The organism is Parabacteroides sp. PFB2-10, assembly GCF_029893085.1.
Classification (GTDB): domain Bacteria; phylum Bacteroidota; class Bacteroidia; order Bacteroidales; family Tannerellaceae; genus QVMG01.
In genome coordinates, this window is the sequence record NZ_JARXWI010000009.1 from 1 (window position 1) to 115343 (window position 115343).

Annotated in this window: 104 protein-coding genes (1 of these 104 running past the window's edge); 67 read left to right on the forward strand and 37 right to left on the reverse strand. The window is 49.3% G+C overall.

The window, feature by feature from the left end; genetic code table 11:
- Window positions 1–229: 229 nt before the first annotated feature.
- Window positions 230–937 carry a GntR family transcriptional regulator gene (locus M2137_RS09475; RefSeq protein WP_280766190.1) on the reverse strand — a complete coding sequence of 236 codons (708 nt, stop codon included), beginning with the start codon at window positions 935–937 and terminating at the stop codon, window positions 230–232.
- 191 nt (window positions 938–1128) lie between these two features.
- Here M2137_RS09475 and M2137_RS09480 point away from each other — a divergent pair, with 191 nt between their 5' ends.
- The 23 genes from M2137_RS09480 (at window position 1129) to M2137_RS09590 (ending at window position 26110) form a co-directional block, all read left to right on the forward strand.
- Window positions 1129–2451, forward strand: coding sequence for a dihydrolipoamide acetyltransferase family protein (locus M2137_RS09480; protein WP_280766191.1), 1323 nt, complete (start codon window positions 1129–1131; stop codon window positions 2449–2451).
- 15 nt (window positions 2452–2466) lie between these two features.
- The gene (gene lpdA / locus M2137_RS09485; RefSeq protein WP_280766192.1) at window positions 2467–3837 is read left to right on the forward strand and encodes a dihydrolipoyl dehydrogenase; all 1371 of its coding nucleotides are present in this window, start codon (window positions 2467–2469) and stop codon (window positions 3835–3837) included.
- 75 nt (window positions 3838–3912) lie between these two features.
- Window positions 3913–6387, forward strand: coding sequence for an alpha-ketoacid dehydrogenase subunit alpha/beta (locus M2137_RS09490; protein ID WP_280766193.1), 2475 nt, complete (start codon window positions 3913–3915; stop codon window positions 6385–6387).
- Window positions 6388–6400: 13 nt separating this feature from the next.
- Complete coding sequence (locus tag M2137_RS09495; protein WP_280766194.1) at window positions 6401–7591, forward strand: hypothetical protein; 1191 nt, start codon at window positions 6401–6403, stop codon at window positions 7589–7591.
- A gap of 2 nt (window positions 7592–7593) precedes the next feature.
- A complete protein-coding gene (locus tag M2137_RS09500; RefSeq protein WP_280766195.1) occupies window positions 7594–9540 on the forward strand; it encodes an SDR family NAD(P)-dependent oxidoreductase in 1947 nt (648 codons plus the stop codon).
- Window positions 9541–9550: 10 nt separating this feature from the next.
- Window positions 9551–10828: a zinc-binding dehydrogenase gene (locus tag M2137_RS09505; RefSeq protein WP_280766196.1), complete on the forward strand. Its 1278-nt coding sequence runs from the start codon at window positions 9551–9553 to the stop codon at window positions 10826–10828.
- A gap of 12 nt (window positions 10829–10840) precedes the next feature.
- Window positions 10841–12142, forward strand: coding sequence for a class II aldolase/adducin family protein (locus tag M2137_RS09510; protein ID WP_280766197.1), 1302 nt, complete (start codon window positions 10841–10843; stop codon window positions 12140–12142).
- 13 nt (window positions 12143–12155) lie between these two features.
- Window positions 12156–12800, forward strand: a complete 645-nt coding sequence (locus tag M2137_RS09515) for a lipoate--protein ligase family protein (RefSeq protein WP_280766198.1) — start codon at window positions 12156–12158, stop codon at window positions 12798–12800.
- Between the two features lie 304 nt (window positions 12801–13104).
- Window positions 13105–14655, forward strand: a complete 1551-nt coding sequence (locus M2137_RS09520) for an aromatic amino acid ammonia-lyase (protein WP_280766199.1) — start codon at window positions 13105–13107, stop codon at window positions 14653–14655.
- The gene (fabG, locus tag M2137_RS09525; RefSeq protein WP_280766200.1) at window positions 14652–15380 is read left to right on the forward strand and encodes a 3-oxoacyl-ACP reductase FabG; all 729 of its coding nucleotides are present in this window, start codon (window positions 14652–14654) and stop codon (window positions 15378–15380) included. Before M2137_RS09520 ends, fabG begins: the two co-directional genes overlap by 4 nt.
- A gap of 9 nt (window positions 15381–15389) precedes the next feature.
- Window positions 15390–16613 (forward strand): beta-ketoacyl-[acyl-carrier-protein] synthase family protein, encoded by a 1224-nt coding sequence (locus tag M2137_RS09530; protein ID WP_280766201.1) that lies wholly within the window; start codon window positions 15390–15392, stop codon window positions 16611–16613.
- Window positions 16614–16640: 27 nt separating this feature from the next.
- A complete protein-coding gene (locus tag M2137_RS09535; RefSeq protein ID WP_280766202.1) occupies window positions 16641–16895 on the forward strand; it encodes a phosphopantetheine-binding protein in 255 nt (84 codons plus the stop codon).
- Window positions 16879–17784 (forward strand): acyltransferase, encoded by a 906-nt coding sequence (locus M2137_RS09540; protein WP_280766203.1) that lies wholly within the window; start codon window positions 16879–16881, stop codon window positions 17782–17784. The genes M2137_RS09535 and M2137_RS09540 overlap by 17 nt, the downstream gene beginning before the upstream one ends.
- 13 nt (window positions 17785–17797) lie before the next feature.
- On the forward strand, window positions 17798–18889 hold the full coding sequence (locus M2137_RS09545; RefSeq protein ID WP_280766204.1) for a methyltransferase: 1092 nt from the start codon (window positions 17798–17800) through the stop codon (window positions 18887–18889).
- Window positions 18890–18892: 3 nt separating this feature from the next.
- Window positions 18893–19336, forward strand: coding sequence for an acyl-CoA thioesterase (locus M2137_RS09550; protein WP_280766205.1), 444 nt, complete (start codon window positions 18893–18895; stop codon window positions 19334–19336).
- Window positions 19321–21072, forward strand: coding sequence for a beta-ketoacyl synthase N-terminal-like domain-containing protein (locus M2137_RS09555; protein ID WP_280766206.1), 1752 nt, complete (start codon window positions 19321–19323; stop codon window positions 21070–21072). Before M2137_RS09550 ends, M2137_RS09555 begins: the two co-directional genes overlap by 16 nt.
- A 9-nt stretch (window positions 21073–21081) precedes the next feature.
- Window positions 21082–21342, forward strand: a complete 261-nt coding sequence (locus M2137_RS09560) for a phosphopantetheine-binding protein (protein ID WP_280766207.1) — start codon at window positions 21082–21084, stop codon at window positions 21340–21342.
- A complete protein-coding gene (locus M2137_RS09565) occupies window positions 21339–22529 on the forward strand; it encodes a beta-ketoacyl-[acyl-carrier-protein] synthase family protein (RefSeq protein WP_280766208.1) in 1191 nt (396 codons plus the stop codon). The genes M2137_RS09560 and M2137_RS09565 overlap by 4 nt, the downstream gene beginning before the upstream one ends.
- A gap of 3 nt (window positions 22530–22532) precedes the next feature.
- The gene (locus M2137_RS09570) at window positions 22533–23414 is read left to right on the forward strand and encodes a beta-ketoacyl synthase chain length factor (protein WP_280766209.1); all 882 of its coding nucleotides are present in this window, start codon (window positions 22533–22535) and stop codon (window positions 23412–23414) included.
- A gap of 4 nt (window positions 23415–23418) precedes the next feature.
- On the forward strand, window positions 23419–24108 hold the full coding sequence (locus M2137_RS09575) for a polysaccharide deacetylase family protein (RefSeq protein WP_280766210.1): 690 nt from the start codon (window positions 23419–23421) through the stop codon (window positions 24106–24108).
- Complete coding sequence (locus M2137_RS09580) at window positions 24105–24737, forward strand: outer membrane lipoprotein carrier protein LolA (RefSeq protein WP_280766211.1); 633 nt, start codon at window positions 24105–24107, stop codon at window positions 24735–24737. The genes M2137_RS09575 and M2137_RS09580 overlap by 4 nt, the downstream gene beginning before the upstream one ends.
- Window positions 24715–25332: a hypothetical protein gene (locus M2137_RS09585; RefSeq protein ID WP_280766212.1), complete on the forward strand. Its 618-nt coding sequence runs from the start codon at window positions 24715–24717 to the stop codon at window positions 25330–25332. Before M2137_RS09580 ends, M2137_RS09585 begins: the two co-directional genes overlap by 23 nt.
- A 358-nt stretch (window positions 25333–25690) precedes the next feature.
- Window positions 25691–26110: a hypothetical protein gene (locus M2137_RS09590; RefSeq protein WP_280766213.1), complete on the forward strand. Its 420-nt coding sequence runs from the start codon at window positions 25691–25693 to the stop codon at window positions 26108–26110.
- Here the strand turns inward: M2137_RS09590 and M2137_RS09595 are convergent.
- From M2137_RS09595 to M2137_RS09610, 4 genes are all read right to left on the reverse strand, one after another.
- Complete coding sequence (locus tag M2137_RS09595; RefSeq protein WP_280766214.1) at window positions 26107–28887, reverse strand: ATP-binding protein; 2781 nt, start codon at window positions 28885–28887, stop codon at window positions 26107–26109. The genes M2137_RS09590 and M2137_RS09595 overlap by 4 nt on opposite strands.
- Before the next feature lie 77 nt (window positions 28888–28964).
- Complete coding sequence (locus tag M2137_RS09600; protein WP_280766215.1) at window positions 28965–29372, reverse strand: polymer-forming cytoskeletal protein; 408 nt, start codon at window positions 29370–29372, stop codon at window positions 28965–28967.
- A gap of 106 nt (window positions 29373–29478) precedes the next feature.
- The gene (locus M2137_RS09605; RefSeq protein ID WP_280766216.1) at window positions 29479–29961 is read right to left on the reverse strand and encodes a polymer-forming cytoskeletal protein; all 483 of its coding nucleotides are present in this window, start codon (window positions 29959–29961) and stop codon (window positions 29479–29481) included.
- A gap of 63 nt (window positions 29962–30024) precedes the next feature.
- On the reverse strand, window positions 30025–30429 hold the full coding sequence (locus tag M2137_RS09610; RefSeq protein ID WP_280766217.1) for a polymer-forming cytoskeletal protein: 405 nt from the start codon (window positions 30427–30429) through the stop codon (window positions 30025–30027).
- 168 nt (window positions 30430–30597) lie between these two features.
- Between M2137_RS09610 and M2137_RS09615 the strand changes: the two genes are divergently transcribed.
- Together M2137_RS09615 and M2137_RS09620 are read left to right on the forward strand one after the other, a co-directional pair.
- Complete coding sequence (locus M2137_RS09615) at window positions 30598–31044, forward strand: RNA polymerase sigma factor (RefSeq protein WP_280766358.1); 447 nt, start codon at window positions 30598–30600, stop codon at window positions 31042–31044.
- 13 nt (window positions 31045–31057) lie between these two features.
- On the forward strand, window positions 31058–31663 hold the full coding sequence (locus M2137_RS09620; protein WP_280766218.1) for a hypothetical protein: 606 nt from the start codon (window positions 31058–31060) through the stop codon (window positions 31661–31663).
- A 57-nt stretch (window positions 31664–31720) separates the two neighbouring features.
- Here the strand turns inward: M2137_RS09620 and M2137_RS09625 are convergent, their stop codons facing one another.
- Window positions 31721–33370: a phosphatidylinositol-specific phospholipase C gene (locus M2137_RS09625; protein WP_280766219.1), complete on the reverse strand. Its 1650-nt coding sequence runs from the start codon at window positions 33368–33370 to the stop codon at window positions 31721–31723.
- 562 nt (window positions 33371–33932) lie between these two features.
- Here M2137_RS09625 and M2137_RS09630 point away from each other — a divergent pair.
- From M2137_RS09630 to M2137_RS09645, 4 genes are read left to right on the forward strand one after another with little or no spacing between them, the layout of a single operon-like run.
- Complete coding sequence (locus M2137_RS09630) at window positions 33933–34229, forward strand: hypothetical protein (RefSeq protein ID WP_280766220.1); 297 nt, start codon at window positions 33933–33935, stop codon at window positions 34227–34229.
- Window positions 34226–34774, forward strand: a complete 549-nt coding sequence (locus M2137_RS09635; protein ID WP_280766221.1) for a lysophospholipid acyltransferase family protein — start codon at window positions 34226–34228, stop codon at window positions 34772–34774. The genes M2137_RS09630 and M2137_RS09635 overlap by 4 nt, the downstream gene beginning before the upstream one ends.
- A gap of 51 nt (window positions 34775–34825) precedes the next feature.
- Window positions 34826–35611: an amidohydrolase gene (locus tag M2137_RS09640; protein WP_280766222.1), complete on the forward strand. Its 786-nt coding sequence runs from the start codon at window positions 34826–34828 to the stop codon at window positions 35609–35611.
- A 19-nt stretch (window positions 35612–35630) separates the two neighbouring features.
- Complete coding sequence (locus M2137_RS09645; protein ID WP_280766223.1) at window positions 35631–36881, forward strand: MFS transporter; 1251 nt, start codon at window positions 35631–35633, stop codon at window positions 36879–36881.
- Window positions 36882–36887: 6 nt separating this feature from the next.
- Here the strand turns inward: M2137_RS09645 and M2137_RS09650 are convergent, their stop codons facing one another.
- The 4 genes from M2137_RS09650 to ssb are packed head-to-tail and all read right to left on the reverse strand — an operon-like array spanning window position 36888 to window position 39965.
- Entirely contained in the window at window positions 36888–37508 is a 621-nt protein-coding gene (locus M2137_RS09650; protein WP_280766224.1) for a 4'-phosphopantetheinyl transferase superfamily protein, read from the reverse strand.
- Window positions 37508–38077, reverse strand: a complete 570-nt coding sequence (locus tag M2137_RS09655; RefSeq protein ID WP_280766225.1) for a gliding motility protein GldD — start codon at window positions 38075–38077, stop codon at window positions 37508–37510. Before M2137_RS09655 ends, M2137_RS09650 begins: the two co-directional genes overlap by 1 nt.
- Window positions 38078–38094: 17 nt before the next feature.
- A complete protein-coding gene (gene gldE, locus M2137_RS09660) occupies window positions 38095–39438 on the reverse strand; it encodes a gliding motility-associated protein GldE (protein ID WP_280766226.1) in 1344 nt (447 codons plus the stop codon).
- 26 nt (window positions 39439–39464) lie between these two features.
- Window positions 39465–39965: a single-stranded DNA-binding protein gene (gene ssb, locus M2137_RS09665; protein WP_280766227.1), complete on the reverse strand. Its 501-nt coding sequence runs from the start codon at window positions 39963–39965 to the stop codon at window positions 39465–39467.
- Window positions 39966–40509: 544 nt separating this feature from the next.
- On the opposite strand from ssb, the gene M2137_RS09670 reads away from it, so the two are divergent.
- The 11 genes from M2137_RS09670 to M2137_RS09720 all read left to right on the forward strand — a co-directional run bounded on the left by M2137_RS09670 (window position 40510) and on the right by M2137_RS09720 (window position 53638).
- Window positions 40510–42666 (forward strand): elongation factor G, encoded by a 2157-nt coding sequence (locus M2137_RS09670; protein ID WP_280766228.1) that lies wholly within the window; start codon window positions 40510–40512, stop codon window positions 42664–42666.
- A gap of 146 nt (window positions 42667–42812) precedes the next feature.
- The gene (locus M2137_RS09675; protein WP_280766229.1) at window positions 42813–43406 is read left to right on the forward strand and encodes a DUF6249 domain-containing protein; all 594 of its coding nucleotides are present in this window, start codon (window positions 42813–42815) and stop codon (window positions 43404–43406) included.
- The gene (locus M2137_RS09680; protein WP_280766230.1) at window positions 43387–43932 is read left to right on the forward strand and encodes a sigma-70 family RNA polymerase sigma factor; all 546 of its coding nucleotides are present in this window, start codon (window positions 43387–43389) and stop codon (window positions 43930–43932) included. Before M2137_RS09675 ends, M2137_RS09680 begins: the two co-directional genes overlap by 20 nt.
- On the forward strand, window positions 43922–44239 hold the full coding sequence (locus M2137_RS09685; RefSeq protein WP_280766231.1) for a DUF5056 domain-containing protein: 318 nt from the start codon (window positions 43922–43924) through the stop codon (window positions 44237–44239). The genes M2137_RS09680 and M2137_RS09685 overlap by 11 nt, the downstream gene beginning before the upstream one ends.
- A 40-nt stretch (window positions 44240–44279) precedes the next feature.
- Window positions 44280–45797: a hypothetical protein gene (locus M2137_RS09690; protein WP_280766232.1), complete on the forward strand. Its 1518-nt coding sequence runs from the start codon at window positions 44280–44282 to the stop codon at window positions 45795–45797.
- Between the two features lie 67 nt (window positions 45798–45864).
- Window positions 45865–46356, forward strand: coding sequence for an RNA polymerase sigma factor (locus M2137_RS09695; RefSeq protein ID WP_280766233.1), 492 nt, complete (start codon window positions 45865–45867; stop codon window positions 46354–46356).
- Window positions 46357–46359: 3 nt separating this feature from the next.
- Window positions 46360–46848 carry a hypothetical protein gene (locus M2137_RS09700; RefSeq protein ID WP_280766234.1) on the forward strand — a complete coding sequence of 163 codons (489 nt, stop codon included), beginning with the start codon at window positions 46360–46362 and terminating at the stop codon, window positions 46846–46848.
- Between the two features lie 11 nt (window positions 46849–46859).
- Window positions 46860–47396 carry a DUF4252 domain-containing protein gene (locus M2137_RS09705; RefSeq protein ID WP_280766235.1) on the forward strand — a complete coding sequence of 179 codons (537 nt, stop codon included), beginning with the start codon at window positions 46860–46862 and terminating at the stop codon, window positions 47394–47396.
- A 738-nt stretch (window positions 47397–48134) separates the two neighbouring features.
- On the forward strand, window positions 48135–49229 hold the full coding sequence (locus M2137_RS09710) for an efflux RND transporter periplasmic adaptor subunit (protein WP_280766236.1): 1095 nt from the start codon (window positions 48135–48137) through the stop codon (window positions 49227–49229).
- A gap of 10 nt (window positions 49230–49239) precedes the next feature.
- Complete coding sequence (locus M2137_RS09715; RefSeq protein WP_280766237.1) at window positions 49240–52293, forward strand: efflux RND transporter permease subunit; 3054 nt, start codon at window positions 49240–49242, stop codon at window positions 52291–52293.
- A gap of 49 nt (window positions 52294–52342) precedes the next feature.
- Window positions 52343–53638, forward strand: coding sequence for a TolC family protein (locus tag M2137_RS09720; RefSeq protein ID WP_280766359.1), 1296 nt, complete (start codon window positions 52343–52345; stop codon window positions 53636–53638).
- Here M2137_RS09720 and M2137_RS09725 read toward each other — a convergent pair whose 3' ends face one another.
- Window positions 53639–54103, reverse strand: coding sequence for a DUF4625 domain-containing protein (locus M2137_RS09725; RefSeq protein ID WP_280766238.1), 465 nt, complete (start codon window positions 54101–54103; stop codon window positions 53639–53641).
- Between the two features lie 254 nt (window positions 54104–54357).
- Between M2137_RS09725 and M2137_RS09730 the strand changes: the two genes are divergently transcribed.
- The gene (locus M2137_RS09730) at window positions 54358–55137 is read left to right on the forward strand and encodes a DUF1080 domain-containing protein (RefSeq protein ID WP_280766239.1); all 780 of its coding nucleotides are present in this window, start codon (window positions 54358–54360) and stop codon (window positions 55135–55137) included.
- A 292-nt stretch (window positions 55138–55429) separates the two neighbouring features.
- Here the strand turns inward: M2137_RS09730 and M2137_RS09735 are convergent, their stop codons facing one another.
- Window positions 55430–55984, reverse strand: a complete 555-nt coding sequence (locus M2137_RS09735) for a helix-turn-helix domain-containing protein (protein ID WP_280766240.1) — start codon at window positions 55982–55984, stop codon at window positions 55430–55432.
- A gap of 132 nt (window positions 55985–56116) precedes the next feature.
- On the opposite strand from M2137_RS09735, the gene mgrA reads away from it, so the two are divergent.
- Both mgrA and M2137_RS09745 read left to right on the forward strand, forming a co-directional pair.
- The gene (mgrA, locus tag M2137_RS09740; RefSeq protein ID WP_280766241.1) at window positions 56117–57118 is read left to right on the forward strand and encodes an L-glyceraldehyde 3-phosphate reductase; all 1002 of its coding nucleotides are present in this window, start codon (window positions 56117–56119) and stop codon (window positions 57116–57118) included.
- A gap of 109 nt (window positions 57119–57227) precedes the next feature.
- Complete coding sequence (locus M2137_RS09745; protein ID WP_280766242.1) at window positions 57228–60071, forward strand: PD-(D/E)XK nuclease family protein; 2844 nt, start codon at window positions 57228–57230, stop codon at window positions 60069–60071.
- A gap of 3 nt (window positions 60072–60074) precedes the next feature.
- Here M2137_RS09745 and M2137_RS09750 read toward each other — a convergent pair whose 3' ends face one another.
- Genes M2137_RS09750 through pyrB form a run of 4 tightly spaced genes read right to left on the reverse strand, consistent with a single transcriptional unit; the run spans window position 60075 to window position 62776 of the window.
- The gene (locus M2137_RS09750; protein ID WP_280766243.1) at window positions 60075–60806 is read right to left on the reverse strand and encodes a porin family protein; all 732 of its coding nucleotides are present in this window, start codon (window positions 60804–60806) and stop codon (window positions 60075–60077) included.
- Window positions 60807–60816: 10 nt separating this feature from the next.
- Window positions 60817–61383: a flavin reductase family protein gene (locus M2137_RS09755; protein WP_280766244.1), complete on the reverse strand. Its 567-nt coding sequence runs from the start codon at window positions 61381–61383 to the stop codon at window positions 60817–60819.
- Window positions 61383–61847 (reverse strand): aspartate carbamoyltransferase regulatory subunit, encoded by a 465-nt coding sequence (gene pyrI / locus M2137_RS09760; protein ID WP_280766245.1) that lies wholly within the window; start codon window positions 61845–61847, stop codon window positions 61383–61385. Before pyrI ends, M2137_RS09755 begins: the two co-directional genes overlap by 1 nt.
- 14 nt (window positions 61848–61861) lie before the next feature.
- A complete protein-coding gene (gene pyrB, locus M2137_RS09765; RefSeq protein ID WP_280766246.1) occupies window positions 61862–62776 on the reverse strand; it encodes an aspartate carbamoyltransferase in 915 nt (304 codons plus the stop codon).
- A gap of 392 nt (window positions 62777–63168) precedes the next feature.
- Between pyrB and ahcY the strand changes: the two genes are divergently transcribed.
- Genes ahcY through M2137_RS09800 form a run of 7 tightly spaced genes read left to right on the forward strand, consistent with a single transcriptional unit; the run spans window position 63169 to window position 69346 of the window.
- A complete protein-coding gene (ahcY, locus tag M2137_RS09770; protein ID WP_280766247.1) occupies window positions 63169–64587 on the forward strand; it encodes an adenosylhomocysteinase in 1419 nt (472 codons plus the stop codon).
- A 3-nt stretch (window positions 64588–64590) separates the two neighbouring features.
- Window positions 64591–65364, forward strand: a complete 774-nt coding sequence (locus tag M2137_RS09775) for a class I SAM-dependent methyltransferase (RefSeq protein ID WP_280766248.1) — start codon at window positions 64591–64593, stop codon at window positions 65362–65364.
- Between the two features lie 8 nt (window positions 65365–65372).
- Entirely contained in the window at window positions 65373–66407 is a 1035-nt protein-coding gene (locus tag M2137_RS09780; RefSeq protein ID WP_280766249.1) for a dehydrogenase, read from the forward strand.
- Window positions 66389–66979, forward strand: coding sequence for a D-sedoheptulose 7-phosphate isomerase (locus M2137_RS09785; protein WP_280766250.1), 591 nt, complete (start codon window positions 66389–66391; stop codon window positions 66977–66979). Before M2137_RS09780 ends, M2137_RS09785 begins: the two co-directional genes overlap by 19 nt.
- 1 nt (window position 66980) lies before the next feature.
- Complete coding sequence (locus M2137_RS09790; RefSeq protein WP_280766251.1) at window positions 66981–67682, forward strand: nucleotidyltransferase family protein; 702 nt, start codon at window positions 66981–66983, stop codon at window positions 67680–67682.
- Window positions 67660–68202, forward strand: coding sequence for an HAD-IIIA family hydrolase (locus M2137_RS09795; protein ID WP_280766252.1), 543 nt, complete (start codon window positions 67660–67662; stop codon window positions 68200–68202). The genes M2137_RS09790 and M2137_RS09795 overlap by 23 nt, the downstream gene beginning before the upstream one ends.
- Before the next feature lie 10 nt (window positions 68203–68212).
- Window positions 68213–69346, forward strand: a complete 1134-nt coding sequence (locus M2137_RS09800) for a glycosyltransferase (RefSeq protein ID WP_280766253.1) — start codon at window positions 68213–68215, stop codon at window positions 69344–69346.
- Here M2137_RS09800 and M2137_RS09805 read toward each other — a convergent pair.
- The 6 genes from M2137_RS09805 to M2137_RS09830 form a co-directional block, all read right to left on the reverse strand.
- Entirely contained in the window at window positions 69321–69773 is a 453-nt protein-coding gene (locus M2137_RS09805) for a VTT domain-containing protein (protein WP_280766254.1), read from the reverse strand. The genes M2137_RS09800 and M2137_RS09805 overlap by 26 nt on opposite strands.
- Window positions 69761–70771, reverse strand: coding sequence for a hypothetical protein (locus M2137_RS09810; RefSeq protein ID WP_280766255.1), 1011 nt, complete (start codon window positions 70769–70771; stop codon window positions 69761–69763). Before M2137_RS09810 ends, M2137_RS09805 begins: the two co-directional genes overlap by 13 nt.
- Window positions 70771–72042 carry a phosphoribosylamine--glycine ligase gene (gene purD, locus M2137_RS09815; RefSeq protein WP_280766256.1) on the reverse strand — a complete coding sequence of 424 codons (1272 nt, stop codon included), beginning with the start codon at window positions 72040–72042 and terminating at the stop codon, window positions 70771–70773. The genes M2137_RS09810 and purD overlap by 1 nt, the downstream gene beginning before the upstream one ends.
- Before the next feature lie 30 nt (window positions 72043–72072).
- Window positions 72073–73539, reverse strand: a complete 1467-nt coding sequence (locus M2137_RS09820; RefSeq protein WP_280766257.1) for a THUMP domain-containing protein — start codon at window positions 73537–73539, stop codon at window positions 72073–72075.
- Window positions 73540–73635: 96 nt separating this feature from the next.
- Window positions 73636–74535: a serine acetyltransferase gene (locus M2137_RS09825; RefSeq protein ID WP_280766258.1), complete on the reverse strand. Its 900-nt coding sequence runs from the start codon at window positions 74533–74535 to the stop codon at window positions 73636–73638.
- A gap of 47 nt (window positions 74536–74582) precedes the next feature.
- Complete coding sequence (locus tag M2137_RS09830) at window positions 74583–75029, reverse strand: hypothetical protein (protein ID WP_280766259.1); 447 nt, start codon at window positions 75027–75029, stop codon at window positions 74583–74585.
- 458 nt (window positions 75030–75487) lie between these two features.
- Between M2137_RS09830 and M2137_RS09835 the strand changes: the two genes are divergently transcribed.
- Together M2137_RS09835 and M2137_RS09840 are read left to right on the forward strand one after the other, a co-directional pair.
- Window positions 75488–76012 (forward strand): shikimate kinase, encoded by a 525-nt coding sequence (locus tag M2137_RS09835; RefSeq protein WP_280766260.1) that lies wholly within the window; start codon window positions 75488–75490, stop codon window positions 76010–76012.
- 8 nt (window positions 76013–76020) lie between these two features.
- The gene (locus M2137_RS09840; RefSeq protein WP_280766261.1) at window positions 76021–77229 is read left to right on the forward strand and encodes an NAD(P)-dependent oxidoreductase; all 1209 of its coding nucleotides are present in this window, start codon (window positions 76021–76023) and stop codon (window positions 77227–77229) included.
- A 6-nt stretch (window positions 77230–77235) separates the two neighbouring features.
- On the opposite strand, the gene M2137_RS09845 is transcribed toward M2137_RS09840, so the two are convergent.
- From M2137_RS09845 to M2137_RS09865, 5 genes are all read right to left on the reverse strand, one after another.
- On the reverse strand, window positions 77236–78276 hold the full coding sequence (locus M2137_RS09845) for a DUF4249 domain-containing protein (RefSeq protein WP_280766262.1): 1041 nt from the start codon (window positions 78274–78276) through the stop codon (window positions 77236–77238).
- Between the two features lie 3 nt (window positions 78277–78279).
- On the reverse strand, window positions 78280–81009 hold the full coding sequence (locus M2137_RS09850; RefSeq protein WP_280766263.1) for a TonB-dependent receptor: 2730 nt from the start codon (window positions 81007–81009) through the stop codon (window positions 78280–78282).
- Between the two features lie 13 nt (window positions 81010–81022).
- Window positions 81023–81844, reverse strand: coding sequence for a FecR domain-containing protein (locus tag M2137_RS09855; RefSeq protein WP_280766264.1), 822 nt, complete (start codon window positions 81842–81844; stop codon window positions 81023–81025).
- A 42-nt stretch (window positions 81845–81886) separates the two neighbouring features.
- Window positions 81887–82723 carry an outer membrane beta-barrel protein gene (locus M2137_RS09860; RefSeq protein WP_280766265.1) on the reverse strand — a complete coding sequence of 279 codons (837 nt, stop codon included), beginning with the start codon at window positions 82721–82723 and terminating at the stop codon, window positions 81887–81889.
- A 282-nt stretch (window positions 82724–83005) separates the two neighbouring features.
- Window positions 83006–86323 (reverse strand): beta-L-arabinofuranosidase domain-containing protein, encoded by a 3318-nt coding sequence (locus tag M2137_RS09865; RefSeq protein WP_280766266.1) that lies wholly within the window; start codon window positions 86321–86323, stop codon window positions 83006–83008.
- A gap of 371 nt (window positions 86324–86694) precedes the next feature.
- Between M2137_RS09865 and M2137_RS09870 the strand changes: the two genes are divergently transcribed.
- The gene (locus M2137_RS09870; RefSeq protein WP_280766267.1) at window positions 86695–89982 is read left to right on the forward strand and encodes a hypothetical protein; all 3288 of its coding nucleotides are present in this window, start codon (window positions 86695–86697) and stop codon (window positions 89980–89982) included.
- Window positions 89983–90208: 226 nt separating this feature from the next.
- On the opposite strand, the gene M2137_RS09875 is transcribed toward M2137_RS09870, so the two are convergent.
- Window positions 90209–91102: a slipin family protein gene (locus M2137_RS09875; RefSeq protein WP_280766268.1), complete on the reverse strand. Its 894-nt coding sequence runs from the start codon at window positions 91100–91102 to the stop codon at window positions 90209–90211.
- Window positions 91103–91112: 10 nt separating this feature from the next.
- Window positions 91113–91487, reverse strand: a complete 375-nt coding sequence (locus tag M2137_RS09880) for a GntR family transcriptional regulator (protein ID WP_280766269.1) — start codon at window positions 91485–91487, stop codon at window positions 91113–91115.
- Window positions 91488–91622: 135 nt separating this feature from the next.
- Between M2137_RS09880 and M2137_RS09885 the strand changes: the two genes are divergently transcribed.
- Entirely contained in the window at window positions 91623–93818 is a 2196-nt protein-coding gene (locus tag M2137_RS09885) for a heavy metal translocating P-type ATPase (protein ID WP_280766270.1), read from the forward strand.
- Window positions 93819–93834: 16 nt separating this feature from the next.
- Complete coding sequence (locus M2137_RS09890; protein ID WP_280766271.1) at window positions 93835–94032, forward strand: heavy-metal-associated domain-containing protein; 198 nt, start codon at window positions 93835–93837, stop codon at window positions 94030–94032.
- Between the two features lie 4 nt (window positions 94033–94036).
- Here the strand turns inward: M2137_RS09890 and M2137_RS09895 are convergent, their stop codons facing one another.
- Window positions 94037–94897 carry an AraC family transcriptional regulator gene (locus M2137_RS09895; RefSeq protein ID WP_280766272.1) on the reverse strand — a complete coding sequence of 287 codons (861 nt, stop codon included), beginning with the start codon at window positions 94895–94897 and terminating at the stop codon, window positions 94037–94039.
- 221 nt (window positions 94898–95118) lie between these two features.
- Between M2137_RS09895 and M2137_RS09900 the strand changes: the two genes are divergently transcribed.
- From M2137_RS09900 to M2137_RS09920, 5 genes are all read left to right on the forward strand, one after another.
- Window positions 95119–96906 (forward strand): L-fucose isomerase, encoded by a 1788-nt coding sequence (locus M2137_RS09900; protein ID WP_280766274.1) that lies wholly within the window; start codon window positions 95119–95121, stop codon window positions 96904–96906.
- Window positions 96907–96917: 11 nt separating this feature from the next.
- Window positions 96918–98261 (forward strand): L-fucose:H+ symporter permease, encoded by a 1344-nt coding sequence (gene fucP / locus M2137_RS09905; RefSeq protein ID WP_280766275.1) that lies wholly within the window; start codon window positions 96918–96920, stop codon window positions 98259–98261.
- A 242-nt stretch (window positions 98262–98503) separates the two neighbouring features.
- A complete protein-coding gene (locus M2137_RS09910; protein WP_280766276.1) occupies window positions 98504–100678 on the forward strand; it encodes a S9 family peptidase in 2175 nt (724 codons plus the stop codon).
- Between the two features lie 5 nt (window positions 100679–100683).
- Window positions 100684–101532, forward strand: coding sequence for a lipoyl synthase (gene lipA, locus M2137_RS09915; RefSeq protein WP_280766277.1), 849 nt, complete (start codon window positions 100684–100686; stop codon window positions 101530–101532).
- Window positions 101533–101585: 53 nt separating this feature from the next.
- Window positions 101586–102737, forward strand: coding sequence for a hypothetical protein (locus M2137_RS09920; RefSeq protein ID WP_348538032.1), 1152 nt, complete (start codon window positions 101586–101588; stop codon window positions 102735–102737).
- On the opposite strand, the gene M2137_RS09925 is transcribed toward M2137_RS09920, so the two are convergent.
- Window positions 102734–103222 (reverse strand): metallophosphoesterase family protein, encoded by a 489-nt coding sequence (locus tag M2137_RS09925; RefSeq protein WP_280766279.1) that lies wholly within the window; start codon window positions 103220–103222, stop codon window positions 102734–102736. The two genes, M2137_RS09920 and M2137_RS09925, sit on opposite strands and share 4 nt — an antisense overlap.
- A gap of 151 nt (window positions 103223–103373) precedes the next feature.
- Here M2137_RS09925 and M2137_RS09930 point away from each other — a divergent pair, with 151 nt between their 5' ends.
- The 3 genes from M2137_RS09930 to M2137_RS09940 all read left to right on the forward strand — a co-directional run bounded on the left by M2137_RS09930 (window position 103374) and on the right by M2137_RS09940 (window position 107014).
- Window positions 103374–104552, forward strand: coding sequence for a PatB family C-S lyase (locus tag M2137_RS09930; protein WP_280766280.1), 1179 nt, complete (start codon window positions 103374–103376; stop codon window positions 104550–104552).
- A 438-nt stretch (window positions 104553–104990) separates the two neighbouring features.
- Window positions 104991–105350, forward strand: a complete 360-nt coding sequence (locus M2137_RS09935; RefSeq protein ID WP_280766281.1) for a BlaI/MecI/CopY family transcriptional regulator — start codon at window positions 104991–104993, stop codon at window positions 105348–105350.
- Window positions 105351–105352: 2 nt separating this feature from the next.
- On the forward strand, window positions 105353–107014 hold the full coding sequence (locus M2137_RS09940; RefSeq protein ID WP_280766282.1) for a M56 family metallopeptidase: 1662 nt from the start codon (window positions 105353–105355) through the stop codon (window positions 107012–107014).
- Here the strand turns inward: M2137_RS09940 and M2137_RS09945 are convergent.
- The 5 genes from M2137_RS09945 to M2137_RS09965 form a co-directional block, all read right to left on the reverse strand.
- Entirely contained in the window at window positions 106987–107379 is a 393-nt protein-coding gene (locus tag M2137_RS09945; RefSeq protein WP_280766283.1) for a hypothetical protein, read from the reverse strand. The genes M2137_RS09940 and M2137_RS09945 overlap by 28 nt on opposite strands.
- Before the next feature lie 12 nt (window positions 107380–107391).
- Window positions 107392–108195, reverse strand: coding sequence for a peptidylprolyl isomerase (locus M2137_RS09950; RefSeq protein WP_280766284.1), 804 nt, complete (start codon window positions 108193–108195; stop codon window positions 107392–107394).
- A gap of 12 nt (window positions 108196–108207) precedes the next feature.
- The gene (locus M2137_RS09955) at window positions 108208–108987 is read right to left on the reverse strand and encodes a DUF1080 domain-containing protein (protein WP_280766285.1); all 780 of its coding nucleotides are present in this window, start codon (window positions 108985–108987) and stop codon (window positions 108208–108210) included.
- Between the two features lie 251 nt (window positions 108988–109238).
- Window positions 109239–109928 carry an MBL fold metallo-hydrolase gene (locus M2137_RS09960; protein WP_280766286.1) on the reverse strand — a complete coding sequence of 230 codons (690 nt, stop codon included), beginning with the start codon at window positions 109926–109928 and terminating at the stop codon, window positions 109239–109241.
- A gap of 23 nt (window positions 109929–109951) precedes the next feature.
- Entirely contained in the window at window positions 109952–110227 is a 276-nt protein-coding gene (locus M2137_RS09965) for a DUF4884 domain-containing protein (protein ID WP_280766287.1), read from the reverse strand.
- Window positions 110228–110507: 280 nt separating this feature from the next.
- On the opposite strand from M2137_RS09965, the gene M2137_RS09970 reads away from it, so the two are divergent.
- The 4 genes from M2137_RS09970 to M2137_RS09985 all read left to right on the forward strand — a co-directional run bounded on the left by M2137_RS09970 (window position 110508) and on the right by M2137_RS09985 (window position 115017).
- A complete protein-coding gene (locus tag M2137_RS09970; RefSeq protein WP_280766288.1) occupies window positions 110508–110780 on the forward strand; it encodes an OadG family protein in 273 nt (90 codons plus the stop codon).
- Between the two features lie 21 nt (window positions 110781–110801).
- Window positions 110802–112709, forward strand: a complete 1908-nt coding sequence (locus tag M2137_RS09975) for a biotin/lipoyl-containing protein (protein ID WP_280766289.1) — start codon at window positions 110802–110804, stop codon at window positions 112707–112709.
- Window positions 112709–113944: a sodium ion-translocating decarboxylase subunit beta gene (locus M2137_RS09980; RefSeq protein WP_280766290.1), complete on the forward strand. Its 1236-nt coding sequence runs from the start codon at window positions 112709–112711 to the stop codon at window positions 113942–113944. The genes M2137_RS09975 and M2137_RS09980 overlap by 1 nt, the downstream gene beginning before the upstream one ends.
- A 110-nt stretch (window positions 113945–114054) precedes the next feature.
- Window positions 114055–115017 (forward strand): tetratricopeptide repeat protein, encoded by a 963-nt coding sequence (locus M2137_RS09985; RefSeq protein ID WP_280766291.1) that lies wholly within the window; start codon window positions 114055–114057, stop codon window positions 115015–115017.
- 21 nt (window positions 115018–115038) lie between these two features.
- Here the strand turns inward: M2137_RS09985 and M2137_RS09990 are convergent, their stop codons facing one another.
- On the reverse strand, window positions 115039–115343 hold the 3' portion of the coding sequence (locus M2137_RS09990) for an RNA polymerase sigma factor (protein ID WP_280766292.1). 205 nt of this gene lie beyond the right edge of the window; only the last 305 of its 510 coding nucleotides appear in the window; its start codon lies beyond the right edge, outside the window; it ends in the stop codon at window positions 115039–115041.

Consider the following 115343-nt stretch of genomic DNA (forward strand, 5'->3'; position numbering starts at 1 on the left):
CCTTTATGCAGCACCCCCAGTCGTTCGCTTCGCTCTCTTCACTGGGGGTTATTAGGAGTTAAACGCCTATGGGCGTTACCTGCTTACCTTCACATATTACATTATCTGAAGATCTCCGCAGGTGGTCCCAAAGGGACATCATCTTTGTAGGCCTCCCGGTTGCACAAACAATCATCCAATCCCCTCGCATTCGAAGCTTTATATTAATCACTAAATAGTTACGGGATAGCTAAAACCTTCCGCTCAGTCCATATTTGCTGGTGACGCAAATGATCTGGCTGTAGAGGTAGAAGCCCGGGCGGTTGGTTTCCATTTTTCGGTTGACCTGCAGGATGGGGTGGCCCTGTCGTATCCGCAGGAGGGAGTGCGCCCGTTTGTCGGCGCTGATGGCGAATAATTGTTGAATGCCGCCTGTGACGGTGATCTTGTATTGGGAGCGCAACAGGTCGAAAAGCGAGGCGTTCTCCAGATTGAACTCCGCAAAGCGGGGTAGTCCGAGGTCGGGCAGCATGGTGATGTCGAGTATGACCGGCTCGCCGTCTAAGATGCGTACCCGTTCGAAATAGATACATCCCGCCTGTTTCTCCTCTTCGCTGATGGCGTAGGTGAACGCATCGTCCCATGCCCGGTGTTCGGGCTGCACGATGATCGATGTCTGCAGGCGCGTCCCGTCCATGGCGGAGGTGGTGCTCGACAGCGACAGGATGCCGATCTCCTTGGGGGCGCCTTTCACGATGCTCCCTTTTCCCTGGTGACGGATGATGAATCCCTCTTTTGTCAACAGATCGAGCGCCTTGCGAATGGTCGGGCGGGTGACGTCGTACAGGCGGCACATCTCATTTTCGGAAGGCAACAGGCTGCCGGGAACAAAAACACCGTCGGTGATCTGTCGCCGAAGCGTTTCGTAAATCTCTCTGTAACGGGGTAATTCGCGCATGGAACTTGTTTTTTACAAATGTAGATCTTAATCGGAGAAATACCAAAACAAAACGATACAAGTTGCCGACTTGTAAAGTTAATACACCAATGTAAAATCCTTATAATTAAATATATTAGCTTTTACTTGTAAATATAAATAATTGTTGTATTTTTGTTCCCTACAATAGGTTTATACATAAAAAAAGATATATGGCAACAGTGGTAATTATGCCCAAGCAGGGGCAATCGGTTGAAAGTTGTATACTGACCGAATTAAAAAAGAAGAAAGGAGACAAAGTGGCGATCGGAGATCTCCTCTTCGCCTACGAAACCGACAAGGCCTCTTTCGAAGAAGAGGCGAAGGTAGCAGGCGAAGTGTTGGAGGTCTTCTATAATGAAGGAGATGAAATTCCAGTCCTGGTGAATGTGTTGGTAATTGGTGAGCCGGGCGAATCGATCGAGGGATTGCGTCCCGAAGCGGGTGCGTCGGCCTCGGTGGAAGCGGTGGATGAGAAGCCGCAGGAAGCATCAGCTCCTCAGAAAGAAACAATAATTCCCCAACCACAGGTTGCCTATTCCTCTACCGCCTCTGCCGTATCCCCTCGTGCGCGTGCTCTGGCCGACAAACACGCCATCAATGCTGCCTCTCTGAAAGGATCGGGACCTGGCGGACGGGTGATTGCCGACGATGTGGAAGCGGCGGTGAACGCCTTGCCACGCACCACACCTTTAGCCAAAGCGATGATAAAGGAGGGCGGATTGCACGCTCCGGCAGCAGGCGACGGACTGGCAGGCATGGTTCGCAGTAGTGGTCTTTCCGCTACGGTCTCTCAACCAACTATGACCGATGGCGACAGCACCGTGAAGCCGCTGACCAATATGCGTAAACTGATTGCACGCTCTATGCATGCTTCGTTGCAAAACTCCGCCCAGTTGACCCATCACCTGGGGGCAGATGCACGACGCATCATGGAACTTCGGAAGGTAGCCAAGGCCAACGGATTGAATGTAACGATCAACGACCTGGTCTGCTTTGCCGTTGTCCGGGCGTTGAAACAATACCCGCAGGTAAACGCCCATTTCGAAGGCGACAGTATGCGTCTTTTCAACCATGTACACCTGGGACTGGCGGTCGATACAGATCGCGGCCTGATGGTGCCCGTTGTCCGCGATGCCGATTTGCTTTCTATCGAGGGACTGGCCACCCGCCTGAAGGAGGTAGCCGAAGCCTGCAAATCAGGCTCTATCAGCCCCGACCTGTTGTCGCCGGTAGCGGCATCGTTCACCGTGTCTAACCTGGGCAATTATGGTGTTGAGATGTTTACGCCGGTAATCAACCTGCCGCAGGTGGCGATCCTGGGGGTTAACACCATTGTTCCCCGCCCGAAAGACCTGGGGGGTGGCGTTTATGCCTTCGTACCTTATATGGGCTTGAGCCTTACTTACGACCACCGGGCGTTAGACGGTGGAGAAGCGACCCGCTTCCTGAAGCAGATCGCCATTGAAATCGAAAACCTGAATGTCGAACTATAAAAACACAATGACTTTATGAAACAATTTGATTTAGCGATTATTGGCGGAGGACCCGGAGGGTATGTAGCCGCAGAACGTGCCGGAGCCAAAGGGCTTAACGTGGTTCTTTTTGAGAAACGTGAACTGGGTGGCGTATGCCTGAACGAAGGATGTGTTCCAACGAAAACATTGCTTTACAGTGCGAAAATCTATGATTCGGCATTGAATGGCGACAAGTATGGTGTGAAAGCCGGTGAGGTTACGTTTGATTACGGCCGGATCGTTGCCAGGAAAAACAAGGTGGTGCGCAAACTGGTGGCCGGTGTGAGTGCGAAAATGAAAGCTCACCACGTAGAGGTGGTCAAAGGCGAGGCTTTTATCGACGGACGCTCGGATAAAGGGGTGGAGATCACCTGCGGCGAAGAAAAATATGTGGCAACCAATCTGTTGTTATGTACCGGATCCGAAGCTTTTGTACCGCCGATCGAAGGCATCAAAGAGGCGGGAGAGGTGATCCTGACCAACCGCGAGATCCTGGCGATGAAAGAACAACCTTCGTCTTTGGTTATCATTGGCGGTGGCGTGATCGGTATGGAATTTGCCAGCTTCTTCAATTCCTTGGGAACAGAAGTGACCGTGATCGAGATGTTGCCGGAGATATTAGGCGGCATCGATGCCGAGATCAGCGCTATGTTGCGTGAAGTCTATACAAAAAAAGGGGTACGGTTTAATTGCTCCTGCAAAGTAGTGAAAGTAAATGGAAACACGGTGCATTACCTCGACCCCGAAGGAAACGAACAGACCGTTTCGGGCGATAAGATATTAGTGAGTGTCGGACGCCGCGCGGTAACCGCCGGTTTCGGGTTGGAAAACCTGGGTGTTGAACTGGATCGCGGAGCGGTGAAGGTGGACAACCAGATGCGTACCAACGTGCCGGGTGTTTATGCTGCCGGTGACGTGACCGGATTCTCCATGTTGGCACATACCGCCAGCCGGGAAGGTGAAGTGGTGGTCAACAACCTGACGGGACGCAAAGACGTGATGCGCTACGATGCTGTGCCGGGTGTGGTGTACACCAATCCGGAGGTGGCCAGCGTAGGCTTGACCATTGAAGCTGCCAAAGCGAAAGGACTCGAAGCCAAAGAGCTGCAATTGCCAATGGCATACGCCGGACGTTTCGTGGCTGAGAACGAAGGTGGCAATGGCCTTTGCAAGGTAGTGGTAGGCGAGAAACATGGACAGGTGTTGGGTGTACACATGATAGGTAACCCTTGTAGCGAAATGATCTACGGCGCCTGCATCGCCATCGAGCAGGAGATGACCGTCAAGGAGCTCGAAGAGGTGATCTTCCCCCACCCGACCGTATCCGAGATCTTCAAAGAAACAATCTTTACAATGGATAATTGATAATGGATAGTTGATAATTATCCATTATCAGTTATCAATTATCAATTGCCAATTAATAATTTACAATTAAAAAAGATGCCTAAAGCACAATTCATTGACCCTGTGAAGGTCAGAGCAAAAGGAGAGGTAACCTTCTCTCCGATACCGGTAAACGTTTATTCTAAAAGTGTAAAAGAGGAATTAGATCTTAAACACTTCACTCAAGAGGATTTGGTACGCATTTACCGTGATATGGTCGTGATCCGTGAGTTCGAAACCATGTTGCATGCCGTGAAAACGACCGGAGGATATAACGGAATAGAATACAACAACCCGGGACCGGCTCACTTGTCGGCCGGCCAGGAAGCGGCTGCCGTAGGGATGGCCTATACGCTTACATTAGATGATTATATATTTGGTTCACACCGTAGCCACGGCGAGATCCTGGCAAAGGGATTGCGCTCGATCGAGCAGTTGTCGGATGCCGAACTGGACAAGATCATGAATGAATTCTGGAACGGGGCGACCGTCCATGTGGTAAAGAAAAACTTCTCCGGTTCGACCAAAGAACTGGCTATTCGCTTCCTGCTTTACGGAGCGTTGGCGGAGATCTTTGCCCGTGAGACAGGGTTCAATAAAGGATTGGGCGGAAGTATGCACACCTTCTTCACGCCGTTTGGCATCTATCCGAATAATGCCATCGTAGGTGGGAGCGGAAGCATTGCCGTGGGAGCAGCTCTCTATAAGAAGGTGAACCGGAAAAAAGGATTGGTTATTGCCAACCTGGGCGATGCTTCGATGGCTTGCGGCCCGGTTTGGGAAGGGCTTACCTTCGCGGCTATGGACCAGTTTACCCAGTTGTGGGAAGGCGATATGAAAGGTGGCTTGCCTTTTGTATTGAACATCATGAACAACCAATATGGTATGGGTGGACAGACCTGTGGCGAGACCATGGGCTACGAAGTGGCTGCCCGCATCGGTGCAGGGGTGAATCCGCAGCAGATGCATGCCGAGCGTGTCGATGGATACAATCCGTTGGCCGTGATCGATGCCTATCGCCGTAAGAAAGAACTGATCGAAAAGGGTGAAGGTCCGGTATTGCTGGATGTATTGACCTATCGTTACAGCGGACACTCTCCCTCCGACGCCTCTTCGTATCGCACCAAAGAGGAGATGGAACTTTGGGAAGCCAATGACTGTATCACTACTTTCGGAAAAGAACTGATCGAAGCAGGCATTGCCAAACAAGACGATCTGGATATCATCTGGAAAGAGATCAAAGAGGCCATGTTCGATACCTTTAAACTGGCTATCGACGATGAATTGTCGCCCCGCATGGATCTGAATAAGAATCCGGAATTATTGGGCACCATGATCTTCTCGAACGAGTCGATCGATTCCTTCTCGGATGCTACACCGGATGTAAACCATCCGATGGAAGAAAACCCACGCGTGAAACAGATTGCCGGCAAGGTGCGCTTTGTAACCGACAAGGAGGGCAAGCCTGTTTCCAAAATGAAACAATACCAATTGCGCGACGGTATATTCGAAGCGTTGATCGATCGCTTCTACAAAGATGCCTCTCTGGTGGCTTACGGGGAAGAAAACCGTGACTGGGGTGGCGCGTTTGCGGTTTACCGCGGATTGACCGAGGCATTGCCTTATCACCGGTTGTTTAACTCACCGATTGCCGAAGCCTCCATTGTGGGAACGGCTATTGGTTATGCGATGTGCGGTGGGCGTGTGGTTCCGGAAATCATGTATTGCGACTTCCTGGGTCGTTGCGGCGACGAAGTGTTCAATCAGTTGCCTAAATGGCAAGCGATGAGCGGAAACCTGTTGAAGATGCCGATCGTATTGCGTGTGTCGGTTGGTTCGAAATATGGAGCACAGCACTCACAAGACTGGACATCCCTGGTGGCTCATATCCCCGGCTTGAAGGTGGTATTCCCGGTAACTCCTTACGACGCGAAGGGTCTTATGAATGCTGCTTTGCAAGGTAGCGACCCGGTTGTATTCTTTGAAAGCCAACGTATCTATGAGATAGGGGAAATGTTCCACGAAGGGGGCGTTCCGGAAGGCTACTATGAAATACCTTTTGGCGAGCCTGACGTGAAGCGTGCCGGTAAAGACATTACGATCCTGACCATCGGGGCTACGCTCTATCGCGCGTTGGATGCAGCCAAGGAACTGGAAGAGAAATATGGTATGAGTGCGGAGATCATCGATGCCCGCTCGCTGGTGCCGTTCAACTACGAACCGGTATTGGAATCGTTGAAGAAGACCGGACGCATCGTGATTGCTTCGGATGCCTCAACCCGCGGCTCCTTCCTCAATGATCTGGCACGCAACATCACCGAACTGGGCTTCGATTACTTAGATGCGCCTCCTGTTGTGGTAGGTTCACGCAATTGGATCACGCCGGCTTATGAGTTAGAAGATGCCTTCTTCCCGCAGCCAAGCTGGATCATCGATGCGATCCATGAGAAGATTGTGCCGCTGAAAGGACATGTTCCGACCAGCAATTTCACGGACGCAGAACAAATACGCCGCGCGAAAGCCGGTATTTAATGGGCTAATATATATGTGTGATCGTAGTAAGCAACCTATAAGGTGGGCAAATGTCAATGCCCACCTCCATACTCCCTACTCCTTCAGCGCTTTCGACAACATCGATCAGGCGTTGGATATGGCGCGCGACCAGCAGGTTCCGGTCGTAGGGATCAATGATTTCTATACGATGGACGGCTACAGCGCCTGGCAGGAAGGATGTGCCGCCCGTAAGCTCTATCCGTTGTTTAATATCGAATTGATCAGCCTGCAGCAGGAAGATCAGCAACAGGGTATCCGGGTGAACGATCCGAACAACCCGGGACGCACCTATATCAGCGGCAAAGGGTTGGCTTGTCCGCCTCAGTTGCCGGAGCCGTACGCTTCGCAATTGGCAGGAGTAGTAAACGAATCCAACGCGCAGGTGAAAGCCATGTGCGGGAAACTGAATGATCTGCTGGCGGAAAACAACACCGGTTTCTCATTGGATATCCCGACGATCGAACGGGAACTGACCAAAGGAAATATCCGAGAACGCCACCTGGCCAAGGCGCTTCGCCTGGCTGTCTATACGCATTTCAACCAGGATGCGGATAAAATAAAGGCTTGCTTCGAACAATTATTCGGCGGTAAAGCGCTGAAATCGGAGGTAACGGATGTGGCCGGTGTAGAGAATGAGATCCGCGGCAACCTATTGAAGGCGGGAGGAGCAGCGTTTGTGGCCGAAGCCCCGAAGGCTTTCCTGCCTCTGGAGGATGTGTGCCGCATCATTCGTGCGGCGGGCGGCCTGCCTACCTACCCGTTTCTGGCTGATGATGCGAAAGGGGGATTCACCGATTTTGAAGGCGATCTGCCGAAAGCTGTTGCCACCCTGCGCCAGCGTGGTATCTACAGTGTAGAGTTTATCACGACACGAAACAGCGTAGAGGTGCTCGAAAAGTATGTACGTTACCTATGGAACGAAGGATTTGTGGTGACACTCGGAAGCGAACACAATACGCCGGCGATGGAACCGATCGAATTGTTTGCGCGCGGAGGAGCCCCTTTGACCGACTTCCTGAAAGAGATCAACTACAAAGGAGCCTGCCTTGTCGCAGCACATCAGGAATTGTATAAACAGAATGGCAAGGGTTATCTGAATGCCGAAGGCGTGGCCGACGTGGCCAACCGGGAAGAGTATATAGCCCTTGGAGACAGACTTATTCAAATAGTAATCGGAAAATAACCATGAAAGCGATTGAACAATTGATAGAAATATCCCGCTTTTACGGCGGGAAAAAAGAATATGTGATTGCCGGAGGGGGCAATACATCCTACAAGACGGCAGACAAATTGTGGGTAAAAGCTAGTGGTTCTTCCCTGGCAACCATCACAGAGGAGGGATTTGCCGTATTGGATCGTGCCCGGTTGCAGCTTATCTCCGAAAAACAATACAGCGCGGACACCGCTGAACGCGAAGAACAGGTAAAGAATGACCTGGCGGCTGCCTGCATCACCAAAGACCGCCGCCCGAGTGTCGAGACCTCGATGCATAACGCGATCAGCGCCCCCTTTGTGGTACACCTGCACCCTACGTTGGTGAATGCCCTGATGTGTTCGCAAAACTGCGAGGAGATCTCCCGGCAACTGTTTGGCGACAAAGCGCTTTATATCCCTTATACCGATCCGGGGTATGTGTTGTTTAAGAAGGTCGACGACGGCATCAAGGCTTTCAAAGCCGCCCATGGCACGGAACCGGCTATTATCCTCTTGCAGAATCATGGCATATTCGTGGGTGCCGAAACGATTGAAGAGATCAAAGAGCAATACGACTATGTGTTGGCAACCATCAACTCCCGGATAGTTGAAATGCTTCCGGAGGAAGAAAAACCGGTTTGCCCCTGTGTGAAAGAGATTGTGCCGGCTATCCGTATGATGCTTAGCGGCGAGGGATTGAAAACACTGAAGGTAACCAACTCTTCCGTGTTAGAATACTTCCTCAGCTCTGCCGAGAAGGCAGAAGCGATCAGTCGCCCCTTTACACCCGACATTATCGTCTATTGCAAATCGAATTATATCTATTCGGAAACCACCGACCTCGATCAAATCGAACAGCAGATAAAGGACTATGTCGCCCGCTTTGGTTATACCCCTAAGGTCATTTTGATCAAAGGCATTGGCATGATTGCCGTAGGCGACAATGCTGCCGGAGCGGCTATTATCACCGAGGTATTCAATGATGCCATGCAGATTGCCTGGTTTGCTGCCTCTTTTGGCGGCGAACACCCGATGACGCAGGAGCAGATCGACTTTATCGACAATTGGGAAGTGGAGAACTATCGCCGTAAGGTAAGCGCCGGAGCAACTGCCGGTCGTGTGGAGAACAAAACCATTGTCGTGACCGGTGCCGCCCAGGGTTTTGGGGAAGGCATCGCTGCCTGCCTGGTAAGCCAGGGCGCCAATATCGTAGTAGCCGACCTGAACGAAGAGGTAGGCCGTGAAACCGCCGCGCGTCTGAACGCTTCGGCTAAGAGCAACCGGGTGATATTCGTCAAGACCAATGTAGCAGACACAAATAGTTTAGACAATCTGGTACATGAAACCCTTTGCGCCTTCGGCGGCTTGGATGTGTTTGTGAGCAATGCCGGTGTGTTGCGCGCAGGCGGATTAGACGATATGACGCCTGAAGTGTTTGAGTTTGTTACGAAGATCAACTACTCGGCTTACTTCTATTGCGCCAAGGCAGTGTCGCCCGTTATGAAATTGCAAAACCGATATAAGGCCGACAACTACTGCGATATCATCCAGATCAATTCCAAGTCGGGGCTGCGAGGCTCAAAAGCTAACTTCGCATACGCCGGCGGTAAGTTTGGCGGCATCGGACTCACCCAGTCGTTTGCCCTCGAATTGGCGCCTTTCCGTATCAAGGTCAATTCGGTATGCCCCGGAAACTTCTACGAAGGCCCGCTTTGGTCGGATCCGGAGAACGGACTCTTCGTGCAATACCTGCGCGCAGGCAAAGTGCCGGGTGCGAAGACCATCGACGATGTGCGCAACTTCTATATGGCTCAGGTGCCGATGGGCAAGGGAACCAGCCCGGAAGACGTGACGAAAGCTATCCTGTATCTTATCGAACAGACCTGTGAAACCGGACAGGCCATCCCTGTGACCGGCGGACAGGTTATGATGAATTAAAACAATCCATATGAAAACAAAAGCAATCAGATTATACGGTAAGAACGACCTGCGCATGGAGGAGTTCGAATTGCCGCAGATTAAAGACGACGAGATCTTAGCCAAAGTCGTTTGCGACAGCATCTGCATGTCGTCTTATAAGGCTACGCATGAGGCGGATGTTCACAAACGGGTGCCGCGTAACATCGCCGAACAGCCGGTCATTATCGGTCATGAGTTCTCCGGTGAATTAGTAGAGGTAGGCGCCCGTTGGAAAGATCAGTTTTCCCCCGGCGATAAGTTCTCTATCCAGCCGGCCTTGAATTACGAAAATGGCCCGGTCGGCGCCCTCAGTGCTCCCGGTTACTCCTATGAATTTATCGGAGGCGATGCCACCTATGTGATTATCCCGCGCGAGGTGATGGAATTGAACTGCCTGTTGAAGTACACCGGCGAAGGCTTCTTCCCGGCGTCACTTTCCGAACCCCTCTCCTGTGTGATCGGCGCGGTTCATGCCAACTACCACACCTCTCCCGGCTCCTATATCCATAAGATGGACATTGTCGAAGGAGGCGCGTTGGCTATCCTGGCCGGAGCAGGCCCGATGGGTATGGCTGCGATAGAATATTTGTTGCATCGCAACCGCAAACCGGGCTTGATGATCGTGACCGATATCGATCAGGACCGCCTGGATCGGGCGGCTATGCTTTGTCCGGTGGAAGAGGCTGCCAAAGATGGTATCGACCTACGCTATATCAACACCGCGGGCATGAAAGATGTGGTAGCCGAACTTCGCGCGTTGACCGGTGGTAAGGGCTATAACGATGTGTTTGTATTTGCCCCGGTAACGCCGGTGGTGGAACAGGCCGATGCTATCCTTTCGCACGACGGTTGCCTAAACTTCTTTGCCGGACCGGCAAACCCCGAGTTCCGCGCTTCGTTGAACTTCTACAACGTCCACTATGCCGCAACCCACGTAGCCGCGACCAGTGGCGGCAACACCAGCGATATGGTCGAAGCTTTAGACTTAATGTGTAAGGGACTGAACCCGGCCGGATTGGTGACCCATATCGGCGGATTGAATGCCGTGATCGACACCACCATGCACCTGCCCCAGATACCCGGTGGCAAAAAACTGATCTATACACATATCGATATGCCGCTGACTCCCATCGCAGACTTTGCGCAGAAGGGAGAAACAAACCCGGTATTCAAACACCTTCACGCGCTATGCGAAAGCAACAGAGGTTTGTGGAGCGTTGAAGCAGAAAATTACCTATTGGCTAACGCCGACAAATTGTCGGACTAAATACTTATTTCAATGAAACAGCTTGATACTAAACTCATGCACCCTGCCGACCAGATCACCCTGATTATCGGACGTATCTATCGCAGCGGCATGACCACCACATCCGGTGGAAACATCTCCATCAAAGACGAACAGGGAGATATATGGATCACACCCGGGTCGATCGACAAGGGGGCGCTGACAGCCAAGGACATCATGTGTGTCAAAGCCGACGGAACCATCGTAGGCGTTCATAAGCCCTCCTCGGAATTTCCGTTCCATAAAGCGATCTACGATATGCGCCCCGACATGACTGCCGTGATCCACGCGCATCCGCCCGCATTGGTCTCTTTCAGTATCGTGCATCAGATTCCGGACACCAACATCATCCCGCAGGCAAGAGGCATTTGTGGTAAGATTGGTTTCGCACCATACGCGGTGCCGGGAAGTCAGAAGCTGGGTGAGAATATTGCTAAGGAGTTTGAGGATAATCCTGACTACAAGGCTGTTATCATGGAAAACCATGGGGTCGTTCTCTGCGGAAAAGATATGGAAGATGCTTACCAACGGTTTGAAACGTTGGAGTTCTGCGGACGAACCCTGTTGAACGCGAAGATACTGGGAGGCGCCAATACGTTGACAGACGAACAGATCGCGTTGCACGACAAGGCCTTATATGCCGAATATCCGTGCTTTATGAATGCTGCATATCCCTCCGACGAACGGGCAATCCGCGCCGAGATTGTGAATATCGTGCGCCGTGCCTGCGACCAGGGCTTGATGATCAGCTCATACGGAACGGTGTCTGTGCGCTGGCGCGACAACGACTTCCTGATCACTCCTTCGGGTGTTCCCCGCTGGGATATGGCATTGGAGGATATTGTCCAGGTACGTGACGGATTGGTGGAGACCGGCAAACACCCCAGCCGTTCGATCGCTTTGCATGATATCATCTATCGCATGAATCCGCATATCAACTCCATTATTCTCACGCAATCGCCCAACCTGATGGCTTTTAGTACGTCGGGTGCAAAGTTCGACGTGCGCACCATCCCGGAAAGCTGGATCATGCTCAAAGATGTTCCGACCGCCCCCTTTGGGGTGCAGTACGAGGCAAACAAGCAAATTGCCGAGACACTGAAGAGCCTTCCCTGTGTGTTGATTGCCAACGACTCGGTAGTCGTTACGGGTGATAAACTGATCAATACGTTCGACCGCCTGGAAGTGGCTGAGTTTACAGCCAAATCTCTGATTATGGCCGCTCCGTTGGGTCAGTTGCAGCCGATCTCACAGGAAGAGGTCGAAGCACTGCGGAAAGCATTCAACGTGGTATAAAACCGGAAGCGGTATGCAAATCATAACAAGTCCCTCGCACGATCCGATGTACAATCTTTCTCTGGAAAGAGAACTATTGGAGGAGCCTGCGGGGGATTTTTTGTTGTTCTATATTAACGCGCCATCGGTTATTGTCGGGCGCAACCAAGCGATAGAGGCCGAGGTCGATACCGCCTTCTGCCGCGCACACCATATCCCGGTACTTCAGCGCATCTCCGGAGGAGGCACCGTCTATCATGATGAGGGCAATATCAACTATGCCTTTATCTCCGATCGCACAGCCGTTTCTATCTTAGACAGCCAGCCGCTGCTCCCCATCATCGACGCCCTGGCCTCGTTCGGTATCCGGGCAGAAGCCGGAAAGCGCAACGAACTATTGGTGGATGGCTATAAGGTATCGGGCACGGCCTCCTATGTTACTTCGAAACGCCAACTATTCCACGGCACACTCCTGCACAACACCAACCTGGATATCCTGCAAACCGTGCTCCGGGGCGATAGCACCCAACGAGGCCGAAAGATCGCCTCCGTTCCATCGCCGGTGCGCAACCTCTCCCACTACTCCTCGCTTGCCTGCGAAACAGAACATTTTCTGATCCTTCTCGTCTCTTTTTTCTCTTCTTATTATTCGTCGGCCGACAGTAGCCCCAACTTTTGATTCAGCCGATAAGGCTAACATACTATTTGACACGCGAAATATCATTTTGTCAAAAGCGCGGGAGAATTTTCCCAAAAACCCGGGACTTTGGAGACAAACTCCCGGGAGAAACACTTTTTAACAAACCGAAGTGTAAGCAAAAGATAGCCAAAACGTTAGAAATTGACCCTTTTTGCTTACACTTCGATTTTTAGGTTTTGCTCGAAAAATAGATCCTCTCCCCCTCCCTATTTCCCTTTTTCCAGCACATTTTTGGCTATGTAGACCAAAAAAAGTAATTTTGCACCATTTGAAAAAACAGAGAATGAAGGGAACTACGATCTATCAGCCGGACGAGAAATTCACGATCGGCCAGATAGAAGCACTATTATTTGAAGACAAGGAATTGGAAATTGCCACGGAAGCATTGGCTAAAGTGGAAACATGTTACTCTTTCCTCCAGACTTTTGCGAAAGAAAAGGTGATCTACGGCATTAACACCGGATTTGGCCCGATGGCTCAATACCGGGTGGAAGATGATGTACTTCGCCAATTACAATATAATATCATCCGCAGTCATGCCACCGGAGCAGGCAGTCCGTTGCCACCGGTCTATGTGAAAGCGGCGATGATCGCCCGCCTGGCTACCTTCCTGCAGGGCTATTCGGGCGTGCATACCGAACTGGTCGAACTGTTGCGTCAATATATCAACCGGGGCATCTACCCCTTTATTCCCGAACATGGAAGCGTAGGTGCCAGCGGCGACCTGGTGCAACTGGCGCATATCGCCCTGACATTGATCGGCGAAGGGGAGGTTTTCTACGAAGGAGCCTTACGCCCTACCGCAGAGGTATTAAAAGAGACCGGGTTACAGCCTATCGAAGTGCATATCCGGGAAGGGCTTTCGGTGACCAACGGCACGGCGGTGATGACCGGCATCGGCCTGGTCAACCTCATCTATGCGCGTCGCCTGTTGCATTGGGGCATCGTGGCATCGGTTATGGTGAACGAGATCGCCTCCTCATACGATGATTTTATGTCGCCAATACTCAACGGCGTAAAAGCGCACGAAGGACAGCAGAAAACGGCTGCCGCCATGCGTTGCTGGATCAAAGGAAGCCAGTCGATGCGCAAACGGGAACATGAACTTTTCGGGCAGAACGATGAAAAGATATTCAACCACAAGGTACAGCCCTACTACTCTCTCCGCTGCGTTCCGCAGGTGTTGGGGCCGGTATGGGATGAACTGGATAACGCCGAGAAGGTACTACTGAACGAAATCAATTCGGCCAACGACAACCCGATTGTCGACCCCGAATCACAATATGTATATCATGGCGGAAACTTCCACGGCGACTATGTTTCGTTCGAGATGGATAAGTTAAAAATCGCCCTGACCAAGCTAACGATGCTGGCGGAACGACAATTAAACTATCTTTGTCATGACCGTATCAACGAGATATTGCCGCCGTTTGTGAATATGGGTGTGTTGGGATTGAATTACGGATTGCAGGCTTCGCAGTTTACGGCCACTTCGACAACGGCCGAATGTCAGACCCTGTCGAACCCGATGTATGTGCATAGCATACCCAACAACAACGACAATCAGGACATTGTCAGCATGGGAACCAATTCGGCCCTGATCGCTAAAACCGTTGTAGAGAACTCCTTCCAGGTGATGGCCATTCATTTTATGGCCATCGTGCAGGCGGTCGACTGCCTGGAGATGAAAGAAAAACTATCGCCGCGCACGCGGAACATATATGATGAAGTACGGGCTATCTTCCCTGTTTTTGTGGAAGACACGCCAAAATACAAAGAGATAGAGGCTGTTATGGCCTACCTGAAAGAAAAACGCATAGAGAAAGAAATATGAAATACGCATTGGTAACAGGCGGAAGCCGCGGTATCGGACGGGCAGTCAGTATGCAATTGGCGGAGATGGGTTATTGTGTATTAATCAACTACCAGAGCAATCAGGCGGAAGCCTTAGAGACCTTGCGCTTAGTGCGCGAAAAGGGTTCCGATGGCGAATTGATGCCTTTCGACGTAACTAACCGGGAAGAGGTGGATTCTGTCCTCAACAAATGGATGGAAGCGCACCCGGGTGAATACATCGAGGTGTTGATCAACAATGCCGGTATCCGCAAGGACAACCTGATGTTGTGGATGGGCGGCGACGAATGGAATCGTGTAATCGATATCAGCCTGAACGGGTTCTATAACGTGACCCAGCCGTTACTGAAAAATATGCTGGTAAAGAAATTTGGACGTATTGTCAATATGGTTTCGCTCTCCGGCCTCAAAGGCATGCCGGGACAGGTGAACTATTCGGCAGCCAAAGGTGGCATGATCGCGGCAACCAAGGCATTGGCGCAGGAAACAGCCAAAAAGAATGTGACGGTGAATGCTGTGGCACCCGGTTTTATCCGCACGGACATGACACAGGACCTGGACGAAAACGAACTGAAAAAGCAGGTTCCGGCAGGCCGTTTTGGCACCCCGGAGGAGGTGGCTGCGTTGGTAGGCTTCTTAGTTTCGCCGGCAGCGGCTTATATTACAGGAGAGGTTATCTCCATTAATGGAGGTTTATATACATAAAAAAGCGCGATGAACAGAGTGGTGATCACAGGCATGGGCATTTATTCCTGTATAGGGAAGAACCAAGAAGAGGTTCTGCATTCCTTATACAACGGGGTTTCCGGCATCGGCATCGATCCGGCACGCAAGGAATATGGCTACCGCTCAGCCCTGACCGGGATACTGGAACGCCCTGACCTGAAAGGAGTATTGGACAGAAAGAAACGCAACGGCCTTTGCGAACAGGGACAATATGCCTATGTGGCAACTGTGGAAGCGCTCCGTCAGGCGGGCATCGACGAAGACTACCTGCAAAACAAGGAAGTAGGCATCCTGTATGGCAACGACAGCAGTGCGGAGCCGGTGATCCAGGCGATCGATATTATCCGCGAAAAACATAATACGACACTCGTAGGATCGGGATCGGTTTTTCAGAGTATGAACTCGACCGTAACGATGAACCTGGCGGTAATATTCAAACTCAAAGGGATCAACTTTACGATCTCCGGCGCCTGCGCCAGCGGGTCACACGCTATTGGCATGGCACACACCCTGATCCGTACCGGCATGCAGGAGTGTATCGTTTGCGGAGGAGCCCAGGAGATGAATATCTATTCGGTAGGCAGCTTCGACGGACTCGAAGCCTTCTCCCTCAGGGAAGACGAGCCGACGAAAGCCTCGCGCCCATTCGACAGGAACCGGGACGGATTGGTACCGAGCGGAGGAGCCGCCACCCTTATTCTCGAAAGCTACGAATCAGCTATGCGTCGCGGAGCAACGATCCTGGCGGAAGTGGCCGGTTATGGTTTCTCTTCGAATGGCGACCACCTCTCCGTGCCCAATGTAGAAGGGCCGGCACGCTCCTTAAAGAGAGCGCTGGAAAGCGCCCGGTTATCCATACAGGATATACAATACATCAATGCACACGCGACCTCTACCCCGGTAGGCGACCAGAACGAAGCGAAAGCGATACTGGAACTCCTGGGCGATTATCGTCCTTATGTTACCTCCACCAAGTCGCAAACGGGACATGAGATGTGGATGGCGGGAGCCAGTGAAGTGGTTTATTCCATGTTGATGATGCAAAATGGTTTCATTGCTCCGCATCTGAATCTGGAAGAACCCGACGAGGTATCTTCCAAACTGCTGATCCCAACAGAAAGGGTGGAGACGGAATTCGACGCATTCCTATCGAATTCGTTTGGCTTTGGGGGAACCAATTCGACACTGATTGTCCGGAAATTTACTGAATAAAAACATTTATATATACGCTAAACAAGCATGGCAAACGCAGAATTAATTGCAAAAATAAACGAGAGACTGGCAGACGAATTTGAAATCGATATCGAACGGATACAACCGGACGCGCTCATGATGCAGACCCTGGAGCTCGACAGCCTGGATCTGGTCGATATGGTGGTGCTTGTAGAACAAGACTTCGGGTTCGTATTGAAGGCACAGGACTTCGTTGGCATACAAACATTCCAGGATTTTTATGATTTTATCGACGCAAGGGTGAATGGCGCAAACGAATGAAAGCGAATGGAAAGGGAAAACCCGGGGAGGCTCCTTTGGGTATCGCTTTTTTATTCTCTTGATCAAAGGGCTGGGAATACGAGCCGCTTATGGCTTTCTTTGTCTGGTGGTCGTCTACTTCATACCGTTCGCACCCAAAGCAACGAAGGCAAGCTGGCAATATGCGCGCCGCCGCTTACATTATAACCGTTTACGTTCTATCGGTTTTCTTTTCCGCAATTACTACCGGTTCGGGCAGACATTGATCGACAAAGTTGCGATCCGCTCCGGAAAGACAAAGGATTATCACTTCGATTTCGGCACACATTATGATGAGTTCCTGCAACTATTGAACAGCGAGCAGGGAGTCATCCTGATCGGTGCGCACGTGGGCAACTGGGAGATTGGTGCCCCCTTCTTCGACGATTATGGCAAACGAATGCATATCGTGATGTATGACGCGGAGTATCAAAAGATCAAAGAGATACTGGAACAGAACATGGAGGGTGGCGGTTACCAAGTGATTCCGGTCAATGAAGACAACCTGACGCATGTGTTTCGCATCAGTGACGCGCTCAACCGGAAAGAATATGTCTGCTTTCAGGGCGACCGGTTCACTCAAGGGGCGCAAACCCTGCAGGCTCCTTTCCTGGGCACAAACGCCTCTTTCCCTGCCGGTCCTTACCTATTGGCCTCCCGACTGCGGGTGCCCGTGGTCTTTTATTTCGCCCTGCGTGAAAAGGGAATGAGATATTCCTTTAACTTTGTATTGGCAGATGCGCCGCCTGCCGAAAACAAACGCGGGAAACAGGAAACGGTTTTATTAACACAATATATCGAAGCATTGGAAGCCATACTGGAAAAACATCCCGAACAATGGTTCAATTATTACGACTTCTGGAAAGTATAAACAAACGAAATATATGAAACTATCGTCTCCCCAAAAGGAAATATATAGTAAAGACCGGTTCACGGCAGCCGAAGCGCAACGGCTTGCGCAGGAGATTGCCTTCGGCCCGGTTGTCTTTCAGGTATCGCGCCTGATGCGTTCTTTCGGCATCTTCGAGATGTTGCGGAATGCCTCCGACGGATTAAGCCTGGAGGAGATTACGGAGAAAACTCGACTTTCGCGTTATGCCGTGCAGGTATTATTGGAATCCTCGCTTACCATCGGAACGATCCTGTTGAAAGAGGAGCGTTTCCATTTGGGCAAAGCCGGTTGGTTCCTGCTCACCGATGAGATGGCACGCGTGAATATGGACTTCAATCAGGATGTCAATTACCTCGGACTCTTCCACCTGGAGGAGGCGTTGCAGGAAGGAAAACCGGCGGGGCTACAGGTATTCGGCGAATGGCCGACGATCTATGAAGGACTGTCGCGCCTGCCCGAACAGGTACAAAAGAGCTGGTTTGCCTTCGATCATTTCTATTCGGACAACTCGTTCCAGCAGGCGTTGGAGATTGTCTTCTCGCGTCCGACGCGCACCCTGCTCGATGTCGGTGGCAATACCGGACGATGGGCGATGCAATGCGTGGCCTATTCACCCGATGTGAAGGTGACCATTATGGATCTTCCGCAACAGTTGGAGATGATGCGTGAAGCGACCAACCGGCAGGAAGGGGCAGACCGTGTCGGAGGATTCCCGGCCAATCTATTGGATCCGGCGCAGGTATTTCCCCAAGGCTTTGATGCTATCTGGATGAGCCAGTTCCTCGATTGCTTCGCTGAAGAAGAGGTATTAAGCATTCTTTCCCGGGCTGCTGTTTCAATGGAAGCCGATAGTCGTCTTTATATTATGGAAACGTTCTGGGACAGACAGAAGTTCGAAACGGCCTCCTATTGCCTGGCGCAGACCAGTCTCTATTTTACAGCATTGGCAAACGGCAACAGCAAGATGTATTACTCCGCCGATATGGAGCGGTTGGTAGCCGAAGCCGGACTGGAAGTCGAACAAATGCACGACGGACTGGGCTTGGGGCATACGATTATGCAATGCAAAAAGAAGAGAAATTAAGATATGAAACGACATAAAAAACAGGAACCGGCATTGATCCATCGCACGACTATACGCGTACGCTTCAGCGAAGTGGACGCGATGAACGTGGTCTGGCATGGCTCGTATGTGCGCTACCTGGAAGATGGACGGGAAGCTTTCGGCAGGGAGTACGCAATCGGTTACTTCGATATTATGAAAGAGGGCTATGTAGTTCCGATCGTCGACCTGAACGTGCAATACAAACATTCCGTATTATACGGGGAGACGATCACCATCGAGACGCGCTATATTCCAAGCTCCGCGGCAAAGATACTCTTTGAATACATCATTTATAAGGAAGACGGACAAACGATTGCCGCTACGGGAAGCAGTGCCCAGGTGTTTGTCTCACGCGAAACCAATCAACTGGAACTGAACACCCCGGCTTTTTATAAGGCCTGGAAAGAGAAATGGAACATCGGGTAAAGACATACCTCACGGCAGATACCATCCTGAGTGCCTTGGGCTTTTCTACGGAGGAAAACCTGGAAGCCGTGCGTGCCTACCGGACGGGACTGGGGCTGATCAACGACACGACGATATACGACCAGCCGTTTATCGGAGCAAAGATAGACCGGAAACGCCTGCAAGAGCAAATCGAAGAAGCCGGATTAGATTCCTATACGACGCTGGAACAATTGTTTCTTTTGGCCATCTCCCAGGTGATATACCAAAGCGGTATAGACCCAGCGGATCCGGACTGCCTACTGATCCTCTCTACAACGAAAGGAAATATCAACTGCCTTGAAGCGGAAGGACTGGCGGAAGAGGCCTATCTATCTGTGATGGCGGAGCGGATTGCCAATTATTTCCGAATGACGCATACCCCATTGGTCCTATCTACCGCTTGTATATCGGGCGTATCCTCGCTGATTGTGGCTTCGCGTCTGATCCGAAATGGCAACTACAAACATATTATCGTAGCCGGAGGCGATCTATTGACCCGCTTTGTCGCAACGGGTTTCCAGTCGTTTAAGTCGGTAAGCCCGGCTGTTTGTCTCCCTTACGACGAGCGACGCGACGGCCTCTCGCTCGGAGAAGCTTGTGCGGCATTGCTCGTTACCTCCGATCGTTCCCGCGTAAAAGAAGCTATCCCCATCCTATTAAAAGGAGGCGGCATCAGCAATGATGCCAATCATATCTCCGGACCTTCGCGCACCGGCGACGGACTCCATCTGGCTATGGAACAGGCGTTGCGTGAAAGCCATCTGGAAGCGAATGAGATCTCTATGGTGAATGCCCATGGCACGGCAACACCCTATAATGACGAAATGGAGTCGAAGGCGATTCACCTCAGCCATCTCGACCACATCCCCCTGAACAGCCTGAAACCCTATTGGGGACATACCTTGGGTGCCTCGGGCATTTTGGAAACGATAGCCTGTATGTATCAGTTGCGCGAAGGGGAAGTATACGGCACATTGGGGTACGAATCGACCAATGTATCTTATCCTTTGCAGGTCAGCGCCCAACACCAGACGGTTGCTTCCATGCGACATTGTCTGAAAACAGCCTCCGGCTTCGGAGGCTCCAACGCGGCGCTTGTACTTTCTGTTGCCGAAGAAACAGAAGATACCGACGGCCTTGTCCCGATAGAGACGGAAGTGATCAGAAATTGCCTTATCCGTCAAGGTAAGATTTGGGTAGACAACCAATTGCGCTTTTCGATAGACGAGGGCGACGATTTCCCAACATTTATCCGGAAGGCCTACAAAGATTTAGCCCTGGACGATCGGAAATTCTACAAAATGGACGACCTCTGCAAACTGGGATATATAGCTACTGCCTACTTACTGGAAGGCAAAGAGATCTCCGACCAGTATCAACCGGAAGAGATCGGCCTTATCCTGTCGAACAAAGCCGCCTCGTTAGATACCGACCTGAAGCATCAACAGGAGATCGACAGCAAAGGAGATGCGGGAGCCAGCCCGGCCATTTTTGTGTACACCCTGCCCAATGTCGTCATGGGAGAATTGGCTATTCGTTATAAAATAAAGGGAGAAAACACTTTCTTTGTATCCGGAAACGACCCGGAAGCCTTCCTGCGCCACTACGCGAGCCTGGCGATGCAAAGCCAACAGATGCGAGCCTGCGTTACGGGATGGTGCGAACTATTGGGCTCAGCCTACGAAGCTCGCTTTGAATGGATAGAACGTAAATAAGTAAAACATATGGAACAATTAAAACAAGAACTCAAAGAAGCATTGATCGACACCTTGAACCTGGAGGATATGACTCCGCAGGAGATCGATGATGCTGCGCCACTATTCGGAGACGAGGGCTTAGGACTCGACTCCATCGATGCCCTGGAGATCATTCTGATCCTGGAGCGCAACTACGGAATCCGTATCGAAAAGCCATCGGAAGGCAAAGAAATCTTCTATTCGGTCGACACCCTGGCTCAATTCATCACGGCTAACCGCACGAAATGAAAGTCTTTATCACAGGAATAGGCGCTATTTCCGGCATCGGACAAGGGCTTGAAGAGCATCTTGCCTCCTTTCGTTCCGGACAACATGGCCTGGGAAAGATCACTCTTTTCCCGACACGCCATGATGTACCTGTTTCTGAGGTAAAAGCAACAAACGACAACCTGAAGGAGCGATTAGGTATACCGCGGCAACAAACCCTGTCGAGAACAGCTCTTTTAGGCATCACTGCCGCACAAGAGGCCTGGCAGGATGCGGCAATTGCCACGACAAACGGTCTGCGCGTCGGGCTTATCTCAGCCAACTCCACCGGAGGCATGGATCTATCCGAGCAGTTTTATCCCCTATTTCGGGAAGACAACAGCCGGGGGAGGCTGCGCGATGTCGCTTCGCACGATGCTGCAGACAGCACCGAACGGATTGCATCCTACTTAGGCTTGACCGGTTTTCGCACCACCATTAGTACCGCCTGTTCGTCGGCCGCCAACGCGTTGATGTTGGGAGCGCGCATGATCCGGCAGGGATTATTGGACGTAGTGATTGCCGGTGGCACAGATGCCCTCTGCAAATTCACCCTGAATGGTTTTTCCTCCCTGATGATTGTCGACCGGGAGCCCTGTCGTCCGTTTGATGCCTCACGGGCGGGTCTGAACCTGGGGGAGGGAGCCGGATATGTGGTGTTGCAATCCGAAAAGAGTCTACACAAGTCGCCCTACGCGGAGTTATGCGGTTTTGCCAACAGCAACGATGCTTACCATCAAACCGCCTCCTCACCGGATGGAACGGGTGCCTGGCTGGCGATGAAGAACGCCTTGGAGATCGCCGGGATCGGCCCGGAAGAGGTGGACTATATCAATGCCCATGGCACAGGCACGCCCAACAACGACGCCTCGGAAAGCCAGGCGATCTATCGTCTTTTTGGAGACAGGATCCCTCCGTTTAGCTCCACCAAAGCTTTCACCGGCCATACCTTAGGCGCTGCCGGTGGACTGGAAGCTGTGTTTAGTGTATTGGCTATTCAGCGAGGTATCTATTACCCCAACCTGAACTTCACCACACCCATCGAAGAGACCGGCTTGGTTCCGGTCACCACCTATAGCGAACAGAACCCCATCCGCACAGTGGTGTCCAACTCGTTTGGGTTCGGGGGCAACAATACCTCTTTAGTCTTTCGTCAGATAAACCGATAAATTATGTTTGAAAAGGCTGTCTATATCCACTCCATCGCCTCCATACACCCGTCTGTATCGGAACCGGCAGACCGGATCCCCGGCACACGCCTGAAAGCCGAAGAGCCCGACTACAAGCAGTTGATTCCGAATGTCGGTGCGCGTCGCCGCATGAGCCGCATCATCCGGATGGGTGTCGCCGCCGCTACGCGCTGCCTGCAAGAGGCCGGAGAGGCAATGCAACCCGATGCCATCCTGACGGCTACCGGGCTGGGCTGCCTGGAAGACACGGAGAAGTTTATGAATAGCTTCTTGGATAACGATGAAGGACTGCTCGCTCCTACGGCCTTTATCCAGTCGACCTTCAACACCATAGGCGGACAAATCGCCCTGTTATTGGGGAATCATGCCTACAACAATACCTACGTGCATCGGGCCTTCTCGTTGGAAAGCGCCATCTTGGACGCGGCACTCTTATTGGCAGAAGGCAAGGCAAGCCGGGTATTGGCCGGATCGATCGACGAACTGACCGACACCTTATTCGCTATCCTGGCACGTTTCGGCTGTTGGAGAAACGCCATGGCTGGCGAGGGAGCCGCTTTCTTCCTACTCGCCGATCAACCCTCCGCCGCTTCACTGGCTCAGCTGAAGGCGATCGACATGATCTCTTCGCCGGAGAAACCCGGAGAGGCGTATCTTCATGCGTTTCTGAAACGATATCACGCAGAAGAGGCAACCATCCTCTATCCGGAGGAGTACAAACAATATTGCGGCGAATATCCTACGGCTATGGGCTTCGGACTCTGGTATGCCTGCCGACAGATACAGGAGAAAGGCCTGCCGGCTGTCCTGCTCTGTAATTCATTTCTGGACAATCATTCATTGATCCTCCTAAAACAGGTGTAATAGGATGGGGGCACTACTCATAGTATGTATCCTGGCGGCAGGAGGTTTCCTATTCTACGCCTCCTACAATATCGCTTCAGGCGTTTACCTGAAAGCCTTTTGCCGGGCAAACACCCGGGAGAAGGAGGTGGCATTGACCTTCGACGACGGGCCTGATCCCGTACAGACACCCCTTGTCCTCGATCTGCTTTCACGCCATCAGGCCAAGGCCTCCTTCTTCTGCATCGGAGAGAAAGCCGTGCCATATCCGGAAATTGTCCGGCGGATGCACCATGAAGGCCACCTGATCGGCAACCATTCGCTGCAACATAAAAACAGTTTCCCCCTCACACCCTACCGGGAGATGCTTTCCGATCTCACGCAAACCCAAGAGATTTTGGAGGGGATCATCGAATCGCCCGTCACTTTTTTCCGCCCGCCCTTCGGGGTGACCAATCCGACCGTTGGGAAAGCTGTCCGCACATTGGGGTATACCACCATCGGCTGGAGCGTCCGTTCGCTCGACACCCGGGGAGAGCCGGTCGAGCAGATCATGAAACGAATCACAAAACAAATCCGTCCGGGCGCCGTTATACTCTTACACGACCGCCTGCCGGATAGCGTCGAACTGTTGACGGCACTGCTTGAATACCTTCAGGCTAACGGATACAAGGTGAAACGTGTTGATGAATTAGTAAATGATTACGCCTTATGAAACAATTCTGTATAGGACTTTTCTTCCTTTTTTCCCTGCAAGCCTTCGCGCAGGAAGCGTCTACACCCCTCGTCTCCTTAGAGGCTTTTCAGGAGCGGCTGAAAGAGGCATCCGGTAAGATTCAATCCATTGAAGCCGACTTCCGTCAGGATAAATACCTCGATGTATTTGCCGAAACGATTGTTTCCAAAGGCCGCTTTGCCTACCGCAAAGAGGAGAAAATCCGCCTGGAATACACCGATCCCCTCGCCTACCTGATGGTGATCAACGGTAGCCAGCTGAAAATCCTGTCGGATGGCAAAACAAATATCGTCTCTTTAGGCACCAACCCCATGATGCAGGAGATGAAAACCCTGATTGCCGCCAGTATGATCGGTGACCTGGGTAGCCTATCCGCCGGTTATACGACCCATTTTTCGGAAAATGCCTCCTCTTACATTGCGCGGATCGAACCCAAATCGGCCGCCACCCGTCAATATATTCGGGAGATTACGATCACATTCAGTAAAACGGATATGTCGGTCACCACCCTGCGCCTGGCAGAAGCGGGAGAGGACTATACGGAATATCATTTTACCAACCGCCGGTATAACACGATCAACTCAGATGAATTGTTTGCGATACCTTAGCCTTTGCCTGTTATTATTGGCCACCTCCTGTGCGCCCTCCATCATTCGGGGATTGCATAAGGAAGGAGATCGCATGATCGGAAAGGAGTTATTGATTCCCCCCTTGCAGGCCAACGGGCAATTGCAACGCTATCACATGACCTTCGACCTGGGGAAACATCATTTCAGCGGTATATTCCTGATCAAAAAGACGGAGGAAGAGCGCCATCGAACCCTCTTCACCACCCATTTCGGACTCACGGTATTCGATTTTGAAATCAGTGGGGAAGAATTGACGGTACACCATTGTATGGAACCGCTGAATAAGCAACAATTACTGAACCTCCTACACCATGACTTCGCCCTCCTTTTGGGTTTGCATTTTGAAAAAGTGAACCCCGCCATTCTCTACCGGTCGCCTACGGATTCCACGCAGGTCTACCGCCTCACCCAAAAGCCTTCCAAAGGCTATTATCGCACCCCCTCTCCCTCCTCTCCTTTCGAAAAGATCCAAACCGGCCACGGCATCACGAAACGCACCCTGTGCACCACACCCGGATCGATCGTGATCTGCCACCGCTTCCCCAGCTTACAGATACGATTGGAAGAGATATAACCCACTCTTTCCGAATTGACAAAATGTAAGCAAAAAGCCCATTTTGCCTTACAATATGATACGTTAAAAAATGTTTCTCCCGGGAGTTTGTCTTCAAAGTCCCGGGTTTTCGGAAAAAAAGTCCCGCGATTTTGACAAAATGATAATTTGGAAAGACGCAAAATAGACTACATTTGCAAAAGAAGTAAAATCAGGAAAAGAAACAATCGCTATGGAAAAATGCAATAAATGCGGAACAACTGCGACAGAAAATGCCAAATTTTGTACTAATTGTGGTCATAGACTATCGGCTACCGAAACTACTCCTCAAATAGATTACAAAAAGATTCTGATATCGATAGTCGGAATCGCTGCTATCATGCTCGCCATTTTTTTCATACAACGGGTGATACTTCATAAAGCGATGTCGAAATCAATGGTGCTTAACGTAGCATTAGTGGAAACGGCCAAAGAGGTAAATAAGACATGTCCGTTTATGATCGATCAGGAAACACGACTTGACAATCTGATCGTTTTGCCCAACAATATACTTCAATACAACTATACGCTCCTGACAATCAACGAAGAAACAACCGATTTAGAGGAACTCAAAAACAATCTCCAGAAGAACCTGACAAATCATATTCGCACCAATCCCGATATGCAATTTTACCGCGATCACGAGGTAAGCTTCAACTATTATTACAGAGATGCAGCCATGAACCATCTGTTTACCATCTCCATCACACCGAAAATGTATAAAAGAAACGCAAAAAAAGAATATACAACTGTAAGTTAAGCAATAGGAAGTGTAAACCAGAAGCAGGAGCCTCTGCCCGGTTCGGAATCGACACCGATGGTGCCGCCCATGCCTTCGATCAGGCTTTTGCAGATGGAGAGGCCAACGCCTGTTCCCTGGGCAAACGAATCGACTTTCACAAAACGGTCGAAGATGCTGTCGATATTCTCCGGTGAGATGCCTATGCCCGTATCTTTCACATAGAACAACAGGGTTTCATCCTCCTGGTATTCACAGCCTATGGTGATGGTGCCTTTTCTGGTGAACTTAAGCGAATTGGTGACAAAGTTTTCCAATACCTGCTTCACCCGATCCGCATCCGTATAGATCACATGATCTTCATACATAGGATCTACCTTTATCTCGATCTCCGGGGGGATCTCTTTGGAATTGAACGACCGAGCCACCTCTTTGCAAAGTTTATGGGCAGAGACTTCGCGCATATCAAACACCATCGTTCCCGATTCAATATTGGAAAGATCCAGTACGTCTGAAACAATTTTGAGGAGCAACTCATTGTTATGGCGGATAATAGAGATATATTCCTGCTTCTCTTCTTCGTCGCGTGTTTCGACCAATAGGTCGGAAAAACCGATGATGGAGTTGAGCGGTGTACGGATCTCATGACTCATATTAGCTAAGAAGGCCGACTTCAGACGGTCTAAGGCTTCCGCTTTGTCCTTGGCAAGGATCATTTCTTTCAATTCGGTAATATCATAGCTTACCCCGATAAGTTCAATATGATCGTTGACCGGATCTTTCTTCGAGGTCAATGTGCAGCGGAGCCATCTCACCTTATTCTTCGACTCGATTACCCGTATCTCTTTTTCAAAGCTCTGGGCACGGCCGGATGCTGCCTTATCGTAGAAATGTTTGATGGCTTCATAATCCTCCGGATGCAACTGGCTATACATATCCGCCAGGTCATCGGTCATCAGGCTGTCTGCCGGTTTGCCTAAGCTGGTAAACCACTGGCTGATGCCGAAGCCCTCCTTCGTTGTCAGGTTCCATTTGAAATAACCTACCTTGGCCAGGTTGGCAATCATCGAGAAGTAGGCTTCAAACTCCTGGATCCGTTGATAGGCATTGGTGGTCTCTGTATTATTGATATTGATAAACAGGTAATTCTGTATCTCCCGCGCCTCATTCAGGATAGGAACTATTTTAACGGTGAGGTTCTTCACCTCTATGGGCGGAAACTCCTTCTTATAATAATCGCCTACCAGGCTGAAATCATAAATAATATGGAAGTCCGCCTTTTCGCCTTTCCGGATTTTCTTTTTCACCTCTTGGGGGAGGCAGGGGTGATCGAACAGATTTAATCCGATGACATTATCCTCCTCATCGAGTTCCAGTATCTCCAGATTTTTATCGTTCCGGTACAATAATCCTCCCTTCTCGTCGTAAAGCTCCAGCCCGACGGGGAGGTTTTCATAAATGGTACGCAGTAGTTTCTCGCTTTCGGCTACTGCTTTATGGGCATTGTGTACGTCGGTCACATCCAACACGAGCGAGATAACCTCGTCTTTATGCAGGGAGAAACGGATCACCTGGCAATGCTTTCCGAGTGTAGGCAGGGGATAATCCTGCTCAATATGCTTATCGCTATTGACCACCTCGGCCATAGCAGGCAAATCGTCTAACGCAGAAAAATCCGATCCTTTCAAACCGATAATTTTATCGGGGGCGATACCGATGATATGCTCCATTTCATCATTTGCCTCCGTATAGAGGAAATCGACCGGCACATCATTGTCATCGTAGATCAGCTGTACGGCCAAATAGCCGATGGGCATACGCTTATACAGCTTCTGCAGGTATTCTTTATCATCCTGGATCTGCACCTTTGACTTCTGCAATTCCACGCAGATATTGATGATATGCATCAGAGAAGAAAACCATTGGAAATCTTCTTCCGACCAGTCGCGTTGTTTGTCTACCACGTCAATGCCGGCATATCCCCAGATCTGATTATCCTTCGATACGAAAGGCACGACCATCAATGATTTAATATTTTGCGACTCCAACACCTCCCGGTCAATGAGGTCCCATTCCGGCAGATCGTCCATCGTAGAAAGGATGATGGGGTGTTGTGTCAGTATCTGTTGGTTCCACCAGGTATCCGGCTCAAAGAACATCTCCGTCAGGTTCTCTATCTCCTCCAGGCCGGGACGACTGACCGCTTCGTAGGTACAGCTTTGATTCATATCTTTCCAGTTATACTCGAAGATATAAGCCCGTTCGGCACTGAAGTGCGTCACTAAGGTAGAGAGGATATGGTTCACCATATCATCGAAGTTCTCGCGTTGCAGGAAAGAGAACAGCGATTTGGAGATCCCATTCAGCTGGTGTATCAGGTTTTTCACCGTTTCACGGGCGGTCTCCTGCTGCATCTTGTCTTCCGGTTCGTCAATCGGGATCATCATTCCCAATAACGTATGTTCGTCGGTCTTGATGATGCGGATAGAAATCCACTCCACATGATCGCCTACATACACCGGAAAAAGGTAACGCCGCATCTGTCTACCGGAGGCAGAGAGGATGGCATTCATGATCCGGGAGCGATAGTCCTCGCGAATCATCTTAAAAAACAACTGAACATCGATCGTTACGGCAGGCAGGTGCAAGAGGTTGGCAACGGCTACCGAGCAGGTCATAGTATTTTTCTGAAGGTCTAACTCCCACCAGCCCATATCAAAGACTTCTGAAATAGCCATATACCTGGCATATTCCATTTCCATATCTTCTGGCCGTATACGGTGTTGTTTTTCCTTCATACTCCTATTCTTACATGATAGCGGTTAAAAATGATCGCAAAGATAACCTATAAAAAAGAAAAACAAATGCTATCCTTTCACTCCGACAAAAAATAGGAGGAGGGTTTTTCCGCGTTTGTTTTCTTTAGCATCGTACATGATCCGTCGAACAAGGCGTTGGGTTCCATCTCCAGCGATTGAGCAGCAATGTCTCCCTGTATGCGAGCAGAAGATTTCACCTCCAGCGTTTCTGCCATCACAGAGCCTTCCACTTCGCCAAACACTTCCACATACGAAGCCGACACTTTCCCTTTCACGCGAGATGTTTTCCCGAGGATCAATTTTTCATTGCATGCTATCTCACCTTCAATCTCGCCATCTACCCGGAAATCCGATTCCGTATAGATATTGCCCATAATGATGGTTCCGGCAGATATGATATTGTGCATGCCACTATTTCCTGTTGTTACAGGAGGAGTTACTTCTTCATACATCTTTTTTCCCATAGGTATGTTTTTTATGCGGCAAAACAAAGCGCATCTCATCATCCCGGATTCCGGGAGAGATGTCTCCGTTTATTAACGCTATTCGAAAGAAAAAGAAAAACTTTCTTTACTCTATTTTAAGATCGTCATCCATCAGGTCTGCCAACTCATCATCATCCAGGCTCAACTCTTCTTCCTCCAGCTTTTCTTCTTCCACGGGAGTAAATGATTCGGGCACCTCCGGCATCTTAGGCAAATCGCCCTCTTTGGTCATTAAGCAGGTACCATTGAATTGAGCATCATGTTCGATTTCCAGAGACCGGGCAACGATATCCCCCTGAATAACTGCCGTCGATTTGATGATCAGTTTTTCAGCGAAGATTTTCCCTTCGATCTCACCCAATACTTCGGTATAAGAGGCAGTTATTTTGCCTCTCACCTGTGCCTTTGGCCCGATAACTAATTTCCCGTTACAGGCTATTTCGCCTTCTACTTTCCCGTCTAAGCGGAAATCACTTTCGGTAATCACATTACCGATGATTGTTGTCCCGGCAGAAATGATGTTATGCAAGCCATTCGGCGCTACATCGTCATATGGTCTGTTTGCCATTGTGATAGAAGATTAGATTTATTGCAAATATAATTGATTATTCAGATCCGGCAAGATCCGCTCTTACCATTTTACCTCATCTAAAGAGGGGGTAGTTGGCGCCTCCGCATATTGCACACCCGCCTGCTTCTTCATCGAGAAGGTACCGTTCACCTGTGCGTCAGGCTGTACTTCGAGCGACTGGGCTACAATATCGCCATTAATGACCGCAGAAGATCTGACCACCAGAATTTCGGCAATCACCATACCTTCTATCTCGCCTAATACCTCCGCGCTACGGGCATTGATAATGCCTTTTACCTTCGCCTTTGTTCCTATCACCAATTTTCCTTTGCAGGAAATCTCACCTTCTACTTTTCCATCCAGACGGAAATCGGTCTCAGTAATGACATTCCCAATTATAGTCGTATCAACAGATATCGTATTGTAAGAATTACCTGTTACGACTTCTTCATATTGTTTTCCCATTTCAACTTTTTATATTAATGATAGACAAATATATATTCTTTTTTCTGATTGAACCACATTTTGTCGTAATTTAGAAAAAAGAATAACGAATTGTGACATTTTAAGTCGACCGCCGACTAACTAAGAAAAACAAGTAATAGCGAAGTTGTGGAGAAAGATTTTTTAGACATGATCAGGCAACATAATGGCATTATCTATAAGGTAGCGTCGTTTTATGCCGACAAAGAAAATATATTGGATGATTTATATCAGGAGGTAGTACTCAACCTGTGGAAATCATTTCCGAACTTTCGGAAAGAGAGCGCCTATTCGACCTGGATCTATCGGATTGCCCTCAACACCTGTATCTCCTTTTTCAGGAAAAGCAGTCGCAAACCCATGTATGTGGAGCTTTCTCCCGATCTCAAAGTTCCTTCCGAAGACAACAGTCTTTATGTAAACGAATTGTATGCATTGATCAATCAGCTAAACAAGTTAGAGCGCGCGATTATCTTTCTCTATCTGGAGGACAGACCCTATAAGGAGATAGCGGATATTATGGGGATCACCTCCACCAATGTCTCCACGAAGATCAATCGCATCAAAGAGAAGCTTAAAAAAATGTCGAACAATTAAAGCAACGTATATTATGGACTTAGATACATTAAAAAGAGAGTGGCAACATAACGAATCATTTAAAAAAGAGGTAAAAGACAGTATGATCAAAGAGATGATTGCCAACCGCAATAAGGGGGCGTTCGAACGCATTAAGAAATATGAGAGAGAGGCCTTACGGGTTCTTCCGATCACATGCATAGCCTTTGTTTTTTTGAGTGCCTCCATCCTGGCTCATGGAGATATCTTCGGGATAAGCTGGGTATTGGCCATATTGCCTATTGGTGCCGGATTATGGTATTGGTCTTACTGGCTGTGTGGCTTCCTGGATAAAATAGATATGAGCCGGATGACGGTCACGGAGGTCTCCCGCTCTATTCTGAAATACAGAACCTATCTCATCAGGCACACCGTTATCGCCGGCATCCTGATGCCTGTCTACCTGGGCGTTTGGGTCTATTGCTATTTCAATGCCAACCACCGATTAGACGAAGTCTTCTCTATCGAGTTCCTGGTTGTTTATTTATCGTGTGCCTTAGTGCTCTTCTTGGTCATCATCTGGTTTCGCTACTTCCGCCATATCCGCGATATCCAGCGTAACCTCCGCGAATTGGAAGAGTTCGAACAAGATAGCCTATAAGAAAAGGGGGGGCTGACTCAAAAGTCAGCCCCCCTCTTTTTTAACCTTCATCTCTTATCAGGGTATCGGAATAAGGTCTTCTTTGAAATTGGCGTTGATGATTTTGTATACCAAAAATTCATTATCATCATATCCATGTTTGTTGTAGAAGTCCAGAATAACCGTTCCGAAACGCACCGGCCCTGTTCTTTTCTTTAAATAACCATCCAGGACATCCGACAAGGCAGGGTTCATAACGGGATCGATGCCGTCACCTCCCCATGCATACTTCCAGGGGGTATGGCTAACTCCCCAAAAGCCTATGGCCATACTGTTGAATGTAAGAAACATGTGATTTCTATGAATGTAACTACTATACGCGCGTTTAATAGCTTTTTTCACCTCTTCCAGCTTCACCCCGGAGTTGTGATTATCATTCCAAAATTCAAAGAACTTATCTTCTACATAAATATTATTGCTGCCATTGAAAAATTCGCCTGATGAATCCTGTGGCCAATCATCGTTCAGATTGATCCCCCATTTGCCTGTCTTTGGTTTCTCAAAACGGCGCAACATCACAATCTTTCCTCTTACTTTGTCTAAGGTAGGAATGCCTTCTTCTCTATAAAACTTACTGACCGGGTTCACGGAATCTTTCGCAAAATAGGCTTCTAACGATTTGGTCAGCGTTCCTCCGTTTTCTCCTTTGATCGACATCAGAATGGTTTCTTTCGGGTGTTTATCCAGGAAGCTATTACACATTTCCAGCACTTTCGTAAAATAAAGACCCGCATAATCAGGCCCATGACAAACCTGGAGGTTATCATCCATACGCACATCGATAAAGCGTATCCCGTCATTCAACTGGGTAGTGAAGCTAAAATTCTGACATTTACTGCCGCCTGGTCCTACCTTACTGGTTCCGGTGCCACTATCGTGCGTACCCGGTATCGATAATTCATACAGGTACTTTTTGCCATCTACATGCGCCATCCAATCCATCGCCGGAGACTTAGCCGGTTTGAAAGTAACCACAAAAGGGTAGGTCGCCCCATGAGGATCTGCAATATAGAGATTTAGATCCTTTGGATTTGCAATGATCATACCATTTTTCACATTCGTTAGCATGACCTCATCAACTGCTGCTGTCTTGTCTCTGTGTATATTGAAAGTGATCCCTTCCGGACATTCTATCTCATAATGCGTATAGTCGCCTGTTAGTACGAAATTAAAGCTGGAACGATGATCCTGACCAGCATGCGGTTTATGGCGGCTACTGGCATACTCATAGCCCTCTTCTGCTGTGAATACAGTATAAACGACCTCAAAATCACCTCCGGCTCCCTTGGGATTGGCAATATAGAAATAATCAGTGCCTTTTTTCTTCGTGATAGAGCCATTGCCCAGGTTTCGGGCGAAATAGGTATCCACCCCATTATTCTCCGGCCATCTGTAATCCCGTTTCACATCGAAGTTGACCGTATCCGGACAATTCCATAAGAAATGCGTACCGGAGGCCATATTGCTGGTCTTAAAGTTATCACTGGATCGTTCATCCTCCCCCTTTTTGGGTTTTTTCCCACTCGTAACCGAACGGGTCACATCATTTGAACTGCCACCCACAATTGCTGGCGGGTTCTCTTCATCAAGGGGAGTATCGCTGTCACACCCGACGGCCAATAGGCTTACCGCACCTATTAATAATAGGAACAGTCTTAACTGTTTCATCTTTTTCGTTTTCATTTCAGATTAATTTTAATTGAACTCTTGTTTTGATTTAGCGTTAGCGCGTTTTAAGTTTGTATCGTTCGTTTCAACTATAGGGAAAGCAGCCTTTCTCTCTATATAATAATAACGGTTAATGTATTCAACTGAATGGGACAAAGATATAAATAAATTTTAACTTATGCATACCTCTTACGAGGTCATACCCCAATTTGCCCACCATTTTCCCCTTTGGGGAAGCTAATACGATCCTCAAAAAAGAATCGCATTTACTAATTATCAATATGTCAGCAAAAACGGCTTTTTGCTATCAATACGATACGTTAAAAAATGTTTCTCCCGGGAGTTTGTGAAAAAACTCCCGGGAGTTCGGAAAAAAAGTCCCGCGATTTTGACAATTTGTCAAATCGCTTTAACGAGCAAAGCGAAGTGCAAAGCAAATAATAAATTGCATTTGCCCGAAAAAAGTTCCTTTTCGCATCGGGATTACTTTTTTCTTCCGTCAGATTTTGGAATAATGACAATCTTTATACCTTTGTCAGACAACTAAAAAAACAGACAAAACATGGCTAAGAGAAGAACATTGAAGCGGGACATCAGCTATATCGCGGGCGAACTGTTCACAGAGGTATTGGTGGCTAAAATGCTGGTATCGAAAATAGACCAGGGCGCGGCCGATATCGTACTGACCCGTATCCTTGATATGCAGGATGAATACATCAAACGGGTATCGCATCCGGGCGGCAAAGACAACAAAAAGGTGGTGAAAGGCTATTATAAAAAGCTGGTAACCGACCTGCAAGCGGAAGTCGAAGCAATTATATTAGCCATCGAAGAGCTGGGCAAAGAGAAGATCGCATGAGTAAATGGTTAAGCAGAACCATCCTCCGATTGGCTGGTTGGAAAGTAGGGCCGGCGGAAGGAGCGGAACTGCCGAAATGTGTGATTTGCGTAGCGCCCCACACGAGTAACTGGGATTTCCCGATCGGAAAACTCTTTTATTCGGCCATTGGCACCACTGCCCATTTCCTGATCAAAAAGGATTGGTTCTTTTTCCCTTTCAACCTGCTGTTTCGCTCGATTGGAGGTGTTCCGATCGATCGCAACAAACGCACTTCGGTGACCGAGCAGATGGTGGCTGAGTTCAATCGCCGCGATCGTTTCCAACTGGCGATCACCCCGGAGGGTACCCGCAAGCCGGTGGAAGAATGGAAAAAAGGCTTCTACTTTATTGCTTTGGAGGCGAAGGTGCCTATCTTGTTAGCCTATATCGACTACGGGAAGAAGGAGGCCGGTATCAAAACCATTTTCTATCCCACCGGGAATGTAGAGGAGGATATCTATACGATCCGTACCCATTACCGTGGTATAAAAGGGGGAAAACCGGAAAACTTTATCAGCATATAAGCGGCATAGAAGCAGAAAAAACGACTATAAATACTTTAAACAAATACTGTTATGGCAGACACATTGCGCATCAGCATGATACAATCCCATATTATTTGGGAAGACCGGGATGAGAACCTGGGTTACTATGGCGAACTATTGCGCCGGGTAAGTGGCAAAACCGATCTGGCGGTGTTGCCGGAAACCTTTTCGACCGGATTCAGCATGAATGTGGAAAAGCTGGCCGACACGATGGATGGGGTGACTATTCCGACTATCAAAGGGTGGGCCGTGAAGTACAAACTCGCCGTGACCGGTAGCTTCATCGTGAAAGAGGCGGGTAAATACTACAACCGCGCCTTCTTTATCACTCCGGAAGGCGATGAATATTATTACGACAAACGCCATTTGTTCCGGATGGCGGACGAAGATGCCCATTATTCGGCCGGCACGAAGAACACGATCGTGTCGTATAAAGGATGGAACATCTGCCTGCAGGTGTGCTACGACTTGCGCTTCCCGGTGTGGAGCCGTAATGTGGATAATGCCTACGACCTGTTGATCTACGTGGCCAACTGGCCGGAAGCCCGTAAGCGGGTATGGAAAACCCTGTTGCAGGCGCGTGCTTTAGAGAATATGGCGTTTGTATGCGGCGTGAACCGCGTGGGCATCGACGGCAAGGGATTTGTCTATAAAGGCGACTCCATGGTGTTCAGCCCAAAAGGAAAAAAATTGGCCGACGCAGGAAAACGGGAAGAGATTACGCGTACCTGCACGATTGAAAAAGAAGATCTTATCAAGATACGCGAGAAGTTCCCGGCCTGGAAAGATGCCGATCGGTTTGAGATTGTTGAGTGATTAGTGATTTAGTGTGCAAGTGAAAAAAAAGTCTCCCTGGGCGTGGGTGCCGTCGCTCTATTTTGCGGAAGGGCTGCCTTGCGTGGTGGTCATGACGCTGTCGGTGGTCATGTATAAAAACCTGCAGGTCTCCAACGCGGAGATTGCGTTTTATACAAGCTGGCTCTATTTCCCCTGGGTGATCAAACCGCTCTGGAGTCCTTTTGTCGATCTGATCAAAACAAAGCGGTGGTGGATCTATTCCATGCAGTTATTGATTGGCGCAGGCATGGCCGGTGTGGCGTTTATGATTCCGACAAGCTTCTTCTTGCAGGCGACCCTCGCCTTCTTCTGGCTGATGGCCTTTAGTTCGGCTACGCACGATATTGCGGCCGACGGATTCTATATGCTGGCGCTCGACGAGAAAGACCAGGCGTTCTTTATCGGCATCCGAAGCACCTTCTACCGGGTCGCCATGCTTACGGGACAGGGATTGTTGGTGATGCTTGCCGGACTATTGGAAAAAGCGACGGGAAGAATCCCGCTTGCCTGGAGTATTATCTTTTTTATTATTGCCGGTCTCATGATCGCTCTGGCACTATGGCACCGGTATATTTTCCCTTACCCGGCTTCCGACAAACAGCGAACGCAACAGACTCCCCGGGAGATCCTGCGGGAGTTCGGACGCACCTTTACCAGTTTCTTTCAGAAAAAAGGGATCATAGCAGCTCTGTTGTTTATGCTTACCTACCGGTTGGGCGAAGCCCAATTGGTGAAGCTGGCCTCTCCTTTCCTGTTAGACAGCCCTGAAGCGGGAGGACTGGGGCTTCCCACGGCGGATGTCGGGGTGGCGTATGGGGTGATTGGCGTGATTGCTCTATTGCTCGGAGGCATTCTGGGTGGCATTTCCATTGCCCGTTTCGGCCTGAAGAAAAGCATCTGGCCGATGGCACTGGCATTATCCCTGCCCAATTTGGTCTATCTCTACATGGCATATACGCTGCCGACCAATTTTATTTTAATCAATATCTGTGTGGGGTTGGAGCAATTGGGCTACGGCTTTGGCTTCACCGCCTACACCATGTACCTGATGCTCTTTGCCGAAGGCGAATATAAAACCTCTCATTTCGCCATATCCACCGGTATTATGGCACTGGGCATGATGGTTCCCGGCATGGTCTCGGGCTGGATTCAGGAGCTTATCGGCTACCAACACTTCTTCTTCTGGGTGATCCTTTGCTGCATCCCCGTCTTTTTGGTAATACCCTTCCTGCGGATAGAGGAGAAGTAAGCTTTTTTATTCCTCCCAAACCACAACAAATTCCTCATTAACTTCGTAACGGAGTTGGTAGGTTCGTTTGTGCGGACTGCGGCTTTCGGAGATGGATAGGATGCCGGTAGTGGCGTAAGGGAAAGGGTGTATGTGGAGGTGTTCGCGGAAGTCGATCTCCTCTTCGGGTATTAGTTTGAACAAGGTCTCTTTGGCACACCAATAGATCAACAGGTGTTCGCTCGTGTGTGCCGGGTCAATGGCGTTGTTTTCCGCCTCACTCAGGAAGCGTTCACGGATTTTTTGGATGCGGTCGCTTCGGTATTCGATATCGATACCGGCGGGTTTATCTTTTTGCAATAGGACAGCCGCATAGCCATTCGTGTGGGAGATGCTGATCGACAAGGGATGATCCGGCAGAAAAGGGGCGCCGTTGGGGTGATAGGCGATGACAGCTTCTTCGCCTAATAGCTCTTTTAATAGGAGGCGTACAGCCAGCCATTCGGTGCGTCGCTTCTCCGTTTTTATCTTTTCCAGGGCAGGCAGTTGCTTTTCCCTGTCGGCAAAATGGGCGAACAACTCCTCGCTACTCTCCGTTATCTGCCAGATCGCGCGACGCGGACTCTCGTATGTGGCGAATAATGGCATCAGTCGTTCCAGCTGAATGATTGTATGATTTCGAGAATATCCTCCTGCAGGTAGCGAGTCACAGGCGCCAGCGAATCGGCATTCTGGCGAATATCGTAAAACAAACTGCCTCGAAAGAAATGCGAACTGCTGTCGGTCAATACAAACTGTATGGGCGAAGCGGCATCGCCATCCAACAAAAAGAGCGAAGCATAGAGCCGTTTTTCCGGATCAGTATAGGCTTTTTCGGAGATTCGTTCAGCATGGCGCGCCTGACGAACTACCAGTTCGCGGCTTTCTGCCTCTGTTTCGGGAAGCGTTGCCGGGGTAATAGCCAGGTAACTGCCATAGATCTTAGCACCCAGCGACGGATAGGCGACGTTGATCCAACTTTCGTTGGCGTTTTCAGGCGGCAATTCGATCTCCGCCAGGTGGGAAATATGAAAGCTATAAGGCAGATTATCCAACGCAAACAACCTGTAATGGGGCGCGGGAGGCTCCAACCGCATATAACCACGCGGCTTGGGTGTGTAGTGTTGCGTGCAGGCCACGCAGCAAATACTTATCCATACCAGGAGAAAACGCTTCATGATTTCCGTAAATTGTTTCATGATTCCCGCAAATCCTCTTCGGTTGCCGGATCATTGAGAAGGCTGAATTTGACCTTCAGTATGCGGCGATTGTCGATCTCCAGTATCTGGAAACGATATTTATCGTAGGTGATCACCTCTTTGCGGTGTGGGAAATCGCCTTTCAGCTCCAATAACAATCCGCCCAAGGTCTCGACCTCTTCGGTCAGCTTGCCGAAATCCTCTTCGCGAGCATCGATGGTGCGGAAGAAATCGGTCAGCATAATCTTGGCTTCGAATATATAACTTCCGTCCGCCAATTTGATATACTGCCGCTCGTCTTCATCGTACTCATCGGAAATATCGCCTACGATCTCTTCTAGGATATCCTCCATGGTGACGATTCCCGACGTACCGCCGTATTCATCAACCACAATGGCCATGTGTATCTTGTTCGTACGGAACTCTTCGAGCAGGTCGTCGATCTTTTTGGTCTCGGGCACAAAGTAAGCCGGACGTATCAGACTTTGCCAGCGGAAGGTGTCCGGTTTGTCGATATAGGGCAGGAGATCTTTGATATACAGGATCCCTTTGATATTGTCTTCCGTGTCGGAATAGACCGGAATACGGGAGTAACCCGACTGAATAACGAAGTCGATCACCCCCCGGTAGTTTGTTTTGATATCGATATCCTCCATATCGAGGCGCGAAGTCATGATCTCATCCGCCGTCTTGTCATAGAATTTGATGATCTCCGCCAGCATCTCCTTCTCATCCTGTATCTCGGCGGAGGTCAGTTCCAATGCTTTGGATAGCTTTTCGGCCGAGAGATCGTATTTGCGACGTCCCTTCCCTTTGGTAATAAACGAGGTCGAACCAACCAACAACTTGGCCAGCGGACGACAAAACGACTCTACTCCGCTCAGTACAGGGGCGGAAAAACGAACAAAACGCAATGGATTAAGCTGTGCATATATCTTGGGCATGATCTCCCCGAACAGGAGTAATAGGAAGGTCAACAGGATGGTTTCCAACACAAAGCCGAACACCGGCGAGGCGGTGAAGTCGATCCACAAGTGAATACCGAAGGTGAAAAGCATTACCACCGCCACATTTACAAAGTTATTGACAATAAGAATGGTGGCCAACAAGTATTCCGAACGATCCAGTAACCGTTGAATCACTTTATCGGAGGCATGCCTGCCGTCGTTGATCTCATCCCGGTCGCCGGGTGATAAAGAAAAGAAAGCCACTTCGGAGGCGGAAACATAAGCGGAAGCACACAAAAGCAGCGCTGCTATAGAAAACGCAATGATAGAGCTTGCCGTAAACTCGTTAATGACAACGTTACTGAAAATACTCGAAAAATAGTCTGAGTCCAAGGAACTGGGGGATTAGTTAAACAATATCAGAACGGAAGATCGTCTGCGTCATTCGTTTCTAAAGAAGGAGAAGCCGGACCGGCCGGTTGCTGGATAGAGGTAGTCGGCGGCTGTTGCATAGCCGGCTGTTGAACGGGTTGCTGGGCAGATTGAGTCGTTTGTGTCGAGGTGGTCGCGTTGTCGGGGCGTCCTCCTCCCAGGCTAAAGAATTCAATGCGATCGGCATATATCTCCGTTACATAGCGCTTGATGCCCGCGGCATCGTCGTAGCTGCGCGAGCGGATCTTACCTTCCACATACAAAAGAGAACCTTTTTTCACCCATTTCTCCACGAACTGCACCCGTTCGCGGTAGACCACAATGTTATGCCATTCGGTACGTTCCGGAACCACCGTTCCATTCGCCAGTGTATACCCCCTTTCAGAAGTCGCCAACGGGAAATTAGCCACAGCCACGTTATTATCAAAATAGCGGATATCCGGATCTTTCCCGACATTGCCTATTAGAATTACCTTATTTAATGACATAAAATTCGTTTTTATTGTGTGTATGCAAAGGAAAACAATTTCAGTCATTCTGCAAAGTTTCCATTTTAAATTATGTAGAAAACATTTTTGGCGCACCTCTCTTTTCTTCGCAAATGCCATTTGACAAAATGTAAGCAAAAACGCCATTTTGCTTTACAATATGATACGTTAAAAAATGTTTCTCCCGGGAGTTTATCTCCAAAGTCCCGGGTTTTCGGAAAAAAAGTCCCGCGATTTTGACAAAATGATATTTCGTCTGAACCGGGATTTCGCTGATTAGGGAATTTCCCAGATGTGATTTTGATGGATTCATATGATTTTATATGATTGGTTATACAAACAATCAGCATAAATCAAGTCAATCTTCCTAAATCACATCTGGGAAATCCTTCAATCAGCGAAATCCCGGTTCAAGACTCTTTGTTATTTATGTTCTTAAACACAAATCCTCAGGTTGCTTATTCCCCTAACATTCTATAATTTGCGGGCTCGTGAAAATTCACGTGCAGATTTTATTGTTAAACCCAAATAAATCCCTGATATCATGAAAGTATATCAAACAAATGAAATTAAGAACATCGCCGTCTTGGGAAGTTCTGGCTCTGGGAAAACCACTCTCGCTGAAGCAATGCTTTTCGAGGGTGGAGTTATAAAACGTCGTGGATCTGTAGACAGTGGAAACACCGTGTCCGATTATTTTCCGGTTGAGAAAGAGTATGGTTACTCCGTTTTCTCAACCGTTTTCAGTGTAGAATGGCAGAATAAAAAGCTCAACTTTGTTGACTGCCCGGGTTCCGACGACTTCATCGGAGGTACCGTTTCGGCATTGAACGTAACGGATACCGCACTGATGGTGCTGAATGCGCAATATGGAGTAGAAGTGGGAACAATCAATCAGTTCCGTTATGTCGACCAGTTTAAGAAGCCGGTTATTTTTGTGGTGAACCAATTGGATAACGACAAGGCGGATTTTGATAATACAATCAATCAGCTGAAAGAGCGCTGGGGTAATAAAGCGGTTCAGATTCAGTATCCCGTAAGCACGGGCACCAGCTTTAATGCTGTGGTGGATGTATTGAAAATGAAGATGTATCAGTGGAAGCCGGAAGGAGGCGTTCCCGATGTATTAGACATCCCGGCCGACCAGATGGATAAAGCCATGGAATTGCATCAGGCCTTGGTGGAAGCAGCCGCCGAACACGACGATGCGTTGATGGAGAAATTCTTCGACGAAGGCAGTCTTTCGGAAGACGAAATGCGCGCAGGTATCCGCGCCGGTTTGTTGGCTCGCGGTATGTATCCGGTATTCTGTGTATGTGCTAAATTAGATATGTGTGTGCGCCGTACGATGGAATTCCTGGGCAACGTAGTTCCTTCGCCCGACCAGATGCCGGGTTATGAAAACACAGCAGGCGAGATGGTTAAATTGGATCCGAACGGAGCTACCAGCCTGTTCTTCTATAAAACAACCCTTGAACCGCATATCGGACAGGTTTCTTACTTTAAAGTGATATCAGGAAAAGTAAAAGAAGGAGACGACCTGTTGAATGCCGATCGTGGTTCCAAAGAACGTATTGCCCAGTTGTTTGTAACTGCCGGACAAACCCGTTCGCAGGTGCCCGAAATGGTAGCCGGAGATATCGGTGCGACCGTAAAACTGAAAGATGTGCGCCGCGGTAATACCCTCAATGGCAAGGGAGCAGACAACAAATTCGACTTTATCAAATACCCGGATCCGAAATACCGTCGCGCGGTGAAAGCTACCAACGAATCCGATTCGGAAAAGATGATGGAGATATTGATTCGTATGCACGAAGAAGATCCAACCTGGCTGATAGAACAATCCAAGGAACTGAAGCAAACCATTGTTTCCGGACAGGGTGAATTCCATCTTCGCACGCTGAAATGGCGTATTGAAAACAATGATAAGATCGCTATCGAATACCTGGAACCGAAGATTCCATATCGTGAAACGATCACCAAGCAGGCGCGTGCCGACTATCGTCATAAGAAACAATCGGGTGGTGCCGGCCAGTTTGGCGAGGTGCATCTGATCGTAGAGCCTTATACCGAAGGAATGCCTACGCCGGAAATCTATAAATTCAACGGACAGGAGTTCAAGATCAGTGTGCGCGATACACAAGTCATCGAGCTCGACTGGGGTGGTAAACTGGTATTTATCAACAGTATCGTCGGTGGTTCCATCGATACACGCTTCCTGCCGGCTATTCTCAAAGGTATTACGGCACGCATGGAGCAGGGGCCATTGACCGGTTCGTATGCCCGCGACGTGCGTATCATTGTGTACGATGGAAAGATGCACCCGGTAGACAGTAATGAAATCTCCTTTATGCTCGCCGGACGTAACGCGTTCAGCACAGCCTTTAAGAACGCGGGACCGAAGATCCTCGAACCGGTGTACGATGTGGAAGTATCCGTACCGGCCGATTATCTGGGTGACGTGATGAGCGACATGCAGGGACGCCGCGCGATTATTATGGGTATGGACAGCGAAGGTGGTTTCGAGAAACTAAAAGCGAAAGTGCCTTTGAAAGAGATGTCGAACTATTCTACCTCTTTGAGTTCTATCACCGGAGGTCGTGGCTCGTTTATCATGAAATATGCCAGCTACGAATTGGTTCCGACCGATGTTCAGGACAAACTGTTGAAGGAATACGAAGCTTCTCAGGAAGAAGATTAAGTACCTTTCTTATACATATAAAGAGACCGGCCTATTTGTTTAGGCCGGTTTTTTTGTTTTTTCCGAAAAAAGAGGGCAGATTCTAAATCCAAACTGATTGCTCATAACGTCTAACAGATGTAATAACTCATAAAACAATACATATTATGAAACAATTCTATTTCTTTTTAGTCATGATTTTTCTGGCCTTGCCTCTATGGGGACAGGAACCGGATTCTATTACAGTCAGCCCAGAGGATACGGAAACAAGCAAAACACTACCAGTCAATATCAAGAGATCTTTTTCTCTTCTGGGTTTTGAGACTTCTTCTGAAGACACAATAGATGTAGATCCCGTAAAAGGTCCGTTGGGTATTTTTAGCAATATGGCGAATCGAATGATGAGCGGAGCATTAGTTTTTGGAATTATAATCTACTCATTTATATTCATTGGCATCATACTCCTTATCATAGCCATCTTTGTTCGCAGAAGCAAACAAGAAAAGAAGCGACAGGAGCTTTTCTTGAAATATGCCGAATTAAACCAGCCTATTCCTGATTATTTACTGAAAGAACAGGCCTCCGCCTCTTCTAATCTCAAAAAAGGACTTATCTGGCTGGCGGTAGGTTTAGGTTGTTTGTTTGTACTCAGAGAGATTGCTCCCATACCTATTTTTGTGGGGATAGCCTATCTTATTATTTATAAACTGGGGCAAAAAGATTCCAGTAAGGACCGGCGGAATGAAGGAGAAAGCCGCTGATATCAGGTTGATATCCCAACTGGTTTTATGGAATGATAAACGTGCCTTTGACAGCTTGGTCTTAAAGTACCAATCGTCTGTGCGGCGGTTCATCATGCATCTGACCATGGGCGACCAAGCATTAAGCGAAGACCTGGCACAGGAGACATTTATCAAGGCTTACCTGAATATAAAAAGTTTTCAGGCTGTTTCCGGTTTCTCGACCTGGCTGTTCCGGATCGCTTACAATGTGTTCTATGATTCGGTACGCACCCGGAAATACTTTGAAGAGATCGATGTGGAAACAATAGATAATTCCCATCAGGTGACAAATTCCTTTTCATCGGAAAAGGAAGATATTTATAAAGCATTATCTTTATTGCGCAAAGAGGAACAGGTGGTGCTATTGTTGTTCTATATGGAGGATAAAACCCAGAAAGAGATTGCCGGAATAACGGGATACCCGCTTGGAACGGTGAAAACTTTTTTATTGAAAGGGAAAGAGAGAGTGAAAGATTACCTAATAAAGGCTGGTTATGGAGAATAGATCAGATAAAATAATAAAAGATTTTTTTGCTGTTAACAAGGAGGATATCCCTGATAACGGTTTCACAGAGAGGCTGAGGGAACATTTGCCGGTTCGGCGAAAGTCATACAACTGGATTGTTCCGCTTTTTTCACTGATTGGCGTCATTCTCTCCTTCTTCTTATGCCTGTATAACGATCTCTTCACCCGCATTGGTAAACATATCGTGGATCATCCCATTGATTTTTTTGTTCCGTTATTACTCTTCCCTATTATCTGTTTGTTTGTTATACAGATGGTGGTTAAAAAGGAAGATGAATTCATCTGAAAAAATATAATAATCGAACAGAATAAAGCCTGAATTGTCAATGGACAACACCCGCAAATACTTCGACCTGAACAGGGAAGATGCCCGCCAGCGAATCGATGATGAATCGTGTTATGACCTGAATCTGGACGAACTCTTTACCTTTATCAATCACACCCATTCGTCGATCGGCAAGCAATACCTCTACAATCTGTTGCGCCACATCCCGCATACAAACAGGATCCAGCCGTATGAATCGTGGTTGGATCGCTACCGCACGGATGAGAGCTTACGCAAAAAACTACCTCTTCTCTTAAAGAAATTGGATCACCGCGACGCGTACGACGTCTATTCGTTGATCGAACAGGACTATATCCCTTACTCAAAAAACAAGGTCTATCTGTTGCGTGTGCTGCAACTCTTGCCGACTCTTCTGTTGGGCAGCTATTTTATTTTCCGCTCGCCTGTCATTCTTCTATTGGCGATTGCTATCTTTTTTGTCAATGCCATAATTCATTACCGGGCGAAAACGATCTCTTTTGTCTATTCCGGCTCTATGCCACAGATGTATAATATGATTGTCCTGGCAGAGAAGCTGGCGGCAATGCCTGCGGTCAGGGAGGTGAACCCCGAAATAGAAAAGGAGATAAAGAAGGTAAACCCGCTCAGGCGGAAACTCTCTGTCTTCAAACTGGATGTGAAACTGGAAGCCGACCTGGCCATTATCGTATGGACTTTGCGCGAACTGGTGAAAATATTCTTCCTGCAAGACCCGTTGACACTGAACAGATCCTTTCTTCTTCTCCGGCAGGAAAAAGAGTCGCTGCAAGCGATCTTCTCTTTTGTCGGCCTGGTCGACACGTTACAGTCGATCGTCACCCTGCGCGAAGTGATGCCCTACTACTGCCTGCCGCAGTTTGAAGAGGGGCCTTTGGTAGCTAAAGAGTTGTATCATCCGCTTATACCCGACTGCGTTTCCAATTCATTTACTGCGGATCACCATTCGTTTTTGGTATTGGGTTCGAATATGTCGGGCAAAACCTCTTTTGTGCGCACCGTAGGGGTCAACGTATTGTTGGCGCAAACCATCCACACCGCCTTTGCCCACAGCCTGCAATTGCCGCCTCAAAACATCAGCGTTTCCATCTCTATGGACGACAGTCTGTTGGAAGGACAAAGCTATTATCTGCGGGAGGTCATGCGTATGAAGCAAATCTTGACAGAAACCACCGAAGGATATAACCTGATCCTATTAGACGAACTTTTCAAAGGAACGAACACCGTTGAACGCATTGCCGCAGCCAAAGCGGTGTTAGACTACCTTGCCTCCAACCCGAAGAACCTGATCCTTGTGGCCACCCACGATGTGGAACTGATCGAACTGCTTCGCGAACGCTTCATTCCTATCTACTTCACGGAGAATATCGAAGAGGGAAAGCTCTCCTTCAACTATAAAATCAACTACGAACGCAGTGTGCAGAAAAACGCCATCCGCATCCTGGAGCTCTATGGGTTCCCTTCAGAAGTAGTTGAAAATGCCCTCGCGACCGCCGGACATTATACCAAACAAGGTGAATGACTTGTTTTTTTTCTTCCCTTGTTGTAATGTTTTCGCTCCTGATGTGTCTTACTTATAAATGACAGAAATGAACGCGGAATTATTCAGGCACACCTATTATCCCTATTACCGGAAACTATACCGGATAGCATATAGTATATTGGAGAGTTCTCAGGATGCGGAAGATATGGTGCAGGAAGTCTATCTAAAGCTTTGGAACAGGCGAAACGAATTAGACGCTATCCAGGTTCCGGAAGCCTATATTGTGGAGGTAACGCGAAACCTCTGCCTGAACTCGATCCGCCGGGCGGAACACAAACGAACAGTAGCCTATGATTCCGATATGCAGGAGCCCGAGTCTCTATATACACAGATGGAAGTGAAAGATGAGGTTGAGCTGTTGATGGATCGGATAAACCTACTGCAAGACAGGCCGAAGAAAATAGTCTTATTGAAAGATTATGAGGGTTACTCATACGAAGAGATCAGCGATATGCTTGGAATGAATATAAATCATATACGTGTCATACTGTCGCGTACACGGAAAACGTTGCGTGACTATTTTAACCAAAAAAGATAGAAGATGGAAACAGAAAAAATAAAAATACTGATCGACAGGTTTTACCAGGGTGAAACCTCCCATGAAGAAGAGCAGTTCCTATTCGATTACTTTGCCTCCGAACATGTCGCTTCGGAATTGATCGATGAAAAGCCATACTTTGTGCGTATGAGGAACATGTCTGTCCCCGTCACCTTGCGTCCGAGAATAGAACAACTGTTCGACGATATGGAAAAAGAGGACAAGGAAAAGCAAAACAGGAAGCGACGAAAACCCCTATGGTGGCAGATCGCTACGGTGGCAGCCACCCTTGCCATAGCCTTCCTTATCGTCTTTCACGCCATGGAAAGAAATGATACGGATAATACCACCGCTACTATCACGAAAGAAGAACAGCAAGCATTGGTGAAAGCGCTTGAATTACTTTCCATGAATTGGGAGAAAGGCTTGCAGCAGTTGGAAGAAATCCCACGCAGCTTGGATCAGGTGAATGAAATAATAACTCAACAATAAATAGATCGATTATGAAAACAAAAATGATTAGTATTTTACTGGGAATCCTATTATGTGCGACTTCACTTTATGCACAGAATACCCCTTTTAGCACCTTTCAAAGGAATCCTTATATAAAAACGACATTCATCACAAAATCGATGTTTGATCTGGTACCGGATTTGAAAGTAGGAAACACGACTATCAAAGAGATGAAGAACAAATTGGAACAGGTGGAGATTTACAACAATGAATCGAACGCCAGTGCCGGATCTTTAGGGGATTTAATGAAGATGAATGCTGTTTCGATTATCGAAAGAGACTATGACCTAATACTATCTCTACAGGAAGGTAACACGGAAATTATGTTCTATACACGCAAAGCAAAGCGAAATTCCTTGGTAAATGAAGCAAAGGCGGAGGCGAATGATAATCTAATTACCGATTTAGTGATGATCAATTATGATTCAAAGACAAAGACTAACTATAACGGAGAGTGTACAGTCATCCGCATCGTCGGAAAGCTGACGGCTGAAGATATCCGAAAGTTCGCAAGCGTAAAACAATAATCATATAGCTCGCTTCCCACATTAGTCGTTTTCATACACAAAAACAGCCAGGCACATCCTGGCTGTTTTTGTGTGTTTATAAAAGTTAAAACAGACCATTTCCCTCACACCCCCCCAATTTACGATTTGTAATTTCCGCCCGACTTTGCGCGCAAAAAAGCGGGACTTCGGAGACAAACTCCCGGGAGAAACACTTTTTAACGTATGGATTTGTAAGCAAAACGGGCGTTTTGCTTACAGTCCGTATTTTAACATTTCGAGAGAGACCACCTCTCCCCCTGGAGGCTAACCCCAAAGTAGACTTAAACACAGAGGCACTAAAAATTATTTAAAAGATGGAGTTCACAGAGGATATTTCCTATTTCCTATTTCCTATCTCCTATCTCCTTCAATTATTACCAAATTCAAAGATCTCCTCAATCGCTAAACAGTGACCGATTGCTGGATAAAGTGTTAAATTGTACGAATAGATCTTTTTAATGTTTTAAAATACCCCTCTTTTCCCCTTGTTTGAAAGTATCCTCTTTTTCTCTCATTTTTTTCTAAGTATATTTGTAAACAACCAGATACGTCATGAAAATCTTCGGGCGAGATCGGGTTGTGTTTAATTTTCGCTCTATGGGTAAGCAGTCGGTCTGCTTCGTATGGCGAATGAGTATCGAGAGGAGATTAAACCATTTGGGTCTTCTCCGGTCATAAATTGAATCTATGTTAACACATAATTAAACCTATTACAAGATGAGCAAGAGTGCGAAATGGATACTCCTCGGAGTTATCGTATTGTTTATTATTGGCATTATTCTTTTCCCGAAACTAAAAAACAAGCTGAGCGCTTCCCAGCAGGAGGCTCCTCCAGTGACGGCAACCGTTTCGCCACGAAACCAAGTGTTGAATATCAATGCCGAAGTATTAACACATCAGACACTAACCGATAAAACAACTGTTTTAGGCAGCACGATCCCCGACGAGGAGGTCAATCTCTCTTTTGAGTCGTCCGGGAAGATTGTTGCGATCTATTTCACGGAAGGAACCCATGCGAAAGAGGGCGATTTGCTTGCGAAGATCAACGACAAGCCGCTCCAGGCTCAATTGCGGAAATTAGAGGCACAGGTGCCCTTGGCGCGCGACCGGGTCTATCGGCAGCATACCCTGTTGGAGCGAGATGCCGTCAGTCAGGAAGCCTATGAGCAGGTAACGACAGAATATGAAAAGCTAATGGCGGATATCGACCTGGTAAAGGCCAATATCGCCCAGACAGAACTGCGCGCGCCTTTTGACGGGATCATTGGACTCCGCTCAGTCAGCGAAGGTGCCTATGTCACCCCTTCTACGATGATTGCGAAGCTGACTAAGATTATGCCGCTGAAAATCGAATTTTCGGTGAATGAAAAATATGATACCGAAATCCGTAAAGGAACGGATATCAAGTTCAGTATAATGAATTCCGAAGACAGGTATATGGACTATCAGGCTAAGGTATATGCGGTAGAAAGCAAGATCACGCAGGACACGCGCTCCCTGATAGCCCGTGCAATCTATCCGAATCCCAACGAACATATTACACCGGGGCGTTTCGTTTCCATCGAAGTGACCAAAGAAGCGATCGAGAATGCGTTAGCCATTCCCAGCGAAGCGGTCATTCCGGAGATGGGAAAAAACATTGTTTACCGCTATAAAGGCGGAGTGGCTCAGGCGGCCGAGATCCTGATCGGCTTGCGTACGGAAGAAAGAGTACAGGTATTGGAGGGACTAAGTGTGGGAGATACGTTGATTACGACCGGTGTCATGCAGTTGCGTTCCGGGATGAAAGTCACAATAGATAACCTGTATTAATTCGGATCCTATGGCTAATATATCAGAATTAAGCATAAAGCGCCCTGTTCTTTCCACCGTGATGGTGCTTGTGATCCTCCTTTTCGGGTTGATCGGTTACCAATCGCTCGGTGTGCGCGAGTTCCCCAGTGTCGATCAGCCGATCATTACCGTAAGCACCTCTTATCCGGGAGCGAATGCGGAGGTGATCATGAACCAGATCACGGAACCTCTGGAACAGAATATCAACGGTATTCCGGGTATTCGATCCCTGAGCAGTACCAGTAGTCAGGGAAGCAGCCGTATCACGGTGGAGTTCGAACTATCTGTCGATCTGGAGACGGCAGCCAACGACGTGCGCGATAAGGTGTCGCGTGCCCAGCGTTATCTGCCGCGCGATTGTGACCCACCTACCGTATCGAAGGCCGATGCCGATGCCACGCCTATTATGCAGGTCGGTATCCGCAGCCAGAGCCGTTCGCTGATGGAACTGAGCGAGATTGCCGAGTTGACGGTGAAGGAGCGTTTGCAAACGATCCAAAACGTGAGTGGAGTGGACATCTGGGGGCAGAAGCGCTACTCCATGCGCCTGTGGCTCGATCCGGTGAAGATGGCCGGTTACGGTGTGACCCCGCTCGATATCCGCAACGCGGTTGATGCGGAGAATGTGGAATTGCCTTCCGGTAGTATCGAAGGAAATACGGTCGACCTCTCGATCCGTACCATGGGGCTGATGACCACGTCGCAGGAGTTCAATGACCTGATCGTAAAACAGAGCGACGGTCATATCGTTCGCTTTAAAGATATCGGTCGTGCCGAATTGGCACCCGAAGACCTGCGCAGTTTCCTCAAACGCAACGGTGAGCCGATGGTGATCAATGTGATTGTGCCCCAGCCGGGAGCCAACCATATCGAGATTGCCGACGAAGCATACAATCGTATCGAACAATTGAAGAAAGACCTGCCGGAAGATGTCACCATCGAGATGGTTTACGATAATACCCACTTTATCCGCGCCTCTATTGCCGAAGTGCAGGAGACGATCTACGTCGCCTTCCTGTTGGTGGTGCTGATCATCTTTATGTTCCTGCGCGACTGGCGTGTGACGCTGGTACCGGTTGTGGTGATTCCGGTCTCCTTAGTTGGGGCGTTCTTTGTGATGTTTATCGCCGGATTCTCCATCAATGTATTGTCGTTGCTTGCCGTCGTTCTTTCGGTGGGGCTGGTGGTCGACGATGCGATTGTGGTCACCGAGAATATTTATGTGCGCATCGAACGGGGCATGCGGCCGAGAGAGGCCGGGATCGAAGGCTCGAAAGAGATCTTCTTTGCCGTCTTATCGACGACCGTCACCCTGATCGCCGTCTTTATCCCAATTGTCTTTATGGAGGGAATGACCGGACGACTTTTCAAAGAGTTCAGTATCGTGATTGCCGGATCGGTGGCTATTTCTTCGTTTGTGGCGCTTACGTTCACCCCTATGCTGGCCACGAAGCTATTGAAAAGACGCGAGAAGCAAAACTGGTTCTACCGCAAGACCGAGCCTTTCTTCGATTGGATGAATCGCTTTTATGAACGTACATTAAATGCCTTCCTCAATAAGAAATGGATCGCCCTCCCTCTTATCGCCGTTCTTTTGTTCCTGATAGCTTTCCTTTGGCAGAAGATCCCCTCCGAACTGGCTCCGCTGGAAGACCGTTCGATGGTATCGATCAATATGCGCGGGCCGGAGGGAACAACCTTTGAGTTTGTCCGCGACTTTGCCGAACGCATCGAGGTCATTGCCGATTCTATTGCGCCTGAGCGGCTGTCGGTCACGACCCGCGCCTTCGGAACGAGCGGGTTCCTAAGTGTTTTCTTGCCGGATATCAAAGACCGCGAACGTTCGCAAATGGAGATCGCCGACGCTTTGACGGCGGCTGTGCGTCCTGAAACCAAAGCCAGGGCGTTCGTGCAGCAACAGTCTACTTTCGGAGGCCGTCGCGGAGGAATGCCTGTGCAGTATGTATTGCAAACCACCAGTATCGATAAACTGCGTGAGTTCATTCCCGAATTCATGAATAAGGTGAGTGAAAGCCCGGTGTTTCAGATGGCCGATGTGAACCTCAAATTCACCAAACCCGAGACCCGGATCGAGATCGATCGCGATAAAGCCTCGCTGTTGGGTGTAAGTACCCGTAACATCGCCCAGACCCTGCAATACGCCCTGAGCGGACAGCGCATGGGCTACTTCTATATGAACGGGAAACAATACCAGATCTTGGGCGAAATCAATCGTCAGCAGCGCAATACCCCGCTGGATCTGAAATCGATCTACGTGCGCAACAACAGCGGATCGATGATCCAGTTGGATAACCTGGTGGTCTTGCGCGAGGATGTGGCGCCGCCGCAGCTCTACCGTTACAACCGTTTTGTGTCGGCAACCGTTTCGAGTGGTCTGGCCAAAGGCTACACCCTGGGCGACGGATTGGATGAGATGGACCGCATCGCGGCGGAGGTGCTCGACGATAGTTTCCGTACCGCCCTCTCGGGTGAATCGAAAGAATTCCGTGAAAGCTCCGACAGTTTGATGTTTGCCCTGGTCTTGGCGCTTGTTATGATCTACCTTGTGTTGGCGGCTCAGTTCGAGAGCTTCAAAGATCCATTGGTGGTTATGTTCACCGTGCCGCTGGCTATCGCGGGTGCCTTGCTCTTTATGAGCGCTTCGGGTGTGACTATGAATATCTTTAGTCAGATCGGTATTATCATGTTGATCGGGCTGGTGGCCAAGAACGGGATTCTGATTGTTGAATTTGCCAACCAGCGCCAAGAGACAGGTCTGCCGCTCGCTCTCGCCATACGCACCGCTTCGGCACAGCGCTTGCGTCCGATTCTGATGACCAGTACCTCGACCATCCTCGGATTGCTGCCGCTTGTCTTCGCTTCGGCTGAAGGAGCCAACCAGCGTGTCGCCATGGGGACGGCCGTAGTGGGAGGGATGCTCGTGTCGACTTTCCTTACCCTCTATATCGTACCGGCCATGTATGCCTATATATCCACCGACCGACAGAAAAAACAGAAACAGAAACAGGAAGAAGAAAAATAACATGAGAAAGTGTCATTTATTATTTTGCCTTTGTTGTCTCCCCCTATTGATGTGGGGACAAGAGACCCTAAGCCTGAAAGATTGCATAGAGATAGGTTTGGAACGCAATTATGCTATCCGCATCGTGCGCAACGAACAACAGATATCTGCCAACAACGCCACCCTGGGCAATGCCGGCTACCTGCCTTCGCTCGACCTGAGCGGTGGTTTCAGCGGCACACTCAACGACAACCGCAACGACCTGCGCAGCGGAGAGCGCGAACGTACCACAGGTGTGCATAACGAAACGGCGAATATCGGCCTGAATATGAGTTGGACACTGTTCGATGGCTTCGGCATTCAGGCCACCTACGAGCGACTGAAAGAGCTCGAACGCATGGGTGAACTCAATACCCGCATGACCATCGAAGACTTTGTTGCCAGCCTTTCGGCCGAATATTATAACCTGATCCGCCAGCAGATCCGCCTGAACAATCTGCGCTCTTCCTTAGATCTCTCCAAAGAGCGCCTGCGCATTGTCGAACAGAGCCATTCGATCGGTACCATGTCGCTGCTCGATCTCCAGCAGGCACGGGTCGACTTCAACTCCGACAGTTCCAAGGTGTTGAATCAGTTGGAGGTGGTACACCGCTCAAGCGTTCAGTTGAAAGAACTGTTGGCTGTCGACGATATCGATACCAACTTGCAGATCCGCGATTCGGTTATCTTCCCTAATCCTTTCTTAGATGAGGTGGAATTGTGGCAGAATACGCTTGAGTCGAATGCCGCTTTGTTGATCGCTCAGAAGAATAAGACTTTGTCGGAATTGGATTATAAACGTGTGCGTAGCCGCAATTTCCCTTACCTGCGCCTGAATGCCGGCTATGGCTATACCGCCAACTGGTATGAACTGGGCAGCTACGACCTGCAGCAACGCCTGGGACTAAACTACGGGGTAACGATCGGCATGAGCCTATTCGACGGCTTCAACCGCCGCCGTGAACAGCGCAACGCACGCATCGACATAGAGAACCGCGAATTGCGTAAGCAAGAACTGGAGCTTGGCTTGCAGGCCGACCTGAGCAACCTGTGGATGGCCTATCAGAACAACCTCGACCTCTGGCGGCTCGAAAAAGAAAACTTGGTAGCTGCACAGGAACATTTCAGTGTCGCTATGGATCGCTATAAACTGCGCGAACTCTCCGGTATCGAACTACGTGAAGCACAAAACAACCTATTGGAGGCCGAAGAGCGGCGATCCATCGCTGAGTATAACACCAAACTCTGCGAGATCTCCCTCCTCCAATTAAGCGGACAAATCCTCACCTACGTCGCCCCACCCAACCCGGATGAGGTGAGTGAGTGATTAATGATAAAGCGTTCCCTGTCCTTTGCTTAGGGTGACGGTGCGGATCACACGGGATTCGCCACCGTCGACATTCTTACATATAATAATAAAGTGGTAGACCCCTTCGCGCGCCTTTTCCGGAATGACCACACCGTGGTGATGAACCTGCTTTTGGGTTGATCCCGACACATCGTATGTTTTGTCGAACACCGTTGGTCGCGCCACCTCGTCCGCCCCGCCCGTATGGGCATGTCCGTCGAAGTTATCGTGGATCTCCACCCGGTAGGAATCCAATAATTTCGTATCCGCCAGATCCATATCGAAATGAACCGCCTTTCCGATCTGCAGGATATCATTTTCTGCAGGAGCCATAAGCGTGATCTTAGGCCCTTTTGTTTGCGGAGTCTGTGCCTTCAGTGCAGGCATACATAGAACCATGCCTATCAGGCAAAGCCCCCAAAAAGAAATTTTTCCTTTCATCATATTGGTTGTTTTATTATTTTAAACACAAAAAACACGAAGAACTATTAAAAAAACAGGAGTTCAGAGAGAGATATATAAAGCGCCAATAGCGCTTCTCTGTGTTCTCCGAATTCTACTTTTCCGTGCCTCTGTGTTGCATATTTATTGTGAATCACTTTTTATATAGTTCCAAGAAGCTATCTCCATCTGCGAAGATAGTATTTTTCAAAGTTTTTCATTACGTTTGCATATCTATTATTAAAATCAGTATAACCATGAAGAAGTATTGCTTGGCTAAGAAAACGGCCTGTGTTGTTGTTTTCTTCCTTTTATGTATCGGTGCGAATGCACAGGAAAAAGAGTATCCCAAACCCGAACCCATGCGCCCCGGTATGTCGGAGTTCTGGACACCCCAACCTGCGGTGGTGACTCCGGGCGATCCCATCACCCAGTCGGCTCCCTCCGATGCGATTGTTTTGTTCGACGGCACCAACCTCGATGCCTGGAAGAGTGCCCGTGGCGACGGTGAGGCTAAGTGGACAGTACAGGATGGCGCCTTTACGGTAGCCCCCCGAACCGGCGATATCGAAACCCGGCAGCATTTCAACAGTTTCCAATTGCATATCGAATGGGCATCGCCTACTGTCGTAAAGGGCGAGAGCCAGGGACGCGGCAATAGTGGCGTTTTTATGCAAGGACTCTATGAGGTGCAGATCCTCGATTGCTACGACAACGAGACCTATATCAACGGTCAGACGGGTAGCATCTACAAACAAAGCCCTCCCTTGGTGAACGCTATGCGCAAGCCCGGCGAGTGGAATGTCTATGATATTATCTACAATGCCCCGATATTCAAGGAAGACGGCACCTACCGCGTGCCTCCCACCATCACGGTAATACAAAACGGCATCGTATTGCAAAACCACACCACCATTCTTGGAACCACCGAATATATCGGCTTCCCACAGGTGAAACCCCACGGCGCCGGCCCGATCGTCCTGCAGGATCACGGCAACCTGGTGCGCTTCCGCAATATCTGGATTCGGGAACTGTGATTCTCCCTGACTTACAGGATGGGCTATGATTTGATTTTTCCTGATTTTTTTGATTCATCTGATTGATTACATAAACAATCAGAGAAATCTTTTGATCAAACAAATCAAATTATAGCCCATCCTGTAAGTCAGCGTAATCACACTTCGGTTTGTAAAAAAAATGTTTCTTCCAGGAATTCATCAAAATAGTCCCGCAATTTTGACAAAATGTAAATTCGAGTGCTACTTTCTTTCGTTTATGCCCCGATATCGTAAATTTGCTTTGGTAGTTTTTTATATATGATCTTCCTATTCACTTCAGGAGCGGAATGGATGGCTTATAAAACAGCCTTTTATTCTTTCGGGTGAGGATAATATTAAGGACAATAATTAATGAATTATAGAAATATAAGATAAAAATGATGGACATAATAGATCCTCCAAACATCATAAAGAGGATAAGACTTGCAAAGACTATGAGATTCCAGGTGATTTGGAAATTAAGAATGGATTTACCAATACTATCGACACCGACGATTACATCTTTTTTTAGAATCCAAATGATGAGAGGGATGACAATACCCAATACCGGGAAAAAGAGAAATCCGAATTGCGTGGCTTGAAGCATAATAAGCAGATTATTGTCCTCCGCTTCTTGTATTTCTAAGATTTCTCCTGTGTTTACTTTCAACGCTTCGGCTAAGCGCTTCAAGGTGTCGCCCCGGGGAACAGATTCTCCATTTTCAATTCGTTGAACGGTTCTCAGGCTGATGCCGGCTTTGTCAGCCAGTTCTTCCTGCGACATGCCGTTTTTTATTCTCAACTCTTTTACCTTTTGATGTAATGTTTCGATGGTCATATTATTCATAATTGATTTGGAGCAAAAGTAATTTCCTTTGGGGAACCTTATTGCGTCTTACTTACGACAAATATATGACAAATATGTCGCAGTGGGAGGTTAGCCTATATTCATTTCCTTTTTTGTATTATATTTGCTATCATGAATATATATAAAGCAAAGGATAACCGCTACGATGCGGCTACCTATCGTCGTTGCGGGCGGAGCGGGTTGTTGTTGCCGCCGATCTCGTTGGGGTTGTGGCATAATTTCGGTAGTGTGGATGTGTTTGAGAATTATAGTCAGATTGCATTCACCGCGTTCGATCGGGGCGTGACCCATTTCGACCTGGCTAATAATTACGGGCCGGTTTACGGGTCGGCGGAAGAGAACTTCGGACGTATCCTGAAAAAAGGGCTGGGCAGGTATCGCGATGAGCTGGTGATCTCCACCAAGGCGGGCTACGATATGTGGCCGGGACCGTATGGTAATTGGGGCAGCCGTAAGTATCTGATGGCAAGCCTCGACCAGAGCCTCAAGCGGATGGGGTTGGAGTATGTGGATATTTTCTATTCGCATCGTCCGGATCCGGAGACGCCGCTGGAAGAGACCATGGGTGCTTTGGCGGATATCGTGCGCCAGGGGAAGGCGTTGTATGTGGGCATCTCCAATTATAATGCCGAGCAAACTAAGCGGGCACTGGCGTTGTTGCGCGAAGAGCGGGTTCCTTGTCTGATCCATCAGGCACGCTATTCGATGTTCGATCGCTGGACAGAACCGGAATTGTTGCCGCTGTTAGAGCAAGAGGGGGTGGGCATGATTGCTTTTTCTCCGTTGGCACAAGGCATGCTTACCGATAAATACCTGCAGGGAATACCTGAAAACTCACGGGCAGCGCGCACCACAGGACATCTTCAGGCCTCCCGAATCACGCCGGAGGTCGTACAGCAAATCAGGCAATTGCATGAGATAGCGCTCGGGCGTGGACAGACATTGGCGGAAATGGCGTTGGCCTGGCTGTTGAGAGACAAGCGGGTGACCTCTGTGCTTGTTGGCGCCAGCTCGGTGAATCAGCTGTTGGATAACCTGAAAGCGTTGGATAATCTGAATTTTACGGCGGAAGAGCTGGAAGGAATTGAGAAGATAATTATGAATTATGAATGATGAATGATGAAACAACCTCTCAGCCTTAGACAGTTATTTTCGATTGCTTTACGCTTTGCTAAGCGATCTCCAATTCATAATTCATAATTCACAATTCATAATTATTAAAATGTCCCCTTTCCTCCAACAAATAGCTTCGCTTTTTTATAAAGAATACGGAACGGCTGTCAGCCGCATGGCTTTTGTCTTTCCGAATCGGCGTGCCGGATTGTTTTTCAAGAAATACCTGACGGAGATGGCCGACCGGCCTTTGTTCTCGCCGGCGATATTCACGATACAGGATCTCTTCCTGCAACTAAGTGGCCGGCAGCTGGCCGATCGCACGCAGATGCTCTTCACACTCTACCGGCAATACAGCCGCCTGAGCCCTTCGGCAGAGAGCTTTGATGAGTTTTTCTATTGGGGGGAGATGCTGTTGAACGACTTCGACGATATCGATAAGTATATGGTGAACGCCCGGGAGTTGTTCACCTTAGTGACGGATATTCGGGAGATAGAGAATGATTTTACCTATCTGTCGCCTGAACAGATTGCTGCGATCCGCTCTTTCTGGTCTACTTTTTACCCGAAGGGTGACTCGCCCAACCAGCAGGAATTCCTGAAAGTATGGCAGTTGCTCCATGCCCTGTATGAAGGGCTGCGCGAGGAGTTGGCGGGCGCCAACAAAGGCTACGAAGGCATGATCTTCCGGGATGTGGTGGAATCGCTGGATGAGGCGCAATGTCGGCGTCAATTGGATTATGAACAGATTGTTTTTGTTGGCTTGAACGCGCTTTCGAAGGTGGAGGAGAAGTTATTGCTCTCCCTTCAGCGGTTGGACATTGCCGACTTCTATTGGGATTATGCTTCGAAAAGGGTGAACGATCCCGACAACCGGGCCTCCTATTTTGTGGAACGCAACCGGACGCTCTTCCCTTCGCAACACCCCTTACCCGGTGAAGAGAAGGTCGATACGCGGATCGAAGTAATAGCCATCCCTTCGGGCATCGGGCAGGCCAAGCAGGTCTATTCCATCCTTAGCGACTGGCAAAAAGAAGGAGCCCTGGAGGCAGAAGAGGCATTGCGCACGGCGATCGTGCTGGCCGACGAACACCTGTTGTTGCCGGTGCTCAACTCCATCCCGGAAGAGATACGCTCGATCAATGTGACGATGGGGTATCCATTGACCCATACCCCGGCGGCCTCCTTAGCCGACAGCCTGCTTTCGTTGCAACAGCGGATACGCTACCAGGACGGAAAGCCGTTGTTCTACTATCGCGATGTGTTGCCGGTATTGAATCACCGCTATATTGCCGCCACGGCGCCGGAGCAGGTGAGCGACCTGGTTGCCGCTATGGTGAAAAACAATCGGGTCTATATCGCACAGGAAGAGCTGGGCATCACGCCGTTATTGGCGCTGTTGTTTACTCCCCGCTTGACCACCGACGAACTCACTTCCTACCTGATCGAATTGTTGGAAACCTTAAACCGCGAACTCGATGCCTCACCGTTAGACAGCGAGTTCCTGTTTCACTATTTTACGACAATCAACCGCCTGCGGGAGGTAATCCGCGAGGCAGGTATCGAGATGCATACGGATACCCTGGCGCGGCTGTTGAAACAAATGACCTCTTCCATTACGATCCCTTTCCGGGGCGAGCCTCTGGCGGGTATTCAGGTCATGGGTGTATTGGAGACGCGCGCGCTCGACTTCGACCGCTTGATTATTCTCTCGATGAACGACGGAGTCTTTCCGCAACACCGAACCGCCAACTCCTTTATCCCTTACAACCTGCGACGCGGCTTCGGATTGCCTACCTATGAACACCAGGACAGCGTATGGGCTTATCATTTCTATCGCCTGATACACCGGGCTGAGCAGGTTAGCCTGTTGTATGACACCCGGTCGACCGGCTTACAGACGGGCGAGGTGAGCCGCTTTGTGCATCAGTTGCGCTATCATTACGAAGAGCCGATCGAGCAGAAATTGGTTGTCTACAATGTCTCTTCCACCCGGACGCCGCCCTTGGAGATAAAGAAAACGCCGGAGGTAATGACCCTCCTGGCTGCCTACCGCGAAGGGGGCGAGCGAGCCATTTCCGCCAGCGCGATCAATACTTATCTCGATTGTCCGTTGAAATTCTATTTCTCCGTCCTGGAAGATGTGCAGGAGGAGAAGGAGGTGACCGAAGCGATCGAGAGCAGTATGTTCGGAAGCATTCTGCATAAAACATTGGAAGATCTCTATAAGCCCTATGCCGGTAGGATGGTTACCTCCGACCTATTGAAAAGTATGCGGGAGGATAAGCGGTTGATACCCGACACCATTGCCCGGGCGTTTGCCACGGAGTTCTTCCAGTCCGACAGGGTACGTCCATTGACCGGACAGAATTACCTGATCGGGGAGATGATCCGCAAGTATGTGATGAAGGTCTTGGAGCGCGATGGCCGCCTGACACCTTTCCGCTATCTCTGTTCGGAGCAGCGGGTGAACGATGTGTTCCGCTTGACGGATGGCTCTTCCGTTCGCCTGAAAGGATTTATCGACCGCTTAGATGAGGTGGGCGACGCGATTCGCATTATCGACTACAAGAGTGGGGCGGGCAAGGCGGAGTTCAAGCAGATCAGCCAGTTGTTCGACCTGGAGGAGAAGGATCGCCCGAAAGCGGTGATGCAGGTGTTTATGTATGGCTGGATGTATGCCAAACAAGCTGGTGCCACAGGGCGAAAGATCCAGCCGGCTATCTATTATATGCGCAACCTGTTCAAGCCCGATTTCAACCCGTCGATTCTTCAGAAAGAGGAGCGGGGTAAAGCAATTGCCGTAGAGGATTTCGCGGTTTACAGGGAAGAATTTGAAATGGCTATGCGCGACTGCTTAGACACCATCTTCGACGATCGGACACCTTTCGGGCAGACGCCGACAGAAAAGGCCTGTTCCTATTGCCAGTTTAAGTCGATTTGTGGGAAATAGGGGTTAGAACATCACGCCGATTGAGAAGCTAAGCACATCGTTGCGCATATTGACCCGTACGTCATATTCGCTCATGGAATAGGCGGGGTTTTTGCTTTTGAAATCAGATTCGGTGTGGTTGAGCCCGAATTCGTAATTGAAATCGAAGAAGAGCTGCCAGATCCGGACGCCCACCCCCACGCCAATATTAACACCAAACGGATTGCTCTCGCTGATAAATTCCTGTTTGTTCTCCCGGGCCATGGATTCGTATGTCACCTTATAGTTATACTTGAAGGTGGGACCCGCCATGAAACTAAGGCCGTAAGGCCCTTCCCGCACAATATGATACCCGATAAGCACCGGCACCTGCAGGGCATCTTTCCGCATAGAGAGCTCGGTGTTCAATAGATTTATGTTCGATTCCGCCAGAACAGTCTCCGGCAAGAGGCTTTCCGGTAGGTTGAATTGGAACTCTCCTTCGTAACGGCTCCAGGTGACACTGGGCTGGATAAAGAAGCGATCCATATTGACACGAAAGAACAAAGAGGCCAGGGTGCCTACTTTATATTTCACCTGCACATCTTCCGCGTTTTCCCCATTGACCGTAAGGGTATTGACGACCGGAATAGCGGCGTTGAAACCCAACGTCGCCCCTACATGGAATACCTTCTCTGCGGGTGGCGTGTATGTTTGTTGTGCCTTCAACGACAGAACGCACAACACCCCTATTCCGATGAGAAAAAGACGCTTCATGACCAATTATCTATTTTTTCTTTTTGACCGACCAGCCGAATTTACCGATAAACGAGCCGAGTTCATAATACTTCCCATGCACATAGACCAACAGATTGGCCCGTTCCATATCGAACGCGCCGGTCACGGGATCCAGGTATTTGTCGTCGGCCAATACATTGACCACGTCGGCCACAAACATATCGTGGCTGCCCAGCGCTACAATCTCTTTCACCCTACATTCGATACAGAGTGGCGACTCCTCCACAGTTGGCGCATTTACGATCGACGCCTTGCCCGCCGTCAGCCCCATCTCTTCGAATTTCCGATGATCTTTGCCTGAGTTGACGCCACACCAGTCGGTGGCATAGGCCATCTCTTTGGTGGTCAGGTTGATGACAAACTCCATATTCTCCCGGATCAGTTGATGGGAATGGCGCTCGGGGCGAACGGAGATGTAGCACATCGGCGGATTGGTGCATAAGGTGCCGGTCCAGGCCACCGTGATCAGGTTGTAGTCGGAGGGGTCATTCCCGCAGCTTACCAATAGAGCCGGCAGCGGATAGACCAGCGTTCCCGGTTTCCAGTCTTGCTTCATTACTTGATAACAATATCTTCTTTATTGATTTTACGCTCGCAATACCGGCAACGGATGGCGCCGGTGGCCCGGTCTACCACGTCGAAGCGCGAGAGCATCGGCTCGTTGTTGGTGATACACTTCGGGTTGTTGCATTTCACCAGGCCGATCAGTTCGTCCGGCAGGGTGATGGTCTTTTTCTCTACCACCTCGTAGTCGCGGATGATATTGAGGATCACATTCGGCGCAATCAATGCGATGCGATTGATCTCATCCTCTTCAAAGAATTTGCCGGCAATCTTAATCACGCCTTTGCATCCCATTTTCTTGCTATGGAAATTGTTGCCGATGGTGATCGTATTGTCCATCTTTTCCAGTCCGAGCAGCGAGGCTACCTTAAACAACTGGCTGGGGGGAATATGATCGATCGCCGTTCCGTTTTCAAGGGCGGCCACCTGTAGTTCTTTTTGTTTCTGAGCTGACATATCGGTAGGTTCGTTTAGATTTCTACATTTAATACTTCACAAATAATGGCTTCGCGGGTAAATAGTCCGTTGCGCGCCTGCTGAATATAATAGGCTTTCGGATTATCGTCGACATCGTAGGCGATCTCGTTCACGCGTGGCAGCGGATGCAGGATGCGCAGGTTGTCGCGGCTGCCTTTCAGCATCTCATTGTGCAGGATATACACATTCTTTACCCGTTCATATTCAACCAGGTCGGTAAAGCGTTCCCGCTGCACCCTTGTCATATAGAGGATATCGGTCTGGTTGATAATGTCGGTCGTAAAGTCGCAATGTTCGGTGTATTTGATGTTATGCTTTTCGCAGAAATGCTTTTGTTCTTCCGGCATACGCAGCTCTTCGGGCGCGATGAAATGGAAGGTCGGATTAAAGTGCGACATGCCGACGATCAAGGAGTGTACCGTCCGGCCATACTTGAGGTCGCCCACCATCGTAATGGTGAGATTCTCCAACGTGCCCTGGGTTTTGCGGATGGAATACATATCCAACAGGGTTTGCGAAGGATGCTGGTTGGCCCCGTCTCCGGCATTGATAATTGGGATATCCGTCACCTCCGAAGCATAACGGGCGGCCCCTTCCAGGTAGTGGCGCATGATGATCACATCAGCATAATTGCTCACCATCAGGATGGTGTCTTTCAATGTCTCCCCTTTCGAGGAGCTGCTGGTCGAGGCATCGGAGAAGCCGACCACCTTCCCCCCCAAGCGGTTGAACGCCGTCTCAAAACTCAGGCGCGTGCGGGTAGAGGGTTCGAAAAACAAGGTGGCGGCCACTTTGCCATCCATTATTTTCCGGTTGGGGTTCTCTTCAAATTTCTGGGCATTATCGAGGATGCGGAGAATGTCCTCTTGGGAGCATTGATCAATGGAAACTAAACTTTTACTCTTCATAAGGTGTCGTATTCGTCGTTTATGCAAATGTAGGAAAACTTTAACAATTAATGGTAGATGAAGGCTATTCTCCTGATTTTTTTAGGCCTGAGAAAAAAATCTCAGGTGGATTAAAATGTGTCAATTTGATCGTTTTCAGCGACCCCTCCAATTTACGATTTGTAATTTCCGCCCGACTTTGCGGGCAAAAAAGCGGGGTTTTGGAGACAAACTCCCGGGAGAAACACTTTTTAACGTATTGATTTGTTACAAAAAAGGCCGTTTTGCTTACAATCACGATTTTGGGAATTCATCCTCACGTACCCGAAAAAAACCGTTTTCTTCGCATCCTACGGGAGAAATCCCTACCTTTGCACATTAATAAAAACAGAAATTCAAAAAACATAAGAAATATGTCAGCATTATTTTCAACTACACTCCCCTATAAGGTGGCAGATATGAGCCTGGCCGAGTTTGGCCGGAAAGAAATTGAAATAGCCGAACACGAGATGCCCGGCCTAATGGCGTTGCGCCAGAAATACGCCGGTCAGAAGCCATTATCGGGTGCCCGCATCATGGGGTCATTGCACATGACCATCCAGACTGCTGTGTTGATTGAGACATTGGTGGATCTGGGAGCCGATGTGCGCTGGGCCAGTTGCAATATATTCTCCACCCAGGATCATGCCGCTGCTGCTATTGCCGCAACGGGTGTGCCTGTGTATGCCTGGAAAGGGGAGACATTGGAGGAATACTGGTGGTGTACGGACATGGCGCTTCGCTTTCCCGACGGGAAAGGGCCGCATATGATCGTCGACGACGGTGGCGACGCTTCCCTGTTGGTGCATTGGGGGTATAAAGCGGAAAACGACGCGGCCTCGATCGATCGCAAGGGAGGCAACCTGGAAGAGCAGGTGATTCTGGACACGCTTCAACGGATCCTCGCGGAAGACAACCAACGCTGGCACCGCACGGTAGCCGAGATGAAGGGTGTTTCCGAAGAGACAACCACCGGCGTGCATCGCCTGTATCAGATGATGGAAAAGGGCGAACTGCTTGTTCCTGCCATCAATGTGAACGACTCGGTGACCAAATCGAAATTCGACAACCTCTATGGTTGCCGCGAATCGCTGGCCGACGGTATCAAGCGAGCCACCGACGTGATGATCGCCGGTAAGGTGGTGGTCGTTGCCGGTTACGGCGATGTGGGTAAAGGCTGCTCGCACTCGATGCGTTCATACGGCGCCCGCGTGATCGTGACGGAGATCGACCCGATCTGTGCTTTGCAGGCGGCGATGGAAGGCTTTGAAGTGACCACGATGGAAGAGGCTGTGAAAGAGGGAAATGTATTCGTCACCACGACAGGTAACCGCGATATCATCACGATCGAACACATGGCACAGATGAAAGACCAGGCGATCGTTTGCAACATCGGCCATTTCGACAACGAGATACAGGTAGACAAATTGGTGAATTACCCGAATATCAAACATATCAACATCAAACCGCAGGTCGACAAATATACCTTCCCCACCGGGAACGCCATTTTCTTGTTGGCCGAAGGACGTTTGGTGAACCTGGGATGTGCCACCGGACACCCCTCGTTCGTGATGAGTAACTCGTTTACCAACCAGGTATTGGCGCAGATTGATCTGTGGACCATGCCTTACGAAGTGGGGGTTTACCGCCTGCCGAAACGGTTGGACGAAGAGGTGGCTCGCCTGCACCTGGAACGCATCGGCGTGAAACTGACCCGGCTCACACAGGAACAGGCCGACTACCTGGGCGTATCGCCGGAAGGACCTTACAAAGCGGAACATTATCGTTACTAAAAAATGCAACAACGACATCTCGATCGCCAACAATATTTCAACGAACAGGCATATACGACCCAAAAGTATGTGATCCCTTTCATCGAACAACAACATCCGGTGACGCCCGATGTTGTTGTTCTTGAGATTGGTTGTGGCGAGGGAGGAAATATGAAACCGTTCTTAGATCTGGGTTGCCGGGTGACGGGCATCGACCTCAGCGTCCTGCAGATCGAACGGGCTAAGGAGTTTTATGCTGCCCATCCGCAGAAAGACAACCTGACATTGATTGCCGAAGACATCTACCGGATTGAATCGTTGCCTCAACCATTCGATATCATTATCATGCGGGATGTGATCGAACATATTCCCGACCAGGAACGGTTTATGTCGTTTGTCAAAAAATTCATGAAACCGACCGGTGTGCTTTTCATCGGATTCCCACCCTGGCAGAATCCGTTTGGAGGTCATCAGCAGGTTGTCCATCATCGATTTATCTCACGTCTTCCCTGGATTCACCTGTTGCCCCGACGGGCGTATGCCGCCCTGTTGCGCAGTGGAGGAATAGATCCGGGAGAGATGCTCGATATCAAAAGTACAGGTATCTCGTTGGAACGGTTGGAAAGAATCATACGAAAGGAGGACTACAGGATACGCACGAAAAGCCTCTATGTGATCAATCCGAATTATGAGGCAAAGTTCAAACTATCGCCCCGCAAATTATGGAAATTATTCCATATCCCTTATATTCGTAATTTCTATACGACCTGTGGATATTATCTAATAAGCATGAAGTAAAAAACAATATGTTATACCGTAGTAAAGCACCTTTTCGTTTAGGAATCGCAGGAGGAGGAACCGATGTTTCGCCCTATTCCGACCTGTATGGAGGAGCTATCCTGAATGTTACGATCAATTTGTTTGCCTACGCGACTATCCGTCCGCTCGAAAACGGAAAGATTCGCCTGGTACATACCCATAAAAATATCATCGAAGAGTTTGAAACAACCTCCCAGCTTCCCCTGGAAGGGCCGCTTGTGTTGCAACACGGGATTTACAACTCCATCGTGAAGCGTTACAATAATGGGCAACCGCTCTCCTTCGAACTGACGACACATATGGATGTTCCTTCCGGCTCGGGTTTGGGCACCTCGTCCACCCTGGTCGTCGCTATTTTAGGAGCCTTCACCGAATGGCTGAAACTTCCGTTGGGAAGATACGATATTGCCCATTACGCCTACGAAATCGAACGGGTCGACCTGCAAATGGCAGGGGGTAAACAGGATCAATATGCGGCTACTTTCGGGGGGGTCAACTTCATGGAGTTTCTGCCCGAAGACAAGGTTATTGTGAATCCGCTGCGTATCAGTAATGATATTTTGCAGGAATGGTCCATGAATACGGTTCTCTTCTACAGCAACCTGTCGCGTAGCTCGTCGCAGATTATTGAAGAGCAGGTGGCGAATGTGAAAAACAAAAAAACAGAATCGCTGGAGGCTATGCACCGGGTACGGGAGGAGGCTTTCCGCATGAAGAATTGCCTATTGCGCGACGAGTTGTGGGAACTGGGCAAGGCGCTCAATACCAGTTGGACCAATAAAAAATTGATGGCCAAACATATCTCAAACGAACGGATCGATAACATATATAATACGGCTATGGCGAACGGATCGTTGGGAGGCAAGATCTCCGGAGCCGGAGGGGGCGGTTTTATGTTTTTCTATTGTCCGGGAAATACTTCGTATGCCGTGGCCGATGCATTAACTCAATTAAATGTAGGGGTCATTCACCCCTTCGAATTCAGTAAAAAAGGATTGACAACATGGACAGTGAAAGAATAATCATACAGCAACGTCTCGACGAACACCGTCAGGTGATCGACCGCATACTGGCAGACGAAAGCCTGCAGGCAACTATCGGGGCAACCATACAGATGTTGGTGGATTGTTTCCGCCAGGGTAGAAAAGTCTATTTCTGCGGAAACGGAGGAAGTGCGGCCGACGCGCAACATCTGGCGGCTGAGTTCTCCGGGAAATTCTATATCGACCGGGAGGCATTGCCGGCGGAGGCATTGCATTGCAACACTTCTTATACGACAGCCATAGCCAATGACTATTCGTTTGAACTCGTTTACTACCGCCTGATCAAAGGTATCGGGCAGAAAGGCGACGTATTGGTAGGCCTTTCCACGTCGGGTAATTCCAAAAACATTGTCAAAGCCTTCGAGGTTTGCCGTGAAAAAGGCATCAAGACTATCGGATTTACAGGCGAAAAGGGAGGGGAAATGAAGGCTTTGTCCGACCTGATTATCAACATTCCTTCCAACAATACCCCCCGCATCCAGGAGGCACATATCACTATCGGGCATATCATCTGCGAATGTGTGGAAAAAGAAATCTTTAAATCGCTCTAACATGGAAGCAATCATACTGGCCGGAGGCATGGGCACGCGGTTGCAATCGGTCGTTTCCGACCTACCCAAAGCCATGGCGCCCGTTGCCGGACAGCCGTTTTTGTACTATATCCTGCAATCACTGGAAGCATCCGGGTTCGATCATATCATACTGGCGGTAGGCTACAAACATGAGGTGATCGAAGCATGGCTGGCCGGTTACGCAACCACCATGCGCATATCCATCGTCGTGGAAGAAGAACCGCTCGGAACGGGTGGCGCCACCCGCCTTTCGCTCTGCCAGGCAGAGAGGGAAGATGTCTTTATCCTAAACGGGGACACCTGGTTTCCGGTCGATTACAGGGAGATGCTTACCTGCCACAAAAAGCTCGGAGTAGAAACGACCCTGGCATTGAAAGAGATGAAAGACTTCGACCGGTATGGCATTGTCGAACTAAACGAAGAGGCGCATATCAAAGCTTTCCGCGAAAAACAATATTGTGTTTCCGGATTGATCAACGCGGGTGTCTACCTGATCAACCGCCGTGTACTCCGCGATTACCCCGAACGCTTCTCGTTGGAAAGAGACTATTTCGAGCAGGTAGTGGCCGACGGGAAGCTGGGTGGATTTCCTTCCAACCGTTACTTCATCGATATTGGCATCCCGGAAGATTATGCACAGGCACAAAAGGATTTTGCCGATGGGAAATACAAAACGTTATAGCGCGCTTTTCCTCGATCGCGACGGGGTGATCAACCGGCATCGCCCGGGCGATTATGTGAAAACAGTAGAGGAATTCATCTTTACAGAAGGAGCCTTGAAGGCTTTGCGACTGGTCGCGCCTCTGTTTGATTATATCCTTATCGTCACCAACCAGCGCGGCGTGGGGAAAGGAGTGATGACACCCGATGCCCTGCAAGAGATCCATTCTTATATGCTTGAAGAGATAGCGAGACACGGAGGGCGTATCGATAAGATATACATCGCAACTGCCGTTGCGTCGGAGGATGCCGACCGGAAGCCCAATCCGGGCATGGCTTGGCAGGCAAAAGCGGACTTCCCGGCGATCGACTTTGCCAATAGCTTTATGGCTGGCGACTCACTATCCGATATGCAGTTTGCCAACCGGGCAGGTATCCCGGCGGTACTTATCGGCCATAAAGTCAGCGAAAAAGAGCTTTCTTCCCTCCTTCTTACTGCGCAATACCCGGATTTATTTACTTTTGCCGAAGCAATTCAATAGACGGAACGATATGAAAATAGCTATGTTATCGACTTTCTACCCTTTCCGGGGCGGAATAGCTCAGTTCAATGCCAACCTATATGAGGCGTTGCGCCGGGAACACGAAGTGATTCCTTATACCTTCACCCGCCAATATCCTCAATTTTTGTTTCCCGGAAAGACACAATATGTCACACCCGATGACCAGGCTATCGAAATAAAAAGTATTCCGATACTCGATACGGCCAACCCTTTCAGTTACATCCGGGCGGCCAAACAAATCGAAAAAGAGAAACCGGATCTATTGATTATGAAGTATTGGATGTCCTACCTTTCGCCCTCTTTGGGAACAGTTGCCCGCCGGTTAAAGAAGAGAGGTTGCCGGGTGATCACCGTATTGGACAATGTAATCCCGCACGAACAAAAGTTCTTCGACAAACCTTTCACCACCTGGTTTCTCAAACAAAACAGTGGATTTGTAGCCATGAGCGAGTCGGTTCGCCATGATCTATTGACTCTTCGTCCGGATGCCCCGAATATCATGCTACCTCACCCGCTTTATGATCATTTTGGCGAGAAGGTGGAGAGGCGCCTTGCCTGCGAACAATTAGGGCTTGATCCCGACAAGAAAACACTTCTTTTCTTTGGATTGATTCGCGACTATAAAGGATTAGACCTCCTGATAGAGGCTTTTGAACTATTGGATAGCGAAGAGTATCAATTGGTGATTGCCGGAGAGAGCTACGGATCGTTCCAGAAATACAGCGATCAGATCAGTCAAAGTAAACACCCGGAACAGATCAAAGTATTCAATCGCTACATCGGAGATAATGAAGTACCGCTATTCTTCTCGGCAGCCGATGTCTGCATCCTCCCCTACCGCAGCGCCACGCAAAGCGGAATCACCTCTATTGCCTATCACTTTGAAACACCTTTGCTCGCCACACGTACCGGGGGGTTAGATGAAAGCATCGAACAACAAGGCATCGGCCTGATGATTCCCGACGTAAATGCGGCGTCCATGGCTCAAACCATCCGGGAATTCTACCAACAAGATCCAACCTTTTTCGCTAAAAATTTCGAACGGGAAAAGAAGCTACTCACCTGGGAGGTGTTTGCAAAGCATTTAATAGACTTTTCTAAAGGATTACCTCCTGCACCTTAAACACCAGTTCCATCCAGACCCAGTAGCGAATGGCCTTTCCGGCGAACATGGAGAGTGCCACAATCCACACATTGGCACGCAGGAAACCCAGGGCAACCGCGATGAAATCGCCCACACCGGGCAGGAAAACAAAGAAGCCCGTCCAGGATCCCTGCTTTTGTACCCATTGCTGCACGCGGTCGATCTTCGCACGATCCATCTTCAAATACTTCTCGATCCATTCGATTTTGCCAAGCATGCCCAGCCAGTAGCAGGTCATTCCACCCAGGAAGTTGCCCAAGGTAGCCGCAATCATACAAGGCCAATAGGAGGCTCCCGCCAACATCACCCCGGTAAGCACCACTTCACTGCTGAACGGCAGAATAGTAGCGGCTAAAAAAGCGGCAATAAAAACCCCTATATACCCATAAGTGATTAGAAACTCCATGAGAGCTGAAGTATTAAGAGGGCAGGAAGAGCGATGATCGTTGCAATCATCAGCCAAAAAGTGTAGCGATTCTGCCGCGTGGCAAAGAAATGCGCAATCAATGTAGAGGATGGAACAGCCATCATATGCATAAATTCCACCGAAGCCTGCTCATAGAGAAAGAAAAGAATGGTCGACCACGCGATCAATAACATCAGAAAAGAAAGAAACTCCCGGGTACGCAGGCTATCAGCCAACTCATGAGCCATCACATTAACAAAGGCGGTAACCACCAGCGATACCACAATCAATATCGGAACCCATTCGATCCAATCCGAGAAATGCCAGAAGAAAGGACGGAAATCAGCCAATGATTGTGCCGGAATAGTAAAACAGGTATAGTCGCCTGTCCATACCGCCCAGGCCAATAACAGCCAGTAGACGACTGTAACTCCGATCAGCGAAGCCATAAAACTCTTCGGACTCAACGAACGAAACATATGCATCCCTATCCAAAACAGGGGAACAAACCAAAGAATATGCACCCATAATAGGCTACCTACTCCCAATAGAAAAGCGGCGCCAAATGATCTCCCGACCGAAGTAGGGTCATGATAGGTCGTAAAAAGCAGATAAAGCGCAAACACCAAACAGAACAACGCAAACGAAGTCGATTGCAAAGGGAAAATACAGGCGTTGGTGCTAAGCAATAAAAAGAAGAATAAAAAGGGCAGAAAAGAGCGATCCCTGATCAATACCAGCGCATAACTAACCCTTTGTACCAGAAAAGCGCCACCCAACGCCAGGAGAAATCCGATCAGATACGAGGGAAGCTTCCCGGAAAGGAAACGACTGAGCGATGCCCATACAGGCGTATCTGATGGATCCGCTTCGATGGGAAAGCCGAGCGACACCACATATCCGCCCACCCAACACAACAGGCAGATGCCGATTATATAGACAACGACACCCGGACGATCAAAGCGAATCCTTCTATGTATGTTGGCAGAAACAGGCACTACAAGTCGAATCCTATATCACGACGGAAATATTTTTTTTCGAAATCGATTGCCTTCGCCCCTTCAAACGAACGAGCCAACGCCTCTTCTTTGTCCTTACCGTATGAACTAACAGCGATCACACGTCCACCACTGGTCAGTATCCGTCCGTCCGCTCTGCGAGTCCCGGCATGGAAGACAATGTTTTCAGCCGATACCTTATCCAGGCCTGTGATCTCTTTATCTTTTTCATAGGCCTCGGGGTAGCCTCCGCTAACCAACATCACGGTAACGGCGGCACGCGGATCCTCCCGCATCTCCCGCTTATCAAGGTCGCCGGCAGCGACTCCTTCCAGAAGTTCAACCAGATCGCTCGCGATACGCAGCATCACCACCTCGGTTTCCGGATCGCCCATGCGGCAATTGTATTCGATCACCATCGGTTCGCCTTTCACTTCAATCAGTCCCAGGAAGATAAAGCCTTTATAATCGATTCCTTCCGCTTTCAATCCGGCGACGGTCGGACGGATAATCCGTTCCTCCACCTTCGCCATAAACACCTCGTCTGCAAAAGGAACAGGCGAAACAGCACCCATACCGCCGGTATTCAGGCCGGTATTGCCTTCGCCAATGCGTTTATAATCCTTGGCAACCGGCAGAATCTTATAATGTTCGCCATCGGTCATCACAAAGACAGAACACTCGATCCCGTCCAGAAACTCTTCGATCACCACCGTTTTGCTGGCATCACCAAACATACCATCCAGCATACCGGCCAACTCCTGCTTGGCAACCGCCAGGTCGTCGATGATCAATACCCCTTTGCCGGCAGCCAATCCATCGGCTTTCAACACATAAGGAGCCTCCAACGAGTCTAAGAAGGCATATCCTTCCGCCAGGTTCTCCGTCGTAATGCTCTGATAGCGTGCGGTTGGAATATGATGACGTTGCATAAACGCTTTGGCAAAATCCTTGCTTCCTTCGAGCTGTGCTCCCAGCTTGCTCGGGCCGATCACTGGGATATGTGCCAGCGTCGGATCGGCGCGGAAGAAGTCATAAATGCCTTTTACCAACGGATCTTCCGGACCCACAATCACCATATGCACACGGTTATTCAACACAAACGTCTTGATAGACTCGAAATCATCGGCCTTCATCGGCACGTTCGTGCCCGTTAAAGACGTTCCGGCGTTACCCGGCGCGATGAAAAGTTTATCAACCAGAGGACTTTGAGCTATTTTCCATGCCAAGGCATGTTCACGCCCGCCTGAACCTAACAATAGTATATTCATTTTTTTCGTATCAATTAAAACATGTTCGTATTAAAACTCCTCCCGCCCTCTGTTCTTGAAAGGCTTTTTGGAAGAGTGTTTCTTGAAGTCGCTATCCCCGTCGCGGAAGTGTTTCTTATCGGGTTTCTTCGCCTGGAAAGGCTTACGATCCGGACGACCATCCTTTCTGTCGTCGCCCAGGTAGCGTTTCCCGGGTATATAGGGTGCCTTCTCATCCTCATTTTCCGTGTGAGCCGCTGCAAAACGGCGTTCCGGACGATCCATCTTATCCCGTTTGAAGTCGGGTTTGCGCTGAATAACTCTCCGGGATGAGCCACTGCCGCTGTCTTGCGTCTCATTCAATGCCTTTTTATAGTCTTTGTTTTTCCCGTCGAAGAGTTCATAACAACGGTATTCACACTCCAGCGAACCATTCAATAGTTTCACCTTCTGGCTCGGACGCAATCCGATCTTATCGAAACATTCGTCCTTATAGCTGAGGATCCAGGCGTTATATCCGGTAAACTTATGTTTCAACCGCTCCCCTATCATACTATAAAGCCCCATCAGGTCGCGCGAAGAGATGCGCTCTCCGTAAGGAGGATTGGTCACCAGGATGCCCGGTTGGGGTGCCTCTTCATACTTCTGGAAAGGCAACACCTGCAATTCAATGTATTTGGAAAGTCCGGCATTGCGGATATTCTCCTGCGCACTCTCGATCGCCACCGGCGAGATATCCGAACCATAACATTTGAATTTGAACTCTTTTTCGTTGCTCTCGTCGTTGTAGATACGATCGAACAATTCCTGATCGAAATCGAGCCATTTCTCAAAAGCGAACTCCTTGCGGTGAACACCCGGTGCAATATTGAGTGCGATCATCGCCGCCTCGATCAATAGGGTGCCCGATCCGCACATCGGATCGACTAAGTTCGACTCGCCCCGCCATCCGGTCATCAGGATCATACCCGCTGCCAACACCTCGTTCAACGGCGCCTCCGTCTGATTCGTCCGGTAACCCCGCTTATGCAGGCTCTCTCCCGAGCTGTCGATCGAAAGGGTGCAGTCGTTATGCGAAATATGTATATTGATCCGCAGATCCGGGTTGTTCACCCGCACCGACGGACGCTTCCCTTCCTTCTCCATAAAATAATCCACAATCGCATCTTTGGTGCGATAAGCGACAAATTTGGAGTGATTGAAGTCCTCGGAGAAGATAACCGAGTCGATGGCAAACGTAGTCTCCAGCGACATAAAATCTTCCCACTTCACCTTTTTCACTTCATTATAAACCGTTTCGGCATCTTTGGCCTTGAAATGATAAATGGGTTTCAGAATGCGAAGGGCCGTGCGGCAATAGAAGTTTGCCTTGTAAAGCATCTCTTTGTCTCCTGTAAAAGAGACCATGCGGCGACCTTTTTGTATATCCTGCGCGCCTAAGGCAATCAATTCTTCTGCAAGAATATCTTCCAGCCCTTGCTGGGTCTTTGCCACCATTTCAAAATTCGCGTTATTCATTTTAGTAATTGAAAATTGACTGTTGATAATGGGTATCGATTATTACTTATGTTATATTGTTTCTCTTTCATGTCTTCTGGTGGTAATTACCAATTGTCAATTATCCATTATCAATTGATAAACCGTTTCTCCTGCCTCTACATCGCGTGCGATCCATACGTTTCCACAGATCGTAGCCCCTTTGCCTATGCGTATCTTTCCGATAAGCGTCGCATTGGAATAGATGGTGACATGATCTTCCAGGATAGGATGACGGGCCACCCCACGCACGGGGTTGCCATCCGTGTCGGGAGCCAATTTCTCACCGGCCAGGCTGACCCCCTGGAATATCCGAACATGATGACCGATCACACTGGTCTCGCCGATCACAGTGCCCGTGCCATGGTCGATCGAAAAATGATGACCGATCGATGCCGCCGGATGGATATCGATTCCGGTTTCGGAATGCGCCATTTCGGTGATCATCCGGGGAATAAAAGGAACGCCTAACAGATGCAGTTGATGAGCGATCCGGTAGTTCACGATAGCCCGAAACCCCGGATAGCAAAAGATAACCTCGCCGATATGCTGCGCCGCCGGATCACTCTGGTAGGTAGCCTCTATATCGGTCGCCAGTATGGCACGCAGGTCAGGCAAGGTGGAGATGAAACGTTCCGACAGCGCCTCTGCGTTTTGCCTGATCTCATCCGTCGGGATGGTTCGGCAGGAGGTCTCGTCGAAGCAAAGCCCGGCATGGATTTGGCGGGACAACAGGTGATGCAGGGTCTGCACATTCACCCCGGTATGCAAACGAATGGTTTGCACGTTCACCCGGCTCTTTCCATAATAGCCCGGGAAAAGAATGGCGCGGCACAAATCGATGATCTCTTTCAGCGCGTCGCCCGACGGCAGGGTCTCCTCATCACGGCAGGTATGGTATAATTGTTTATACGAGACCTCGTCCGACAATTGTTCGATCGTCTCGCTCAACACAGCATTATGCGGGAACACGTCCATTCATTTGATTTAATAACATTTCCCTGCAAAAATAGGATTATTTTCGGTTACCAATTCAACACTAAACGGAAATATTTGGTTCCAGGCCTAAAATCTTCACTAATAGCGAAATCGCTGTACTGCACATAGAAGGTCACATAACCCGGACGATACTCCCAGGAGATGGTTTCCGTCCACGCGTGTTCGCCGCCGCCAGGATATACTTCCAGAAACTCCAACGGATAAGGCAGCGGCGTCAAGCCTTCGCTCTGTTGTCCGGGACGCACATAGACATAAGCCATCACGCTCCCCCATTTAAAGATGGTATTGTCGATTTCCGGGGCGCTTTTGTCGCACACAAAATAAGGCGTGTCGCCATCATATTCAATGCGCCAGTCGCGTGAGTCAACTGTGATCTCCACGATCTCCATTTGCGTGCCGTTTTCCGTCACCTCACATCCGGAGAACCCTAAACCCAATACCGCCATAACAAATACCAACAGATACTTTTTCATAACTTTTCATTTTATATTTCTTCCACAAAGATACACTTTCCTCCGCTTATTTCATGCCATGATGTCATTTTGCCCTGTACTTCGCTTCGCTCGTTTAGCGATTATTAATTGCTTCTGATCCTTCGGAGAAGCGAAGGCCGCTTACTAAGATGCTAACAAATGTTAATTTCTCTATTTCCAACAAAATCCCCAATTTACGATTTGTAATTTCAGAGGGACTTTGCGCGCAAAAAAGGGGGACTTCGGAGACAAACTCCCGGGAGAAACACTTTTTAACGTATGGATTTGTAAGTAAAACAGACGTTTTACTTACAGTTCGTATTTTAACATTTGAGAGGTTGGGGTGTACAAATACACGGTGAGAAATCAAATCCTTTCCCTACCTGAACTTCTAAATACTCATTGAGCGAATGAACCGTAAAAAAAACTACATTTGCATAAACTACTGGACAGACTAAATGAAACGTATCTTTTTGATCGGGTATATGGGAGCCGGGAAGACGACTGTCGGGAAAGAGCTGGCGAGGGCGACCGGCCTCTCTTTTATTGACTTAGATAGCCATATCGAGGCGCGCTACCACCGCACGGTCGGGCAGATATTCCGGGAGAAAGGAGAAGCCTGTTTCCGGGACATTGAGCGAAGGATGCTGCACGAAGTGGCTATGTTCGAAGATGTGATCATCTCCACCGGAGGAGGGGCGCCTTGTTTTTCGGATAATATCACCTTTATGAACGAGATGGGGACAACGGTCTACCTGAAGGTTTCGGTCGAAGAACTGGCCAGCCGCCTGACGGTTGCCAAACAGACACGCCCCGTTTTGCAAGGACGCACTGGCGAAGAACTGATCGCCTTTATCCGGGAAAGCCTGGCGACGCGGGAGCCCTATTACACGCAGGCAACGCTTCTGTTCGATGCCGAGGTGATGCTGACCGAGCAGGACGTAAAGTCTATTGCCAGCCAATTGAAGAAACTACTGATATAACGATTGATATGGGAGCAACACATGACAAAACACAAGGAGCGTACAGCCCACAGGAACTATTGAAAGAGCTGACAAAAAGCGGAAACAAACTCCTGATAGGTATTCCCCGCGAGCGGGAGAAGGAAGAACGCCGGGTCGTTCTCACGCCCGAAGCAGTCGATATGTTGACCGATTGCGGCCACCGGGTGATGGTGGAGACCGGCGCCGGCCTGGGCATCAACTACGGCGACAACCACTATGCAGAAGCCGGAGCGGAGATTGTAGCTACGTCTATGGAGGTGTTTCAGGCAGATATCCTGTTGAAGATACTGCCACCCACGGTCGAAGAGGTCATGATGATGCGGCCGCGCACCACCCTTTTTTCCATGACTTCCAAATATATGTTCGCCCCGGAGGCTTTTATCCTGATGATGACCAAACGCATTACCGCTATCGGGTTGGAACTGATCAGTGACAACGATGGGCGTCTGCCGGTATTGAATGTCATTTCAGAGATCGAAGGAACCGCCTCGATCACCATTGCAGCCGAACTATTGAGCAACACACAAGGCGGGAAAGGCATCCTGTTGGGAGGTATCCCGGGGGTATCGCCTACCGAGATCGTGATCGTTGGAGCCGGCAATGCCGGAACCGTTGCCGCGCGGGCGGCCCTGGCGCTGGGTGCCAGCGTGAAGGTGTTCGACGATGATATCAACAAACTGCGGGCGATCCAGAAGACGCTGGGACAGGGACTCTTCACCTCCACCTTCCATCCAAATGTATTACAGAATGCTTTCAGTACGGCGGATGTGGTGATCGGCGCCATGCGTTACATCAATGCCGCCCACCGGTATGTCATAGCCGAAGAGCTGATCCAGACCATGAAACGGGGCGCCCTCGTGATCGACCTGCGTGTCAATCAGGGCGGATGCTTCGAGACCACCTGCAACCTCTCGCCACAGACGCCGCAGATATACGAACAATACGGCGTGCTCCATTATTGCAAACCCAACATCAGCAACAATGTCGCCCGTACCACCTCGATGGCATTGAGCAATATATTCGTACCGCTCCTGCGCGATATGGGCGATATCGGTAGCGTGCAAAACATGATCAAAGCCAATCAGGGGTTCAAACAGGGCGTCTATATGTACACAGGCAAGCCGGTCAACGACTACATATCCTCTTTCTTCGGCCTGCCCTCCAACAATATCGATATCTATCTGGCGGCGTTTTAATACCAACTACTCCTCCAACAATACCCTGGCACTATCCGGATGGCAGGCACCAAGGATACCCAGCCCGTTCTCGACATTGCAGAACAGGGGGATAGGTTCGGATATGCCTGCGTTGATCAATTCGTTTTGAAACGAGCCGTCCGATAGGGCCACCAATCCTTTCATATAATGATAATACTCGCGAGAGAAGGTGTACAGGAAAGCGTAGAAATAGACCTTCGGAGGTGTCTCGGGGAAGATGTCGTTAAACCAGGGACCATCCCCGCCATAATCACTGTACGCGCTATAAACGCGATCGGTTTTCACATGCATCGTATAACTTTTCCCGTTGAAAAGTTCGTCGCTGAACACCCGACCCTGCCTTGAACTAAGGTAGCCGTAGTCGAACAGTTTATCGAGCACGCTCAGGTCGTTCGCAAAAAGAGGTTCGTCGTCATAGTTGATCGACAACGCCTTCCAGCGGTATTCATCGGTGTATTCCTTTCTATGGGGATCCCACACCGGATGGTAGGCCATAAACCGGATGTAATAAAAATCATCTTCTCCCCCGGGATCGGTAAAGGTAACCGACAAACGGTAGGGCACTCCTACTCGCCAGGTATCTTCTTCGTCGACAGCCAGGGGCGTCATGCGGAAGGCATCGACCGGAATAGCCCGTGGCACAACCGACTCGGCCGAGATCCCTTCAAATCCTTCTGCCCGGGCAGTGATCTTTATCCGGTCGCCTGACGCGGGTTTGTAACCGGCGCCAAAGTAACCCCGCCGGATGCTCTCTCCGTCACTCGGCTGCCACGGCATCTTCTCTTTCAGTTGTCCGTTCACATGGAGCTCGACCTCCGCCTGCCAGAGGGAATCGCGAGGCTGATCCTCATCGGTATGAAACCAGCTCTGCGACACGAATGCCTTGACCGGTTCGCCTGCCACAACGATACTGTTCAATACCAGTTGAGGTGGTGTACGCAGGTCTTCCAGATCGATATCCGAATAACAGCCCGATAAACACAGGCATAAATAGGCAATCAAAGGGAGGATATAATAATGTTTCATTTGTCAGAATTTATAGGTGTAAGAAATACTTGGGATAATAGGAATAATACCTACCTTTTTGAATACAGGCACCGATTTATTATGAGGCCCCAGTCCATTGGGATCCTGGCCGGGCGGAAGCCATTCCCTGACAGTCTTATGCGCCTTATAGACCATAAAGGGGTTCAGGCGGTTATACACATTGTAGATGCTGATGTTCCATATCCCCAGGTTACCGCTCTTCTTGGGGCGGTAGACGTTGATCCCCAGATCGAGCCGGTGATAGGCAGGCAACTGGAAATTGTTTCTTCCGGTATAGGCGTCGAGCACCTGCGTGCCGGAACCCGACTCACCGGGCATCCATCCTTCCGCCACCTCGTAGGAGTTCAATGACAACGTCTGCCGATTACCCGAAGAATAGGTCCAGGCAGCCGATAGATCCACCTTCTTAGACAATTTATGCATCACGACAATATTGATCTTATGGCGGTTGTCGTATTTGCTGGGGAAGCGTTTGCCTCCGTCTATCTCCTCAAACTTCCGGTCGGCCCAGGAAAGGGTATATCCAACCCAACCGGTTGTTTTTCCCGTTTGCTTGCGTGCCATAAACTCCACCCCATAGGCACGTCCTTTGCCCGCAGTCACCTTCTCTTCCCAGGTTGAGAAGGTAGGCAGGAAGGAGTAGCCGTCGCGGTAGTCCAACAGATTGTTCAGGTTTTTATAATAGCCTTCGATCGAAAAGTCATAATTGCTCTTCAGATTATAGTAGAGCCCCAGTGACACCTGATCGCTCACTAACGGCTTGAAATGGCTGGTGACCGGCATCCACGAGTCGGTCGGCAGGTTGATATAGCTACCACTCAACAGATGCACAAACTGGTTCATGCGGGCGTATGAGGCTTTCATACTTAGATCCCGACGCATCAGCCAGCGTGCCGAGAGGCGGGGTTCGAGCGAGAAATAGGTTTTGTTTTGCACGGCAAAAGCGCTGGCACGCAAGCCGCCGTTCAGCTTGATGCGGGAGGACAATGTCCAGTCGTCTTCCACAAAGGCCGAAGCCTCGTGCGACAGCAACAGGTCGTCGGTAAAGGTGGTATTGATCTGCTCCGACTCCTGCCCAAGGTTGTTCTCCGCCCGGTAACGATTGTATTCGGGACGAAAGCGATGCGCCAGATAATCGAGTCCGAAACGAATATGATGCTCCGCCGCCGGCAGGTAGTCGAAAGAGGAACGCAATCCGAAATCGGTAATCCCGTTCCGGCTCGAGGTCTCGTTATAGGTGTATTCATAATCGTCGGCATCGGGCGTACTGTAGGTATATTCATTGCTACTGCGCAGGGTCGACTTATATTGGGTAAACACCCCGGAGACGCGTCCGAACAGTTTGTTGTTGAACACGTAGGTCCACCCCAGTGTCGCCATCAGGTTGCCCCAGGTCAATGAGGTCTTGTTCTCCAACAGATAGGGAGGATCGTCCTGTTCTCGCTCGCTATTGAACTCCTTCGGGCTCGCCTTCATCACGTCTTTACCGTGATACAAGCTGAAAAACATACGGCTACGGTCGTTGAAGATATGGTTCAGTTTCATATTGATATCATAGAACGCATAGCGTCCACCCACCTTGGTGCCGTTCTTTTTCTCCATCTTATTCACAATCGCCACGGCAGGGGCGGTGATCGCATCCAGCCAGGTATGCCGCATAGCCACCATAAACGATGTTTTGTCTTTGATAATCGGTCCTTCCAGCGATAGATTCGCCGAGATTAACCCCAGCGACGCGCTTCCTTTATACTCCCGCATATTCCCCTCTTTGGTATGCACATCGACCACCGAGGAGAGCCTCCCGCCATAACGCGCCGGGAAGCCCGCTTTAAAAAAATCCATCCCCCGGATGGCCTCTGTATTAAAAGCGGAGAAGATCCCCCCGACGTGGCTGACCTGATAGACCGGGTTGCCGTCGATCAGGAAAAGGTTTTCGTCCAGGTTCCCGCCGCGCACATACATACCGGCAAAGCCTTCCGTTCCGGCTGCTACGCCGGGGGTGAGCTGGATGGTCTTGATAATGTCCGATTCGCCGAACATCGTCGGCGTGGCCTGTATGGTTTGCTGATTGATCTCCAATTTCCCCATCTGGGTAGTCATCACCGGTTGCCGGTCGAGGTCGGAGGCGACAACCACCACCTCTTCCAACACCGCGCTGCCCTCCAGTTCGATGGTCAACAGGGTATCGCGCTCCATAAAGGGGAATTCGATCACCCGGGGCTTGTAGCCGATGTAGGACACCTGCAAGCGGATATCCCCCGGCTCGAGCGAGAGACTAAAGAAACCGTAGCTATTGGTGGCTGCTCCTTTCCGGCTTGCTATCTGATAGACGGAGGCGCCGATCAGCGATTCGGAAGAGCCCTTGTCGCGCACAAAACCGCTGACCACCACCTGGCGGGGACGCTTCTTCAGAATAATACTCTTCCCACGCTGTTGCCACATCAGCGAAAGCGGGGTCAACAGGCGATTCAGGCAGGCATCGATCGGTTCGTTTTCCGCTTTTATATTCACCTGCGGCAGGCCATTCAACAGGCTTGCCTCGTACGAGAAATAAAGACCTGTTTGCTTTTCCACCTCCGAGAGGATCTCCTCCAGCGGCTTTTGGTGCAGGTCGAGCGTAACGGTTGGCAGCGAAGCGGTCGGCTCCTGCGCAAAGAGAGAGGATACGGAACAAATAAATATTCCGCATATAAGTAGATAAATTGACTTCATCGTTATGTTTTAATTATGGTAGAGGGTGTATAGTCAGATTGATTTCCAATGTTTCATTTATAATGGCTATGACTTCAGGCAAAGGCTGATGGTCGAAATAGGCAGTCAGCTTCAGTTGCGCCGCCTCGTCGGGCAATACAATTGCAGCCTGATAAGCCTCGTTGATATCCCGCACTACCTCCTCCATCGGCGTTTGACGGAAGCGCAGTTCGCGTGTCTTCCAGGCCAATTGGTTAGGCGAGGCCGGTTCTTCCTCCCGCCAGATGCCTTCGCCATCGTGATAGGTCGCTTTCATGCCTGCCGTCAGGATCTCTTTCTCCCGGTCAGCTTCGAAAGCAACCCGTCCGGTGTTGACATAGAGATCGGTGGCTGTCTCCTTCTCTTCCAACTGGAAGGAGGTACCCAGTACGGTGGTTGTTGTCCGGCTGGTATGGACAGAGAAAGGGCGCTCCCCATCGGGCTGCACTTCATAGAAGGCCTTGCCACTCATCATCACCTGACGCCTCTCCTTTCCATATTGTTTGCGGTCGTAACGGATCTCACTGTTGGCCGCCAAAGTCACCATCGAACTATCGGGCAGCCACACCTGTTTCACCTCATCCACACCGGCGGCAATCGCCACCCATTCCTCTCCGGTTCGCTCCATCCAGTAACGCCCGCCAATGCCTATTAACAACAGTAACACCGCCGCGGCGCCCACCCAATACTTGCGCATCAGCGCCACACGGCGTATGCCCTGTTCACGGCTGAACCGCCCCCAGGCCGCCTCCGCGTCAAGCGATTTCTCCCGGTAACGCCGGGTGACAAAGCGTATTTTTTTATCTTGATCGTTCATTTTTTTGTTAGTTGCTTTTAAATATAAGAAGTAAAGGTTTTACTATTTCAAGCGAAACTTATACCCAACAGAAAGGGCTAGTGTCTGATAGTGGAGTCCGAAACTGTCATAGGTAGATTCTTTCCCAAAGTCCAGATCGTATCCGGCGGTAATGACCATCTTATGGTATTCAATCCCTACCTGCGCGGACAATCCCCAGGTTATTTTCCGGATATGACTATTGGAGTAAGGATTCACCGTATTGCCCATGCCATAATAATTGCCATACACATCGTAGGGATAGAGCCAGGGGTCTGTGGTAGAACCGTCGCCATAGCTTCCATGACTCATATTATACGGCACCTCATCGTCGCTGAATCCCAGACGTGTTCCTTTGAGAGAGCCGCTGCTGCCTACCTCGAAGCCGACAGAACCTCCCACAGCGGCAAACATATTCACCTCGTCGGCCACGCGCCATGTAAAGCGTGCCATCAAAGGCACCTGCAACAGATGCCGGGTGGAGTTGCTATCGTCGACAATAAAGCTTTTTTCACCTACTATGGTCTTTTCACCCGCCCCTTCATAATCGTCAACAAAATAGCCATAATTGCAGAAGAACATACGTGAGGAGCGACTCTGTGAGGTATAATAGAGCCCCGACTGCAAAGCGAACTTCTCCGATTTCGGGTGAAACATCACGCCTACACCTACCTTAGGCGCCGCCCGCCAACTATCATCGCCGTAAGCGGTACGGTTTCGATAATCAGCACTATATCCCTTATACGGATTATACTCATGCTTTACCGCACTCATCCCTACCTCGGGCATCACATACAACTTCTGGGCTTCCACCGACATAAAACCGGCCATCAACCACACAAATAACAATACTTTTTTCATCTTTTTCATCTTTATGCATTTCACATTTACCCCTAAGACAAGGGAAAGAGGAAAAACCCCTATTGGGGAAGCAAGAAAAAAATATATTTTTGATGGATTGGGGGCAAAAGCCGCCATAGCGGCAATCTGCGGCCACATATCTTCAATTTTACTCTATCTGAATTTCCTATCTCCTTCACATCTTACATTACCCTAATGCTACCCACAAAAAAAAGGCATCCCCCTTAGGGAATGCCTTTTTACATTGAACTATCTATCGCTTATCGGAAGCTTTTTATTTATTTACTTAAGCGCTTCTCGTAGCTTTTCAACGGCGTTTTGTATCATATCATGCGTACCGCTTCCGTCGTTCACATACGCTGTCACCATCTCTGCATAAGCAATCGCATCGGCTATTTCCGGGGTCACCTCGGAAGGAATCACCCGACCGGCTTGCCGGAGCAGGGTAGACAACGGATAGAGATCTTCGGGTTCGGGCAGGTTGCCGGGACGCATGGTGTTGATCGCTGCATTCAGGGAGGAGGTAGCCAGATTGACCTCATTCTGATTGTAGTTTTTATCTTCGTTCTGATAGATATTTTCTGCTCGTTGAAGCTGCTGCATCAAGCGACGGTAAGCCTGCGGCGCCCACGGGGAGTATTCCGGCACCTTAACAGTCAATGCGTTCCAGGCTTCCTGTGCTGCTTTTCTTTCTGCGGCCAGATCCAATACTGTTTTCAAAGCACTCTTATCTATGCTATTGGCCAACACCAGGTCGCCCATGGCTTTGCGCAAGGTTTGTATCTGCCTATCAACCAGCAGCTGCGATTCGCCTGTTGCATTCACCTCTTTCGCCGATGCTATGGCCATCTGAAGAGCAGCATACTTATCCCAGGTGTAATCGGCAGAAGATTTTGATTCTGCCTCTTTCAATACGGCGACAAGCGCTGTTTTATCTAATTTGGCAGATGCCAGTCCATTCATAGCCTGGTCGATAGCCGCAATCTGAGCGGTAATCTCTCCCTGAGACACCTCCTTGGCACGTTGCAGTTTTTCGCCCGATGCGATGGCAGTTTTCAGCGCCTTATAGGATTTTTTGGTGTAGTTCTTCGATTGGAAAACAGCGGCATCCTGCAATTTAGCAGCCAACAGGCTTCTAAACTCGCCAATCATATCGCCTACGAGATTTATACGGAAGTAGTGCGTCGAATTCTCGTCTTTGAAATAATCGGGTTCAAAGGTCTTTCCGCCCTGAGTCAGGGTATAGAGATTGCCTTTCGATCCGGCCGAACCGCCGCTGGGGCCGTTGGCAATGATACTCTCCAGATAGGAGTCGATCGTGAGGGTGGCATCATTCCATTCGTTCACACCGGTAGCCGTCATGGCCAACGGGCCATACATCAGCGTACCAGCCCACATCGGATCGAACTGAATATCGGGTTGGTTGCGCCCTACGGTCGCCGTTTCCATCTTGTCTGGGCCGTAGTCGATATGTTTGCTGAACGGCATAATGATCTCTACCACATCGGCTGTTGTCCAGTCACGCGCGGGAATCGAAACGTAGGAGCTCGGTTGATAGCTGGTAGCAATGGAAACGCCATTGAGCTTCACATCAAAGCCTTCCGTTGCCCAATAAGGCACGCGCAGTTTCATTTCAAAGTTGGCTTTGCCTTCAGTCAGGCGGATTTTTGAATTCTCTGCCGGCCACAAGCAATCTTGTTGAAGAGTCACCCCTTTCTCATCCCAACGAAGCGAGGTAGGCATATACAACGCCACCCAAAGGGTATTCCCGCCGGTAAAATAGGTCGCTTCCTGATACTTCACATGATTCTCGGAACCTGTGCCACCACAACAAGAGGATTGCGGTGTACGGTTGCCCCATGGTTTCGAAGCGTTAAGCCCTATGGCATACTGATAGGTGGTCATATAATGCGAATGATGCAGGGAACCAACCAACTGATTGTACAATATACGCTCGTAATAGTCCATATATTTGGCATCATCCGGGTTGAAACAGTTCAGGTCTTTCGTCAGTTTCGCCAGGTTATAGGCGCAACAGGTCTCATTCAGCGTAGGCGCACCGTTGGTAGCCATACTCAGAATCTGCGTATAAGGCTGACGAAACATCTCACCATTGCCCACACCACCGGCAGAATAACGGTAGCGTCCCTGTATCATTTCCCAGAAATTCTGTGACAGGTTGTAGTAATAGGCTTCATTATTACCCCGGAAACTGCGGAGCGCACTGATGATCTTCGGGATATGTTGGTTGGCATGGCGCGTGCGGACATCATCTACATTGCGAGCCAGTGGCTCATAGAAGGCCGGACTATCAAAGAAAGTCGATGCTTCAAGCAGGCGAGCTTTCTCCTGCGGATCGCTTACCATTTCGGAAAGACGTGCCAGTGACTCACCGGTTCCGCCATCTTCTCCGGCGATATACATATTCCACATTTCATAGCGATTGCCCGGGTTAGCCCGACGCTCTTCCTGTGTTCCGTCGGTTTTTACGTAGGTGCGGTAATGCAAGCGGTTCCAGATCCACAAGCCCATGTCTTTTGCTATCAACAAGGCTTTGGCAGCCACCTGCTGATCATCCACGTAGGTAGCGATATCAATCAGGCCTGCCAGCTGTTTATGGATGGAGTAATAAGGCGCCCACACCCAGTTTTCATTGTTATAAGCACGATACATCTCGATCAAGGCAGCATGGTGTGCCGGAATAGCATTGAGATAGCCATAACCATACTTCGCCCATTCCTTCTTATGCTCATCGAAGTCCTTCCAGGTACCCTTCATTTCACGCAATTCGGCTTCCGGTGCGAAGTCACGGGCTTCCCAGTAACGGCCTAATTCCTCATTCCAGACAAATGTTTTCTCCTGACATGCACGCAATTCGTTGACCATACGGGTCATATTCTCACGCAGTATCTTCTTATGTTCCGGATTCGTTGCGCTGGCAAAAGCCAATGCCAGGGAAGACATATAGTGGCCTGATCCATGTCCTTTCAACTTGGTGGTAGGCGAATCCCATCCGTTAGACTTGGGATATCCCTCAGTAGGCATACCATAGGTGTCGCGGTAATTATAGAGTTGTTGGGCAACATCCCAACTTATGATTTCATGGATAGCCAGTTCTCTGTTGGAGGTCAACCGATTGTCGCCCAGAATAGTCACCCTGTTCAATGGAACCGCCTCGGCTATAGGCCGGTTCGACGGAGTAATATACGCCTGGGATACCACCTTTACTTGGGCGGTGATCGGGAAACCGTTCACCGTCGTATTGTCACCGATGATAAAGCCTTCGATGGTATATTCACGTCCAACAGGGTGAGTCGCCGGATTGGCCTGATCTTCCTCCACAGTACGGGAGGCATTCGACCATTTTGTCTGGCGATATTCCGACTTACCGTCCGAATAGGTCACCCAGACCTGATAGGGCAAGCGGGGAGTCGTTCCTACCGGCGATTCAACCCGGATAGTCTCAACCTTAGCGATCGATCGGACATCCGCCAAAGAGCGTTTTTCTGTAAGGGATGCATCTGTTGCTTCGGAGCATAGTGGTGCAAATAGCAACAAACAGGCCATGGCAGGCATAACAAAATTCTGTTTTTTCATCATTGTCACAATTTATGTTTTGTTTCATTTATCTTGAGAGTTCTCTGCTTACACTTTCGATATGAGGGATCATGAGTTAGTGGCACGTGGCTTCATAACCAATTAAATGCAAATTAAACCTACTTTACATTGTTTAAGTATAAGAATAATCTAATTTCATATCAAAAACATCCAAAGAACTATCCTTCCAGCCAAAAGCGCTAACTATTTGAAATAAAATATTATACGATGGTTTTTATAAAAAATATAGATTGTTTTTTCATTGTTTTAGTCTATTTTCCCTGTATCTCCCCCCTTTTCGTCCGACACTTAATTTTGTACCTTGTCGTCCTAAAACGTGCGAAACACAATCACATCACCACAATATCGGATTAATGAAAAAGCTTATTTTATTCAGCGTAGCCTTCCTGATCACTTTCGGAATGGCACATGGACGCGAAAACGCCCAACAACAAAAAACGAAAGGATTAACCATCCAGGCAGTAAACCTGATCACAGATCGGGAGATAGAGATTGTTTGCCCGACCAAACCTGCCGACAGCCGGCAGGTGTATAACACCTTCACGGTTACAGTAGACGGAAAGAAGGTGGAATACACCTACCTCTCCTATTTCGATTTTGGCTCTTATGCAGAGGCTCCGGTGATCAATATCCGCCTGACAGAACCCTTGGAGGTGGGAACACTGAAAGGCAAAACAGGCAACGCCCGGACACCGGGCGAAAACACCCAGGCTACCTTGGGACCCGCCACAGCGGCTCGCATCCAGGTGACGGTGAAGAAGCAAACGGTAACCGCCCAGTGGAAACCTTTTTATGATTATATGAATATCGGTTCAAAGTCGAAACTAACCGCTACCGGTACCCGCTTATGCAACACCGCGGCAGCGAACGATAAACACCTCGGAGCCGCCTACACGCACGAACACGTGATCGATTATGCCGCCGGAGGTATTCACCGGATGACCGGCCGCGCGGAACTGATCACCCAAAACGCAGTCGACTATGGGGTGGTCGTTATGCTGGTCGGCCCCGGCCAATCGGTTTACGAAGCCCCGCAATGGCGCGAGCTCTTTAATCCCAACGATTACAAAACCCGCCGTATCATCGAAGGCACAACGGAGAAACCCATCATCGTGGCTACCGCCGACGATGTGATGCGCCAGCCAAGCAACGGAGAGATGGATCGCCCCCAAAGCGATTTCTTCTACCTGGGCGAGGCCTTTGCCCGTCTGTTCTGGCAGGTGGCGGTCAACGGACTCGAAGACGGTGTCACCCTCGGTTGTCGGCGTACGCCCCGCAGCGTCTACAACGCTCCGGACGATTTCCGATACGACAAACATATAGCCGCGGCCTACGCGGAAGCGAAGAAGAACAACAGCTATCCCAATAGCCAATGGCTGAAAAGCCTGGAGGATTATTTTGTCTACGGCACGATGATTTTCTATGAGTTCATTCCCGAATCGGCAGACGGCAGCTGGCAGGCCGAACGTGGGCCGGTCAATACCCGCGAAGAGCTCAAACACCATGACAACGAACTCTACAAAGCACTCTGCGGCATCTTTGGCGAATGGGAATATTTCTCCAGCGAAAACAGCGAGGGATTCGACCGGGGTCGCGACGGTGTGCGCTCGGCTATGCCTTGGTTCTGGCATACTCAGGTCGACAACTACGACATCAATGCCCGCCCCTACGCTGCCCTCGGCATCGAACATGTACAGGTTATTTCCGAAAACCAGATAGAGATCAAATTCAACCGGGAGGTAAAAGATATGAGCAACCTGTACGACGCGGAGAACTGGCAGATCGAACACAGCGCCGACGGCGGACAGAGCTGGCAGAACATTCCGCACATGATGGCAGGAGGCTACCTGTGGCGAGCCATCACCCTGTCGCTTCCGCGCGAATCGGATTTCAGCTTTACCACTGGCTACTTTGGCCGGAGCTTCTTCGGATTCAACCAGCAAGACATCGACGAGCGGAAAGTTTCGGTAGGCGGATGGATCGACGACAACGAAGAGGCCAACCCGGCTGCGCTGGAATTTGGACAACTTGTAAACCTCAACGACGCAGTACATCTCTATGGCGCCGGGCTGAATGGCCGGTTCCGGGTTCGATTCCTCGGGCATACGCCCGTACGCGATTGGGCAGGCAACCAGCTATCGTCGGCAAATACCTACGAGGCCAGCTTCAAGCCCTGGATAGGAAACGTTTACCGCAGCCCGCTAACTGGTGTATATATCTATGGCGACACAGAGGTCAGCAGGGAGGTAATGCTGCTTTCCGGTATGTATTACGACCTGGGCATCTCCAATAATCTCTCGAAGGAATACGACCAATGGCCGAGCGGAAAAGCCTATACGGAAGCCGAACTGGCTACCTCTTCGATCTTTGACCGACCTGGACAAAGGATCGCCGACTTTGCCGTCAAGCGACATGGCGGTATGCTGGTCGTAGCCGAAGGCCAACATGCCAACCAACAACCCGAACGTCGAGGACAACAAGCCGGCAACTACCATAGCTCCCTTTACGTGGAGGGTTGGGGAGGCAATATCTTTCAGGATCAGGCAAACAATATTACCCGCGATTACAGCATGAGCCGCTACAAGAACGAATTCCTATTGTATCACGAAGGCGGGCACGGCATCGACAGCTACACAGGCGCCAATAGCTATGCTCCCTGGGTCTATACCAATATCACCTCGGCGCACGACACCGCCCGCAGCGAAGAAAACGGCCGCCGTTATTATAACGAAAACAATGTAGGCGCTTACCTTGCCAGCCGGGGCGAATATGTTTCCACCGGAACCACCTACTGGCATGGCACCATGCGCGAATCGAAAGACGGCACCAACGACGGCACCTGGACCCCGGTCAGTAACCGCTGGGAGTTCTACCGCTACGACCCATGGGGCTTCGAAGCCTTGAAACGCACCTTATGGACAGGCGATTTGGGGTTGTGGTACGAAAACAAAGTGGGCGATCCGGCTTACCGCGTTTTGCCCGGCGACTGGAAATACCTGCAAAACGATGAAGAACTCAACCGCTACCTGACACTCCGCTCCGGCTTGTACGGCAACGGAGAAACGGTGAAGATCGACAGCGAGAACGCGTTGATAGCCTGGGGTTGCACCGTATTCGAGACCTTGCGCGACGACCCCTATAACAGCTACCACAACCCGCTCATCAAGTGGGTCTCCTGGTCTACGCCTATGATTTATGATATCACCGTGAAGAAGTCTGCCAATCCGCAGTTCCCGAACAACAACATGGGATTCAAAGGAGGCGTTCTTTATTATCCCGACGCAGCAGAACCTCAAAGTTTCCTCAATCCCTTCCTGCGTCCCGGAGGCGTGAAAAAGCCGGTACGGGCAGCTCAAGAGGAAGCGTTGATCGCTCCGGTAAGCGGCACAGCGGCTAACCTCACCCTCAAAACCCCGGTACTGCCTGTATTCGAATTCAGCCAGGCGGCCGAGATCACCGTCGACAACGTGCAGAGCAGCTTCGCCGTCAAGGTGAACGGCAAACGCCTGGGGTTCCGTTATTTCGACAGCGACGAGAAGAAGGTGATGTTATATCTGAACTGGCCGGTTGAAAAGAACGACGAAATCGAAATCACCGTCTTGTCTACAAATCAGACTATTCGCCTGAAGGCGGTTCGTTAACCCCTATCTCCTCTTTGCTTGATGGATGGCAGGAGGGTATTTTCAGTGCAAGGTTATTTGTTGGCCGAGCATGGTGAGCCAAATGGTCGACCATGCTCGGCCATTTGGTTCACCATGCTCGGCCAACAAATTCTCCCAACAAAATGACACCGACAGAAATAATAATATTGTCAGAACATTGCAAATCCCGTAAATAAATAAGGGAGAAAGAGGGTGAGTCGTTACATTATCCTTGGGATTGCACCTCATTACTCTTCGCCAAAGAAACCAATCCACCCATAGCACCGAGATTCATGGAGTCGAGTGCCGAACTGGGAACGATAACCATGGAACCTTTCTCTTTCAATCCTTCAAACAGCATATTCATTCCCCGGAGATGCAAGGCGACAGGATTATCGGTATACTTCCGGCTGGCTTGCTCAAATTTCTCGGCGATCTCGGTCTCGGCCGTTCCCAAAATCACACGGGCTCTTCGTTCACGCTCGGCCTGCGCCTCTTTACTCATAGCATCTGCCAGATCCTTCGGTATGGCAATATCATTGATTCCGACCGTCTGACAGGTAATGCCCCAGGGGTTCGTATTTCTATCCAGCACATGTTGGAGGTCTTCGGCTATTTTATCGCGCTCCTGCAAAAGGGTCGACAGTTCATGTTTACCAATGGTATCACGCAGACCGGTTTGAGCAATATGCTCAATGGCCCTCTGATATTCCTGCACTTCCAAGGCGGCTTTTTCCACATCCCAAACCGTCCAGTAAACGACGGCATCCACATTGACCGGCACAGTGTCTTTGGTCAGGGTCTGCTCTGCCTTGAAGGCGCTCACCCGGACACGCTGATCGATATAACTGGAGACGCTGTCAATAATGGGAATAATCACAAAAGGGCCGGGGCCTTTCAAACTCTTGAATTTCCCCATACGCAATACGACTGCCCGTTCCCATTGATCGGCAATGCGGATGGAAGTGGCAAATAAGACCGAAAAAAGTAACAGGATCGCCAGAAGAGGAATATCTACAATCCGCAGAACAAACAAAACGATTGATACGGTAACCAGTATCAGCAATACGGAAATCGAAATGGGATTAAACCACCCCTTGTTCATTACATTTGTTGTCATATGATTATTTTTAAAAGGTTTCAATGTTTTTCAATTCTTGTATAACATCATCAAGGCTAAAACCGTAGCTGAACGCCACGGAAGAAAACTGTGTGCAAATCTCTTTTAGTTTATCTTCCCGTTCTTTTTCCGGAACCACCGGTTCGATGGCATTGATAAATGTTCCGGTTCCCTGTTGAGTCTCCAGAATATTTTTGATTTCCAATTCTTTATAGGCCTTGGAAACCGTGTTCAGGTTCACTTTCAGCTCAACGGCAAGCGCTCGAACCGTAGGAAGCTGTTCGCCCAGTTTCAGTTGCCCGGAGGCGATGCCGAAGCGGATCTGGTCGATAATCTGGCGGTATACGGGTACGCCGCTGGAATAGTCTAATAAAAATTTGATCATATTACTTATACTATTTAAACATTGTACTATAACAATATGACAAAGATATAAAATATTTCATCCCACCAAACTTTTTGTAAGGAATTTTACCTTTTCGTATCTTTGTCTATTATACACCCAATGTGTGATGAAAAAATGAAAACGTTAAACACCAAAACACTACCTGTGTTAGATATGAGTTGTGCGGTTTGCGCGACTAATGTGGAGCAAACCGTCGGAAATATGCCTGGGGTCACGGAAGCGGCAGTTAATTTCGCAGCAGGCACCCTGACTGTTACTTACCAATCCGACCAATTATCACCGGAGGAGATACGCGATGCCGTGCAAAAAGCAGGATACGACCTGATTATTGAAGAGGAGGATCCTGTCGGGAAACAGGAAGAGATGTCGCGCCTGCGCTACGAACAGGCGAAGCGACGTACGATCGGTGCCTGGATTCTGGCGATTCCCTTGGCTGTTCTCGGCATGTTTTTTATGCATGCACCCTACGCCAATTGGGTGATGATGGGGTTGGCTCTTGCCATTATGATCGCCTTCGGCCGTCATTTTTACACCAATGGCTTCCGGCATGCTATCCGGGGGAAAGCCAATATGGACACCTTAGTGGCATTGAGCACGACGATTGCATTCCTTTTCAGCCTGTTCAACACACTTTATCCCTCCTTCTGGACGTCGAGAGGCATCGAACCGCATGTCTACTACGAGGCATCCGGGGTGATTATTGCTTTCGTGTTGCTCGGGAAATTATTGGAAGAGCGGGCACGCCACAGTACCTCGTCGGCCATCCGCGGCCTGATGGGATTACAACCTAAAACAGCCCGTCGCGTATGGGAGGGCGAAGAGACGGAGGTGCCGATCGCTGTATTGAAAGCCGGCGACCTGGTTGCCGTCAGGCCGGGCGAGCGCATTCCCGTCGATGGGATCGTTACACACGGCCATTCGTTTATCGACGAAAGTATGCTGAGCGGCGAATCCTTGCCGGTCGAAAAGCAAACCGGCGACAAAGCCATGGCGGGAACGATCAACCAACAGGGAGCCTTCACGATGGAAGCGACCGGTGTGGGTGGTGCGACCGTGTTGGCGCAGATCGTACAGATGGTGCAACAGGCACAGGGGAGCAAGGCGCCTGTGCAGCGCATTGTGGATAAGATAAGCGCTATCTTCGTGCCGGCTGTGATCGGCTTATCGATAGTCACCTTTGTTGTTTGGATTATATGGGGAGGCGATAACGCCTTCTCTTACGGGTTGCTCTCGGCGGTATCCGTCCTGGTGATTGCCTGTCCCTGTGCTTTGGGACTGGCTACCCCTACCGCACTCATGGTGGGCGTGGGCAAAGCGGCGGGAAAACATATCCTGATAAAGGATGCTTTCGCGTTGGAAAACCTATGCCAAATAGACACCATCGTATTGGATAAAACAGGTACGCTGACAGAAGGCAAACCGGAGGTAATCAACACCTGTTGGATCGGGGAAGAGACCTCCGAACTTCGAAACATCTTATATACAGCGGAGATGCATTCGGAGCATCCGTTGGCTTCGGCACTCCTGCGCTGGCTGGAGAAAGAGGGAGCCCAAACGGTCGCTTCAGACCGTTTCCAGAGCCTGACCGGGCAGGGGATCACCCTTGATCTGGGAACTGATACCTATTGGGTAGGCAGCTATCGCCTATTGCCGGAGAAGGCATCCGTACCGGAGGTTGTTTCGCAATGGGAGGCCGAGGGGAAAACGATTATCTACTTTGGAAAGGCCGGGCAGTTATTGGCTGTCTTTTCTATTGCCGATCCGATCAAACCGTCCTCGTTTCCGGCGATACAGACCTTGCGCAACCACGGCATAGAGACACATCTATTAACGGGCGACAGCAACCGCACCGCGGTGTATGTGGCAAAGGCCACCGGCATACCGTACCACAAAGGGCAGGCACTGCCTGATGAGAAAGACCAATACATCCGCAGCCTGCAGGAAAAAGGCCGGAAGGTGGCGATGGTTGGCGACGGGATTAACGATTCGCAGGCATTGGCGCGCGCGGATGTGAGCATTGCCATGGGCAAAGGAACAGACATCGCTATGGATGTAGCCATGGTGACCCTATTGACCTCCGACCTGCTATTGTTGCCCGAAGCGATCCGCATCTCCCGGCAAACGGTCAAACTGATCCGTCAAAACCTGTTCTGGGCCTTTATCTATAACCTGATCGGTATTCCGATTGCTGCCGGGCTGCTCTATCCCTTCTTCGGGATTCTGTTGAACCCAATGCTGGCAAGCGCGGCGATGGCATTCAGCTCCGTTTCCGTAGTACTGAACAGTCTGCGACTTAAATTCATGAAATAATTAAAATAGATTCACTATGCAATTCAAAACAAACGCGAAATGCGGTGGCTGTGTAGCTGCGATCCGCACGAAACTAAACGAAGTGGTACCTGAAACCGAGTGGTCGATCGACCTGAACTCACCGGATAAAACACTGACCGTCGAAAGCGACTATCCGGCGGAAGCGATCATTGCGGCAGTCAAAGCGGCGGGATTCAAAGCGGAACAGCTATAACATTTTATTGTCCGTACAAACGCTCGCAGTACTGCGTGGGCGTAAACCGGGTGATCTGCTTAAACACCCGGTTGAAATAGGAGATATTGTCGAAGGAGAGACGATAGGCGATGTCTTTGACCGGCACGTTTTCAACCAATAGCATCAACTGGGCACGCTCTATCTTCTTCTGGTTGATATAGGCAATAGGCGTACAATCCATCTCTTTTTTGAACAAACGGATAAAGTGATCGTCCGACAGATGGCAGATCGCCGCCAGCTGACTGATGCGGAGAGGCTGGTCGATATGTTTGCGGATATGACGCAATACGTTGGCAATCCGTTTATCATTTACTTCGGCTTTCGGTGTGGCGTAGCGCAGAAAACGGGAAAGCAGTTGAGCCAGGATGCCCCTTGTCTCCAAGGCGGCGTATTCGGCTTGCTGAGCTTCAGTGGCTATATTCCGCAACAAGGTAGGCTGATTGTCGTAGAGTCCCGGGTCATATTGTAACAACTCCCTATCGGGATTAATCTCCAACAAACGATTTATCAGCGAAAAATCCAACGGATTGGCCGGTATCTCCACCGGAAAATGACACTCTTCCAACAGATGCCTGGGCGAAGAGGGTGTCTCATAGATATGTATATAGAAATGAGAAAACAGGCCGTCGCAGGCATAGCTATGCTGCGTGAAAGGCGGAATCAGATAGAGCGAGCCCGGTCGAAGCGTCTGCACCCCCTGCGGAAGGTCAACACGGGCGCATCCTTCTATCACATAATACAACCGGGCAAAGGGACTGTTTATCCCCTTCCAGTTCCAGTCGCCATCGTGAGACGAGCGCCCGATGTTCAATAGAATAAGCTGCAAATTATCTGTTTCGCGCATATCGAATAAAGAAAACGTACAGACAAAAATAGAGGATTATATCGAAATAGTGTTATTGTTTGTCGGTATTCTGTAAATAAAAGGTACTGATTATCTTTATATTTGCAGAATACAGGATGCGCCTTGGCCATTCAAGCAAGCTTGATGGCACTCGGCTTTCACTGTATTTGCATAATCCTTATATCAGACATATCATATTAACACATAAAATAGATTATACCATGAACACAAACAGATGGAAAGGCGATTGGCCTAAAATTGGTATTCGCCCGACAATTGACGGCCGCATGGGCGGCGTACGCGAATCATTGGAAGAGCAGACCATGAATATGGCAAAAAGCGTAGTGGATCTTATCTCCTCCACCCTCAAATACCCGGACGGAACGCCGGTGCAATGTATCATTGCCGACACGACCATCGGACGCGTTGCCGAAAGTGCTGCCTGCGCCGAGCAATTCAAAAAAGAGAATGTAGCCGTTACCATCAGCGTCACTCCCTGCTGGTGTTATGGCAGTGAAACGATGGATATGGATCCGCACACCATCAAAGCCGTTTGGGGATTCAACGGAACAGAGCGCCCGGGAGCAGTCTATCTGGCGGCCGTGCTGGCGGCTCACGCACAGAAAGGGTTACCGGCATTCGGCATCTATGGCCACGATGTGCAGGATATGGGCACGACAGAGATACCGGCTGATGTCACCGAAAAGCTGTTGCGCTTCTCCCGCGCTGCTATGGCGGTCGCTATTATGCGCGGGAAATCATATCTTTCCATTGGTGCCGTTTGTATGGGTATTGCCGGTTCAATCGTCAACCCCGACTTCTTCGAAGAGTATCTGGGTATGCGTTGCGAAGGCATCGACGAGGTGGAAATCATTCGCCGCATGACATTAGGCATCTATGACAAAGAAGAATTCGAAAAGGCGTTGGCCTGGGCGAAAGCAAACTGTAAGGAGGGCGCAGATACCTGCAACCGCTCTGACTTGCAAAAGAGCCGCGAGGAGAAAGACCAGGATTGGGAATTCATTGTGAAAATGACCCTGATCGTGCGCGACCTGATGATCGGTAACCCCAAACTCAAAGAGATGGGATTCGGCGAAGAGGCGTTGGGACACAATGCGCTGGCAGCAGGATTCCAGGGACAACGCCAATGGACCGACTTCTATCCGAACGGCGACTTTACCGAAGCCATCATGAACTCATCGTTCGACTGGACGGGCGTACGCCAACCGTTTGTATTGGCCACCGAAAACGACGCATTGAACGGAACAGCCATGTTGTTCAGTTACCTATTGACCAATACGGCGCAGATCTTTGCCGACGTGCGCACCTACTGGAGTCCCGACGCGGTCGAACGGGTTACGGGCAAGAAACTGGAAGGACGTGCGGCAAACGGTATTATCCACCTGATCAACTCGGGCGCTGCTTCTCTCGACGGATCGGCTCGTCAGAGCGATGCTGATGGCAATCCGGCCATGAAACCTTTCTGGGAGATCAGTGACAAGGAGGCACAAGCCTGCTTAGACGCCACCACCTGGGTGCCTGCCAACCGCGAATATTTCCGGGGAGGAGGCTATTCGTCTAAATTTCTGACCCGCGAAGGCATGCCCTGCACCATGGTTCGCCTCAATCTGGTGAAAGGACTGGGTCCGGTCTTGCAGATTGCCGAAGGATGGACGGTAGAACTCGATCCGGATGCACACAAAATATTAGACGATCGCACCGACAAAGGCTGGCCGACAACCTGGTTTTCGCCGCGCCTGACAGAAAAAGATGCCTTCAAGGATGTTTACTCGGTGATGAACAACTGGGGAGCCAACCATGGAGCGATCAGCTACGGACATGTGGGTGCTGACCTGATTACGCTGGCTTCTATGTTGCGTATTCCTGTTTGTATGCACAATGTAGACGAGAAAGAAATCTTCCGCCCGGCGGCATGGAACGCCTTCGGTATGGATAAAGAGGGAGCAGATTATCGCGCTTGTCAGACTTACGGACCGCTTTATAAATAAGCCTTCCCGACATGAAAACACAAAAAAAATCATCGTTGCTGACCGGTAGCGACGGGATAAACTACCTGATACCGTTTATCCTCATCACCTTCTGCTTTGCCCTATGGGGGTTTGCCAACGACATTACCAATCCCATGGTGAAAGCCTTCTCGAAGATTTTCCGCATGAGCGTGACGGATGGTGCTTTGGTGCAGGTAGCCTTCTACGGAGGCTACTTCGCCATGGCCTTTCCGGCGGCTATGTTTATCCGGAAATACTCCTATAAGGCGGGGATTCTGTTGGGCTTAGGGCTCTATGCGATCGGCGCCTTCCTCTTCTTTCCGGCTAAAGCCATAGGCGAATACTATCCGTTTCTCTTTGCCTATTTCATTCTGACCTGCGGGCTCTCTTTCCTTGAGACAAGTGCCAACCCGTATATTCTGTCGATGGGCACCGAAGAGACGGCCACCCGAAGATTGAATCTGGCACAGTCGTTCAATCCGATGGGCTCGCTGTTGGGCATGTTTGTTGCCATGAATTTCATTCAGGCGCGACTGAATCCTATGGATACGGCAGAACGGGCATTATTGAATGAAGCTGAATTTGCAGCCGTAAAGGAGGCCGACCTGTCGGTATTGATCACACCCTATATTATTATTGGCCTGGTCATTCTGGCAATGTTCCTGTTGATCCGCTTCACCAAGATGCCGAAAAACCAGGATCAATCGCACAACATCGACTTTCTCCCTACGCTGAAAAGGATATTCTCCCTGCCACGTTACCGGGAAGGGGTGATTGCCCAGTTCTTTTATGTGGGCGTGCAGATCATGTGTTGGACCTTTATCATTCAATACGGTACCCGCCTGTTTATGGAGCAGGGCATGACAGAAAAAGCGGCGGAGGTATTGTCGCAGAAATATAATATTGTAGCGATGATCATTTTCTGCGTCAGTCGTTTCATTTGCACCTTCCTGTTGCGCTACCTCAATCCGGGCAAATTGTTGATGATACTGGCCATGGCCGGAGGGGCTTTCACGTTGGGCGTTATCTTCTTCCAGGACATCAACGGACTCTATTGTCTGGTGGGCATATCCGCCTGTATGTCATTGATGTTCCCGACCATCTACGGTATTGCGTTGAAAGGCTTGGGCGATGATGCCAAGTTCGGTGCTGCCGGGCTTATCATGGCTATTCTGGGAGGATCAATCCTGCCACCGCTTCAGGCTATGATCATCGATCAGGGCGTGTTGTTGGGTATGCCGGCGGTGAATCTGTCGTTCTTCCTGCCTTTTATCTGTTTTATCGTGGTAGCCATCTACGGGCGCCGCGCATTTACAGGGTTCGGAAACCGTCTAAAATCCAAAATCGAGGTGTAAGCAAGAGAGGCTGTTTTTTAGTTAAAATGGGGGTCTCTTGCTTACACCACGAATGTTAACAAATGTTTATCCGCAGGGGTTTTTCTACAAACCCCTGCCTTTTTCCCAATTTTCTCGCACCGAAATAGCAAAATGATAGTTTGGGATATATTTTTTTCCCCTGCAGAGCGACCCTTCTCAGTGTCGCTTTTTTTAATTAAATCCTTACCTTTGCCAACAGAAATCGAAAATAACAGAAAAACATGAAAAAGACAGCCATAAACATCCTACTAAGTCTATTGGTCATAACTGGTGCATGGGCGCAGCAAGGAACCCAACGCATCAATCTACATGAAATAATAAACGGCGAGTTCCGCCAAACAACGGCTATCGGAGAAATGCGCTCCCTGCCCGACGGAGAGCACTATACCGCCATGAACCCGGAACGGACGATGATCGTTCGCTATGCCTACCGCACAGGGCAACCGGTCGACACCCTGTTTAATACCGCTACCGCCCGTGAATGCAGCTTCGATACCTTCCAGGGGTATCAGATAGCCTCCACAGGACACCGCGTCCTGGTATGGCGCGAACGGGAAGCGATCTACCGCCGCTCGTGGAAGGCGGAGTTCTATGATTACGACGTGCGCCGCAACTACGTCAAACCGTTAAGCGATACGGGCAAGAAACTGATGATCCCGACCTTCTCTCCTGACGGACGGATGTGTGCTTATGTGATCGACAATAATATCTGGTTAAAGAAATTCGATTTCGATACGGAGATACAGGTGACCAACGATGGAGAGGCTAATAAGATCCTGAATGGCATTACCGACTGGGTCTATGAAGAGGAGTTTGCCGTTACGAACCTGATGGCCTGGTCGCCCGACAACGAGCAACTGGCGTTCGTTCGTTTCGACGAATCGGCTGTTCCCGAATACAAAATGCAAATGTATGGCGACGGACTCTATCCGGTCACCTACGACTTCAAATACCCAAAAGCCGGACAACGCAACTCACGGGTAACGCTTCACGCCTACAATGTCAATTCGAAAGACACCAAAAAGCTCGACGTCCCCGTGGATGAAGAGAGCTATATTCCCCGCATTCTGTTCACGACCCATTCGGATCAGTTGGCTGTTTTGACCCTGAACCGCCATCAGAACCTCTTCAATATGTATTACGCCAATCCGAAAAGCGGTGTGTTCCGCCTGATTCTGCGCGAAGAGAACAAAGCGTATATCGATTCGGAATGGTTGTATTCCCTCACGTTCACAGCGAATGGATTCTATTATGTCAGCGAACAAGACGGCTATGCCCACCTCTACCAGTATTCCCCCACCGGCGTGATGCAACGCCAGATCACACAAGGAAACTGGGACGTGACAGCTTTCCTGGGCATCCATGAGGCAACGAATACGGTTTATTATCAGTCGGCCGAAGAGAGTCCGCTGCGCCGTTCGGTCTACAGTATCGATGCCAAAGGCAATAAAACAAAGCTATCCGTACAGGAAGGAACCAACAATGCGGCATTCAATAGCAACTTTACCTATTTTGTCAATACCTATTCAAGCGTACAGACACCGGCACGCATCACCGTACATGAAACCAAATCGCGGAAAGAGCTGCGCGTATTGCAAAACAATGAAGCCCTGAAAACGAAACTCGCTCAATACGCTTTCTCGCCGAAAGAGTTTATGACCATTGAGACTGCTTCGGGTATCGAATTGAATGCCTGGATGGTGAAACCGGCCAACTTCGATCCTTCCCGCCAGTATCCGGTGTTGATGACCCAATACAGCGGGCCTAATTCGCAAGAGGTGCTCGACCGGTACGGCATGGATTGGGAACACTACCTGGCAGCCAACGGCATCATCGTTGTCGCAGTAGACGGACGTGGCACAGGCGCCCGTGGCGAAGCTTTCCGCAAATGCACCTATCTCCGCATGGGCGAACTCGAATCGCGCGATCAGGTAGAGGCGGCGCAGGCGTTAGGCAAACTGCCCTATATCGATGCCAAACGCATAGCTATCTACGGATGGAGCTTCGGCGGATACAACACCCTGATGGCAATGACTACCGGAGACGGCACCTTCAAAGCAGGTATTGCCGTTGCCCCACCGACCGATTGGAAGTTCTATGACACGATCTATACGGAACGTTTCATGCGCACGCCGCAGGAAAACTTTGAAGGGTATGCCCTCACCTCTCCTTTAGAGAGAGCTGCCGACCTGCAGGGTAAATTATTGCTTATCCACGGAACGGCCGACGACAACGTGCATTTTGCCCAGTCGATGGTCTATGCCGAAGCCCTGGTGCAAGCCGGTAAGCAGTTCGATATGCATATCTACAAAGACCGCAACCATGGTATCTCCGGAGGAAATACCCGTTTGCATCTCTATACTAAAATCTGTAATTTCCTCTTCGATAATCTATAAACACCATGAGCGTGCCACATGTTAAGAAGCCTGACTGGTTAAAGATCCGGTTAGGCGGGAATGATAATTTCACCCGTACGAAAAGCATTGTCGAATCCCATTGCCTGCATACAATATGTACCAGCGGGAAATGCCCGAATATGGGCGAATGTTGGAGCCGGGGCACGGCCACCTTTATGATCGGAGGGGATATATGCACCCGTTCCTGCCGTTTTTGTAACACACAGACCGGACGACCTCTTCCGCTCAATCCGCAGGAACCGCAGCATGTAGCCGAGAGCATCCGCCTGATGGAGCTGAAACACGCAGTGATTACCTCCGTCGACCGCGACGATCTGCCCGACGGAGGCGCTGCCCACTGGGCGGCTACCATACGCGCCATCAAGCAGCTCAATCCGCAAACAACGGTAGAGGTATTGATTCCCGACTTTCAGGGCAAATTAGATCTGGTCGATATCGTGATCGAAGCCGCTCCGGAAATCATCTCCCATAATATGGAAACCATACGACGCCTTACGCCGGAGGTTAGGAGCGCCGCCAAATACGACGTCAGCCTCTCGGTGCTTCGCCATATAGCCGCCAACGACATCACCGCCAAAACGGGTATTATGGTCGGCCTGGGTGAAACAGAAAACGAAGTATATGAATTGATGGACGACGTTTTGGCAGCCGATGTTTCCGTGTTGACCATCGGACAGTACCTGCAGCCTTCCCGTAAAAATCTTCCTGTCAGTGAATATGTTACACCTGAACAGTTTGAGGTGTACCGGGAAGTCGCCCTAAAGAAAGGATTTGCCAAAGTAGAAAGCGCCCCTTTAGTTCGCTCTTCCTATCATGCAGAAAATCATATTTGACATAAACATTTATCCTCTACAACTGTTATTTATAGGGAGGAGGGATTGTTGTAATGAATAAAATCAAAAGAAGTGTACAAAATCAAGCAGTAGGGTTGATTCCAATCCTATTGTTTATGTTTTTGGATAATTTCTTTTCCTACCGGTTATCATTCATCATTGCCGTCGTTTTCTGCATCTTCTGTTTGGGACTTTACCGGATGTTAAGCAATGACAAAGTCTATCAGTTCCTGTTGTTGCCTGCCTCCGCCACGCTCATACTCTATGTCCTGTTCATTTTACTCAAATTAGATCCGGTTTTGTTCGGCTATTCGCCGGTACTTGTCGAGGTGTTGTTTGTGGTTGTATTGGCTATTATCGGCTTCTCCAAGCGCACCATGCTCCGGCGTATCCGCGAGTCGAAGGCTCCGACCTATAAACGCACCCTGATGCGCACCGCGTTGAATGAGTTCTATTTCCTGGTTCCCCTCGTACAAAACCTCTACACACTACATTTGTTTGTGATCCTTTTCTTCACCCTTTTGCCGGAGTCGATGCAAAATCCGCATTTCGAACACTTCCTTTACCGTTATCTGGGGATTGTCATCGGGGTGGCTATCATCGTTTACGAGCAGATACGCATCTCCTGGATGCATGGAAGCCTGAAAAAAGAGATGTGGTTGCCGGTATTGGATGAGAAAGGAAAGGTCGTAGGATGTATTGCCCGTTCGGTCAGCCGCACCTCGCCCAAGAAATATTACCATCCGATCGTGCGCATTGCTGTGATTTACAATGGCATGCTCTATCTGGTGAAACGCCCGAAGACCGATTATGTCTCACCTGAAACGCTCGATTATCCTCTTCACGCCTATGTTCTCTTCCGGCATACTATTGAAAATACGGTCAAAGAGATCATCGGACGGCATATCGGGAAACCCATCGAATCGCGTTTCTTAGTTCGTTATACGCACGAAGATAAAAAGGTAAAACACTTAGTCTCCCTGCATGTAATCACTATTCGGGATGAAGCGGTCATGAAATCGCTTATGCAGTCGCATGGAAAACTATGGACCATGAAGCAGATAGAAGAGAATATGGGCAAAGGCGTATTCAGCAGCTATTTCGAATCCGAATATCCTTACCTGAAGAATACCGTCTTATTTGCCGAGAACTACTCCCAACTTCGTACCAACGAAGAAAAAGACCCCGACTTGCGGGGCGCCTAAACGATCTCAATCACCTCCAGGTCTTTGATCTGATCTCCGTCGATCACAAAGCGCACCAGCGTGCGTATCTGATGCAGCCCGCTTTTTCCGGCTGCTCCCGGATTGATATGCAGACACTTCAAGGCGTTGTCATACATCACCTTCAGTATATGCGAATGTCCCGAGATAAACAGTGTCGGTTGATAAGCCAATAGTTCCTGCTTGATGCCCGGCGCATAGCGGTTGGGGTATCCACCAATATGGGTCATCATCACACGTACCTGTTCCACCTCGAACTTCGCGATCAGCGGAAATTGCTGCCGAAGCGACTGGCCGTCGATATTGCCAAACACTGCGCGTAACGGTTTGATTTGCGCCAGACGCCAGGCCACATTGTCGGAACCGATATCGCCTGCATGCCATATCTCATCACAGGCCTTAAAATACGCTTCGTACTTCTCATCCCACCACGCATGTGTGTCTGAAAGCAATCCTATCTTTTTCATCTGTCGATCTCTTCTTTTTCTGTCCGGGCAAATGTACGTTAAAACGGTTTTCCCGGCAAATCCATATTCGCTTCCTCGAGACAGCAGAGCAGGTTACACGAAAATTTGTATCTTTGGCTCCCATCTTAAGGACATTACACAGGGATACAATATGAAACAATACCATTTTGATGAAGTGATTGAGCGCCATGCCACCTCATCAGTTAAATACGATCAGTTGAAAGAGGTGTTTGGAAGCGATGATCTTCTTCCCCTATGGGTTGCCGATATGGATTTCCGCACGCCGGACTTTATAGTAGACGCCCTACGCAAACGTTGCGCACATGAGGTGTTCGGATACACCTTTGCCTCCGACGACTATTACAATAGCATTCTGGCCTGGCTGGATTATAAATATGGTTGGCGCGTCGAACGCGACTGGATCAGTTACATCCCCGGGATCGTCAAAGGCATCTCGTTTGTCGTCGATTGTTTTTCGAACGAAGGAGACAAAATAATCATACAACCGCCTGTCTATCATCCGTTCCGTTTGATCCCCGAAGGCATGGGACGCGAGGTGGTCTATAACCCACTCCGCCTGACGCAAGATGGGTATGAAATGGATTTCGAACAGTTGGAAACCCTGGTGGATGAAAAATGTAAGATTTTCATTCTTTGCAGCCCACACAACCCGGGAGGAATCGTTTGGCCGAAAGAAACCTTGATGCGATTAGCCGATTTCTGCCATAAACATCATATCCTTGTTATCTCCGATGAGATACATGCCGAGATGACCTTCCCGGGCAATAAACACATTCCCTTCTCGGCTCTGTCCGAAGCCGCTGCTGCCAACAGTATCAGCTTTATGGCTCCCAGCAAGACATTCAACATCGCAGGGATCGTATCCTCCTATGCCGTCGTACCTGATCCCGCTGTGCGCGAAAAGTTCTTTGCCTACCTGCACGCCCGTGAACTGAACGCCGGAACGATCTTTGCCTACGAAGCTACGATCGCCGCCTATACCTACGGAGCGGAATGGCTCCAGCAGATGCGCCAATATGTGATGCGCAATGTTGACTATGTCGATGAATATCTCCAAAAACATATCCCGCAAATCAAGGTCTACCGCCCGCAAGCCTCTTTCCTCTTATGGCTCGACTGCCACGGATTAGGTATGAAACAGGAGGCACTTGTCGCATTTTTCATACAAAAAGCCAAATTAGCCTTGAACGACGGCAGTATGTTCGGCACCGAAGGCGAAGGATTTATGCGCATGAATATCGGCTGTCCGCGTTCTGTTATCGACAAAGCGTTGCAACAGCTTGAAAAAGCGGTAGCCGATCTGGGATAAATTACCCCATTCCAAACCGACAAAACCGAAAGAATTTCTGCTCTTTACGAATTTTGTAAGATGAGAAGATCTCTTCTCACACCCCCGTTATTCCCAAATGTTAAAATACGGATTGTAAGTAAAACACCCCCTTTTGCTTACAATCCGGTATGTTAAAAAGTGTTTCTCCCGGGAGTTTGTCTCCGAAGTCCCGCTTTTTTGCGCGCAAAGTCCTGCCGAAATTACAAATCGTAAATGGAGGGTTTCGTCAGAAATAGGCGATTTAACGTCTATTCACATTGCTATGAAGGCTGTATAGGATTGGCTGAATAGTTGCCTCTTTTCGATACAAATCTGTTAATTATTAATAAATACAGTAGATCAACTAAAGGTAATAGTTGTTTTGTATACTCTTTTAGTTACATTTGTTGCATAGCATACTAAAAGAAGGAATAGAAAATGAAGAAATTAACGGCTAAAGAGGAAGAGATACTGGGCTATTTTTGGGAGAAGGGGCCTTTGTTTATCCGTGAATTATTGGATATGCAAGCGGAGCCCAAGCCACATTATAATACGCTCTCCACCATGGTGCGTATCCTGGAGGAGAAAGGATATATCGGATATAAGGCGTATGGAAACACCTACCAGTATTACGCCCTGGTGACACAGGAGGAATACCGCAACCGCTCCCTGAAGACATTGGTCAATAAGTATTTCGGCAATTCGTACACTTCGGTGGTCTCCACCCTGATCGAAGAGGAGAAATTGTCGGTGGAAGAATTGCAGGACATTATCCGACAGATAAAAGACCGACAATAAATATGGCGGCGTTCCTGATCTATATTGTCAAATCGACCTTAGGGCTGGTGTTGTTTTACTTCAGCTATAAATTGCTGTTGAGCAACGAAACCTTCTTCCCTTTCAACCGGAAGATCCTGATCGGAGGCTTGATTGCCTGCCTGTTGTTGCCTTTGGTAAAGATGAAAACCGATTCGCCCGGATTCATCCAGCAAACCTTTATAGAACTGGAAAAGGTGATCAGCCAGGAAGAAACAATCACCACCAAACAGCTTATCCTTCCGGCAGAAATCCCACAGATTTCGGAAGCGAAAGAGACAACCGGGAAGATCCCTTACGGCATGATCTTTACCTGTATTTATATAATAGGGGGAGCTGTTGCTTTCACACTCTTTCTGCGCTCATTTATCCAGCTGTTACTCCTGATCCGGTCGGGTCGAAAGACAGGCGTCAACGACTATATTATCGTCGTGATCGACCAACCGCTTCCGCCTTTCAACTGGTGGAAGTATATCGTCCTGCCGCAACAGGACTACGAACAACATGCGGAAGAGATACTGACGCACGAGTTAGCGCACTATCATAAGCGGCATTCCTGGGATGTGGTGTTTGCGCAAATCATCATTTTATTTCACTGGTTCAACCCGGCCGCTTGGCTGTTGAAACGCGAATTGCAAGATATCCATGAGTATCAGGCAGACCGGGAAGTGATCAAAAACGGCATCGATGCAACAAAATATCAATTATTATTAGTGAAAAAAGCTGTCGGCTCCAGCTCCTACACTCTTGCCAACAGCTTTAATCAAAGTAAACTCAAAAAAAGAATTACTATGATGTGTAAAAAACAATCCAATCATCGGGCCCGGTGGAAGTCATTACTTCTTATACCGGTGGCAGTCTGTACCTTGTATGCCTTTGCCCGTCCGGAAGTAAACCGGCAGTTAGAACAACTTATCCCTGGCGAAGGTACAATTATTTCGCAGGATAACAAGAAGTACACGCCTGAATACTTTGAGGCGGAGTATATTAGGTTTGAAAAAGAAGTGCTCAAAGGGCAGGATCCAAGAGAAGCGACTCACCTGTCTTATTTGCTTGTGAATGCACGGGATATGATCTTGTATAAAAATCAATTAATCGACATCGTGCAATTGGAGAGTAAATTGAAAACAACTTTATTGGAAGAACATGCCGATGGCAAACCGATCTTGATCTCTTTACAACACGATGTTGCTACTACGGGGAGTTTTATCCGGCTAATCTATCAAAATATACAGACTGCTTTCGAAAAAACAGAAGCTCTCTTGGCAGAGAAAGGCCGAAAAGCATACGTAAAGAACGAATCTCCGAAAAACTATGGGCTCACCTTGAAAGAGAGCGATCTGTTTAACGAAGGGAAGGAATTTGAACCGGTCATAGTCTATGTAATCAATGAATTCGGTCGCGCACCGACACCCATCACCGTAAATGAAAAAACCACCTTTGGGAATTTCCGTAAAGAATTAGAAAAGAAAGAAATCAAAGAGGAGGAGGATTTGAGAATTATCTTACAGGTACCCAAAGATAGTCCGAAAGATGTTCTCAATGACATTCATCTGATCGTGGGCAAGACCTACAACACGCAGAGGCTAACCATTGAGCAAGCTGAGGTAATAACCTTTCAGGATTCCAAAAGCCCGGCAATCTGATCCAACAAATTAACCCTTTCAAAAGAAAAGGTCACATCTGTTTGTTGTAGATATTCCAACAATTCTTTGGCACGCAGAAGCATCTCCTGCTTTTTGTCGGGGTAAAGATAGCTCTCTTCGATCAAGGCTTTGATGGCAATCTCCATACGAAGGACTCCGCCGCTATCCTCTCTGTCGAGCAGGCGGCGAACCTCTTCGGGGGAGGCAGTCAGGAGTATGTGGCGGTCTAACGGCAAGGAGTCGTAAACCGTTTGTATCTGTTCGGGAATGCGCCGGGTTGCACCCATTTCACGTTGAGTAATCAGCTGGGCAATCACCTTGCCTAACTCCTCAATTTGCACCATGATAAAATCCCTGCGTAGCATATCTTTTGTTTTTTATTGTACCGTTACACGTATGATCCGTATATCCGTATTCGGCCGATCGTATTGATCGGTCGGCTGATTGGCAATGCGGTCGATGAGATCCAACCCTTCGGTGATCTCGCCGAAAATTGTGTAATGTCCATCCAAATGGTGGGCGCCGCCGACGGTGGTATAGGCTTCCCGCTGCTGATCCGTAAACAACAGATGACCGGGCGTGGCACGAATCACGGAATCTACCTTATGGTTGATCTCCACCACATGTTGATTATACAACACCTTATCGTCTGTTTTCCATTTCTCCATATCCTCTTTGATCGGATCATAAAACTCAGCCATCGCCTTCCGGCGGATCGAGCGATTCGCTATCTGTTGTAAGGATCTCAACTCTTCAGGCGTGTACACCTTGCCCTGCACAATAAAGAACTGCGACATATCCGATTTTTTCTGCGGATTGATATTGTCGGGCTGACGCGGAGCCGCGATCACTCCTTTCTTAAAGAAATGTCCTTCGCTCTTTTCCGGCATGATCTCGGCGCTGCGATCACCGCTACCCACCCGCACACCGGGCGAAGCATTCCGTGAATCGGCCGCTCCACCTTGAATCATAAACTCTTTAATCACGCGGGTAAACAGGGTTCCATTGAAATCACCCCGATTGGCACGCTCCGTAAAGGCACGCACATGGTTCGGCACATCGGCATAGAGAATCCCCTTCATGGTGCCCACGTTTGTCTCTATCGTCACCGTCTTTTGCTGTGCCTGCAAAAATATACATGGCGCCAGGAGAATAAGAAGAAGAATATACTTTTTGTTCATACGCTATGATAATTAATACTGCCCGCTCAAATCCAATATCTCCACCGTCCGGAAATCGATCGGATGGCCTTCGGATTGGAGTGATATATACCCTTTGGACAGCGGTCCTTCCGGGATAGTTGGCTTCGGGCTTACATTGCCACCGCCCACACGGATATGCGAATAGCTCATAATGGTATCACCATCGATCACATGATGCGCAATGCTATCGCCGAGTACGATCAATTCCATCGTCACCCATTGGTCGCCATGATAGGTTTTAGAAGAGGAGTTGGCACAATGCCCCCGATAAGGTTCCCCTTCGATATAAACCTCCGTGCCCGGCGTGCAGACGCTTCCTGTCGGGCGTTCGCCGGTATTGTCGCCACCCAGAAACTGAGCTTCGATCGACACCGGGAAGTCCTGGTCGAGATGCATGGTTTCGGGTGCCTGGCAATGAAGCATGGCGCCACTGTTGCGGTAGGCCCATCCCGGTGCATTGGGCGCCTGCTCGCCTACGAAGCGATATTCCACGCGTAATTTATAATGCGAATAGGGTTTATGAAAAAAGATATGTCCGAAGCGGTCATTAAACGAATCATAGCCATCGTAGCGCACCTTCATCAGCCCCTCCTCCACGCGGAAGGTATTGGCAAAGTTCTCACCGGCCGGATATCCTTTGATTTTCACTGTCCATTCGTTCAGGTCTTTACCATTGAAGAGGGTTTCCCACGTTTCTGTCTGCTGTGTTTTCTTTGTACCACATGCTACCAAGCCAAGCAACATAATCAAAAGGGGCAATAGATGTTTCATATTTTTGTCATTTAGGTGTTATTCATGATAGTACACAAATATACAGTATTTATAATTATGCCATTTACAAATTGTCAAAATCGCGGGACTTTTCCCCGAAATGCAAGGGCTTTTTTCATAAAACCACGGAGAATTCTATCGTCGATGCCCATGGACAGTACTGTCGAAGCGCATGGACAGTACTGTCGAAGGGCATGGACAGTACTGTCGAGGCGCATGGACGATAGAAAACTCCCGGAATTTTGACGCATTTACCGGATGGATCGTTCGATCTGCCGGCGTTTCTTACTGAAACCATGAGCCGGCAAAAAAAGTAATGCCGGCGTTTCTAACAATTTGTCCCAGCTTTCAATCAGTCGCGGAATGTTGTCGGCAAAGGGAGGAAAGATAGAATGGGGGAAAACACCGAAGAGAGCATCTCCGGCAATGACTATTTCGTCATCGACAAGGATACTGATTGAATCGACCGAATGTCCGGGGGTAGAAAGTATCTGAATATGAATCCCCTCTTGCTGGAAAGAATAGAGAGAGGGAAATACGATATCGGGTGTGCAGGCATCATAGGCAATAAAACGATCGACATATTTTTCGATAAAATGCGCTATCAGGCGGCTTATCCAGGTGGTTCCTTTGGGCACGATGGACTCACCGCGGGTCACTATCGCGGCACCCTCCTGATGCACCAAGACCTTTGCTCCGTATGTCTCCTGCAGGTAGCGGGCGTTAGAGACATGGTCGTGATGAGTATGGGTCAACAACAGGTAGTCGATACGAGAGATACCCAGCCGGTTCAGATTCCGGCAAAGCCGTTTTCGCCCGAAACGCCAGCTGGTATCGACCAGGATCGTCTTCTCCGGCGTCGTGATCAGAAAGACATTACTCATATGAAACAAGGCGCGATACACCCTGTATCCGTTCTTCTTTGTCACCCACTTCTTCATCTTCACCTAGTATGCTGTCGTGTTTAATATTCCTTATTGATACGAACCTGATTGGTTACCCTTTGCGCGGTCGAGTCGTTTTGTATGGCCGTTACGCTTCCTTCGCAATTAGTGAAATAGACATAATTACCCATATCCATAAAACGATAGACCTTGCAACCGTCGTGCTCGAACAGATACTGCACATTATAGGTAGAATTATTATCCGATGCTCCCTGGGAAAGTGGAATCGAAGAATAACAAGAAAAGAGTGTTGCCAGGAGACAACACAAGCCGGAACGTAAAAGAATCTTTTTCATAATTCAAACTGTTTTTTAGCTTATCCTCTAACTTTCAAGAAACAAAAGCATTATCCCGTTCTGTTAATTGTTAACTAAAACAGGGTTTTCTCTTTCAAAAATAAGGATAAAACCACTACTCTCTTTCTTTTTTCATTTTTTTAATGAATGGGGCAGCGGATAGTCACTCTATTTTTGTACTTTTGCATCTGTTTTTAACTTGGCTAAAATTGTTCCAATTGGTTTTTAAGGCAATTTCTTAGATACGTTTTTAGCTCTCCTAAATTAAAAATCTGATTATATGGAAAACATGCAGACAGGACTTTTATTGATGGTGGTTGGTATAGCTACCGTATTCCTTATCCTCCTCATTGTCATATACCTTGGAAAGGGACTTATCGTTCTGGTGAACAGATATGCCCCGGAAGAGGTCGTGCTTAAAAAGCAGGCGCCGGTGCGTGCAGCGACCACAGCGGCAGGCGGACTATCCAACCAGGATATGGCGGCTATTGTGTCGGCCGTAAGCGCTGCGACAGGAGGTCAGGGAAAAGTGACAAAAATCGAAAAAATATAGAAATAATACGAGGGAAGAAATATGAAAAAAAGAGAGATTAAGTTTAGTCTGGTCTTCCGGGATATGTGGCAGAGTGCCGGAAAATATGTTCCGACAGTCGACCAGTTGACCCGGGTAGCACCGGCAATCATAGAGATGGGCTGTTTTGCCCGAGTAGAAACCAATGGGGGAGGATTTGAACAGGTCAATTTACTTTTCGGAGAAAACCCGAACAAAGCGGTGCGTGAATGGACAAAACCTTTCCATGAAGCCGGTATTCAGACACATATGCTCGACCGTGCCTTGAATGGTCTTCGCATGAGCCCGGTGCCCGATGATGTGCGCCAGCTTTTCTATCAGGTGAAACAGGCACAGGGAACGGATATTGCCCGTACCTTCTGCGGATTGAATGATGTGCGTAATATCGCCCCTTCTATTAAGTATGCCAAAGAGGCAGGTATGATCTCGCAAGCGGCTCTTTCCATTACCCATTCTCCGATCCATACGGTTGAGTATTATACCAAGATGGCGTTGGAACTGATCGACCTGGGAGCCGATGAGATCTGTATCAAGGATATGGCCGGTATCGGCCGCCCCTACTCTTTAGGGCAGATCGTAAAGAATATCAAAGACAAACATCCGAATATACCCATCCAATACCATAGCCATGCGGGTCCCGGCTTTAGTGTGGCCTCTATCCTGGAGGTTTGCAACGCCGGTTGCGACTATATCGACGTGGGTATGGAGCCACTCTCGTGGGGAACGGGACATGCCGACCTGTTGACCGTACAGGCGATGTTGAAAGATGCCGGTTATATCGTGCCGGAGATCAATATGGAGGCCTATATGAAGGTACGCAGCATGGTGCAGGAGTTTATGGACGATTGGTTGGGATTGTATATCAGCCCGAAGAACCGCCTGATGAACTCCCTGTTGATCGGACCGGGATTGCCGGGTGGTATGATGGGAAGCCTGATGGCCGACCTGGACAAAAACCTGGAATCGATCAATAAAGGTAAACAGAAAAACAACCAACCGCTTATGACGCAGGATCAGTTGTTGATCAAACTGTTCGACGAGGTGGCGTATGTATGGCCGCGTGTGGGCTATCCTCCTTTGGTAACACCGTTCAGCCAGTATGTCAAGAATCTGGCAATGATGAATGTGATGCAGATGGAAAAAGGGAAAGCCCGCTGGAGCATGATTGCCGATGATATCTGGGATATGATATTAGGAAAGGCAGGTCGCCTGCCGGGTGAACTGGCACCCGAGATCATCGAGAAAGCGAAAGCCGAAGGACGCGAGTTCTTTACCGGTGATCCGCAGAAGAACTATCCCGATGCCTTAGATAAATACCGTAAGCTGATGAACGAAAAGCAATGGGAAACAGGCGAAGACGACGAAGAACTCTTCGAATATGCCATGCACCCGGCGCAATACGAAGCATTCCGTTCAGGCAAAGCAAAAGTGGAATTCCTGGCCGATGTGGCTAAACGGAAGGCTGAACAGGCCAAAGAATCACAACCGGCTCCGGCTCCGGCTGCCGCTCCTACGGCTATGGCGTTGCCGACTACTCCACAGATTATGACAGTAGATGTGAACGGACAAGCCTATAAGGTAACGGTTGCCTTTGGGGATTCGAATAATGCGTCGGCTGCTTCAACGCCAACAGCTCCGGCTACTCCGGCCGCAGCGCCTGCTGCTGCCGCCCCTGGTGCGGGCGAAGAGGTATTATCTCCGCTGGAAGGTAAGTTCTTCTTAACAAAAGATACCTCCGAAACACCCTTGAAAGTGGGTGATACAGTGAAAGAGGGTGATATCCTTTGCTATGTAGAAGCCATGAAGACCTACAACGCGGTGCGCTCCGAATGTAGCGGTACGGTGACGGCTATCCTATTGAATCCGGGCGATGCCGTGTCTGAGGATGACCTGATAATGACGATACAATAATGGGCGAGATAGTTAAGAATCTATATGAAATGACTGCGTTCAGCAATATCATTGCCGAACCGCAGTTCCTTGTCATGTATGCCATCGCCATCATACTGCTCTATTTGGGCATCAAAAAGGAATACGAGCCGTTGTTGCTTATTCCGATTGCCTTCGGAGTCTTGTTGGCTAACTTCCCGGGCGGCGAGATGGGCATTACCCAGGCCGACGAGAACGGGATGATTATGGTGCATGGCGTCATGAAGAATATATGGGAAATGCCTCTGCATGACATTGCGCATGAGTTGGGCATTATGAATTTCCTCTATTATATGCTGATCAAGACAGGCTTCCTGCCACCGATTATCTTTATGGGTGTGGGAGCGTTGACCGACTTCGGTCCGATGCTTCGTAACCTGCGCCTGTCGATCTTTGGCGCGGCGGCACAGTTAGGTATCTTTACCGTATTATTGGTAGCCATCCTGATGGGCTTCACACCCAAAGAGGCTGCCTCCTTAGGTATTATCGGAGGCGCTGATGGCCCGACGGCGATCTTTACCACCATCAAACTGGCTCCTCATCTGTTGGGACCGATTGCTATTGCCGCCTACTCCTATATGGCGCTTGTCCCGGTCATCATTCCGTTGGTGGTAAACCTGTTCTGTACCAAGAAAGAATTGAAGATCAACATGAAGGAGCAGGAGAAGAAGTTTCCTTCCGGTACGGAATTTAAAAATATGCGGGTGTTGAAGATCATCTTCCCGATAGCGGTAACTATCGTTGTTGCGCTGTTTGTGCCGAGTGCGGTGCCGTTGATCGGAATGTTGATGTTCGGTAACTTGGTGAAAGAAGTCGGTTCGAATGTGTTCCGCCTGTTCGATACAATTTCAAACAGCATCATGAACACGGCAACCATCTTCCTGGGTCTTTGCGTAGGCGCGACGATGACAGCCGAAGCCTTCCTGAACTGGACGACGATCGGTATCGTAGTGGGTGGATTCCTGGCGTTTGCTCTGTCTATCACAGGTGGCATCTTCTTTGTGAAATTTGTCAATCTCTTCACTCAAAAGAAGATCAATCCGCTGATCGGAGCTACCGGCTTGAGCGCTGTTCCGATGGCCTCCCGCGTGGCCAATGAGATAGCGCTGAAACACGATCCGAAGAATCATGTCCTGCAATATTGCATGGCCAGTAATATATCCGGTGTGATCGGCTCTGCGGTTGCCGCCGGGGTGTTGATTTCTTTCTTGGGATAAGTATTCATAAAATACCATGAGAAGGCAGATTTCAATCGGGATCTGCCTTCTTTTTTTGTATCTAACGATTTTCTTCTACTTTTGTGAAGACAATAAAAACGCAGTGTGTTATGGCAAATTTCTTTTCATCCTTGTTTTCTTCGGGCAAAAAAGAGGCGACCACCGAAGGGTTGCAGAAAGACGAATTAAAGAATTTCGATATTCTAAAGTACGACGGAATACGTGCTATGCGTATTCGTCAGATCCCTTACGCGATCAAATGCTTTACCGAAGCCCTAAATATCCAGCAAGATTTCGAAACAATGAACCACCTGGTTTCGGCCTATACGATGATAAACGATGCCGAAAGCGCCCTGGAAGTCGTAGATGAGATGATCGAATTGGAGCCCGAACATGTGAATACCCTGTTGACCCGCGTCAATATCCTCTTCCTATTAGACCGCGACGGGGAGGCTATTGCCGACTGCGACCGCGTGATCGCTCTGGAGGAGGAGAACCACTTAGCCTGGTTCCTACGTGCGAAAGCCAAACGGACGATCCAAGAGTGGGAAGGAGCGATTGCCGACCTGACACAAGCCATCGCCCTGAAAGAGGATATGGCCGATGCCTACTTAGTGCGTGCCCGGATCCTTTTGGAAAAGAAAGAGGGCGAAAAAGCCCTGGCGGATGTGGAGAAGGTGATCTCTCTGGTAGAAGAAGGCGACGAAACCGCCCATCTATTACGGGGGCAGATCTATGAATTATTAGGCGATCAGGCAGCTGCCGAGGCGGAATATGAAGAGGTCTTGGCATTGAATCCCTTCTGTGAAGAGGCGTATGTGTTGGCCGGAAGGCTGATGGAGGCGCAGGGAAAAACCCAGGAGGCGTTGGAAATCCTTGATGAGGCGGTTGAACACAACGAGCAGTATATTCCGGCTTATGTCGAACGAGCCAGGATTCGTCAACTATTAGGCGACACCGAAGGGGCGGAAAGAGACCGACAGATCGTCCTTGAGTTGACGCCGGACGAAGAAAAGGCCTCTCCGGGGGGACAGGCCAACTTCGATGAACTCTATAAAGGTGGAATATTTTAAATCAAATAAAGCGGGCGGCTATCAATTGAAATGGTAGTCGCTCAATTCTTTCTGCAAACGCTGACGGGCAGCAAAGATACGGCTCTTAACCGTTCCCATAGGAATATCCAACAGATCGGCAATTTCTTCATACTTATAACCACTTACATACAGGGCGAAAGGCGTTTTCATCTCTTCGTTCAGTCTTTCAATAGCTCTGTTGATTTCGTTGATATCGCAGCTGCCTTCGGGCGTATCGAATCCGGAATGTGTGATGGTATCCACATTATACAGATCGGCACTTGCGTCGATGATTGTATTGGTGCGAACCACCCGGTTGTAATTAT

What these genes read in the sequence shown, in the direction of transcription:
- M2137_RS09880 (WP_280766269.1), bottom strand. Translation starts at nt 91,487, where the DNA reads ATGATCAAATTTTTATTAGACTATTCCAGCGGCGTACCCGTATACCGC.
- M2137_RS09500 (WP_280766195.1), top strand. Translation starts at nt 7,594, where the DNA reads ATGAAAGCGATTGAACAATTGATAGAAATATCCCGCTTTTACGGCGGG.
- M2137_RS09830 (WP_280766259.1), bottom strand. Translation starts at nt 75,029, where the DNA reads ATGAAAAAGTATCTGTTGGTATTTGTTATGGCGGTATTGGGTTTAGGG.
- M2137_RS09875 (WP_280766268.1), bottom strand. Translation starts at nt 91,102, where the DNA reads ATGACAACAAATGTAATGAACAAGGGGTGGTTTAATCCCATTTCGATT.
- lpdA (WP_280766192.1), top strand. Translation starts at nt 2,467, where the DNA reads ATGAAACAATTTGATTTAGCGATTATTGGCGGAGGACCCGGAGGGTAT.
- M2137_RS09550 (WP_280766205.1), top strand. Translation starts at nt 18,893, where the DNA reads ATGAAACGACATAAAAAACAGGAACCGGCATTGATCCATCGCACGACT.
- M2137_RS09490 (WP_280766193.1), top strand. Translation starts at nt 3,913, where the DNA reads ATGCCTAAAGCACAATTCATTGACCCTGTGAAGGTCAGAGCAAAAGGA.
- M2137_RS09735 (WP_280766240.1), bottom strand. Translation starts at nt 55,984, where the DNA reads ATGAATAATATGACCATCGAAACATTACATCAAAAGGTAAAAGAGTTG.
- M2137_RS09565 (WP_280766208.1), top strand. Translation starts at nt 21,339, where the DNA reads ATGAAAGTCTTTATCACAGGAATAGGCGCTATTTCCGGCATCGGACAA.
- M2137_RS09540 (WP_280766203.1), top strand. Translation starts at nt 16,879, where the DNA reads ATGGCGCAAACGAATGAAAGCGAATGGAAAGGGAAAACCCGGGGAGGC.
- M2137_RS09935 (WP_280766281.1), top strand. Translation starts at nt 104,991, where the DNA reads ATGAAGAAATTAACGGCTAAAGAGGAAGAGATACTGGGCTATTTTTGG.
- M2137_RS09630 (WP_280766220.1), top strand. Translation starts at nt 33,933, where the DNA reads ATGGCTAAGAGAAGAACATTGAAGCGGGACATCAGCTATATCGCGGGC.
- M2137_RS09895 (WP_280766272.1), bottom strand. Translation starts at nt 94,897, where the DNA reads ATGCGCGAAACAGATAATTTGCAGCTTATTCTATTGAACATCGGGCGC.
- M2137_RS09960 (WP_280766286.1), bottom strand. Translation starts at nt 109,928, where the DNA reads ATGAAGAAGTGGGTGACAAAGAAGAACGGATACAGGGTGTATCGCGCC.
- M2137_RS09865 (WP_280766266.1), bottom strand. Translation starts at nt 86,323, where the DNA reads ATGATGAAAAAACAGAATTTTGTTATGCCTGCCATGGCCTGTTTGTTG.
- M2137_RS09965 (WP_280766287.1), bottom strand. Translation starts at nt 110,227, where the DNA reads ATGAAAAAGATTCTTTTACGTTCCGGCTTGTGTTGTCTCCTGGCAACA.
- fucP (WP_280766275.1), top strand. Translation starts at nt 96,918, where the DNA reads ATGAAAACACAAAAAAAATCATCGTTGCTGACCGGTAGCGACGGGATA.
- M2137_RS09970 (WP_280766288.1), top strand. Translation starts at nt 110,508, where the DNA reads ATGGAAAACATGCAGACAGGACTTTTATTGATGGTGGTTGGTATAGCT.
- M2137_RS09855 (WP_280766264.1), bottom strand. Translation starts at nt 81,844, where the DNA reads ATGAACGATCAAGATAAAAAAATACGCTTTGTCACCCGGCGTTACCGG.
- M2137_RS09545 (WP_280766204.1), top strand. Translation starts at nt 17,798, where the DNA reads ATGAAACTATCGTCTCCCCAAAAGGAAATATATAGTAAAGACCGGTTC.
- ssb (WP_280766227.1), bottom strand. Translation starts at nt 39,965, where the DNA reads ATGTCATTAAATAAGGTAATTCTAATAGGCAATGTCGGGAAAGATCCG.
- M2137_RS09940 (WP_280766282.1), top strand. Translation starts at nt 105,353, where the DNA reads ATGGCGGCGTTCCTGATCTATATTGTCAAATCGACCTTAGGGCTGGTG.
- M2137_RS09530 (WP_280766201.1), top strand. Translation starts at nt 15,390, where the DNA reads ATGAACAGAGTGGTGATCACAGGCATGGGCATTTATTCCTGTATAGGG.
- M2137_RS09835 (WP_280766260.1), top strand. Translation starts at nt 75,488, where the DNA reads ATGAAACGTATCTTTTTGATCGGGTATATGGGAGCCGGGAAGACGACT.
- M2137_RS09790 (WP_280766251.1), top strand. Translation starts at nt 66,981, where the DNA reads ATGGAAGCAATCATACTGGCCGGAGGCATGGGCACGCGGTTGCAATCG.
- M2137_RS09705 (WP_280766235.1), top strand. Translation starts at nt 46,860, where the DNA reads ATGAAAACAAAAATGATTAGTATTTTACTGGGAATCCTATTATGTGCG.
- M2137_RS09720 (WP_280766359.1), top strand. Translation starts at nt 52,343, where the DNA reads ATGTGGGGACAAGAGACCCTAAGCCTGAAAGATTGCATAGAGATAGGT.
- M2137_RS09695 (WP_280766233.1), top strand. Translation starts at nt 45,865, where the DNA reads ATGAACGCGGAATTATTCAGGCACACCTATTATCCCTATTACCGGAAA.
- M2137_RS09620 (WP_280766218.1), top strand. Translation starts at nt 31,058, where the DNA reads ATGGACTTAGATACATTAAAAAGAGAGTGGCAACATAACGAATCATTT.
- M2137_RS09655 (WP_280766225.1), bottom strand. Translation starts at nt 38,077, where the DNA reads ATGAAGCGTTTTCTCCTGGTATGGATAAGTATTTGCTGCGTGGCCTGC.
- M2137_RS09890 (WP_280766271.1), top strand. Translation starts at nt 93,835, where the DNA reads ATGCAATTCAAAACAAACGCGAAATGCGGTGGCTGTGTAGCTGCGATC.
- M2137_RS09555 (WP_280766206.1), top strand. Translation starts at nt 19,321, where the DNA reads ATGGAACATCGGGTAAAGACATACCTCACGGCAGATACCATCCTGAGT.
- pyrI (WP_280766245.1), bottom strand. Translation starts at nt 61,847, where the DNA reads ATGTCAGCTCAGAAACAAAAAGAACTACAGGTGGCCGCCCTTGAAAAC.
- M2137_RS09885 (WP_280766270.1), top strand. Translation starts at nt 91,623, where the DNA reads ATGAAAACGTTAAACACCAAAACACTACCTGTGTTAGATATGAGTTGT.
- M2137_RS09825 (WP_280766258.1), bottom strand. Translation starts at nt 74,535, where the DNA reads ATGGACGTGTTCCCGCATAATGCTGTGTTGAGCGAGACGATCGAACAA.
- M2137_RS09515 (WP_280766198.1), top strand. Translation starts at nt 12,156, where the DNA reads ATGCAAATCATAACAAGTCCCTCGCACGATCCGATGTACAATCTTTCT.
- M2137_RS09870 (WP_280766267.1), top strand. Translation starts at nt 86,695, where the DNA reads ATGAAAAAGCTTATTTTATTCAGCGTAGCCTTCCTGATCACTTTCGGA.
- M2137_RS09925 (WP_280766279.1), bottom strand. Translation starts at nt 103,222, where the DNA reads ATGAAAAAGATAGGATTGCTTTCAGACACACATGCGTGGTGGGATGAG.
- M2137_RS09800 (WP_280766253.1), top strand. Translation starts at nt 68,213, where the DNA reads ATGAAAATAGCTATGTTATCGACTTTCTACCCTTTCCGGGGCGGAATA.
- M2137_RS09615 (WP_280766358.1), top strand. Translation starts at nt 30,598, where the DNA reads ATGATCAGGCAACATAATGGCATTATCTATAAGGTAGCGTCGTTTTAT.
- M2137_RS09605 (WP_280766216.1), bottom strand. Translation starts at nt 29,961, where the DNA reads ATGGCAAACAGACCATATGACGATGTAGCGCCGAATGGCTTGCATAAC.
- M2137_RS09920 (WP_348538032.1), top strand. Translation starts at nt 101,586, where the DNA reads ATGAATAAAATCAAAAGAAGTGTACAAAATCAAGCAGTAGGGTTGATT.
- M2137_RS09795 (WP_280766252.1), top strand. Translation starts at nt 67,660, where the DNA reads ATGGGAAATACAAAACGTTATAGCGCGCTTTTCCTCGATCGCGACGGG.
- lipA (WP_280766277.1), top strand. Translation starts at nt 100,684, where the DNA reads ATGAGCGTGCCACATGTTAAGAAGCCTGACTGGTTAAAGATCCGGTTA.
- M2137_RS09980 (WP_280766290.1), top strand. Translation starts at nt 112,709, where the DNA reads ATGGGCGAGATAGTTAAGAATCTATATGAAATGACTGCGTTCAGCAAT.
- M2137_RS09755 (WP_280766244.1), bottom strand. Translation starts at nt 61,383, where the DNA reads ATGAAGCAAGACTGGAAACCGGGAACGCTGGTCTATCCGCTGCCGGCT.
- M2137_RS09480 (WP_280766191.1), top strand. Translation starts at nt 1,129, where the DNA reads ATGGCAACAGTGGTAATTATGCCCAAGCAGGGGCAATCGGTTGAAAGT.
- M2137_RS09850 (WP_280766263.1), bottom strand. Translation starts at nt 81,009, where the DNA reads ATGAAGTCAATTTATCTACTTATATGCGGAATATTTATTTGTTCCGTA.
- M2137_RS09520 (WP_280766199.1), top strand. Translation starts at nt 13,105, where the DNA reads ATGAAGGGAACTACGATCTATCAGCCGGACGAGAAATTCACGATCGGC.
- M2137_RS09610 (WP_280766217.1), bottom strand. Translation starts at nt 30,429, where the DNA reads ATGGGAAAACAATATGAAGAAGTCGTAACAGGTAATTCTTACAATACG.
- ahcY (WP_280766247.1), top strand. Translation starts at nt 63,169, where the DNA reads ATGTCAGCATTATTTTCAACTACACTCCCCTATAAGGTGGCAGATATG.
- M2137_RS09845 (WP_280766262.1), bottom strand. Translation starts at nt 78,276, where the DNA reads ATGAAACATTATTATATCCTCCCTTTGATTGCCTATTTATGCCTGTGT.
- M2137_RS09860 (WP_280766265.1), bottom strand. Translation starts at nt 82,723, where the DNA reads ATGAAAAAAGTATTGTTATTTGTGTGGTTGATGGCCGGTTTTATGTCG.
- M2137_RS09600 (WP_280766215.1), bottom strand. Translation starts at nt 29,372, where the DNA reads ATGGGAAAAAAGATGTATGAAGAAGTAACTCCTCCTGTAACAACAGGA.
- M2137_RS09680 (WP_280766230.1), top strand. Translation starts at nt 43,387, where the DNA reads ATGAAGGAGAAAGCCGCTGATATCAGGTTGATATCCCAACTGGTTTTA.
- M2137_RS09745 (WP_280766242.1), top strand. Translation starts at nt 57,228, where the DNA reads ATGTCCCCTTTCCTCCAACAAATAGCTTCGCTTTTTTATAAAGAATAC.
- M2137_RS09625 (WP_280766219.1), bottom strand. Translation starts at nt 33,370, where the DNA reads ATGAAACAGTTAAGACTGTTCCTATTATTAATAGGTGCGGTAAGCCTA.
- M2137_RS09700 (WP_280766234.1), top strand. Translation starts at nt 46,360, where the DNA reads ATGGAAACAGAAAAAATAAAAATACTGATCGACAGGTTTTACCAGGGT.
- M2137_RS09535 (WP_280766202.1), top strand. Translation starts at nt 16,641, where the DNA reads ATGGCAAACGCAGAATTAATTGCAAAAATAAACGAGAGACTGGCAGAC.
- M2137_RS09650 (WP_280766224.1), bottom strand. Translation starts at nt 37,508, where the DNA reads ATGCCATTATTCGCCACATACGAGAGTCCGCGTCGCGCGATCTGGCAG.
- M2137_RS09510 (WP_280766197.1), top strand. Translation starts at nt 10,841, where the DNA reads ATGAAACAGCTTGATACTAAACTCATGCACCCTGCCGACCAGATCACC.
- M2137_RS09475 (WP_280766190.1), bottom strand. Translation starts at nt 937, where the DNA reads ATGCGCGAATTACCCCGTTACAGAGAGATTTACGAAACGCTTCGGCGA.
- M2137_RS09675 (WP_280766229.1), top strand. Translation starts at nt 42,813, where the DNA reads ATGAAACAATTCTATTTCTTTTTAGTCATGATTTTTCTGGCCTTGCCT.
- M2137_RS09690 (WP_280766232.1), top strand. Translation starts at nt 44,280, where the DNA reads ATGGACAACACCCGCAAATACTTCGACCTGAACAGGGAAGATGCCCGC.
- M2137_RS09580 (WP_280766211.1), top strand. Translation starts at nt 24,105, where the DNA reads ATGAAACAATTCTGTATAGGACTTTTCTTCCTTTTTTCCCTGCAAGCC.
- M2137_RS09685 (WP_280766231.1), top strand. Translation starts at nt 43,922, where the DNA reads ATGGAGAATAGATCAGATAAAATAATAAAAGATTTTTTTGCTGTTAAC.
- M2137_RS09585 (WP_280766212.1), top strand. Translation starts at nt 24,715, where the DNA reads ATGAATTGTTTGCGATACCTTAGCCTTTGCCTGTTATTATTGGCCACC.
- M2137_RS09725 (WP_280766238.1), bottom strand. Translation starts at nt 54,103, where the DNA reads ATGATGAAAGGAAAAATTTCTTTTTGGGGGCTTTGCCTGATAGGCATG.
- M2137_RS09495 (WP_280766194.1), top strand. Translation starts at nt 6,401, where the DNA reads ATGTGTGATCGTAGTAAGCAACCTATAAGGTGGGCAAATGTCAATGCC.
- M2137_RS09670 (WP_280766228.1), top strand. Translation starts at nt 40,510, where the DNA reads ATGAAAGTATATCAAACAAATGAAATTAAGAACATCGCCGTCTTGGGA.
- M2137_RS09900 (WP_280766274.1), top strand. Translation starts at nt 95,119, where the DNA reads ATGAACACAAACAGATGGAAAGGCGATTGGCCTAAAATTGGTATTCGC.
- mgrA (WP_280766241.1), top strand. Translation starts at nt 56,117, where the DNA reads ATGAATATATATAAAGCAAAGGATAACCGCTACGATGCGGCTACCTAT.
- M2137_RS09635 (WP_280766221.1), top strand. Translation starts at nt 34,226, where the DNA reads ATGAGTAAATGGTTAAGCAGAACCATCCTCCGATTGGCTGGTTGGAAA.
- M2137_RS09595 (WP_280766214.1), bottom strand. Translation starts at nt 28,887, where the DNA reads ATGAAGGAAAAACAACACCGTATACGGCCAGAAGATATGGAAATGGAA.
- M2137_RS09560 (WP_280766207.1), top strand. Translation starts at nt 21,082, where the DNA reads ATGGAACAATTAAAACAAGAACTCAAAGAAGCATTGATCGACACCTTG.
- M2137_RS09910 (WP_280766276.1), top strand. Translation starts at nt 98,504, where the DNA reads ATGAAAAAGACAGCCATAAACATCCTACTAAGTCTATTGGTCATAACT.
- fabG (WP_280766200.1), top strand. Translation starts at nt 14,652, where the DNA reads ATGAAATACGCATTGGTAACAGGCGGAAGCCGCGGTATCGGACGGGCA.
- M2137_RS09710 (WP_280766236.1), top strand. Translation starts at nt 48,135, where the DNA reads ATGAGCAAGAGTGCGAAATGGATACTCCTCGGAGTTATCGTATTGTTT.
- M2137_RS09505 (WP_280766196.1), top strand. Translation starts at nt 9,551, where the DNA reads ATGAAAACAAAAGCAATCAGATTATACGGTAAGAACGACCTGCGCATG.
- purD (WP_280766256.1), bottom strand. Translation starts at nt 72,042, where the DNA reads ATGAATATACTATTGTTAGGTTCAGGCGGGCGTGAACATGCCTTGGCA.
- M2137_RS09640 (WP_280766222.1), top strand. Translation starts at nt 34,826, where the DNA reads ATGGCAGACACATTGCGCATCAGCATGATACAATCCCATATTATTTGG.
- M2137_RS09805 (WP_280766254.1), bottom strand. Translation starts at nt 69,773, where the DNA reads ATGGAGTTTCTAATCACTTATGGGTATATAGGGGTTTTTATTGCCGCT.
- M2137_RS09780 (WP_280766249.1), top strand. Translation starts at nt 65,373, where the DNA reads ATGTTATACCGTAGTAAAGCACCTTTTCGTTTAGGAATCGCAGGAGGA.
- M2137_RS09975 (WP_280766289.1), top strand. Translation starts at nt 110,802, where the DNA reads ATGAAAAAAAGAGAGATTAAGTTTAGTCTGGTCTTCCGGGATATGTGG.
- M2137_RS09775 (WP_280766248.1), top strand. Translation starts at nt 64,591, where the DNA reads ATGCAACAACGACATCTCGATCGCCAACAATATTTCAACGAACAGGCA.
- M2137_RS09590 (WP_280766213.1), top strand. Translation starts at nt 25,691, where the DNA reads ATGCTCGCCATTTTTTTCATACAACGGGTGATACTTCATAAAGCGATG.
- M2137_RS09820 (WP_280766257.1), bottom strand. Translation starts at nt 73,539, where the DNA reads ATGAATAACGCGAATTTTGAAATGGTGGCAAAGACCCAGCAAGGGCTG.
- M2137_RS09750 (WP_280766243.1), bottom strand. Translation starts at nt 60,806, where the DNA reads ATGAAGCGTCTTTTTCTCATCGGAATAGGGGTGTTGTGCGTTCTGTCG.
- M2137_RS09730 (WP_280766239.1), top strand. Translation starts at nt 54,358, where the DNA reads ATGAAGAAGTATTGCTTGGCTAAGAAAACGGCCTGTGTTGTTGTTTTC.
- M2137_RS09575 (WP_280766210.1), top strand. Translation starts at nt 23,419, where the DNA reads ATGGGGGCACTACTCATAGTATGTATCCTGGCGGCAGGAGGTTTCCTA.
- M2137_RS09950 (WP_280766284.1), bottom strand. Translation starts at nt 108,195, where the DNA reads ATGAACAAAAAGTATATTCTTCTTCTTATTCTCCTGGCGCCATGTATA.
- M2137_RS09985 (WP_280766291.1), top strand. Translation starts at nt 114,055, where the DNA reads ATGGCAAATTTCTTTTCATCCTTGTTTTCTTCGGGCAAAAAAGAGGCG.
- M2137_RS09955 (WP_280766285.1), bottom strand. Translation starts at nt 108,987, where the DNA reads ATGAAACATCTATTGCCCCTTTTGATTATGTTGCTTGGCTTGGTAGCA.
- M2137_RS09570 (WP_280766209.1), top strand. Translation starts at nt 22,533, where the DNA reads ATGTTTGAAAAGGCTGTCTATATCCACTCCATCGCCTCCATACACCCG.
- M2137_RS09945 (WP_280766283.1), bottom strand. Translation starts at nt 107,379, where the DNA reads ATGCTACGCAGGGATTTTATCATGGTGCAAATTGAGGAGTTAGGCAAG.
- M2137_RS09840 (WP_280766261.1), top strand. Translation starts at nt 76,021, where the DNA reads ATGGGAGCAACACATGACAAAACACAAGGAGCGTACAGCCCACAGGAA.
- pyrB (WP_280766246.1), bottom strand. Translation starts at nt 62,776, where the DNA reads ATGAAGAGTAAAAGTTTAGTTTCCATTGATCAATGCTCCCAAGAGGAC.
- M2137_RS09930 (WP_280766280.1), top strand. Translation starts at nt 103,374, where the DNA reads ATGAAACAATACCATTTTGATGAAGTGATTGAGCGCCATGCCACCTCA.
- M2137_RS09715 (WP_280766237.1), top strand. Translation starts at nt 49,240, where the DNA reads ATGGCTAATATATCAGAATTAAGCATAAAGCGCCCTGTTCTTTCCACC.
- M2137_RS09785 (WP_280766250.1), top strand. Translation starts at nt 66,389, where the DNA reads ATGGACAGTGAAAGAATAATCATACAGCAACGTCTCGACGAACACCGT.